The organism is Paraglaciecola sp. IT1134 (assembly GCF_058068185.1).
Map to the genome: position 1 here is coordinate 922,253 of NZ_CM176486.1, position 115,343 is coordinate 1,037,595.

General features: G+C 43.4%; 72 protein-coding genes, 3 tRNA genes and 1 pseudogene (2 of these 76 running past the window's edge). 49 read left to right on the forward strand and 27 right to left on the reverse strand.

What is annotated here, in order from left to right:
• From AC3RV5_RS04100 to AC3RV5_RS04140, 9 genes are all read right to left on the reverse strand, one after another.
• Positions 1-932, reverse strand: the 5' end (the start) of a protein-coding gene (locus AC3RV5_RS04100; RefSeq protein WP_489730699.1) for a hypothetical protein. Its footprint begins 1,354 nt before the window's first position; only the first 932 of its 2,286 coding nucleotides appear in the window; the start codon lies at positions 930-932; the stop codon falls past the left edge of the window.
• Positions 929-2,365, reverse strand: a complete 1,437-nt coding sequence (locus AC3RV5_RS04105) for a BatA domain-containing protein (protein ID WP_489730700.1) — start codon at positions 2,363-2,365, stop codon at positions 929-931. Before AC3RV5_RS04105 ends, AC3RV5_RS04100 begins: the two co-directional genes overlap by 4 nt.
• The gene (locus AC3RV5_RS04110; protein ID WP_489730701.1) at positions 2,320-3,225 is read right to left on the reverse strand and encodes a DUF58 domain-containing protein; all 906 of its coding nucleotides are present in this window, start codon (positions 3,223-3,225) and stop codon (positions 2,320-2,322) included. The genes AC3RV5_RS04105 and AC3RV5_RS04110 overlap by 46 nt, the downstream gene beginning before the upstream one ends.
• Positions 3,226-3,227: 2 nt before the next feature.
• A complete protein-coding gene (locus tag AC3RV5_RS04115; protein ID WP_489730702.1) occupies positions 3,228-4,265 on the reverse strand; it encodes an AAA family ATPase in 1,038 nt (345 codons plus the stop codon).
• Between the two features lie 67 nt (positions 4,266-4,332).
• Positions 4,333-5,037 (reverse strand): DUF4159 domain-containing protein, encoded by a 705-nt coding sequence (locus tag AC3RV5_RS04120; protein WP_489730703.1) that lies wholly within the window; start codon positions 5,035-5,037, stop codon positions 4,333-4,335.
• A 249-nt stretch (positions 5,038-5,286) separates the two neighbouring features.
• On the reverse strand, positions 5,287-6,621 hold the full coding sequence (locus tag AC3RV5_RS04125; RefSeq protein WP_489730704.1) for a TldD/PmbA family protein: 1,335 nt from the start codon (positions 6,619-6,621) through the stop codon (positions 5,287-5,289).
• Between the two features lie 30 nt (positions 6,622-6,651).
• Entirely contained in the window at positions 6,652-8,280 is a 1,629-nt protein-coding gene (locus AC3RV5_RS04130) for a TldD/PmbA family protein (protein ID WP_489730705.1), read from the reverse strand.
• A 141-nt stretch (positions 8,281-8,421) separates the two neighbouring features.
• Positions 8,422-10,140: a DUF885 domain-containing protein gene (locus AC3RV5_RS04135; RefSeq protein WP_489730706.1), complete on the reverse strand. Its 1,719-nt coding sequence runs from the start codon at positions 10,138-10,140 to the stop codon at positions 8,422-8,424.
• Positions 10,137-11,459 carry a M24 family metallopeptidase gene (locus AC3RV5_RS04140; protein WP_489730707.1) on the reverse strand — a complete coding sequence of 441 codons (1,323 nt, stop codon included), beginning with the start codon at positions 11,457-11,459 and terminating at the stop codon, positions 10,137-10,139. The genes AC3RV5_RS04135 and AC3RV5_RS04140 overlap by 4 nt, the downstream gene beginning before the upstream one ends.
• Positions 11,460-11,943: 484 nt before the next feature.
• Between AC3RV5_RS04140 and AC3RV5_RS04145 the strand changes: the two genes are divergently transcribed.
• Together AC3RV5_RS04145 and AC3RV5_RS04150 are read left to right on the forward strand one after the other, a co-directional pair.
• Positions 11,944-13,584 carry a S8 family serine peptidase gene (locus AC3RV5_RS04145; RefSeq protein ID WP_489730708.1) on the forward strand — a complete coding sequence of 547 codons (1,641 nt, stop codon included), beginning with the start codon at positions 11,944-11,946 and terminating at the stop codon, positions 13,582-13,584.
• Positions 13,585-13,920: 336 nt separating this feature from the next.
• Complete coding sequence (locus tag AC3RV5_RS04150) at positions 13,921-14,325, forward strand: MerC domain-containing protein (RefSeq protein ID WP_489730709.1); 405 nt, start codon at positions 13,921-13,923, stop codon at positions 14,323-14,325.
• On the opposite strand, the gene AC3RV5_RS04155 is transcribed toward AC3RV5_RS04150, so the two are convergent.
• The 4 genes from AC3RV5_RS04155 to rsgA form a co-directional block, all read right to left on the reverse strand.
• Positions 14,322-15,020, reverse strand: a complete 699-nt coding sequence (locus AC3RV5_RS04155; protein ID WP_489730710.1) for a glycerophosphodiester phosphodiesterase — start codon at positions 15,018-15,020, stop codon at positions 14,322-14,324. The two genes, AC3RV5_RS04150 and AC3RV5_RS04155, sit on opposite strands and share 4 nt — an antisense overlap.
• A 9-nt stretch (positions 15,021-15,029) precedes the next feature.
• Complete coding sequence (locus AC3RV5_RS04160; protein ID WP_489730711.1) at positions 15,030-15,896, reverse strand: DMT family transporter; 867 nt, start codon at positions 15,894-15,896, stop codon at positions 15,030-15,032.
• 3 nt (positions 15,897-15,899) lie between these two features.
• On the reverse strand, positions 15,900-16,760 hold the full coding sequence (gene asd, locus AC3RV5_RS04165; protein ID WP_489730712.1) for an archaetidylserine decarboxylase: 861 nt from the start codon (positions 16,758-16,760) through the stop codon (positions 15,900-15,902).
• Positions 16,761-16,929: 169 nt separating this feature from the next.
• Positions 16,930-17,958, reverse strand: coding sequence for a small ribosomal subunit biogenesis GTPase RsgA (gene rsgA / locus AC3RV5_RS04170; RefSeq protein ID WP_489730713.1), 1,029 nt, complete (start codon positions 17,956-17,958; stop codon positions 16,930-16,932).
• Between the two features lie 111 nt (positions 17,959-18,069).
• Here rsgA and orn point away from each other — a divergent pair, with 111 nt between their 5' ends.
• The 3 genes from orn to AC3RV5_RS04185 all read left to right on the forward strand — a co-directional run bounded on the left by orn (position 18,070) and on the right by AC3RV5_RS04185 (position 19,124).
• Complete coding sequence (gene orn / locus AC3RV5_RS04175; RefSeq protein WP_489730714.1) at positions 18,070-18,615, forward strand: oligoribonuclease; 546 nt, start codon at positions 18,070-18,072, stop codon at positions 18,613-18,615.
• Positions 18,616-18,930: 315 nt separating this feature from the next.
• Positions 18,931-19,005, forward strand: a tRNA-Gly gene (locus AC3RV5_RS04180).
• 44 nt (positions 19,006-19,049) lie between these two features.
• A tRNA-Gly gene (locus tag AC3RV5_RS04185) sits at positions 19,050-19,124 on the forward strand.
• A gap of 290 nt (positions 19,125-19,414) precedes the next feature.
• On the opposite strand, the gene AC3RV5_RS04190 is transcribed toward AC3RV5_RS04185, so the two are convergent.
• The 4 genes from AC3RV5_RS04190 to AC3RV5_RS04205 form a co-directional block, all read right to left on the reverse strand.
• A complete protein-coding gene (locus tag AC3RV5_RS04190; protein WP_489730715.1) occupies positions 19,415-21,265 on the reverse strand; it encodes a CRTAC1 family protein in 1,851 nt (616 codons plus the stop codon).
• 71 nt (positions 21,266-21,336) lie between these two features.
• Complete coding sequence (locus AC3RV5_RS04195; RefSeq protein ID WP_489730716.1) at positions 21,337-23,088, reverse strand: Ig-like domain-containing protein; 1,752 nt, start codon at positions 23,086-23,088, stop codon at positions 21,337-21,339.
• A gap of 97 nt (positions 23,089-23,185) precedes the next feature.
• On the reverse strand, positions 23,186-26,932 hold the full coding sequence (locus AC3RV5_RS04200; protein ID WP_489730717.1) for a TonB-dependent receptor: 3,747 nt from the start codon (positions 26,930-26,932) through the stop codon (positions 23,186-23,188).
• A gap of 844 nt (positions 26,933-27,776) precedes the next feature.
• Complete coding sequence (locus AC3RV5_RS04205; RefSeq protein WP_489730718.1) at positions 27,777-30,629, reverse strand: TonB-dependent receptor; 2,853 nt, start codon at positions 30,627-30,629, stop codon at positions 27,777-27,779.
• A 493-nt stretch (positions 30,630-31,122) separates the two neighbouring features.
• On the opposite strand from AC3RV5_RS04205, the gene AC3RV5_RS04210 reads away from it, so the two are divergent.
• From AC3RV5_RS04210 to AC3RV5_RS04285, 16 genes are all read left to right on the forward strand, one after another.
• Positions 31,123-32,217 (forward strand): family 16 glycosylhydrolase, encoded by a 1,095-nt coding sequence (locus AC3RV5_RS04210; protein WP_489730719.1) that lies wholly within the window; start codon positions 31,123-31,125, stop codon positions 32,215-32,217.
• Between the two features lie 425 nt (positions 32,218-32,642).
• Complete coding sequence (locus AC3RV5_RS04215) at positions 32,643-33,392, forward strand: FadR/GntR family transcriptional regulator (protein WP_489730720.1); 750 nt, start codon at positions 32,643-32,645, stop codon at positions 33,390-33,392.
• Positions 33,393-33,448: 56 nt separating this feature from the next.
• On the forward strand, positions 33,449-34,867 hold the full coding sequence (locus tag AC3RV5_RS04220) for a sulfatase (RefSeq protein ID WP_489730721.1): 1,419 nt from the start codon (positions 33,449-33,451) through the stop codon (positions 34,865-34,867).
• A gap of 320 nt (positions 34,868-35,187) precedes the next feature.
• Positions 35,188-36,636, forward strand: a complete 1,449-nt coding sequence (locus AC3RV5_RS04225; RefSeq protein WP_489730722.1) for an NAD-dependent succinate-semialdehyde dehydrogenase — start codon at positions 35,188-35,190, stop codon at positions 36,634-36,636.
• Positions 36,633-37,796: a mandelate racemase/muconate lactonizing enzyme family protein gene (locus tag AC3RV5_RS04230; RefSeq protein ID WP_489730723.1), complete on the forward strand. Its 1,164-nt coding sequence runs from the start codon at positions 36,633-36,635 to the stop codon at positions 37,794-37,796. Before AC3RV5_RS04225 ends, AC3RV5_RS04230 begins: the two co-directional genes overlap by 4 nt.
• Before the next feature lie 39 nt (positions 37,797-37,835).
• Entirely contained in the window at positions 37,836-38,825 is a 990-nt protein-coding gene (locus tag AC3RV5_RS04235) for a 2-dehydro-3-deoxygalactonokinase (RefSeq protein ID WP_489730724.1), read from the forward strand.
• Positions 38,822-39,460 carry a 2-dehydro-3-deoxy-6-phosphogalactonate aldolase gene (locus AC3RV5_RS04240; protein ID WP_489730725.1) on the forward strand — a complete coding sequence of 213 codons (639 nt, stop codon included), beginning with the start codon at positions 38,822-38,824 and terminating at the stop codon, positions 39,458-39,460. Before AC3RV5_RS04235 ends, AC3RV5_RS04240 begins: the two co-directional genes overlap by 4 nt.
• Before the next feature lie 55 nt (positions 39,461-39,515).
• Positions 39,516-41,090 (forward strand): MFS transporter, encoded by a 1,575-nt coding sequence (locus AC3RV5_RS04245; RefSeq protein WP_489730726.1) that lies wholly within the window; start codon positions 39,516-39,518, stop codon positions 41,088-41,090.
• A gap of 131 nt (positions 41,091-41,221) precedes the next feature.
• Positions 41,222-41,956, forward strand: coding sequence for a FadR/GntR family transcriptional regulator (locus AC3RV5_RS04250; RefSeq protein ID WP_489730727.1), 735 nt, complete (start codon positions 41,222-41,224; stop codon positions 41,954-41,956).
• Between the two features lie 122 nt (positions 41,957-42,078).
• Entirely contained in the window at positions 42,079-44,259 is a 2,181-nt protein-coding gene (locus tag AC3RV5_RS04255) for a multiheme c-type cytochrome (protein WP_489730728.1), read from the forward strand.
• 388 nt (positions 44,260-44,647) lie between these two features.
• The gene (locus AC3RV5_RS04260) at positions 44,648-46,117 is read left to right on the forward strand and encodes a family 16 glycosylhydrolase (RefSeq protein WP_489730729.1); all 1,470 of its coding nucleotides are present in this window, start codon (positions 44,648-44,650) and stop codon (positions 46,115-46,117) included.
• Between the two features lie 33 nt (positions 46,118-46,150).
• Positions 46,151-47,710 carry a sulfatase-like hydrolase/transferase gene (locus tag AC3RV5_RS04265; protein WP_489730730.1) on the forward strand — a complete coding sequence of 520 codons (1,560 nt, stop codon included), beginning with the start codon at positions 46,151-46,153 and terminating at the stop codon, positions 47,708-47,710.
• 87 nt (positions 47,711-47,797) lie between these two features.
• Positions 47,798-49,258 (forward strand): sulfatase-like hydrolase/transferase, encoded by a 1,461-nt coding sequence (locus AC3RV5_RS04270; protein WP_489730731.1) that lies wholly within the window; start codon positions 47,798-47,800, stop codon positions 49,256-49,258.
• 36 nt (positions 49,259-49,294) lie between these two features.
• The gene (locus AC3RV5_RS04275) at positions 49,295-51,208 is read left to right on the forward strand and encodes a CRTAC1 family protein (protein ID WP_489730732.1); all 1,914 of its coding nucleotides are present in this window, start codon (positions 49,295-49,297) and stop codon (positions 51,206-51,208) included.
• Positions 51,209-51,267: 59 nt separating this feature from the next.
• Positions 51,268-53,250: a glycoside hydrolase family 127 protein gene (locus AC3RV5_RS04280; RefSeq protein ID WP_489730733.1), complete on the forward strand. Its 1,983-nt coding sequence runs from the start codon at positions 51,268-51,270 to the stop codon at positions 53,248-53,250.
• Between the two features lie 169 nt (positions 53,251-53,419).
• The gene (locus tag AC3RV5_RS04285) at positions 53,420-54,451 is read left to right on the forward strand and encodes a family 16 glycosylhydrolase (RefSeq protein ID WP_489730734.1); all 1,032 of its coding nucleotides are present in this window, start codon (positions 53,420-53,422) and stop codon (positions 54,449-54,451) included.
• Positions 54,452-54,540: 89 nt separating this feature from the next.
• Here AC3RV5_RS04285 and cdd read toward each other — a convergent pair whose 3' ends face one another.
• The gene (cdd, locus tag AC3RV5_RS04290) at positions 54,541-54,948 is read right to left on the reverse strand and encodes a cytidine deaminase (protein ID WP_489730735.1); all 408 of its coding nucleotides are present in this window, start codon (positions 54,946-54,948) and stop codon (positions 54,541-54,543) included.
• A gap of 203 nt (positions 54,949-55,151) precedes the next feature.
• Between cdd and nlpI the strand changes: the two genes are divergently transcribed.
• The 6 genes from nlpI to AC3RV5_RS04320 all read left to right on the forward strand — a co-directional run bounded on the left by nlpI (position 55,152) and on the right by AC3RV5_RS04320 (position 61,420).
• Entirely contained in the window at positions 55,152-56,045 is an 894-nt protein-coding gene (gene nlpI / locus AC3RV5_RS04295; RefSeq protein WP_489730736.1) for a lipoprotein NlpI, read from the forward strand.
• A gap of 23 nt (positions 56,046-56,068) precedes the next feature.
• A complete protein-coding gene (locus AC3RV5_RS04300) occupies positions 56,069-57,418 on the forward strand; it encodes a tetratricopeptide repeat protein (RefSeq protein ID WP_489730737.1) in 1,350 nt (449 codons plus the stop codon).
• A 98-nt stretch (positions 57,419-57,516) separates the two neighbouring features.
• Positions 57,517-58,575 carry a quinolinate synthase NadA gene (nadA, locus tag AC3RV5_RS04305; protein ID WP_489730738.1) on the forward strand — a complete coding sequence of 353 codons (1,059 nt, stop codon included), beginning with the start codon at positions 57,517-57,519 and terminating at the stop codon, positions 58,573-58,575.
• 119 nt (positions 58,576-58,694) lie between these two features.
• Positions 58,695-59,282 (forward strand): beta-phosphoglucomutase family hydrolase, encoded by a 588-nt coding sequence (locus tag AC3RV5_RS04310; protein WP_489730739.1) that lies wholly within the window; start codon positions 58,695-58,697, stop codon positions 59,280-59,282.
• A gap of 219 nt (positions 59,283-59,501) precedes the next feature.
• Positions 59,502-59,591, forward strand: a tRNA-Ser gene (locus tag AC3RV5_RS04315).
• 800 nt (positions 59,592-60,391) lie between these two features.
• Positions 60,392-61,420: an IS110 family RNA-guided transposase gene (locus tag AC3RV5_RS04320; RefSeq protein ID WP_489728928.1), complete on the forward strand. Its 1,029-nt coding sequence runs from the start codon at positions 60,392-60,394 to the stop codon at positions 61,418-61,420.
• A 394-nt stretch (positions 61,421-61,814) separates the two neighbouring features.
• Here the strand turns inward: AC3RV5_RS04320 and AC3RV5_RS04325 are convergent, their stop codons facing one another.
• Together AC3RV5_RS04325 and AC3RV5_RS04330 are read right to left on the reverse strand one after the other, a co-directional pair.
• Positions 61,815-62,201, reverse strand: a complete 387-nt coding sequence (locus AC3RV5_RS04325; protein ID WP_489730740.1) for a TSUP family transporter — start codon at positions 62,199-62,201, stop codon at positions 61,815-61,817.
• Positions 62,202-62,216: 15 nt separating this feature from the next.
• A complete protein-coding gene (locus AC3RV5_RS04330; RefSeq protein ID WP_489730741.1) occupies positions 62,217-63,140 on the reverse strand; it encodes a LysR family transcriptional regulator in 924 nt (307 codons plus the stop codon).
• A 191-nt stretch (positions 63,141-63,331) separates the two neighbouring features.
• Here AC3RV5_RS04330 and AC3RV5_RS04335 point away from each other — a divergent pair, with 191 nt between their 5' ends.
• From AC3RV5_RS04335 to AC3RV5_RS04395, 13 genes are all read left to right on the forward strand, one after another.
• Entirely contained in the window at positions 63,332-65,515 is a 2,184-nt protein-coding gene (locus tag AC3RV5_RS04335; protein ID WP_489730742.1) for a TonB-dependent receptor, read from the forward strand.
• A gap of 97 nt (positions 65,516-65,612) precedes the next feature.
• On the forward strand, positions 65,613-67,343 hold the full coding sequence (locus tag AC3RV5_RS04340) for an arylsulfatase (RefSeq protein WP_489730743.1): 1,731 nt from the start codon (positions 65,613-65,615) through the stop codon (positions 67,341-67,343).
• Between the two features lie 48 nt (positions 67,344-67,391).
• Positions 67,392-69,107, forward strand: coding sequence for an arylsulfatase (locus AC3RV5_RS04345; protein ID WP_489730744.1), 1,716 nt, complete (start codon positions 67,392-67,394; stop codon positions 69,105-69,107).
• Positions 69,108-69,193: 86 nt separating this feature from the next.
• A complete protein-coding gene (locus AC3RV5_RS04350) occupies positions 69,194-69,511 on the forward strand; it encodes a DUF485 domain-containing protein (protein ID WP_489730745.1) in 318 nt (105 codons plus the stop codon).
• Complete coding sequence (locus AC3RV5_RS04355) at positions 69,501-71,177, forward strand: sodium:solute symporter family transporter (RefSeq protein WP_489730746.1); 1,677 nt, start codon at positions 69,501-69,503, stop codon at positions 71,175-71,177. Before AC3RV5_RS04350 ends, AC3RV5_RS04355 begins: the two co-directional genes overlap by 11 nt.
• 89 nt (positions 71,178-71,266) lie before the next feature.
• Positions 71,267-72,568 carry a homogentisate 1,2-dioxygenase gene (gene hmgA / locus AC3RV5_RS04360; protein ID WP_489730747.1) on the forward strand — a complete coding sequence of 434 codons (1,302 nt, stop codon included), beginning with the start codon at positions 71,267-71,269 and terminating at the stop codon, positions 72,566-72,568.
• A gap of 11 nt (positions 72,569-72,579) precedes the next feature.
• Positions 72,580-73,893, forward strand: a complete 1,314-nt coding sequence (gene fahA / locus AC3RV5_RS04365) for a fumarylacetoacetase (protein ID WP_489730748.1) — start codon at positions 72,580-72,582, stop codon at positions 73,891-73,893.
• Positions 73,894-73,918: 25 nt separating this feature from the next.
• Entirely contained in the window at positions 73,919-74,545 is a 627-nt protein-coding gene (gene maiA / locus AC3RV5_RS04370) for a maleylacetoacetate isomerase (protein ID WP_489730749.1), read from the forward strand.
• A 2,730-nt stretch (positions 74,546-77,275) separates the two neighbouring features.
• Positions 77,276-78,679 (forward strand): sulfatase, encoded by a 1,404-nt coding sequence (locus tag AC3RV5_RS04375; protein WP_489730750.1) that lies wholly within the window; start codon positions 77,276-77,278, stop codon positions 78,677-78,679.
• 513 nt (positions 78,680-79,192) lie between these two features.
• Positions 79,193-81,001, forward strand: coding sequence for a right-handed parallel beta-helix repeat-containing protein (locus AC3RV5_RS04380; RefSeq protein ID WP_489730751.1), 1,809 nt, complete (start codon positions 79,193-79,195; stop codon positions 80,999-81,001).
• 188 nt (positions 81,002-81,189) lie between these two features.
• Positions 81,190-83,145, forward strand: coding sequence for a sulfatase-like hydrolase/transferase (locus AC3RV5_RS04385; RefSeq protein ID WP_489730752.1), 1,956 nt, complete (start codon positions 81,190-81,192; stop codon positions 83,143-83,145).
• A gap of 460 nt (positions 83,146-83,605) precedes the next feature.
• Complete coding sequence (locus AC3RV5_RS04390; protein ID WP_489730753.1) at positions 83,606-84,952, forward strand: MFS transporter; 1,347 nt, start codon at positions 83,606-83,608, stop codon at positions 84,950-84,952.
• 170 nt (positions 84,953-85,122) lie between these two features.
• Complete coding sequence (locus AC3RV5_RS04395) at positions 85,123-86,133, forward strand: LacI family DNA-binding transcriptional regulator (protein ID WP_489730754.1); 1,011 nt, start codon at positions 85,123-85,125, stop codon at positions 86,131-86,133.
• 100 nt (positions 86,134-86,233) lie between these two features.
• Here the strand turns inward: AC3RV5_RS04395 and AC3RV5_RS04400 are convergent, their stop codons facing one another.
• Entirely contained in the window at positions 86,234-89,077 is a 2,844-nt protein-coding gene (locus tag AC3RV5_RS04400; RefSeq protein WP_489730755.1) for an outer membrane protein assembly factor BamB family protein, read from the reverse strand.
• Between the two features lie 553 nt (positions 89,078-89,630).
• On the opposite strand from AC3RV5_RS04400, the gene AC3RV5_RS04405 reads away from it, so the two are divergent.
• From AC3RV5_RS04405 to AC3RV5_RS04430, 6 genes are all read left to right on the forward strand, one after another.
• Entirely contained in the window at positions 89,631-91,478 is a 1,848-nt protein-coding gene (locus tag AC3RV5_RS04405; protein ID WP_489730756.1) for an alpha-1,3-galactosidase-related protein, read from the forward strand.
• Positions 91,479-91,498: 20 nt separating this feature from the next.
• Complete coding sequence (locus tag AC3RV5_RS04410; RefSeq protein WP_489730757.1) at positions 91,499-92,659, forward strand: aldose epimerase family protein; 1,161 nt, start codon at positions 91,499-91,501, stop codon at positions 92,657-92,659.
• Between the two features lie 183 nt (positions 92,660-92,842).
• Entirely contained in the window at positions 92,843-94,342 is a 1,500-nt protein-coding gene (locus AC3RV5_RS04415) for a sulfatase family protein (protein ID WP_489730758.1), read from the forward strand.
• A gap of 657 nt (positions 94,343-94,999) precedes the next feature.
• Positions 95,000-97,873: a TonB-dependent receptor gene (locus AC3RV5_RS04420; RefSeq protein ID WP_489730759.1), complete on the forward strand. Its 2,874-nt coding sequence runs from the start codon at positions 95,000-95,002 to the stop codon at positions 97,871-97,873.
• Positions 97,874-97,956: 83 nt separating this feature from the next.
• Positions 97,957-99,453: a tryptophan halogenase family protein gene (locus AC3RV5_RS04425; protein WP_489730760.1), complete on the forward strand. Its 1,497-nt coding sequence runs from the start codon at positions 97,957-97,959 to the stop codon at positions 99,451-99,453.
• Between the two features lie 23 nt (positions 99,454-99,476).
• Positions 99,477-99,737 carry a hypothetical protein gene (locus AC3RV5_RS04430; RefSeq protein ID WP_489730761.1) on the forward strand — a complete coding sequence of 87 codons (261 nt, stop codon included), beginning with the start codon at positions 99,477-99,479 and terminating at the stop codon, positions 99,735-99,737.
• On the opposite strand, the pseudogene AC3RV5_RS04435 reads toward AC3RV5_RS04430, so the two are convergent.
• The 4 genes and pseudogenes from AC3RV5_RS04435 to AC3RV5_RS04450 all read right to left on the reverse strand — a co-directional run bounded on the left by AC3RV5_RS04435 (position 99,734) and on the right by AC3RV5_RS04450 (position 107,024).
• Positions 99,734-100,602 (reverse strand): annotated as a pseudogene (locus AC3RV5_RS04435) (ISAs1 family transposase). The gene AC3RV5_RS04430 and the pseudogene AC3RV5_RS04435 overlap by 4 nt on opposite strands.
• A 59-nt stretch (positions 100,603-100,661) precedes the next feature.
• Positions 100,662-101,456 (reverse strand): sulfatase-like hydrolase/transferase, encoded by a 795-nt coding sequence (locus AC3RV5_RS04440; RefSeq protein WP_489730762.1) that lies wholly within the window; start codon positions 101,454-101,456, stop codon positions 100,662-100,664.
• Positions 101,457-101,592: 136 nt separating this feature from the next.
• Complete coding sequence (locus AC3RV5_RS04445; RefSeq protein WP_489730763.1) at positions 101,593-103,326, reverse strand: hypothetical protein; 1,734 nt, start codon at positions 103,324-103,326, stop codon at positions 101,593-101,595.
• A gap of 77 nt (positions 103,327-103,403) precedes the next feature.
• Positions 103,404-107,024 (reverse strand): TonB-dependent receptor, encoded by a 3,621-nt coding sequence (locus AC3RV5_RS04450; RefSeq protein ID WP_489730764.1) that lies wholly within the window; start codon positions 107,022-107,024, stop codon positions 103,404-103,406.
• A 410-nt stretch (positions 107,025-107,434) separates the two neighbouring features.
• On the opposite strand from AC3RV5_RS04450, the gene AC3RV5_RS04455 reads away from it, so the two are divergent.
• The 3 genes from AC3RV5_RS04455 to AC3RV5_RS04465 all read left to right on the forward strand — a co-directional run bounded on the left by AC3RV5_RS04455 (position 107,435) and on the right by AC3RV5_RS04465 (position 113,291).
• Positions 107,435-109,948, forward strand: coding sequence for a glycoside hydrolase family 2 TIM barrel-domain containing protein (locus AC3RV5_RS04455; RefSeq protein ID WP_489730765.1), 2,514 nt, complete (start codon positions 107,435-107,437; stop codon positions 109,946-109,948).
• 136 nt (positions 109,949-110,084) lie between these two features.
• A complete protein-coding gene (locus AC3RV5_RS04460) occupies positions 110,085-111,656 on the forward strand; it encodes a sodium/sugar symporter (RefSeq protein WP_489730766.1) in 1,572 nt (523 codons plus the stop codon).
• A 3-nt stretch (positions 111,657-111,659) separates the two neighbouring features.
• Positions 111,660-113,291 carry a sulfatase family protein gene (locus tag AC3RV5_RS04465; RefSeq protein WP_489730767.1) on the forward strand — a complete coding sequence of 544 codons (1,632 nt, stop codon included), beginning with the start codon at positions 111,660-111,662 and terminating at the stop codon, positions 113,289-113,291.
• Between the two features lie 399 nt (positions 113,292-113,690).
• Here AC3RV5_RS04465 and AC3RV5_RS04470 read toward each other — a convergent pair whose 3' ends face one another.
• Together AC3RV5_RS04470 and AC3RV5_RS04475 are read right to left on the reverse strand one after the other, a co-directional pair.
• The gene (locus tag AC3RV5_RS04470; protein WP_489730768.1) at positions 113,691-114,614 is read right to left on the reverse strand and encodes a sialate O-acetylesterase; all 924 of its coding nucleotides are present in this window, start codon (positions 114,612-114,614) and stop codon (positions 113,691-113,693) included.
• A 208-nt stretch (positions 114,615-114,822) separates the two neighbouring features.
• Positions 114,823-115,343 carry the 3' portion of a sulfatase family protein gene (locus AC3RV5_RS04475; RefSeq protein WP_489730769.1) on the reverse strand. The gene runs 1,036 nt beyond the window's last position, so the window shows 521 of its 1,557 coding nt (coding positions 1,037-1,557); its start codon lies off the right edge, out of view — the gene reads right to left on this strand; it ends in the stop codon at positions 114,823-114,825.

The following is a 115,343-nucleotide window of genomic DNA, read 5'->3' on the forward strand; positions in this document are numbered from 1 at the left end:
TCAAGCACGGGGTTGGCGTGTGTGGCCAACTCGGTGATGGTAGTCAGAGGAGAAATAAACCGTATATGCGGTTTGTCGTCAGGTAAAACCTCGATACTGTATACCCCCAATACCTGTCCAGCTTCACTGGTGATCTGATAAACGCTGGACTGGCTGATATGAGCCGTAAACTGGAAGTCATTCGTCGGTTGCTTGAGCATTGCCTGTTCCCCGGAGTTGGCAAAACTCATAAAGTAGTTTTGCTCCGGGTCGGCAAACGTTAGCTGCCAGGTTACTCGGGAACCGGTAAAGACACGTAAATCCAGTTGGTCTTGCTGAAGTACTGGGTATTTATGCAAGGCATAATCCGGGGGCACACTGTCTACCAGGGCCGTTAACAAGCTGCTAGTTGGCAAAGCCGGCGGGGAACTGACGACTGGCGAAGCAGGCTCCAGGATAACGCTGGGCTTTAATAGATTCCCTTGCCAGATAAGACCGGCGCATATTGTTAACAATACCGTGACCCATAGACCTTTAGTAAATGAATAAACCGGGACCAGGGCTGTGGCTTGCCGGTCGAGCAAGGTGGTTAGCGTTGTGGTTATTCTCGATTGTTGCAGGCGCTGGGTTATATTGAGTGTGGCGGTGTCTGTCAGCAACAGTTGGCAGCTTTCCTGTAACTGGGAATATTGGCGATTGGCATGTGCCGCCAAATTAGCCAAGGTAATGACTTGATAAGCCTGACTGCGCATGGCTAGCCATATCGAAACAGCCAAACCACCCAGGCAGATGCCAAGGATATAAAGTTCATTAACTGACCACCAAAATAAACCAAAAGCGATAACGACTAACCAGGGAAAGGTTAAGCTGGCCTGCTGCAGCAGCTTGCGGAATTTGGCCTGGTGTAGACTGCGTGTCAGGGCCGTTAATATTTGCTGCCGGGTATCCTTCATTTAGCGGCCAGCCGGTTTTTCTTGGTCGTCATCACTACGGAACGTTCAGCCAGGAGGCGTTCAGTGCAAAACACGATCACCAGCAGCGCCAGCAATAAGTGAGTCCAATCTGCATCCTTGTGTGTGGCTTGGCCACGGGCTAAACGTGCTGGCGATACGTGACTGTCTTGGCCCAGGCTGTGACGGATCTGCTCGGGGCTAAGGCGCCCGTTGGCAAGCTCCACCTGCTCGGCCCTAGTGCGATTCAGCAAATCATTTAAGATAACCGGGAAGTCTAACTGGGTGACCAGATTGTTCCACTTGGGATCAAAACGACTGTGCCAGGCCAAGATCTGGCCTTGACCCACGTCATATTGGTTCACCAAGTCTTGGTTGTCTTGGGTTTGCCAGAGTTTGTCTTTGGCAAGTGCAGCAAAAAAACTGCGGGGCAAAGCAGGGCTGCCCAGTTGGGTGACGGTAATACTGGCGTCTATATCTGTTTTGTGGGCTCGCCAGTGACCAGAGTTTTCTGCCTCAGCGGCGGATAGTAATACTTTTCCCCCGTGGTGCACATAGTCCAGAAGAACAGCATTCAGTGGCGTGGCGCTTAAATACAACACCCAATCGAGGTTGGTCAGCACTGATTTGTCTAATGGCAGCGTACCTTGCTGGCGATAGACAATTTCGATTGTCCAGCCTGGTTGGTGATCCAGTGCATTAAACGCGCCGCGCAAATAAGCCACTGAGGTTTGCTGCTGGGGTTCATAAAGCACCAGTACCTTTAGTGTCATGTCAGGTAAAGGCTCGCTGGCAACGTGCAAAAAATGCCAGTTTAGCGATTGGATCATAGGTAAACGTTGCCCGCTAAATTGCGGTAAACGATCTGTGCTATAAACCGTTATCTCGCTATCTTTGTTCAATTCCTGGGCATAATGAGATAACCCCAGCCACAGGTTACTCCTTGTGCTCTTCTGAGCCGTCGTTTCCTGGCCGGTAAGCAAGCGCTCGGCAGTAAACGTCTGGCTGTGAAAAGGATCTCCTGGATCCAGATAGCTGAGTTTATCCTCGTGCAAATGGTCCGCCACAGCTTGCTTTTGCGCATTAGAAGCGTGGGCCAGCCAGTCTTGGGTGATGATAACTGGGGGCTTTGGGGTATCTGAGTCACTGGGCCAGGTGAACTGAGCCAGCAAAAGCGCTGCGAGCAATAATAATCCCAGGCGAAAAATCAGCAATAGTCGTTCAGTTAATCTAAGCTGGGTGATCTGCTGCACTTTGGTGGGTATAATCAAACCAACCAGGGAAAATTTGACCAGCCGGGTGCGGCTTTGACTGAACAGGTGGATAAGAATGGGGATCATCAGGGCCAGTAAACCCAGCCACAGCAACTGCGGATACATGACCCCCGGCACTAGTTGCCAACCTTTTGCCGGGCTGCCAGATAATGGTAAAGGCACTCATCCAGTGGCTGGTCGATATTGGCATGCAAACCCTGGATATGATTTAGTTGGAACTGTTGCGTCAACGTTTGCTGAAACTGGTTATAGGCTTGTAAATATTGGTTCTTCACCTGCTTGGCGGAAACCAATACCTGACGGCCACTTTCTAAATCTTCAAAGCGAACCTGCCCACCAAAAGGGAAATTCAATTCGTCATTACAACTCAGCTGCACTGCCACCACTTCGGTGTGAGAGGTGCGAAGACTAGTGACAAACTCCAGAATTTCAGTATTTTGCTGATGGAAATCGCTGACCACAAATACTAAACCGCTCGTTTGGCCTTTAAGTAAACGGCTTGGTATCTGTTCGGGGCGGGGGAAGGTCTTGCCTGGTTGAAGACGACTGAGCTGTAACATCACTTTATGCCAATGCTGATGACCGCTTTGGGCCGGTAAATAGTCAATTTTGTCGCTGGACAGGCCAAGTAAGCCGATCCCGTCACCTTGTTGCTGGGCGATATAACCAATAGTGGCCAATAAATAACGGCCGTAGTCCAACTTGTGCCAGCCACCTTGCATAGCAGCTTGTTCTGATATCTGTAACATGGATTGGCTGGAATCGAGCACTAGCCATACATTGATATTGCTTTCGCGCTCGGCTTCACGCACGAAGTAGCGATCTGAACGGGCAAATAGTTTCCAATCAATACGTGCTAAGGGATCGCCGGGTTCATAAGCTCGGTATTGGCTGAATTCGACCCCTGTGCCGCGCTGGGTACCGGTGTGCAAACCGTGTAATACCCCTTCGGCGACAGTTTTGGCTACCAGAGGCAGATCTTTTACTCTGGCTAAGGTCAAGGGGTCGATAAACGGTTGCATAGTCAGCTTTTAGTGCCAGTTAAAGGGCTGGTGGGAGGGGCGACCTCAGCTAATAAGCTGTCAATCATGCTATCTGTGGTCACGGACTGGGCCTCGGCTTGGAAGTTGAGCAAAATGCGATGCCGCAAAACGCTATGTGCCACCTGGTGTATATCTTCCATGGTGACGGCAAAGCGCCCCTGCAACAGCGCATTTGCCTTGGCACACAATACCAGAGCCTGGCCTGCTCGAGGCCCGGCGCCCCAGCGCACAAAGTCTTTAACCCTGCTTGCCTCACTGCTGTCTGGACGAGTACTGCGTACCAGACGACTGATGTATGCCACTAGTGGGTCGGCTATTTCAATTGAACGTACTAACTGCTGCAAGGCAATAATATCTTCGCCCTGGAGTACGGTTTTTAACTGCACCTTGGCCGTACCGGTGGTGCGTTTGAGTATGTCGATTTCTTGTTCGGCGCTGGGGTAACCGACTCGGATAAACGTTAAAAATCGGTCAAGCTGAGCTTCTGGCAACGGATAGGTACCTGCCTGTTCTACAGGGTTTTGTGTGGCTAATACAAAAAAAGGTTTAGGCAACGCATAACTCTGCCCGGCATAACTTATGGTGCGTTCTTGCATGGCTTCCAGCAGTGCCGCCTGGGTCTTGGGAGGGGTGCGGTTTATTTCATCAGCGAGCAAGATATGGGTAAAAACCGGTCCTTTTTGAAATTTGAAAAACCGGTCGCCGCTTTGATGATCGGTTTCCAGGATCTCTGTGCCTATGATATCGCTAGGCATCAGGTCTGGGGTAAATTGCACCCGGTTAAAATCAAGCTCCAGGGCCTGGGCCAACGAACTGACCATCAAGGTTTTAGCCAACCCAGGTACACCTTCGAGTAAACAATGCCCGCCCGCCAAGATACTCACCAGTAATTGCTGGATCACCTCTTGTTGGCCGACTATCACCTTTTCCATTTCCTCGTTGACTTGAATTAGCTTGGCCAAGATCATCTCAATGTGGGTTTCGGACAAGGCCGGGGAGATTGCTTGTTGTTCAGTCATAGTGTGTTTTACCTGTTATCGCGAGGTTCGGGGATTTTGGGTTGTTTTTTGTGCTTAACAACTCTGGCTAGGCTGTCATGGCGTACACCACTATGTTGACCGCAAATTTGGTGTTGTCTTCTTTGAGCCAACGTTTGTTGCGAAAATCGTAATCCCACTCACAGCCTAAATCTTTATTGCTATACAACACGGCAATTTTGCCGTTAATTTCGATGGCTCTGAGGTAGTTATGCACCAGGTCGTCACCCCAGCCATTGAGCTCCACTGAGGTTCTTGGGGGTCCGTCAAAGGCGAAAAACGCGTTGTAAATAGGATGTGTATTGGCAATTTTATGCAATGCCTGAGGGCCGAATATATCCGCCATTTGCGCCTCAAAAGTTTTGGCGAACATACCGTCTATATCGTGGTTACAATCATCCACAAATACAAAACCACCATTTTCGACATACTGCTGAAAATTTTGCCGTTCCTGTGGACTAAATTGTACTAAGCGGTGACCGGCCAGATAACAAAATGGTGCTCTGAGCATAGCCGGATCAGACAAGGGTACAATGCGCTCCTTGATGTCCACCCGCAAGCTGGTGTATTCAATTAAAGAGTTGAGCAGGTTGGCCGGCATACGTTCATCCACTTCCCAGTCGCCCGACTCATAACTGAGGCGGGTAAAATAGAAGTCATAGTCGGCGATTTGTGACCAAACACCTTGTGACACAGTCGAAGCGGCTAACGCTGCGCAACTTGCTTGAATAAAAAACCTGCGATCAATGCTCATAACAATACTGCATCCTATACCCTTGGTCCTTGAAACTGCCTGTTTGTTGACTACCCTCAGTCGCCCCAATCACTAACCGAGTTGCGGCAACCGAGTTGCGGCAACCGAATTGCAATTAGTGCACTAAGTTCAACGCGGTTGTCGCATGGGGTCTCATTCATTTGCCGCCGCCATGCAATTCCAATGATTTTGGCTGTGATCAGATAAAAAGGGGGCTAAAAACTAACTTTATTCTTTAGCCCCCTGTGCTTACACCGCGTCAGACAAACTGCTGAAGGTGAAATCACGGATTTTCATCGGTGGGATCATATTACCGTTAATGCGTTCAGGTTGGCCCAGGGCCTCAATGTTATTTAACATCACTATGGGGCTTTCGTTAAACCTGAAGTTTTTAATGGGATATTTGATCTTGCCGTTTTCAATGTAAAAGGTGCCATCCCGGGTCAGCCCGGTATATAGCAAGGTCTGTGGATCCAGACTGCGGATATACCATAAACGCGTGACTAACACCCCACGGCGCGTGTTTTTTATCATCTCCTGTAACGACTCATTGCCGCCTGACATGAGGATATTGGCCGCCCCAGGGATATAGTTTCGGTCGGTGTGTTTGGCCCAATATGGCGAGTTGGGCATATTGGTCACTTTGCCGCCTTTGATCCAGTCGATACGCCCAAGTGGATAGCCATTACCGGCAAAGGGTGCAGTTGGGGCGATGGGGTGTTGAGGGTCTGAGTAAATATGTACGCGTTCGTCAAACAACTTCTCTCCGAGTTTGTTTTTCGGCCCTTCTTGGCCCTCGGCCACTTTCTTGCTCAAAAAACTACGGCCCTCATCAGCCGAGCGTTGATCGAACGCACCCATCATGTTTTCGAGTAAATCGACGCTAGCGGCGGGCTCCAAAATTACCGTGTATTTACCCGGCTCCATTTCCTTGGCATCGATCGAGCTCATGGATTTTTTGATCGCAACTTGTGAGGCTTTCTCGGTATCCAGTAACTGATAATCACTGTAATTCGCCGAGGCCCAACCCGAGCCTTTGCCATTTTCGGTGCGGATGGTCACCGAAAAATCCACATTAGTTGAGGTGTTGTAAGCAAACAGACCTTTGTTGTTAATGATGGCACTGATAGTAACCTCATCTTCGAGGAATCCCGCTGCAACCAGTTTATTTTTCTTTGAGGGTTTAATGCTATTTTCTGCCGCCTGGGCGCGATCTTCCGGGCTAACCTTGGCCGTGCTGGCAAAGTAGGTGTTGGCTTTTAGATATTCCTGCTTGGGGAACAGCGGCATGTATTCCTGGTTTTCAGGTGCCAGCTTAGCTAGTTCTTCTGAGCGGCGAACGACCTTTTCCAGGGACGCATCGTCAAATTCATTAATGGTGGCCACCCCTGTGCGTTTACCAAAGGTGGATTGCACCGCCAGAACTATGTCGCTTTCCTGGCCAGAGGTAGACACTGTGTTACGTGCATAGCGGATATTCCCCCCGGTCTTGCTGTCCAGGTTACACTCACATTCATCGGCTTTTGAAAAACCAAGTACTTTGGTTAATAACTCTTTGGCGTGTTGTTCAGTAATAATTGTCATGCTGATCTCTTCCTTCTAATTCGTTTTTAATCACACGTTGCGCGCAGTATTGATCACGTTGATATTGTTGAATCTCGTGGTAGGACAGCCATGAGAAACTGCGCTAGATTGTGCTGGCTGACCCTTGCCATCAAAAAACGAACCACCCACCCGGTAATCGGATTGGCCTGCTAGCTGGCTGCAGCTATTCCAGAATTCCTGGGTATTGGACTGGTAGGCCACGTCTTCAATTTGATCTCCAATTTTACCGTCTTTGATTTCGTAAAATAATTGCCCACCAAACTGAAAGTTATAACGTTGTTGATCGATAGAAAATGAACCCCGGCCGGCAATATAAATACCTTTTTCCACATCTTTGATCACATCTTCCGCGGAAATATCTTGTTTATTCGGTTTTAAGGACACGTTTGGCATGCGCTGAAATTGAACGTCACGCCAACTTTGTGCATAACTGCAACCATGAGAAGCTTTCTGGTCGATCATATGTACCTGATCTCGGGTCGCCTGATAATTAACTAATATTCCATCTTTGATCAGATCCCATTCTTTGGTTTTGACCCCTTCATCGTCATAAGCTACGTTGCCCAGGGTATAGGGCTGGGTTTTGTCTGCCACTAGATTGACAATATTCGAGCCATACTGGAAGTTACCACTTTTCAATTTATCCAGGGTGGCGAAGCTGGTTCCCGCATAATTTGCTTCGTAACCTAACACCCTATCCAGTTCCAGGGGGTGGCCCACTGACTCGTGTATGGTCAACATTAAATGCGCGGGATCGAGTACCAAATCATATTTGCCAGGCTCCACGGATTTGGCTTTTAACTTGGCTTTTAGCTGTTTGCCGGCCGCGATGGCGTCTTCGACCATATCGTAGGAGTTGTTGTAACCCACATTGGCACCCTGGATGCGGATCTTGTCTTTTTCCAGGCCATCCAGATATTCATAACCCATGCCCACGGGGTTGCCCAAACCATTGCGTTGTTTAAAGCCGTTTTCACCTATGCCTGTGGCAAAAAAGGGTGCCCATATACGATGTACGTCTTGATCGATATAGGAGCCATCGGTAGAGGCAAAGTATTTTTGCTCGTTAACCACAAACAAAATAGAGGTAATGAAATTGGCACCGTTAGCCATGGCTGCATCATTAACCGAAAGTAATAAATCTACCTTGTCTTTGATTGGAACTTCCATGGCATTTTTGCTGATCGGCGTTTGCCAGCTCACCTCACCGACACCTTTAACTGGTGCTAGTTGTACGGGGGAGGTCTGGAATTTAGAGTTGGCCATGGCTACCGCCACGGCTTGCTCTGCGGTTTTTGCCACGCTGTCGGGCGTCATATTCGAGGTTGAGGCAAATCCCCAGGTTCCGTTAGCGATCACGCGTACACCTATGCCCGCCGACTCGGTATTAACTATGTTATCGACCCGGGTTTCTCGGGTGGTCACAAACTGGTTCAGGTATCGACCAATACGCACATCGGCGTAGCTTGCCCCTTTGGCTTTAGCGGCGTTTAAAGCAATATCCGCTAACTTCTTTTTGTAGGCCACGTCCATGGGTTTATCTAACATCTGCTGTGCAGAAATTGCTATGCCAGATATAGGCAACATGAAAGCGCCCATTCCGGCGCCACCCAACTTGATAAAATCTCGTCTTTCCATTTGTCAGTCCCCTGTCTTAGGTTTTATAATTTTTATTAGCGGTTATTCAACTTCCCCAGTGTATGGCATAGAGCAAAAAGCACTCAAGATGATAGGGGAGATTATTCGCCTTAAATACGTAACATATTGTTAGCAGTTGTTTTACTTTTGACTAGTGATCCAATTATCTACCACGTCCTCTAGCACAGCCATGGGCAAAGAGCCTTGACCGATTATCGTGTCGTGAAAGGTGCGTAAATCGAATTTCTCTCCCAACTGCTGCTCGGCCTTTGCCCGCAGTTCACGGATTTTAAGTTCACCTATTTTGTAGGATAGTGCCTGGCCCGGCCAGGATATATAACGGTCAATCTGATTAGCTGTGGCCTGGGGCGTTAATGCTGTGCGACTGGCCAGATAATCAATCGCCTGTTGTCGACTCCAACCAAAGGCATGGATGCCGGTATCGACCACCAAACGCACCGCGCGCCACATCTCGTAGCCTAAACGTCCGAAATCACTATAGGGATCCTGATAAAATCCTGCTTCTTTGCCTAATCGTTCTGAATACAAACCCCAACCCTCGGAAAAAGCAGAATGGTTTAGAGTGCGGCGAAATTCAGGTACGTCAAGCTCCATGGCGATGGCATTTTGCAGGTGATGACCGGGCACGGCTTCATGTAAACTTAAAGCCTCCAGGTTATACAAAGGTTGTTGAGCGGGAATAGAGCTTAAAAAGTACGTGCCTGGGGTGCGGTTATCCGGCGGCGGCATGTAAAACGCACCGCGGCTGGCAGAGCCTTTAATGGCAAACGTATTGCGTGGCAAGGTAGCGAACAAGCTGGGCAATTTGCCATACATTTTTTGGGTAATAAACGCCGTTTTTTCCAAAACATCCTGGGGATCCACGGCATAAAACTGCGGATCGGTGGCCAGAAACTGTAAAAATTCTTGGTAGCTACCACTAAAGCCAACTTGTTTGATAATGCCCTGCATCTGCTGATATATACGCTCCACCTCATCCAGCCCCAACTGGTGAATTTGTTTAGGGGTGAGATCAGTGGTGGTGTAATAATTGGCGGCATAGGCATAATACTCCGCGCCGCCTTTTACACTGGAAATGCCAGGCTGAGTTCGACAGTGGGGCATATATTGTTCAACAAAAAATTGCTGGAAATGGGCATAGGCCGGGATCACGGCTTGGGTAATCAAGACCTGTCCTTTTTGCCGGTAAGCCTGCTTTTGCTCGGCGCTAAATTGTGCAGGGAAACGGGTAAAGGGTTCATACCAGGCGCTGTCTTGAGCAGAGTCGACTATATGCGCGGCGATCGTTTGTTGATAGTCCTTGAATGTTTCGCAGTGCTGGACAAAGCCATGTTCTACTCCCTGCTTTAACAAATCGATATTTTGCTGATTAAATCGCGGGTAGTCCGCCAGACTCACCAGATATTGATCATAATCAGCTGCGCTTAAAAACGCCATATTAGCCGGTGCTTCGGCAAAATAAGTATGCCAGCCGCTTAAAAAATTAATCGGGAAGTAGCGGTCCTGAAATTGATAACTGTTGGCTTGTGTTTGACGTTCATATTGAAACAAGCGGTAACTGATTTGCCTGGCTTTATCCAGTTCATCTATGGGGATAGTCGCCAGTGCCGTGAGCACTTTTTGATTAAATTGTTCCCGCCGAGCAAACCCTTGAGGGCTTAAATCCGCCAATTTCCCCTGGGGTTTCCACGCATCTGGATCGGTACGAAAAAATATTTTTTCGTGTTTGGCTTGTTGCCAATGTTCGGCCAGCAAACCATCAAAGTCTTGTGTTGGGTTCGCCCACAACGAGCAGCTGTTGGCGCAAAGAGCCAGGGTCGCTATAACGGATTTAATCATGCTTGTTTACTTTCCAGTGGAGCTAACGGGGCCAAGGTGCCAATAGGGGAGTCCAACGATTCAGGTGGTGTGGTGAACCAGTGTGGGCCGTTGTTTGTCATGTAGATACAATCTTCCAGGCGCACGCCAAATTCGCCTGGAATATAAATGCCCGGTTCGTTTGAAAAACACATGCCCGTTTGCAACGGCGTTAATTCGTTATGTACAAAGTTGACGGGCTCATGGCCTTCCATCCCTATGCCGTGGCCGGTGCGATGAGACAGACCCGGTAGCTGATAATCCGGCCCCAATCCCAAGGTTTGATAATAAGCCCGCACGGCATCATCTATCTCACCCGCAGGTGTACCCAATTGGGCTTTTGCAAACGCAACCTGCTGGCCCTGGCGTACGTTATTCCAGATTTTTCGCTGTTTTTTACTCGGCTCACCCAATACAAATGTGCGGCTAATATCCGATTGATAACCTCGCACCGCACAGCCGCAGTCCATCAGTACTATTGAACCTTCGGTTAAATTCAACTGCTGTTTGGTACCATGAGGGTAGGCGCTCGCTTGGGCAAATAGCGCCATATTCCAGATGTCGCTGCCGCCGAGCTGAGTTTGGGCATCATGCATTAATTGTTTAACCTCCCCCTGGCTCATGCCGACTTCAAGCTTCGAATAAACATGGGCATAAGCGCTCAAGGTGACTGCACTGGCTGTGTGCATCAGTTGTATTTCATGTGCACTTTTGAGCATCCGGCAGCCCCGGGTGATAGGGGCGGCGCTGATATCTTGCATGTCTGGTAATTGTTGCATTACCCCCTGGAGTACAAAATAACGAACTGAGTGTTCAAAGGCTATCTTGCCTTTTGTCACGCCCCGGTCCTTAAGTACACGCTGAATGTTAACAAACGGATTTTCATGCTCCTGCCACACATTTACATCGTCTCCTACTGCCAGGGATTCACGAATGCTGGGTTCTTCAAAAAAAGGACAGACGACGGCAATTTCCCCTTCCCGGGGAATGATAACAGCGGTCAAACGTTCGCTGCGCCACCACTGAATACCGGTGAAATAATCCATGGCCGCACCAGGCTCCAGCACCATGGCGGCAACATTATATTGGGCCATCAGTGACTGGGCTTTACTGATACGGGCCATGCGTTCTGCTTTGGAAATGGGTTTGGCATTGGCAGTGATATTTTTTAATGCACTGGCAGGAGGAGTTGTTGACGGGTTTTCCAAGGCGCTTGGCGAGGCCAGTACTTGACTACCAAAAGGAAGTGCAACAATGGCTGCGCCACTGCCTTTAAGAAAGGCTCTTTTATTTATATTCATTGTAATTTCCTTTGGCCTGAATATTTTTTATTATTAATAGTTAATGTCTTTCAGGGGCGTGATTGGGTACAACACCTAACAAGCTAGCGACAGAATTCGAATGAACGCACTATTAGCTCTGTCTGCAAGTAAGGGGCACCCGTGAAGTAGGTTCAATATCAGATGAATTATTGTATAGACCTTTTCCTTATAATGAAGAACCAATGACCTACATTCATCGGATTTTATGGTGCATTGACCGAATGTCACTTACCACTAATCGATCTGCGAAGTAGTGATAAAGCATCCCCGAGCCTGTTAATACCTGTTCTTCATTGGGTAACACTAATTTTAAATTGTAAAGGAAAGTTACCGGTAAATTAGCCTTGGCTGGTAAGTTAATTTGCCTCTTGGCGTTGCTATCTATAGGTAATTATTTTAGTTGTATCCTAGGGAACCTATCCCTGATGAAACATAACATTAAAATAAAAACTAGGAAGCAACAATGATAATAACTAAAAAGAACCGCGCTCTAGCAATATTTGGCGCATCTGCGCTTACCTTATTAACCACCAGTGTCGCCGCCGCAGTGGGTAATCAGGCAAGCATCGAAAATATTTATACCTCAGGCAGCGATCTGAGTATTGAGTCGAAAAAAACAATACGGGATTTGATCCAAGAAGCAGACCCGACAGAGCGTTATATCGTTACGTTTAAAAGGGGCAGTACCGAGCGCTCAGTTGATCGAGTTTCTACTAAAAGTTCGGTCATGGTCGAGGGCAAGTTGCAAGCCGCCAATGCTCAGCTCCTGCTACAAAGCTTGGGTGCCAAGCCGCTTAAAACCTTAAGCAAACATCGTATGATAGCGGCGAAGATGAATAAAAAAGTATTAAACAAATTATTGCAAAACGACCAAATAGAAAGTATTTCCATTGATCCCAGACGTTATCTGCAGGCGCAAAGTACGCCCTATGGCATCACTATGGTACAGGGGCCCCAACTGGTGCAAAGTGATCTTGGGGCACGTAAGGTGTGCATCATAGACACAGGCTACAACCTGAATCATCCGGACTTGCCAGATCAAAATGGCGGTGTTTCTGGGCAAGCTAATAATACTTCAGTGGGCAACTGGTACAACGATGGTAATGGGCACGGTACCCATGTTGCTGGCACTATTTCAGCCTTAGCTAACAACGAAGGAGTGGTGGGGGTTTATCCAGGTGTGGATTTGCATATCGTTAAGATATTTGATGACACCGGAAGCTGGACCTTCGCTTCTGATCTCATTGGTGCCATAGATCAGTGTCAAAATGCCGGGGCCAATATTGTCAACATGAGTCTGGGAGGCGGTACATCTTCTACCGCCGAGCGTGATACCATGCAGGGGTTTGTGGACAGTGGCATCATGTTAGTGGCGGCGGCGGGCAATGACGGCAATAGCAGCTTGTCTTACCCTGCTTCATACAGCTCGGTTATCTCGGTCGCGGCAGTGGATTCGGCCAAAAGCCGGGCGTCTTACTCCCAATATAATAGTCAGGTCGAGATTGCTGGTCCGGGCTCCTCAGTATTATCAACTTGGCCAATCAATGGCTATAACACCATCAGCGGAACTTCTATGGCAACACCCCACGTAGTGGGCGCCGCGGCTTTGGTGTGGAGCTTCTTCCCAGAATGTACCAACCAGCAGATCCGTGGTGCGCTCAATGCCTCGGCAGAAGACAGGGGAACCTCGGGACGGGATAACTATTATGGTTACGGCATAATTAAATCAAAAGATGCCTATGACTACCTTAATACCTATGGTTGCGCCGGCGATACGGGTGTTGGTGGCGGTGGCCCTGTGACACCGGTGTCCGGCCAAATCACAGATTTGTCGGCGACAAGAAACAACTGGATACGCTATACCTTGGCCGTCCCTGCAGGGGCAAGCACCATGACAATATCCACCTCGGGGGGTAGTGGCGACGCAGATTTATATCTGCGATTAGGCGCCCAGCCTTCTACCAGCATCTATGATTGTCGTCCCTATCTAAACGGAAACAATGAGACCTGTACCTTTACGAATCCGGGCTCTGGCACCTGGCACATAGGTATTCGGGCCTATAGCGCCTTTAATGGTGTGACCATGAGCTACAGTTACCAATAACAGCAGTAGTAAAATGACCCGCTGCACCCAGGCTGCGGGTCATCCCAAAACTAGTAGTGTGGTCATTTTCATTTTGCAGATGTTGGCGAGTTATTAAACCTAAAACTGCACAAGAGGGTTTTCTCCGCTTCAGACACCTTCTAAACCAGGAACTATAATCAAGTACTTTCAATAATTTGCGCCCCTATATTTTTGCTTTGACCTTGTTTGTCACCACCTGCTTTGAGTAGCAAGTTATAGGAAGTGGCACAATAAAGGAGAAATTCCCGCAAAATTTACGTTGCATTCGTTAGTTAATGTTATATTATAACGTACAACTTAACGAAGGGCCGGGTTATGCAATTAACAAATGATAAAACGCTATTAGACAGACTGGGCATATGGGCCTCAAGTTTGTGTGCGTTGCATTGTTTATTGTTACCTATACTGATCCCGTTGTTACCTTTTGTTGGGGCTAGTTTTTTTGCCCAGGGCTGGTTTGAACGCAGCATCTTGTCATTATCTATGTTGGTGGGGTTTTGGGCCTTGTTCTCGGGTTTCTATCGCTATCACCGTCAACTTTATCCTTTATATAGCCTGGTTCTAGGCGGCATTATTTATTGGAACAAAGATATGTTTGGCCCCAGCTACGAACCTTTCACTATTGCTATAGGTGCGCTGTTGATAGTGGGTGCTCATGTGGTGAACTTGAAACTTTGCCAAAGCTGCAATAACTGTGAATCCAGCTGCTCAACAGACTAGATCTGATTAGCCAGTATCTGTCTGGCTTTGCCTGGTGCGTTACTAAATACCCCGTCTACCTGCCAGGCTTGTAATCTTAACAAATCTGCTGGTTCATCCACGGTATACACAAATATTTTAAGCCCCCGTCGTTTAGCATCTTGCACAAATTCACGATCAACAAATCCCACATCTGCGTTAACTGAATAAGCATCCAGGGCGTCGGCAAAGGCCGTGTAATCGATAGGTTTGCAGGCGGTGAGTGCCCCAATTTGTAAGTCAGGTTTAGCTTGCTTAATCGCCTTCAACAGATGGTGGTCAAATGACGAGACAATAAATTGCCCGGGTGTAAAACCCAGCTCCGATAAAGCTTTGTCGATAAGGCTGATAATCAGCCCAACATCTTGCACCCCTTTTATCTCGATATTTAGACTGCAGCGGCCCGCTATGCGCTGCATGATCTGCCAAAGGGTGGGGATGCTTTGCCCCCCACCTGCGTCAAGCTGCTGTAGCTCGGCCAGGGTATAGTCTTGTAATTGTCCTTGACCGTTAGTGGTACGATGCAACCAATGATCGTGGATAACCAGCAGTTCATTAAGGTGTTGATGTACGTCAACCTCTATGCCGTCAGCGTGCTGGTCCAAGGCTTTGTCTATGGCCAGTAAGGTGTTTTCCGGCGCGTCGGCACTGGCCCCGCGGTGGGCAAAAATAAGCATGGGAAGTCCTTATTTTTTGTGTAATTTTTGGGTGTTAATCGTTTCGTATAGTGCCGCACAAACCACCAATAAGCCACCTACATAGGTTTGCCAATTAGGCTGCTCATCGAGTATCAATATAGCCAGTATCACACCATATAGCGGTTGCATACAGGCTACCAAAGAGAAGGTTTTGGCCCGTAAATGTTTTAAGCTGGTGGCTATCAGTGCATGGGGTACGGCGGTGAATAAGGTGCCTAAAGCAATCAACCATAAATAGGTTTGGTCTGAGGCTTGGCTGATATCAGGCGATACAAAAAAACTTAAACACAGGAATATTACCAGAGTCTGGTACGCCATGGCGTGGGCTCCGGAATAATGGGAAAAGTGTTTACGATGGATCAAGTTCCTAAGGGCATACAATACCGCTGAACACATACCGACAATGATCCCCAGCGTGATGTCGTTATCTAAGGACACTTCAGGGACAATCAAATAGATGCCAAATAACACTACTATCGCACTGACGATATCCTGCCAAACCAGACGAATACCTTCAAAAAAGGGCTCAACCAGCACAGTGATCACCGGAAAGGTAAACAGGGCTATCATGCCCACCGATACACTAGAGTATTGCATGGCAGCAAAGTAGCTGACCCAGTGTGCAGCCATTAACAAACCCAGACCCAAGGCAATCAGGTAGTCGCGATAATTACGTAACGCCAGCTTGCCACCGGTTAGTTTAACGATACTAAACAACATAATGCAGGCGATAATCGACCTGCCGAAGGTAATATCCGTGGCCGACAGAGGAATGATCTTAGAAAAAAGTGCCGTCGCACCCAACAAAATTACTGTGAAGTGTAAAGACCACAGACTTTTTTTAACCGGATCCACAGCTTAGTCAGTCAAAGTTGCAAAAACATCACCCAGTCGGGTTTCATCTCCGGCATTGAAGGCTGCAAATTCCAACATATCACGCTCGAAACAGGCCACTATAGTGGAGCCAAGTTTAAAGCGCCCCAGTTCCTGGCCTTTTTTGAGGTGCACAGAATGTTCGCCGGTTGCAGGATATTGCCAGTGCTGAACATTTTTACCCGTTGGCGGTGACACTGTACCTGCCCAAACGGTTTCGATACTGGCAACTATGGTTGCCCCAACTAGTACCATGGCCATCTTGCCCTTGGGCGTATCGAAAAGCGCCACTACACGTTCGTTACGGGCGAACAGTCCCGGTACTCGCGCTGCGGTTAAAGGGCTGACCGAGAATAATTCACCTGGTACATATAACATATCGGTTAATACACCATCCATAGGCATATGAATGCGGTGATAATCTTTAGGTGCCAAGTAGATAGTGGCAAATTTGCCGCCTAAAAAGGGGGTTGCCAGTTCGGGCTTGCCACCCAACAGGGTAGTAAGGCTATAGTTGTGCCCTTTAGCCTGAAAAATACTGTCATAGACAATATCGCCTAGCTGACTGAAGGCACCATCGACCGGCAACGCTAGTTGTTTCTCCTCGGCACAGATAATGCGAGCTTGGGGTTTGAGTTCCCGGGTAAAAAACTCATTGAAGGAGGCATAGTCTTCTGGGTTTTCCCGCAGAGCTTCGCTCATATCTACCTGATATTGTTTAATAAAAAGCTTGATGCCTGCGGTGGTTAAGGCTCCACCCTGTGCTGCGGCTAGCTTGCCTACCAGCCTGGATAACAGGTGTTTGGGCGTAATGTATTGTAATGCAATTTTTAACGAATCGAACAAGTGAGAATCCTAAAACATGTAGTTTTTACCACCGGCGATTGTACAGTAATAATAAATTATGTGTGAATACCACTAAGCACAATGGGCTATATGCTAGTTGATTGTGGCGTTCATTTTTATGCACGACAGTCGGGGTTGCTTGGGTGGTCGTGCATGGCGCGGTTGGAGCTTATACCTTGCTGTGCGCCGGACGTAGCTCGTCTAAGTTGGACAAAATTTTGTGGTAGCTTTGATAACGTTGAGCGCTTATTTCACCTTTTTCCACGGCTGCGCGGATAATACAACCCGGATCATTGGCATGGGTACAATCACGAAATTTACACCCGCCAATATAATCTCTAAATTCTCTAAAGCCCCAGGTCAAACGCTCCATAGGCATATGCCATAAGGCAAATTCACGTACTCCGGGGGAGTCTATTAGGTCGCCACCTTGGGGGAAATGCAACAACTTGGCGGTCGTAGTGGTGTGTTGCCCCAGACCGGAGTTGTCTGACACATCGCCGATATTTTCATCGGCTTCTGGTAGTAACTCATTAATCAGACTGGATTTCCCCACCCCGGATTGGCCAACAAATACGCTTATTTTGTCTTGCAGACATTCAGCCAATTCACTGAGCCCGGTATGAGTTTTACAACTGGTGTAGACCAACCGATAGCCTATGTCCCGGTAGATTTGCAGCTGTTGCTCGACAACTACCCGCTCTTGCTCACTAAGCAGCTCTACTTTATTGAGCAAAATGACCGGTTCAATTTCCACATCTTCCGAGGCCACCAGATAGCGATCGATAATATTTAATGATAGAGCCGGAATGACCGAGCTGACAATAATGATTTGGTCAATGTTGGCGGCAACAGGTTTCACGCCGTCATAAAAATCTGGGCGGGTGAGGACAGATTTTCTATCTTGCACTATCTCAATCACACCACTGATGTTTTGGGTTGTGTCTTTGCCGGGGCGAAACAACACGTCGTCACCACAGACCACACTGACGATGTTGCGCCTTATATGACAGCGATGAACTTTACCGTCAGCATCTTCAACATCGGCATGTTTACCAAAACGGCCAATGACTTTGCCTATTTGCTGCTCCTCCAGTTGATCGTCCTGGGGGGCTTTCGACGGTTTAGCCAGCCGTTTACTGCGGTTGCTGGAAACTTGACGGCTTTGTTTTTCAGTAAGTTTGGGTTTTTTCGCCACGGGGGTTTCTATACTTGATTTAAATTTCTTGTATCATGTTAACTTTAGCAAGTCAGGAATTATAGCAATTCCTTTGAACAACTTGCATATCACAAGGTATTAGGAGTAAGCATGACGGTTGAGACACAAAACCTCGTTTGGATAGATATGGAAATGACGGGGCTGCACCCCGAAGTCGATGTCGTGTTGGAAATCGCGACTATAGTCACCGATGCTAATCTCAAGGTACTGGCTGAAGGGCCGGTATTGGCTATTCACCAAAGTGATGAGGTGCTTAATGGTATGAGCCAATGGTGTATTGATACCCATGGCAAAACAGGTTTAACCGACAGATGCAGGAAAAGCAGCATAAACGAACAAACTGCGGTAGAGCAAACCATCGTATTTCTGGAAAAATATGTGCCTAAGGGCGTGTCACCTTTGTGTGGCAATACCATAAGCCAAGACAGGCGCTTTATGGTCAAATACATGCCTGAGCTGGAAGAGTATTTTCATTACCGCAATATCGATGTGAGTACGATTAAAGAACTGGTTAAACGCTGGAAACCGGAACTGCTTGAGGGCTTCCATAAAAAAGGGGTGCACTTGGCTCTGGATGATATACGTGAGTCCATTGCTGAAATGGCGTATTACCGCCAGCATGTTTTTACTATATAGCGGCGTATGCGCTAAATAGGTGCCTGATTGCTCAATAACAAGACTTATATATCGTGTAAAAGCAAACAATTAGGCCCAAATGCAATTTAGAGCTTGCGTCATCAGTTAATTTTTGTAAAATGCGCACCCGTTGTCAATTACAGCGGCAAGACGTTTTTAAAAAGTGCGGGACTAAATTGTCTGGAACAATTTAGAACAACCGAAGGTTGGCCTGTAAGGCAAAGCGGACGCCGCGCGATACAGGATGTATCTTGCAGTAGCTCAGGTACTGAGCAATGACCACAACACGTTGCACTTGGTGCACAACATTATTATGCGGGAATAGCTCAGTGGTAGAGCACAACCTTGCCAAGGTTGGGGTCGCGAGTTCGAATCTCGTTTCCCGCTCCAAAACTTCGAATTTACAAGTTGCACGCAGTGCACATCATCATTATGCGGGAATAGCTCAGTGGTAGAGCACAACCTTGCCAAGGTTGGGGTCGCGAGTTCGAATCTCGTTTCCCGCTCCAAATTTTACATTTTCATTAAGTTTAACGTGGCTTGTTAATTAACAAGCGATCAAACGCCGGTCGCGACAACGCGCTTGCCGGTTACGAATCTCGTTTCCCGCTCCAAATTTAAGTCGAGTGAGTAATCATAGATAGTTTATTACTTGGCGCCGCTCCCCCAAGGGGTAGCGATCGAGCGGTGACCGAGCGTCGACTATCACGCGGTGGGCGCCAAGCGGTGGCCGCCACGCGGTGGCCGAGTACCATTCTTTTTGCTGTTGCTACATATTACATTTTTATTGAATTTAACCTCAATTGTGCAAATCGAGCTGAGTTTTCTCACCATTAGACCAACGCAAAGTGGAACTCTCAATGTTGGCACAGTTACCTAAACCTATATGAAGTTGGTTGTTGGCACCTTGTGAAAAAGGCGATGATGTCGCACCAACCACTCTTACATAGGTGCTACCACAGGCTATGACAGTGAGTTTTGCTCCAATAGCGGTAGCCTTGCCACTGGGCGAGTTACCGACTTCTATTTTGATAGATTTGTTATCCGTAATTTGTTGGTTATTGGTAAATAAATGCCAGCGCCCCCGTTCGTTTGAATAAATCAGATCCAAATCACCGTCTTTATCATAATCAAATGATTCTGCTGCTCCACCGGTAGCACCCAATTCCCTGGATACAACGCCATGATTGTCAGCGACGTGGAACCCTTGTCCGGATTGATTCATTAGCAATATTTGGGGTGTTTGCTGTGCCATATTACCGTAGCGCACCACAAAAATGTCTGACCAACCATCGTTATCAAAATCCCCCACGGTAGCACTGGTGGTTTGCTCGCTAATATCAATGGCGAGCTTTTGGGTCGCATCGATAAATTTACCGTTTTGATTTTCCAGCAACACGGCTGGCAAAAATTCAGGCTCTGAGGTAGCAGGTTGAGAAATAACATGGTGGATAACGCCCGCAGTGGGTGAATGGGTTTCACCCGCCACGCGCCACTGGTTCTTGCCTAAATAGCCAATATATAATCCGTTAGTTGGACGAACGGTTGGCCACCCCATAGCTTGTTCGGAACTTAATTCGAAGTTTTTGCCACCGTGTTTATCCACATCAAATGTTAATTTTCTTTTGTCTTCACCAACAAATACATCAAAGTCAGGGTAGGCCATTTGCAGATTTTCGAGTTTAAAATTGCCATCTATAGTTAAGTCATCAAACTGAAATTTTTGCGCTCTGGCAAAAAATGCAAAACGTTGATGCTGTTTGTCATAATAAGTCTGCTGTGTAAATTGATGTTTGGCGCGGGTGAGGAAAAGATCAAAATCGCCATCATTATCGAAGTCGATTTCAGCCATACTGCTGACATCACTGATATTGGCAAGTTCAGCCAACACTGAGCTACTTTCATCAATGTAATTCAGGTCTTCACCGCCTGTCACTGACACTATATTGTCGCCACCGTAGAACATTAAGTCGGCAATATTATCGTTATTAAAGTCGGTGACTAATACTCGATAACCCAGCCATTTAGCCTGAGGCAGTAAACCTTTAAAGAGTAATCCTTGTTCGCCTAGGTTTTGATAAAGGTGATTTGCACCTTGAGTTTGGTTCTTTAAAGGAAAGGCCGACAGAATCAAGTCCAGTAGGCCATTATTGTTACTGTCGACCAGTTTGGCTGCGCGTCCTCGGGTTCTTTCGTAAAGTTGAAACTCTTCACCGCCGACGACGCTTCGGTCTTTATTTACGTGATAAATGATGGGGTAACGTGGGTTTTTGCCTCCACCCCCGCCCTGCGAAATGATCAAATCCATACGACCGTCTTGATCATAATCACCCGCGGCGATCCCATGTGTATCACCACCAACCACATCTTGTGGAGCTGAGAATACGCCTAGATCATTCCAGTATAAACGTATCTTTTGAGAATGTTCGGTAATGAGTAAATCTTGATAACCATCCTGGTCTAAATCTGCTATTACGGCAGCATCCCACTTACGTCGTGAACGCTGTTCAAAAGGAACTATTTTTCTGTATTCACTAAATAAGGGCGTTAATCGGGTATTATTTAATTTGTTTATTGTCAATGTTTCAGAGGTTTGGCAAGCACTCAGACAAATAATACTAAGAGCAAAATATTTCACAGATCGTGGCATTGTTAGGTAACCTCGTAAAAAAAAGCCACACCAGAATTAATTCGAGTGTGGCTGAATGTGAGTGATTAAGTTTATTGCACAGGAATAACGGCGTATTCGTCTAACAACAGTTTTTCTCCTTCAGGAAGGCCATATATTTCCCAGAATTGGAAAGCATCGGTCACTACGTTCCATTCTGGCGGCACCGACCATTCTCTGCCACCCGTAGCTTCATTTGTAAATTCAACGAGTTGCCATTCAGTGGTTTTTTGCAGTGTTGCAGATAAAATGCCCGCAGTCGGTCTTCTAAAATCAAAGCCGGGACCACTGGGACCACCATCATAAGTCCATGCTAAAAGCACATGTTTAAGGGTGATATCTCCTACAGGTAAGACAGGTAATTTCGCCCAAACAGAATACTTGAAGGTAAGTCCAATTGAGGTTGCACCTAGGCCATAAGTTGCACTATGCCAATTCCTTTGTTTATTGAATACCTGTTGCAGTATTTTAGTTGACTCATCAGCACCGGCAGTAACTTCAAGAGAATTGCCAGATAGCGCATCTGTAGATGCCGCTACCGTTCCGCCTCCGACCCATGGAGCCCCTACGTTGTCCAGATTAAAATCCGTATTAAAACCTGCTGGATGGACAGATTCCCCAGTTTCACACATCAGGTTTTTAACGACAGTAGCAGTGAGGCTCTGACTTGCCACATCGGCAAATTCAGTTGAGCCGGTATCACCGGATCCTAGGGCAACTGTTGCATCAAAGCTAAATCCGACAGTTGAAGGGCCGCCTACAGTAAACATACCAACGCCATTTTCACCATAACCGATGGAGGTAGCCGGGAAGTCTATTTCGTTACTAGATGTCCAGTCATACACATAACTACCAGTTAACGTGTCGCCAAAGGCGGGGGTGGGGGCGACGTTAAATCCGGCTGTGACACAAGCGGGCACCTCTTTAGCACCGGTTTTTAAACCATTGCTATCCAGGTCACCGTTAGTGATGGCAAGCGTAAATTCAGAATACACCTCTAAATTGACGGTAGTGGTTTTTTCCGGTGAGTCGGTACTGGCTACTGTTACCGTGGTTTGGCCAGCCTGAATTGTGGTTATGTTGCCCTCACTATCAATACTTGCAATTGATGGATCGGTAATAGTGTAGCTAAGGCCCTGGGCGCAGGCTTTTTCGGGTAATACTGAGGCAAAAAGTTGCGCCTCTTGCCCCATCAGTACTCGAATGGGTTCTGCGGTTACGCTTTCAACCGCGTCAAAAACTGCATTGAGAGTCAACGTAAGTGTCCGCCTTGGAAGCGCTTGGCCCGCTGGTAAATCAAAACCATTATCAACTGCAAAATCTATTGTGTAAGTCACTTGAGACGGGTTGTCTAAAAATCCGTCAGGCGTTGGATTATCGTCAACATCTCGTGGTCCTCCCCTAACGTCAGATGCGTCACACGTGCTTAGGCGATCAGAAAACTTATCTGTATCAATGATCAACTTACCGTCTTTTTCAGAAAAGGGAGAAACGGTCTGGTTAGCTAGGCCATTACCCCTTACCTGAGGCGTGATGTAGTTTTGATCCGCTGTGAAATTGAAATCTGAAATGTTGACGTTACCCGTTAACGGCTGACCATTTGCCATCGCGCCAGCAAGTAAATCCACTTCTTGGTTACCTGTTTCCTCATCAAAAGATGCGGTCAGATCTTGCGCATCAAATGTCACAATAGCCTTTGCACCAAAACCAGGATCAAATCCTTCGTCAGTGCCCCCACCACAGCCTACTAAGAAACTTGCAAGCATAGCTGCAGTTACTTTCTTTACTAGTAAGTGTTTTTTCATCTTACCTCTCCAAAATTCTGTTGTTTGAGGTTGAGCACTCTGTGCTCAACCTGCTTTAAAAAAGTGCTATTAGAAAAACTCCGTTTGAAAAACCGCGTTAGAAAGTACCGCGCAAACCGATGCGGAATTGACGCCCTGTTTTGAAAAGAGCAGTGGTTCTATTTGTCGTTATGCTGCTGTCATCAAAGACATTACCTTCATCCAATACCACTTCTTGTGAATTCAAATTTGTTGCATCAACCGTCCCAGACGCAGTGTAAAAATTGCGTCTTGTATCATCGGTCAAGTTCAACGCATTGAATGTCACAGTAAAGTTTTTGTTGATTGCGTAGCTACCACTAAAATCAAGTCGACTATTAGCTTCTTGCCATATAGCGCCGCCGTTATTTCTTGAAACCGCCTGCACATCTGTATAGCGATTTGCTAAGCGCAACTGTATTCCATCTTTTTCCCAAAAAATCGTCATGTTGGCTGAATGCTGTGGTGTAAAGGGCTGGGGGAGTGGTCTTAAAAAGCGACCTGTGGTGCCAATTTCCTGTGCATCTGATTCTGAATCTTGATAGGTATAGTTAACACTGACGCCAAGTGCCGAGAGTAATCCAGGTAACATGGTATAGTTTTGGGTGTACCCGAGTTCAACACCTTTGATTGTTGCACCATCTCCGTTTGTGACGGTTGCAATGTTTACGACATCACACTCAATGGTCCATTGGTCAAAGAAGCCTGCTGCATAGCGTAGTGGGTGGCAATTATCAGCATCTCCGGGGGTTCGATTTGGATCGAAATCAAGCAACAAATCGGCATTTTCGAGTTCTAACTGGTCGCGAACATCTCGATAGTGAAATGGCGTGACAATGGTCTCTTCAAAGTTCTTCATGTCTTTGAGAAAGATAGCAGCAGACAACAATCCAGATTCATCAAAATACCATTCGTAAGAAAAATCGAAGTTAGTCGATGTCAAGTTCTTCAGTTGTGTATTGCCTGCACGGCCGTTTCCAGGACCAAATTGTTGCTCACGAATACTGTTTCCTGGATTAAGTGAATCGAAACTCGGGCGTGTCATGGTTCTGGTTGCAGCAAACCTTAGGATAGTGTCTTCGTTTAAGGCATAGTTCAGTGTCAAACTAGGTAACCAGGCGTCATTGGTTCCCGTGTCTGAAACAGCTGCTTCTCGCTGCTGAACTTCCTGACCTGTGCCATTGGGGCCAGTAAAGGCCGTGCTTCTATCCAGGAATGGCCAGATAAATCCATTTGAATTAAATCGTGCCCACGTTGACGGGCTTGTGGAAACCAAATTACCATTCTGATCAAAAATTTGAGCGGGCAATTCATTACTGGTAATTATATTTCCAGAGGGATCCACAAACAGTAGTCTGTTTACGTCTGGACCTGTCTGCCCATCGGCCCCTGGAATAAGAAACTGTCCCGTAGCGGGATCAAATGGAATAGTAGATGGGTTGGTAAAGTTGTATGCATGCGTAACAGCAAATGCCCAACAATCTCTCAACTCAGCATCATTTTCAGGGGCAAACCGTGTATCACCGCCGCTAGCAATTGCTTCGGGACATGCTGGACTATCCATATTGGCAAGACCTCTTTTGACAATCAAATCATAAGGGTCAAGCATCTGTGGAAATCTAATGTAATTAATGTCACCTAGGCCTGACGCTTCAGATTCATCACGAACATAGCGTAGACCGACGTTACCGGTAAGTTTGCCATCAAAAAAATCTAGATTTGCCTTAAAATATGCAGCCATTGTCTCGGTCGTTATCTCTCGGCTACCTGCACGTGAACGTTTAACGCCGAGTTCTCCAGCATTTTTTCCGCCAACTAATTCAAGTGCTTTCTCAGCGTCCAATAACGGCCAACCTCCAAATAGAGGGTTGCTGCGATTAGCTTGAAGATCTTCAGCAAAGTTGTCGAAAGGAAATGCTTCACCATTTACAATATCGGCGACGCGAATAGTGGCAAGACCCCTAACCGCAAATGGTGCGGATGGATCATCAACATCAATCAGGTCTTCACCGTTAGTAATACGGGTGTTTTCAATATTTACATCTCGAGAACGGTCAGCCCATTTGGCACCAAACTCAATTGACGTTAGATGCTCATTTTCTAGAGCCCAATCAAAGTTTAAAAATATTGATTTGTTTGTGTCAGTGAGCTTATTCTTGCGAAATACCAGTTGACCTAAATGGTTATGTTCTAAATCAAATGGGTTAAATCGGCTCGTTACCGAGGTTACTGAGCCGTCAAACGCGTCAAATTGAGCTGCTGTTGAACCGGTAAAATAATCACAATCTGCCGTTGAGCCTGTTGAGCAGTCGAAACCTACCAGTTCCAGGATATCTTCCGGTTGGGCCTCTACAGCATTTCTGCCCGCCGTACCCCATTGTGCTGTTCCTACCGTTAAGAATCTATTTTTAGCATTATCATCAGGTGTTTCATCTACTGTTTGAGAATAGCCCGCTATCATGTTGAACGTCAGGCTATCGGTTAAGTGATGCGTTATATCAAAGGTACTTACTTTGGTTTCTATTTCACGTAGCCCTGTTGTGCGATTAGTTCCACCAGTGATGGAACGACTTGTAGAGCGCTCTAATGTATTGGTTCTAAGATCAACCACATTTAGTGCGGTATTATCATCACCAGGATGAATCAAAACTAATGGAGAGATATTCATATTCAGGCTTTGATTATCCTCCAATACTTCTTGTTTGGTATAGGTTACATCCCATTGAATATCAGTATTATCAGTAGGTCGATATTGCAAACCAGTAGAAAGGGAAAAGCGGTCTCGCTTATCTGTGTTAAGCCCGAAGTTGATAGAATCTCTTGCTAGAACAAAAAGATCTCCCTCTACAAGTCGTTGTGAGGCAGGGTCATAATCTACAAGACTGTCAATTGGATTAACAAGTGCTTGACCGCTATCATCCAAAAGGACATTCCCTTCGGCATCACGCTGGTATCCGAGCACGCGTATGGGTTGTCCCGTTACCAAATCTGTGGCGGTGCGTCCTCCGCCACTTAGATCACTAATGGGAATAGCACCCGTCTCGAAGTCTGTTGAAATCCGGTCCTGTCGAGTATTTTGAGTATCTTTGGATGCTGTGATGATAAAACCAAGTTTTTCGTCGAAGAACTTGTTTGCGTAACTGCCATTGATTCTAAAATCGTTATCGTCTGCAAATTCGTTGTAGCGACCTTCGACTGTAAAAGAGCGACGCGGCTTATTTAGATCCAGAGGTCTTACGGTTCTAAGCACGATATTTGCGCCGAGGGATCCCTCATCTTGATCAGCAGCAGCTGTCTTAATTACATCAATTGAAGACAGAATGTCTGAGGAAAATGAACTTAAATCCACACTATTATTATTCGTTGCGTTGGCATTGGAACCATCACTACTGATGCCGCCGGTCAAGGCCACTCCGTTGATAGAAATTTGGTTCAATGATGGCCCTGCGCCGCGCACAGAAATGCGCGTTCCTTCGCCGGCTTCCTCTTGAACGGTTACGCCAGTAACACGTGACAGCGCATCGGCTATGTTTTGGTCAGTAGATTTACCTACATCTTCTGCGTGAATTGAGTCGCTGACGTTGTCAGAGAATCGTTTTGAATTCATAGATTTGATTAAGCTGCCTCGAAAGCCACTGACCTCAATGACCTCAACATCCTCGCCTAGTGCTTTGTTTTCTCCTACTTTGTCTTTTTCAATTTGCTGTTCAACAACATTCTTATTTTTTGCATCTTCTGCCTGGGTGTCTTGTGCGATAGTCGGGCAGGCAATAAATGCGCTAACAACAGCGATGGATATAGCATTCAATTTAAAGCTGGTTTTCATGTAGTGTCTCCACAAGCCCTTATTATCAAGCCAATAATAAGGTTGTTATTAAGTAACCTAAATAACCTTCTGATTTTTTAACGTTAGTGTGTCTCGTCAAATAAACATAACTTGAGCTAAGGGCGATTACTTATGTTTATAAGCGTGTTGCAATCGCCTTTATTAGGTATTAGTAAGTCGGCTAACGTTGAACCCGGCAAGCTAGCTGAGAAATTTATGCTTTAAAATTAACCAGTAATACACCTTAACCAAGATCTTATAGACATCCAATCACATTATATAATATAGATGTTATGACTTATTTAAACATATGATGTTTGTGATCGCAACATGATGTTAACAAAATATTAAAGTTAATTAACTTTGAGGAAGGATTGCAGGCTGGCGTGTTTGTGAAAGTTCAATATTTTGAATTATTATCTTAATCGCGTATGTCCTGCCGCTAGAACATCCTTGATACAAGATTAAACGATGGACAGTTCACCAGTCGATGAGAGTCAGGTCTGCCCATTGCCGTTTTGTTTAGGGGAAGGTCATTAAACCCCAATACTTGAGCCCGCCTTAGTTTGTGGACAATATGGCCGTGTTTGCAACACAACACATTATGCCGAGTTGGCTTGCATACCCCCTGGAACACATGCACAGTGCTGTGATCCACGTTAAGCAATAAATAGGCGTGATGGCACTACTACTGAACACGTGACCTTGACACGATGTTTGAGGTCACTTGGGTATACAACTTTGGTGCATATCTTAAATTATAGATGCCACGAGTATTTTAATAAAAGGAGCTAGCTGCAATAAACAGCTGCTCCCTGAGGACTGTATTGTCATCAACTAACGATCAAAAACTAGCACGCACGCCCATTGTATAACGCGCTCCTGGCGATTCAACCGAACCAAATCGAGTATCAAATCGTCCTCCGGAACTCGTGTATGAATTAGTAAGATTGGTTCCTTCTAAAAAGACTTGAATGTTCTCTTCAACATTCCAGGCAATACGCGCATCGAGCTGATCGTATTGATCAACAAATATTGGCTCAATTCCGGCTAATCTCTGAAAGTATTGTTTACGGTTGTTATAAGCGATCCGTGCTTCGAAAGTATTATCATCGTAAAAAATAACTAAGTTTTGCGAGTCGGACAATCCAGGTAAAACCACGCTGTTATCAGCGTTTGACGTATCAAACTCGTCGGTAGAGTTAACGTACGTTAAATTAGCATTTACCCCCACGTATTGAAGTAGGCCTGGCAAATAGTCGAAAGTATGTTGGAAAGATATTTCCGCGCCATATACATTGGTCGTTTCAAGATTCCGAGGACGAGTAATAGTAAAGAAGATCTGATTGCCTGATATGTTGGTACGATCTTCAGTAATGTTTGCCAAGCTATTAGGTTCAGGTAAGGTGATCGCTTCACGGGCTTCGCCTCGTACAATATATCCTTCTATTTTTTTATGGAACAAACCCAAAGAAAACAAAGTCGAGTCGTTAATATAAAACTCAGAACTAAAATCCAAATTTGTTGATGTGTAAGGTTCTAACGCGGGATTACCACCGGAACCTGTTAAGTCCGACAGGCGCACCTCTTGTGGGGTTTGCACACCTGGGTTTAAATCACCTAGATTCGCACGGGTGAGCGTTTCCGAATATGATGCACGCAAAATCAACGAGTCGTTAACCAGCAGCTTAGCGTTAACATTGGGAAGCCAGTTGTCATATTTTGCATCTTGTGATATTTGCACTGCATCCGAGCGAGTGACAACCAGAACATCATTACGCGAAGTATTGGGTGAGAAATCAACAAATTTTGTCGCGAAACCAGTCGATGTTGTATCGGTTTGTGAATAACGTAGGCCGGTATTAACTGTCAGCTCCATATCGTCTATATCCGCACCAAATTCTGCATTTATATAAAAAGAAGTGATATCTTCCTCAACGCTATAGCCTCTGCCTTTATCGATAATTGCGGCAAACCCTTCAGGCCCCAATTCAGCTGCGGTAGTACCCGCTGGTAAGTCATAAAGATTGTCCCGTATGGCTAATGTAGCTGGGTCTTCAAGGTATGCTAGGATTTCCTCAACATCATATGTAATGGCTGTCGATGGGTACGATCCCGTTACTGGATCTAGATAACCACTTCGGTTTTCAACCGTCAAAAGTGATTCAGGTAGAGGAATTATACGGTTTAAATACACCACATTGGCCGATCCTGAATGAGCGTCTGTATGGATTTTTTCTTGCTGAGCATAGTAACCGCCGAAGTTAACTTTTCTTAGGTATTCACTGTCGCTATGCCAGACAAAATCAGCTTTTAATTCGTTGATTTCGTCTTCGTCACCATCGCCTTCCCGTTGCGAAAACCAAGAAGACTGTCGCGAAGGATCAGGTGCGGTAATTTCATTTCCTAAGGTGTAATCAAATTGATTTACAATCCCATCGCCATTGAGATCGGTTGAGCTAGGGGTGAAGTTATAGTCAGTAATAACAGGCGCAGGTAAACCAGCAGTGTTGTCATAGCGCTGGATAGCAGGCTCACTTGCAACAACCACAAAATAATTTTTTCCCGCGTTATCATCTTGAGCACTTGAAGTGGACCAGTCAAAACTAGCCGTTAACGAATCAGTGATATCCCATTCGAACTCAACCCCAACTTGAAACAAATCTGAATCGCGATTTGATGCCAAAAAAGTGTTAAAGGGGCGACCAATTTGATCGTATCGGGTAATGATATTATTTTCATCTACCAATGCATTATGAAATGTAGGAATTTCATTGAATTGTACTGACGCAATGGACTCAGCTTGTACCTCAAATGCACTGTATAGAGCGTCAACTGTAAGCTTCATGTTGTCAGCAGGTAAAAATTGAAACGCCCCAGTCAGACCAAATCTCTCGCGATCCTCTTCGGCTCGAATATATTGCGTTTGTTGTTGGTGAGTGTAGCTATCAACGCCTTCATTACCGATCCCATTTGCGAATAATATTGCCCGCTTGTCTGCATCATATGTCCGTGTGAGATAATTAGCGCCTTCCACTTGATCATTAGCGGTTTTACGGCTTTGGTAAGAGGCAGAAAGCAGCACGCCTATTGTATCATCTGCAAAAGTGTTAGTGATTAAACCAAATGCTTGAGGGGCAACTTCTCCTGATTGCTCATCATATACACCACGAGCGCTAGCCACGGCAGAAAACTTACCAATATCTAGAGGACGTTGCATACGTAAATTAATAGTTGAACCAATGCCGCCTTCTTGTAACTCTGCTGAGGAAGACTTATATACATCCGCGCCGCCAATCAAATCGGCCGGTAACAACGCAAAATTAAACCCACGACCAGCCGTATCAGAAGCAATACGCCGTCCATTGACTAATACCGTATTAAATTGTGGACCAAAACCACGCACGGTTACCTCCTGCCCTTCACCACCACTACGGCTAATAGATACGCCTGAAATCCGTTGTAAGGATTCGGCCACGTTAGAATCAGGGAACTTACCAATATCTTCAGCGACAATACTGTCGATTATATCGTTACTCTCTTTTTTTCTATCTATGGCCTTGGCCAAACTACCTCGGATCCCCTTCACAACAATCAGTTCAGTATTGTCCTGTTCAGCTTGAGCGAAGGCGGGTTGAACGACAGTAGTGGTAACAACAGCCAGAATGGCTGTCGCTAATTTAGCTTTTTTAAACATGGATTACTCTCCTCGTTTCACAGCAATTAAGTTGGCGGTGGGCAACTCAGTTCCGATTTGCCCATAGCGGTTTGTATAATCAAAATTCTTCTAAGAATGCTGTTTTGGTAGACTCTATTTACATCATATATATTCAAACATATGATGTTTGCGCGGTCAATGTAAATGTTGTTAAATTGTTACTAAGGTGTTCTGGGGTAATTTGTGAACTCAGTATGTTAGTTTGGCACATGAGCTAGAGCGACTCGCGAGGTTAGGTGGTTGCAACCTGTTTTGTTTATCCATTTTTTAACCCTTCCAAATATCTCTTTTAGATTATTCAGTGGAATTAAGTTGAAACAATATAATTATAAACATATGATGTATCGCAACATGGCATGTTAAAGTTGTAGTTACGTGCAAGGTAATGTGCATAAATGAAGTCGTTTAACATTGTGTTCAATGGCTTATTAAACTTTTTGGTTCCGCTAACTATTAAGACGGCAATAAACACATGAAAAAAATACTAATGAATACACCGCGAAAAACTATGTACAAGATAACGTGCTTGATTACCCTTTTGACAGCATCCCAATTATCAGGGTGTATAGAAGCCAAACAAGCGGTGGTTGCAGAGCAATCGAGTGTTAAACAATCAGTATTTCCGCTCAGTGACTTAACCAACAAAGATGGTTGGGTGTTAAATGAACAGGTTAGCGATGAATTTGACGATACTACATTAGACGAAGATAAATGGTTTATCGTCGGTAAATTCGAAAACGGTAAACCTGTTTACAAGGACCCTGATCATCCTGAGCGTGAAGTATGGATTGGTCGCGCGCCTGCACAATTTTCTGGTCGTAATTATCGTCTCGAAGACGGTATATTAAAGTTAGAAACGCGCTGGGAACCGGATTTTCCATTTTCAACAGAAGAAGGTTTAGATAATGTTGAATATCAGTACGAAAACATTACCACGGCCGCAATTATCAACCGTAAGTTATTTCGTTATGGGTATATGGAAATCCGCGCTAAAGCCGCTGATGCCGAGGTTTCTAGTGCTTTGTGGATGACAAGACACGAGTCTAAAAATGGTCAGCGCAACGACACAGAGCTAGAGCTAGATATGTTTGAGCACTTTGGTAGTCACCGGTTAGCGGGTGAAAGTAAACGTGATAGGGATCTATGGTGGACGATCCATGACTGGGATCCAAAATTTGGCCATGAAAATGGCAATAACGTAACATACACTGAAACAAAAGATTTGGGCTTCCGTGTTGCCGGTGATTTTCACACCTACGGATTTGAGTGGACGGAGGCCGGAATTCGTTATTTCATCGACGGTAAATTATTTACTAAAGTTTCTGTTGAAGAAATCGAAAAATTTGCTAAAGAAAAAGGCCGAGATAAAGGTTATGTCATTGATAAAGCTATGCACCTTTGGCTAGATTCTGAGTCGTTTCCCTGGCGTGGATACCCTGACTCTAAAGAAGATTTAGAAGCTAATAGCCCTGAAGGTGAAAAAGACGACGGGGTAGTTGATTTTGAAATTGAATATTTAAGAGTTTGGCAAAAACCGCAACACATGACATACAAAGTCGATCATTAGTTATTTTTTTTAAAGTCTGTTAAAGAACCGATTAATTCATAATTAATCGGTTTTTTGCATAAAAATTAGCGAATCAGCATACACAGCAATAAATTTAGCGGGATTGTGCAGAGTCTTATGGCTTGAAGTAAAGAGGTAGACGTATTTTGAACTCGATGTGTCAAATAATGAACCGTTCGCCTGCCACCGCTGTTTTTACCGGCAGCCCCTTCTTCAATATGCCAATCCTCCTTTGGATTAGCCCAATATTCACTGCCTAACCAAGTTCTATTGAATATTTTTTCCAATTATCTTGCATAGCTGGAAGTAGGGCTTTGGTTTGATGTGACTCATACGTTGGCGACCCATGGTCGACAGAAGTAGCAGCCAATCCGGGGAGAACAAAAAGCTTGCGAATATAAACATCATATGTTTATATATTTAGCATGAGCGAGATGACGTATTACGATTTAAAAAGCGCTGGCACTATTTCGCCAAGCATGTCTGTCCAGGTTGCAAGAGAGCTTGGCAGAAGAATTGTGGCTGGTAATTTTGAACCAGGTGTTCTTATCGAAGATGAAAAAGCGTTGGCTGGGCGCTATCGGGTGAGTCGTGTTGTGATCCGCGACGCCGTAAAAATTCTGGTAGGCAAAGGCTTGTTGGAAGTTCGCCGGGGTATTGGCACTAGAGTCAGGGGGAGAAACAATTGGTTGATGCTGGACGACGATGTACTCGCGTGGCATTTGTCTGCACCACCTGAACCAGCGTTTTTAGCACAGCTAATGGAAATTAGGTTGGCCTTCGAGCCCAAGGCGGCACGGTGGGCTGCTGAACGGGCTTCTGACCAAGATATGGAAAATATTCGCACTGCTTACCTTGAGATGGTTGAGTATGAATATCATGAAGCGAATGAATATTCTGTAACGCGTTTTATTAAAGCCGATGCCAAATTTCACCGGGCGATACTACTCGCTGCCAACAATGAATTTTTGAAAGCGATGGAAGGTGTTATTTATTCTGCTTTATTAGTCAGTATCAGGATCACTAACAAAGATCCTCTAGAAAATGGCACCTCTATCCCTTTTCACTATGACGTCTATCAAGCCATATCACAACGCGATGGTGTTTTAGCTGAACAACTGACTGAAAAACTACTACGAGACACCAGTGCCCGATTAAAAACCAAGGTTGCGTAAACACTTTATTTTTTAACCTTTTTTTTTAAGTAATACTTACTACCAATGGAGACCTTATGAAAGTGCATATTATTGGCTTATTGCTTTTGAACCTACCCTTGTGTTTTTCCGCCACCGCTGCGAGTGAATCGACTAAACCCAATATTGTATTTTTGTTTTCTGATGATGCAGGTTATGCCGACTTTGGTTTTCAGGGTAGTAAAACCATGCAAACACCTAACCTAGATCAGCTCGCCAAAGAAGGTGTTCGCTTTACCCAAGGTTATGTGTCTGACTCTACCTGCGGTCCTTCGCGCGCAGGGCTCATGACAGGCCGTTATCAACAAAAATTTGGTTATGAAGAAATTAACGTACCCGGTTACATGAGTGAACACTCAGCCATCGATGGTGCCGAAATGGGTATTCCGTTAAGTGAAGTGACTATGGGGAATTACATGAAATCCTTGGGTTACCGCACCGCTTTTTACGGTAAATGGCACTTAGGCGGTACCGATGAGTTACACCCTATGAATCGTGGTTTCGATGAATTTTATGGTTTTCGTGGTGGCGATCGTAGCTATTGGGCTTATGAAGTAAACGACACAGAGCGTAAATCAGGTGCTTTTTTTGATAAAAAGCTTGAATATGGTATTGATCAATTTCAAGAACATGAAGGTTACTTAACCGACGTACTCGCTGAAAAAGCCAATCAATTTATTGAAAAAGCGCCAGAAAAGCCTTTTTTCATCTTTTTATCGTTCAATGCGGTTCATACCCCAATGGAAGCCACGCCAGAAGATTTAGCTAAGTTTCCTCAGTTAAGTGGTAAGCGTAAAGAAGTGGCTGCCATGACCCTGGCGCTCGATAGAGCAAGCGGTGCGGTACTGAATAAACTCAAAGAACTCGGCCTTGAAGACAACACACTTGTGGTATTTAGTAATGATAACGGTGGCCCTACAGATAAAAACGCCTCGTCTAATTACCCGCTGGCGGGTACGAAGTCTAATTTTTTAGAAGGCGGTATTCGTGTGCCATTCTTAGTTAAATGGCCGGGCAAATTAACTCCTGGTAAAACCTATGATAAGCCGGTTAGTACACTCGATTTATTACCGACATTCTTTCATGCCGGTGGCGGTAAAAAAGCCTTGTCCCCCTTAGATGGTGTGGACTTAATGCCCTATATAACAGGTGAAAACAGCGCTACGCCTCATGCGAGCATGTACTGGAAGAAAGAAACCCGCGGTGCAATTCGTCAAGGAGACTGGAAGTTATTGCGCTTCCCTGACCGCCCAGCGGAGTTGTATAACCTAACGAGCGACATTGGCGAACAGCATGATCTTGCGGCCGAGCAGCCAGAGCGAGTTAAAAAGATGTTCAAAGATTTTTTTGCTTGGGAAATGACGCTTGAGCGCCCATTGTGGTTACTTAAACGTAAGTTTGAGCAGTATGACTTGGATCGCATGGACAAATATCGTGTGCCAAGCAAGCTTGAATAAAGTGTAATCTTGTACACTGGGTTTAGGTTCATATTTTGCTGATGCCAATATTTGCCTAAACCTAGTCATTTATGTAAAGGCTAATCTTTCATACAATAAACCGGTTAACATTCGTTCTAAAAAAATAAATACATTTACACTCATTATGCCGTGATCAACAGGCAGTTCTAGTAGTATTTACCTGATACCACCGCCTTCCCCCTCTTTACTTAATTAACAAATATTTTACCTGCTAAACATATTGTAATATCAAACATCATATGTTTAAATGTTTTTACAAACAAAAATACATTAACAACTATCTACTGATTAAAAGGCCGATGATGAATCTTTCAAAAAACCTGTATTTTGGTGGTCAACTGCATGACGGTGTTGCCCAACATGAAGTGATCAACCCAGCAACCGGAGAGGTTGCTGGAACCATTTCTGTGGCTGATGCAGAATTGGCTGACAAGGCGTTAGAACAAGCACAGGTGGCACTGCAAACTTGGGCTAAAACCACAGTAGCTGAACGTGTTAAGTGGATGAATAAACTCAAGCAGGCCATTATTGAACATGAACTTCCTTTGCGTGAATGTATCCATCTAGAAATGGGCAAAGCCTGGGCCAGTACCCAAGGCGACTATCAAATGCTGGTGGATAGTTTGACATTTTATGCGGATGAAATTAGCCAGCGCCATAGCCATCAGATTGAAGACACAGAAGGAACTCATAGCCATGAGATCGTGCATGAGCCTGTTGGTGTGGTCGCTGCTTTTTTAGCCTGGAATTTTCCCCTGTTGAATCTTGCTTATAAGCTGGCACCCGCCATGGCGGCAGGATGTCCTATTGTAGTTAAACCTTCATTAAAAACCCCTCTGTCGGCCTTGTTAGTGGGTGAGATATGCGCACAAATTGGTTTGCCAGCAGGTGCGGTTAGTATTATTTGTGGCCCCGACCAGATTATCGGTGACGCCATTTCTACTTCTACTATTCCTGCCTTAATTACCTTAATTGGCTCAACCGAAACCGGTAAACATGTGATGAGGGTAGGGGCGACTTCGATAAAACGTTATTCCATGGAACTAGGTGGCAATGCGCCTGTTTTAGTTTTTGCCGACGCAGACTTAGAGTTGGCGGCCAGTGTGGTATGTGGGCTCAAATTTGAAAATGCCGGACAAATTTGTGTAGCGCCTAATCGTGTATTTGTCGAGCAGTCCGTCGAAGCAGAATTTGTTGAATTAGTAACGAAAAAGGCGCAAGCCGTCAAAGTGGGTTTTGGTAAAGAAAAGGGCATCGACATGGGGCCTGTTATTGACCAAGGAGCTTGGCAGCGTATTGATAAGATGGTGCAAGACGCTGTGGCCGATGGCGCAAACCTTGTGTTAGGCGGAGCACGCCCCACCTATCTTCCACAGGGCTCATTTTACGCACCTACTTTGCTAACCGATGTTAAACATACGTCCAGTATTTGCAGGGACGAAGTTTTTGGACCCGTGATCAGTTTATTGAGTTTTACCGATGAAGCTACCGTGTTAGCACAGGCCAATAACACTGACGCAGGTCTTTCGTCATTCATTTTCACCCAAGATATACAAAAAGCACAAAGAATTGCGACGCAGTTGCATTTTGGTGAAGTGCATATTAATGGCGTGAAATATGCGATTAATTTGCCTCACTGTGGCGTGAAACAATCCGGTGTTGGGGTGGATTGTTCGTCTTATGCACTCGATGAATATTTGACCATAAAACGCGTTTCTCGCGCCTTGTTAACGGAGCGTGTCCAATGAAAATTACTGAAATAATCAGTCACGTATTGCAATACGACCTGGAAGAAGAATTAGGTTATTCGCAACAATATTATGCAAAAAGAACCGCTCACATAGTCGAAGTCAGAACGGATGTGGGTGTGACCGGCTGGGGGGAATGTTTTGGTGGTGGCAACATTGCCTTGGCCAATAAAGTGATAGTTGAAAAGGTTATTCAACCTATGATTTTGGGCATGAATCCACTGGATCGTGAAGTCATTTGGCACAAAGTCTATAACTTATTGCGTGATCATGGCCAAAAAGGAATGCCCATTCAATCCTTGTCGGGTGTTGATATCGCGTTGTGGGACATAGCCGGAAAAATCCATAATGTACCGGTTTATCAATTATTGGGGGGGGCATTCAGAGAGCGGATCCCCGTTTATGGCTACGGCATGATGTTACAACGTGTGCCGGATCTTGAAGAACGTTTTGAACGGGAAAGTGCCACTATCCTTGAAAAAGGCTTCAAAGCTATGAAGATGAAAATCGGCTTAGGCGTTGAAGAAGATATTAAACTTGTTGAGGCGGTACGCCGAGGCATTGGCCCTAATGTGCCATTAATGGTGGACGCCAATCACGCTTATACCACGCGGGAGGCGATCCCTCTTGGTCGTGAATTAGAACGTTTAGGGGTAGCGTGGTTTGAAGAGCCGGTGGCCCCGGAAGATAAACAAGGCTATCGTGAATTGTGTGAAGCGCTTGATCTGTGCATCGCTGGTGGAGAAGCCGAGTTTACGATTTGGGGATTCCGGGATTTAATTGAAAATCGATGTGTTGATTTACTGCAACCAGAGGTGTGTGCGCTAGGCGGTATTACCCAATATCAGAAAATACTGGCGATGGCCCAAGCGCATTTTATTCCTGTGGTCAATCATGTCTGGGGATCGGCGGTAGCGGTGGGTACCAACATGCATTTGTTAGCTGCGTTGCCTGACTTTCCGGGCGCAGCACATCCTGTTCAGCCCATGCTTGAGTACGACACCACGCCCAATTTATTTCGTGAAGAATTGTTGGTTGATTCGTTAAACATTAATGCACAGGTCAAACAGAATAACGGCACCGTTGCTTTGCCAAAAGGACCGGGATTAGGTATCGAACCCAGCCGGGCGTTTCTGAAAAAGTTTGCGGTGGATTGCTAATGTTTGGGTTTGACAAAAATAGCGAAAATGGGGTGATGCATGGAAAATGATATCGCCCCAAAATTAATTTGTATCGATTGGGGCAGCACAAATTTTCGTGCATTTTTGCTCGATCAACAGGGAAATTCTCTCCGTTACATTCATGCTGCCCAGGGTATGTTAAATGTCAAACAAAGCGATTGTGAAAACTTATTACTGAATCATCTGAGACCTTGGTTAGATCAGCATCAATTGCCGATATTGATGGCGGGTATGGTCGGTAGTGCACAAGGTTGGCAAGATGCAGGCTATTGTCAATGCCCTGCTGACGTAACCGGTTTAAGTGGCAAGCTTACATTGGTTGATAACCGGCACAATCTAACGATCGCAATCGTGCCTGGTGTAAAAGGCATGTCGAAGTTTGAGCAAATTGATGTCATGCGTGGTGAAGAGGTACAAATATTTGGTGCGTGTGCCATTTTGCGACAACAAGAGCATAGCTTGTGCTGGCACACTTCAGATTCATTGTTGATATGTTTGCCCGGTACCCATTCAAAGTGGGCCAAGGTTGCTTCAAGGCAAGAGCCGGAAATTGTTAATTTCACCAGCTATATGACTGGTGAGTTATTTAATATATTAGAAGAACATAGTTTGCTTGGCGTGGTTTATAAGGATGATAAACAGCCAGTTGAAAGCGACTTAAGTGCCTTTGACTTAGGCGTGAAAAGTGTCATGTCAGGCGGGGCGCTGTCGCACAAAATATTCAGTGCCCGTACCAATATGCTCAGTGGTTTAATCAGTAAATCAGCCGTTCGCAGTTATTTATCTGGCTTGTTAATCGCCACCGAGTTTGCCGATATGCAGGCTGATGCCCTGAATGTGGGGCCCATCTGTCTGGTTGGAAGCAAACCACTTTGTGATTTGTACCAACGGGCGAGTCAATTTTTTGGTTTGAGTATTATTTACATAAATAGTGATTCAGCCTCGTGTGTCGGCATGGTGGACATCGCCAGACGGGCAGGATTTTTAGATGAAAAGGATAATAAATGAGTAAGTTAAGTTTAGCCCAGGCCCTGAACAAACTGCCTTTAATAGCGATTTTACGCGGTGTGACACCCACTGAAGTGATTGCCGTGGCAAAGGTAATTAAACAAGCGGGGTTTGGTGTGATCGAAGTGCCACTTAATTCACCTCAACCCTATGAAAGCATTAAATTACTTAGCGCTGAATTTGGTGATGAGTTAGTGATTGGTGCAGGTACAGTGCTCAGTTGTGAGCAAGTTGACAAGGTAAAAGACGCCGGCGGACGGATTATCATTTCTCCGAACTGTAATACTCAAGTTATTAGTTACGCAAAAAAACTGGGGTTGTACAGTGTACCCGGATTTTATACACCCACTGAGGCCTTTGCTGCCCTGGATGCCGGAGCCGATGCCATTAAGTTGTTTCCAGCAGACACCCTTGGGCCGCAAGGTCTAAAAGCCATGATGGCGGTGCTACCCACTGGCTGTTCAGTATTGCCCGTAGGCGGTGTTTCAAGCTCGACTATGGGGGCGTTTTTGCAAGCAGGAGCCAAAGGATTTGGACTGGGTTCAGGGTTATTTAAAGCGGGTATGACCTTGACTGAAGTGGCAGAAAATGCGCAAACATACGCTGCAACCTATGCTAGTGCAGTTAAAAAATAGCAGCCACCTATACCGATAAACAGGGTTAACGCAACGACGTACTTGGGAACATATAATGGCCATTAATTCTACGCATAAACACGTCTCTTTTTATTCACTTGTTGCTGCATTTGGCGGTTTTGTATTTGGATTGGATGCAGCCAATATTTCTGGCGCGATACGTTACATCAGTTCGCAATTTGAACTCAGTAATACTCAAACCGGGACCGTGGCGGGCATTGCTTTAATCGGGGTCATTTGTGCGTTATTTATTACCGGGACCTTATGTGAAAAATTCGGCCGTAAAAAAGTGCTTATCGGTATCGCCTTGGCTTATTCGTTATCCTCAATTATATCAGCGTTAGCAGTTAGCTACGAAATGCTGGTTTTCGGTCGCTTTATTGGTGGAGTTGCTTTTGCCTCAATCACCGTATCAGCCATGTATATCGGCGAAATAGCCCCGGCGGATAAGCGCGGAAAATTTGTATCGGTTAACCAATTGATGATAGCTATAGGTTTATTGCTTGCGTTTGTTATTAATTATTTTCTGATTAAAAACATGGGAAGCATTAGCTGGATTGGCAGTCACAATGTCTGGCGTTTTATGCTGGGCGCGGAGTTAATTGCCAATGTGGTTTGGGTGATATTGTTGTTATTTATTCCTGAATCACCCCGTTGGTTAATGATGAAAGGCAAGGACAATGAAGCAACCAAGATCTTTGAAAAACTAATCAATACTGCCAATATCGCCGCTACCGTTGCTGAGGTTAAAAAAAGTATCAATCAGGAAGATAAGGTCAGTACGTTGTCACAATTAAAGATGCTCTTCAGTAGAAAACTGAGTTTTGTCCTGTGGTTAGCCGTGGTTTACGCTATTGTGCAAGGTGCAACAGGTATGAATGCAGTGTTATTTTTTGCGCCCATGGTTTTTGAACAAGTCGGCATGTCAACACAAGATACCTTTATGCAAACCATTATTATGGGAGCTGTGGGTGTTGTCTCTACCTTGGTGGCGATAACGTGTGTGGAAAAACTTGGAAGACGATTTTTGACCTTGGGTGGTTTGTTGCTTGTAGTGGTGGCCCATGGTTCAACGTGGTATGGCTTTAATCAAGCGAACTATGTGTTTGATCAAAGTGCCATAAGCAAAATTGAACATAAACTCATCTCCCTTGATATTGATACACAATCGCTACAGAAACTTAATGGCAGAACGTTCGATGATGACGTTGCACTCAAAGCTGAATTAAATGTTCTTTTTAATAAAAAAGAACTGCCTTTGGTCAGCGGTTTTATTATTACTGAAAGCATTAAAAATATTAATGCGGCGTTGGTTTTATTTGGTGTCTTTGCTTTTTTAGCCGCGTTTAACGTATCCATTGGCCCCATCATGTGGGTGATATTTTCGGAAGTATTCCCTAACAATGTGCGCAGTGTCGCCTTGCCTTTTGCCGCATTAGTGCAAACTATTGCGTCTTACAGTATTAGTGAATTTTTCCCCTGGCAACTGGATAATTTAGGCGTCGCCAATATTTTTCTGATGTACGGTGCATTAGCGTTGGCGGGACTGGTGATCATGTCAATTATCTTGCCGGAGACAAAAGGTAAATCAATTGAACTCATTGAGCTTGACCTGGCCAGGGCAAATTAAATAAAGGCGATATGCGTCAAAATAAGATATTGCCTCAATCTGGTCCGGTTAATAATAGCTTGATCTTGTACAACTACTTTTTAGTAATATGTTAAACTTATTTATTAACATCCTATGATTAGATATTTAAAATGAGTGAATTGGTCTATTACGATTTAAAACGCACGGCGACTATGACGCCCAGCATGCCTGTGCAAGTGGCGCGGGAATTAGGCAGGCGTATTGTTGCTGGTACTTACGAGCCAGGCACGTTAATTGATGAAGAAAATACCTTGGCCCAACGTTACCAGGTCAGTCGGGTTGTGATCAGAGACGCGGTCAAAATATTGGTCGGTAAAGGGCTACTAGATGTACGCCGTGGCATAGGCACAAGAATTCGTCCAAGAGATCAATGGTCCATGCTGGATGATGACGTATTGGCATGGCATTTATCAGCACCGCCTAATCCAGATTTCTTAAAACAGTTAATGGATATTCGTTTGGCATTTGAGCCCAAAGCCGCCCGCTGGGCCGCTGAGCGAGCGACCAAAGAAGATATTGAAGAATTGGAACGCGCTTGTTCAGCGATGGAAACTGAAGAAGGCACGGTGGAAAATTTTGTCATTGCAGATGCGGTTTTTCATCGAGCTGTTTTGCGTGCTGCGCACAACGAATTTTTAAAAGCGATGGAAGGCGTGATTTATTCCGCCTTGATGGTCAGTATACGTTTGACTAACAAAGATCCCCGGGACAATGAAAAATCCGTGCCGTTTCATCGTGAGGTATGTAATGCCATCGCCGCTAAAGATGCAGATCTTGCTGAACGTTTAACGGCCAACTTGTTAAACGATGCCAGTCAGCGTCTTGGTGATAATTTAAGTTTTTAAGCTTGTCATTTGGTGGTCGTCTACCCAATTAGGCGGGTTGTCTATAAAATTTGATGTTAAACATGTGTCAGCATGACGTTGGAATTGCCTATTTTGTCTTGTTTTAATTGTGACTCTTGCTTATGAAACTGGCTTGTTTACTCAAAATAATGGCATTGGTGGTGGTGTTTACTGCTGCTGATGTCATGGCTGAAGAGCCACAGTTTGTTGGCTCTGAAACCTGCCATTCGTGCCATAAAAGTGAATTTTCTGCTTGGCAACAATCTGATCATTTTAAATCAATGCAGCTCCCGAGCGAAGAAACCGTACTCGGTGATTTTAATAATGTAGAACTTGAATTTCATGGCATCACCAGCCGTTTTTTCAGACAAGACAATCAATACAAAGTCAGCACCACCAATATCCAAGGTGAAAAACAAACCTTTGCTGTGAGCTATACCTTTGGTTATTCGCCCCTGCAACAATATTTACTTGATATTGGTGAGGGCAAATTACAAGCCTTTAATATCGCCTGGGACAGCAGAACAACAGAGCAGGGCGGCCAGCGCTGGTTTCATTTACAGCCCACAGAAAATATCAGTCCTAAACATCCTTTTTTCTGGCAACGTCATTTTCAAAACTGGAATGGCCGCTGCGCTGATTGTCATTCAACTAATCTACAAAAAAATTATGCTGTGGCAAACAATAGTTTCGACACCACCTTTAGCGAAATCAATGTGGCCTGTGAAAGCTGCCATGGTGCTGGTAGTCAGCATGTTGAATTAGCCAAAAGCGCAACTTTAAAAGCTGGCATATCTGGATTTAGTCAGCCATTAACTCTCTTAAATCACTGGACTTTCAAAGCCGGTAAAACCATTGCAGAGTCGACCGGCCAGCCTTTTAATGCAGAAATTGATATGTGTGGTAAGTGCCATGCGTTGCGAACGCCAATCGCAAAAGAAGAAGAGCATGCTGGCTTCTTTGCTAAAAACCGCATTGAGTGGGTCAGGCCGCCGTTTTATAACGACAATGGATTGATTAAAGAAGAAGTCTTTGTATTAGGTTCTTTTTTACAAAGTAAAATGTATCAGGCTGGAGTGACTTGCTCGAACTGCCATAATGCCCACACCGGCAAGGTTAAAACACAAGGCAATGGTTTGTGTCTGCAATGCCATCAAAGTTCTACTTATAATGTGCCAGAGCATCATCAGCATGTTCAAGATTCAGCTGGGGCGATGTGTATCAATTGTCATATGCCCGACGAAATATATATGGGAGTTGATGCCAGGCGAGACCACAGTTTTTCGATCCCCAATTTTGACTTTGATAACCAGGCGACGGAACCAAAGGCCTGTTTATCATGCCATGACAAAGACGATAAGACATGGCGTACATCAGTGAATGAAAGTTGGGATACGCCAGCTCACAATGTCTTAACGGAACTTCATCATAAAATTACGCTAGGGGCACCTGATGCCGTCATGGCCGTTGAGCATTATATTCAGGATAAGCAGCAGACTAGTATCCGTAAAGGCACTTTATTAGCCGAGTTAGGGAATACACCCAGTCAGCAAAGTGTGGAGCTGAGTATCCAGCAGTTATCTAATCCTGATCCACTTATAAGACGTGCAGCGGTGGAAACTTTAGAGGTATTGCGGCCGGCTGATCGCTGGCAGGTATTGAAAACCAGTTTGGCTGAAAATAATCCAGTGGTCAGATTTGCTATGGCGCAAGTACTGGTGGAAGCACTACCTACACTGTCTGATGCTGACGCTAAGCTCATAACAGACTTAATTAAAGAATACCGTTACATGTTAAACCTCAGTGCTGAATCGCCGGTGATTCAACTAGGAATAGCAAACCTCGAGTTTAATTTGGGTAATCTGACCCAGGCTGAAAAGGCCTATTTGCAGGCGGTAAAAATAGAGCCAAGTTATATACCCGTACTGATCCAAACTGCCGAATTTTATCGAACAACGCAACAGGATAAAGAAGGCCAGACGTATCTGCAGCAAGCCTTAGCGATAGAACCGGATAACGCGCAAGCTAACCATGCCTATGGCTTATTTTTAATCAGGCAAAAACGTTACCACGACGCCCTGGAATATTTGCGAAAAGCTACTGACAGCAACGAAGCACAACCTAACTATGCCTACGTCTATGCCGTGGCATTAGATAATCAGAAGCAAACTTTCAAGGCTATCGACGTATTAGTCAAAGCCGAGAAAGAATGGCCGACAAATACCGACTTGGTATCGGTGCTAGTTGCATACTTAAACAAGGTCGGTAAAAGCGCAGAAGCACAAAAGTATCTGCATCAATAATACTATAATACTCACAAGACACCCTGTACGCCTAAGCCCTGACCCATTATATTAAGTTAAGCAATCGCTTTTTTTGCATCAATTTTTCAAAATTAAGCGCTAATAAAAATTAGCGTTAATCATCAAACCTGCATTCTTTGGCGCGCAAAAAATCTTCAAAGGATTAACTGATAGGTATTGCATGTGCAAACATCATATGTTTATATATCGCTATTGATTTAACAATAATGCACATATTTATAACAACGCGCTTATTGCATAGGTGCATAGGCACTTGTAGTCAAATGGCATAACAGATGACTCATTACTGACCCACAAAGATAGCGTCAATTTTGCATCATCAACCATCTAAAGATAATTGCACGGTGTTGATAAAGGATATCTGTTCATGAAACTACGTTTTGTTAAAAGTGCTTTTTGTTTGTTGATTGCGCAAACGCTGGTCGCCTGTAATAGCGACGGTGCCAATGAACCTCAATCAGCGGCCGCAAATACAATTAAATCCCCATCTGTGATCCTGCCGGTTTCTGAACTGAACAATGACGCCGGCTGGATACTAAACGAAGTAGTCAGTGATGAGTTTAACGGTGATAAAATTGATCAAACCAAATGGTTTGTGCAAGGTGAAAACGCTGAATATTATATTTGGAAAGGTCGTGCACCTTCTCAATTTGCCCCACACAACGTGATTGTCGAAGACGGCCTTTTGAAATTGCGCTCGCAGTGGGAGCCTGACTTCAATTTTGCACCAGAAAACTATGCTGATGGTTCTGTTGATGCAGGTTATGGCGTTCACGAGGGCAAACCTTTCCCGGTGACTACTGCTGCAATCGTGAGTAATAAACGCTTTTTAAACGGCTATATGGAAGTGCGATCCAAGGCGATAAATGCGGCGATGACAAGTGCATTTTGGGCGATTGGATACCAATCTGAAATCGATGTTTACGAACAAATGGGCAAACCTAAAATTAAAGGTAATATCCGCCAAGACTACGTTAAATCAACTATTCATGACTGGCGCCCGCCAGCTAAACGCCCTACCTGGGCATTTACCCATAGTGAAACCTATCCATTTCCTGTGGCGGATGAATTTCATGTGTATGCAGCGGAGTGGGGCGAAGACTACTTCAAATTGTTTACTGACGGAAAAGAAATTTATTCAGTCACTCAAACGGATTTAGGTGATAAATGGGTGCTCACCAATCCAATGGAAATCTGGCTGGATTCCGAGATATTCCATTGGTTAGGTTTACCTGATAAAGAAGAATTACCCGGTGACTTTGTGGTGGATTATGTCCGAGTTTGGCAGAAACCACAGGCGAATCTCTTGCAGCGTCAGTTCTTCGGATTTGAGGGGCCCATCCTCTTTGAAGAAAACCCCAAGCCTTCTATGTTGGTACCTGAAAGCTCTGAGAACAATGACTATCAGAAGTTCTGGCAAATTGATGAGGGATCAGCAAAACATGCCAGCATAGTGTATGAGCAGTTTAATAAAGGTAAAAGAAGTTTAAAAATCAACGCTCAAAGTGGCAATCCAAGCCAGATTATCAGTGTTACCGCTCCTGACGGCGCCATTCAAATCCCTTCAGGTGATTTTGATGTGTCTTTTTCTGTTTGGTTAGTCCCCGAGTCTACTCTGACAAAAGTGAGTTTATTACTTTCTGATAATAATGAAAAACTGGCGTTTGATTTAACGAAAGTGACCAAAGGTAAGTGGGTAACATTAAGTCAACAAATATCCAGAAATCGGCCATCAACACCTAGCGATAATTTAGTTGTTTTACTTAACACTAAAGATATCACCTCAGGACAAAGTAGCCTCTATATTGATGATATTGAGATTAAGAAAACCAAGTAACCATTTCGAACAGCGAAACAGGCAGGCAATCAGATGAAACAAACACTATTAGCGGCTGGCGTAATCTCAATGTTGTTCGGGGGAGGGGCTTATGCAGGTTCCACGACAAAGACACCAACTAACAAGTTGGAAACAAAAATGACCCAGCCCAATGTATTGATTTTAATGTTTGACGATATGCGTTTTGATACGTTTTCGTATCGTGATGGTCCTGTTCCAACACCTAATATCGATGCGCTAGCCGCCCAGGGCACGCGTTTTGACAATGCCATGACCTCTACCGGATTGTGCTCACCATCACGGGCGGCATTATTTACCGGTCGCTGGGGGCATAAAACCGGGTTAGACGACAATGTAGGTTTGTATCATTCACGTGTCTCTGAATTATCCTTGTCTGAAGGCGGAGTTATTAAGCGCGCTGATGAAGCTGGTTACGAAGTCGGTTATGTGGGCAAGTGGCATTTAGGCTCTCAGGGTCCTGCCTTACGTGGCGCGGACTTTATGTGGGGACATGAACATGCTAATCCGCGCCACGCGAGACAGTGGGCACCATACGAAATGAAAAAAACCATGGAGAACTACAATCAAGGTGGACGCGATGCCAATGGCGAAAAACATGAATATTACGAAACGCTACCGGGCACCTATGAAACATCTCATACCGCTGACAATGCGCGTATGGGCAAAAAAATGCTTACGGAATTTGCCGCTAAGCAGCAGCCATTTTTCAGTGTCATCAGTTTTGAGCAACCTCATCCGCCTTATCGCGTGCCAGAACCTTACGCCAGTATGTTTGATCCTAAAACCTTGGCCTTACCCAAAAATCACCTGACGAAACGTCAGTTCAAACCTATGTCACAGGATGATATCTGGTGGCCATGGCACGATGTTGAGCATATGACCGACGAAGATTGGTTGAAGTCGCGCGCGTTTTATTACGGTGCCATTGCAATGATTGACCATGCCATTGGCGAGATAATCCAAACCACCAAAGAACTCGGTGTGTACGATGACTTGCGCATTATTGTAGTAGGTGACCAAGGCAGTATGTTAGGTGAGCACAGTCTTTATGACAAAGGGCCTTATGCTTATGACGAGTTAATGCGTATGCCACTTATTATCCGCAATCCAGAGGTAGAGCCGCGTATTGTTACTAAACAAGTATCCATGCTCGACATCGCGCCGACATTGAGTGATTGGATGGGGCTTAAACCAGACGGTGATGTAGATGGTAGAAACCTGAATAATTTAATGGAAAAAGGCGATATAGCTGACCAAGGCCGTATTGATACAGCCTTATATGCCTATGAATGGTACAACGGCGGCTGGTTTGGCATACGAGCCATTCGTACGCCTGAAATGAAGTTTGTCTGGAATCCAGGTGATAGCCGCGACGAATTGTATGATTTAAAAACTGATCCAGTGGAAATCTATAATCTTATTAAAGATCCTAAGTACCAGGCAGATTTGCAAAAAATGATCGCCTTGTTGGATGGTGAATTAGAGCGGACATCTGACCCATCAATAGTGAAATTCAGGCAGCAAATGACACCCTATAGTTCAGGAAAAGATGGCACCTATAAAGTGCACTAGCGATGACGTTCACACGACCTATTAAGAACATTGAGAATTAGCGAATTGCGTTCACACAACCTATTCAGAACATTGAGAATTTACGATATGACTTACAAAAAATATTCCTTAGCTGCCATGATGGCGGGCTTGATTGGCCTTAGTTTTGGCAGTTTAGCCGAACCCACTAAACAGCCCAACATATTGTTCGTACTGGCCGATGATCTTGGTTACAACGACGTGGGATTTAATGGTTCAAAAGACATAATCACGCCCAATTTGGATGCACTTGCGGCAAATGGCATGACGTTTTCTGAGGCGTATGTCGCACATCCCTTTTGCGGCCCCAGCAGAGCGGCGATAATGACAGGCCGCTACCCACATAAAACGGGTAGCCAATTTAATTTACCGACCCGGGGCTCCAATGTTGGGGTGCCTACCAGCGAAACGTTTATTGCTCAAACCATGCAGGACGCCGGTTATTTTACCGGTGCGATTGGCAAGTGGCACTTGGGTGATGCACCACAGTACCATCCCAATAAACGTGGTTTTGAGGAGTATTACGGCTTTTTAGGTGGTGGTCACAACTATTTTCCTGAAGAGTTTGAAAAAGCCTATAACGACAGAGTTAAGCAGGGGGTGACCAATATATTTGAATATTTAACCCCATTGGAACACAACGGCAAACCTGTGCGTGAAACCGAATATATTACGGACGCTTTATCCAGAGAAGCCTCGACATTTGTGACCAAAGCGGCTGAAAAAAAGCAACCGTTCTTCCTTTATTTAGCCTACAACGCACCGCATGTGCCTTTGCAAGCCAAAGCTGAAGATATGGCCCACTTTGCTGATATTAAAGATAAAAAACGCAGAACCTACGCAGGCATGGTTTACGCCGTTGACCGGGGGATTGGCAACATTGTTGAAACGCTCAAAAAGAACAACCAACTGGAGAATACGCTTATCGTGTTTATGAGCGATAACGGTGGAAAACTAGGCAGTGGCGCTAACAATTACCCATTAAAAGAAGGCAAAGGCAGTGTTTACGAAGGTGGTTTTCGTTCACCCATGTTAATGCATTGGCCACAACACATACCCCAAGGTAAGCAGTTTGAGCATCCAGTATTAGCCATTGATTTATACCCTACGTTTGCGTCTTTAGGTGGTGCAGCTGTTCCTGCGGAGCGTAAATTAGACGGTAAGGATATTTGGTCTGATGTGATTAAGGGCAAAAACCCACATCAAGATGAATTGATCTACGTATTGCGCCATCGTGATGGTCTGAGTGATGCGGCAGTGCGCCGCAATGAATGGAAGGCCGTTAAATCTGGCACAAAGCCATGGCAGCTATTTAATATCGAAAAAGACATTTCTGAGCAGCATGACTTAAGTGCTTCTAATACCTTACGCTTAAATGACATGGTGCTGGAAATGGAAAAGTGGAGTTGGGACAACGTGCAACCTTTGTGGTTTCACAGCTCAGAAGAAGGGGCCAAATGGCGCTTAAAAGGCATGCCGAGATTTGATGAAACGTTTAAGGCGGCTGATTCGGCAAGTGAAGGTGAGTAAGTACTGCTTTCATTATTAAAACTCAGAGGACAGACCATGTTTTACAGTCATCACTTATTGAAAGAGGGAGCCGTTATTTTATTAACGTTGGCAGTCTGTGGTTGCCAAAACGCTACGTCTTCATCCAATGCTAATTTTCAAAAGGAACAGGCGCCATCCACCTGGTTTAGTGAAAATCATAGTGATATTTCACTTGAAAATATGGATCGCAGAAAATGGGATAATCCGGTTATTGCCGATTTGGATCAAGATGGTTATGACGATCTTTTGCTAACTGATCATGGTTATAGCGTCAAACTGTACTGGAATAACGCCGGCATATTTTCTAAAGGATACGATTTAATCGTGGGTGATAACCATGGTATAGGCGTTGCTGATTTTAATGATGATGGGGATATGGACATTCTTATTTCCCGTGGCGGGGGCTCCGGCTCCAATGCCCGTAATGCAAAAATGTTTCATATTAGTAAAAGCCGCCAAATCACCCAAGGCAGTGAATTTAATCCACCTTTAATGAATGTCCGTGGCCGAACCAGCAAATTTTTTGACGGTGATAATGACGGCGACCTTGATTTGATACTGATGGGCTTCCCACTAAAAGATGGCGACCCTAAAGGCGAGAATTACCTTTACGAAAATGATGGTAAGGGTAATTTAACCTTGTCTGGGCGTTTACCTAAGACCAATCGTGACGGTCAAAAGGTACTCGTTACTGATTTTAATAATGATTTTATCAAGGATCTGCTTATCTACGGCGATGGCAGAGTCATGGCTCTAGCTGGGCAGGGAAAGTTGCAATTTAATGATGTCACCGATGCTATTTTTGCCAAGAACATTGTTGATGTTACTGCGATCGCTGAAATTGACTACGATAATGATGGTGACTTTGATTTGTATTTTGCCCGGAGTAAGGAATTGAAGGCAGGTGACAGCTATTTTGATCCTGCTACATCGACCTTTGCTTTTTATACCAAACGCGGTGATTTTAAATTTGATGATCTGCTTATCGGCGATGTATTTAAAATGGAAAATTATCAGGCAAGTTATCCACACCAGGATATTTTTATTGGTGAAGGGGCCTATTTGTATGAATACCCCGGAGAGCATCACGGCGGTCAGGATATAAAGTTGGTTAGTAGCCTTGCACTGGGTTGGCCAGATAAGTTGGAAAATAAAGGTTTGTATATTGGCTATATTGGCAATGATACTTGGCGTATTGCTGGCAATACCAATCCCCCCACAACGGGTGTGATCCACAATGTTAAAGCCTATAAAACAGCTGACTTAAGCAGGGGCCCCCAAGATCTGTTGCTTGAAAATCAACAGGGGCACTTTGTTGATGTGACCGCAAAAGCCAAACTTGAATTCAAACTACATGATGCCGGCGTAGCAGTAGGTGACTATGACAATAACGGTTTTCAAGATTTATTTGTAATAAGACGGGGAGACATGTCTAAAACCAATACTCAGTTGTTATTTTTGAATAACGGGCTGGGTGAATTTGAACAAGTTGAAGACCATGGGATCACCTCTGCAGAACTTGGCGCACAGGGCGGGGCAGCGGATGCCTTCGATTATGATTTGGATGGAAATCTCGACCTTATTTATGCAAACGAGCGGGGTAAATGGCACCTGTTTAAAAACCAGGGTAAGGCGAGTATTGAAACTTCAGCTCGGTCGAATCACTTCGTCAAATTTAAAATTGGCCGTTCGCCCAACTTAAAAGCCAGTGCACTTGGCGCCATTGTTAGCGTAACTGCGTGTAAGCAAACTCAAGTCCAACGAGTAGGGACAACGGCAGCGCCTTATACTCAATCATTTAGCAAAATGCTGCATTTTGGCCTGGGTAATTGTGACGCGGCAACACAAGTTACCGTGCGTTGGCCAAATGCGGAAACACTTTCAAAAACCACAATTTTAACTGACGCGATTAATACTATCGGTAGCTAAGCACAGCACGATTAAGCCGGCAGTTGAGGTGACATCAGACGATTATGAGGAAACATTAAATGAAGATTAACCATACCCACAACAAAGCCATCAACGCTAACTCAGCAAGCCCATTTGTTAAGTTTAGAAGCATAAATATCGGTGATTGCCGCTGGACAGAAGGTTTTTGGGCTGACAAATTCAAACAAGCAGAGCAAATTATGGTGCCGCATATGGGAGCGCTGCTTAAAGGGGATATTGGTCATGCTTACAATAACTTCAAAGTGGCTGCGGGTCTTATGCAAGGCACAGCTAAAGGCATGTTGTGGCACGATGGTGATTTTTATAAATGGATGGAAGCCTCTATCTATGTTTATGCCATTAACAAGGACGCTAAAATCCTGACGGAAATGGATGAAATCATCAACGTTATCAGCAAAACCATGCTCGATGATGGTTATATCCATACTCATAATCAAATACTCAAAAAACCACGTTATACAAAAGTAGCTGATCACGAACTGTATAACAGTGGTCACCTCATTACCGGGGGGGTGATCCATCATCGCGTGACTGGCCAAAAAAATTGGTTAGATTTGGCCATTAAACATGCTGATTATCTTTATAGCGTGTTTGAACCACGTGCAGAGAAACACGCTCGTTTTGGTTTTAACCCTTCACAGATCATGGCATTAGTTGAGTTATACCGTGAAACCCAAAATAAAAAATATCTGGAGCTGGCAGATATTTTTGTGACTATGCGTGGTTCGGTACCGATGGGCCTGCATGACAGCGTGGATTACTGGTTTACCGGCGATCAATGCCAAATGAAAACCCCTTTACGTGAAGAGACCGAAGCGGTAGGTCATGCCGTAACTGGCATGTATTTATATTCAGGTGCAGCAGATGTGTATGCTGAAACCGGCGAAAAAGCCATAATCGACGCGTTGCAACGGATCTGGTCTAGTGCAACCGAACGAAAAATGTATGTCACTGGAGCGTTTGGGCAGTGCCACCATGGGGCTTACGATGATCAGAATATGATCCATGAAGGTTTTATCGACGATTATTTAATGCCTAATTCAACGGCTTATAATGAAACTTGCGCCAACATTTCCAATGCCATGTTTAACTGGCGTTTACTGGGTATTACTGGTGATGCAAAACATGCTGATGTGATTGAACTGGTATTGCATAACAGTGCCATGGTCGGTATCAGTACTGATGGCGATAAATATTTCTATGCTAATCCATTGCGCATGAATTATGGTCAACGGGATTATTCAGATCACTGTGATTGTACTGAATCTCCTGATCGTGAAGCCTATATCGAATGTTTTTGTTGCCCACCCAATCTAGTACGCACCATTGCGCAAGTTTCTGCCTGGGCTTATAGCCTGTCAGATAAGGGAGTGGCGGTGAATTTGTTTGGCTCTAATGTGTTAGAAACCAACTTGTTAGATGGTAGCGCAATAAAGTTAAGCCAAAGTACTGAATACCCTTGGAAGGGGTTGGTAAGATTGACGGTTGATGAATGCAAAGCTAGCGCCTTTGACATTCAAGTTCGGATCCCTGGTTGGGCTAATGGTGCAACCATGTCGGTCAATGGTCAGGCGAGTGATGTGGTTCTTGTACCAGGAACCTATGCTGTCATCGAGCGTAATTGGCAAGTTGGAGATGTTATCACCATAGAGTTGCCAATGGATGTGAAATTGGTAGAAGGCCACCCGCGTATTGAAGAAGTGCGCAACCAGGTCGCGATTAAACGTGGCCCAATCGTATACTGTGTTGAGTCTCCTGACCTGCCCGAAAATACCGGTATTTTAGATGTCTATATTGAAGGTGATAGTGAATGGGTCCCTGAACATCACACTGATTTTTTAGGTGGCATGACGGTGCTCAGTGGCAATGTATTGCTGCGAGCCGACAAAGAAAACGGCATGTATCGCACCATTAAAAAACCACAATGGAAAAACCATAAAACTAACGTTGTACCTTATTATGCCTGGAGTAACCGCGGCACCGCAGAAATGACCGTATTTATGCCGGTTGTTTGGAAATAAAATCCGTAGTTTTTTTGTTAGCGCGTCACAGACAGTGATGCGCTTAACTATATCCGCTGACAAACAATCGTATACTGTCTAAAACACCTCCTGAGTCAGGATAATTGTCACTCCATTTGATGGCACGGGCAAAGAAAACGGCTAAGTAAATTATAAGGGTAATAAAAATATGTACAAATCACGTTCTATTTTTAATCTGTTCAAAACAACTTCAGTCGTCATTAACGTAAGCTGCGTACTGATAGCAGTTAGTGTTAGTGCCGCTGAAATCCCAGTACCAAAACAAACAGCATTTGCACCCTTTTCAGATCCTGACAATAAAGGGCAATGGCTATATAACGACGCAGTAAGCGATGAGTTTGATGGGGCGCAAATAGACGAAAACAAATGGTATATTGTTGGTAAGTTTGAAGACGGTAAGCCCGTTTATAAACACCCGGATAAACCAGATAAAAAAGTGTGGAAGGGGCGAGCACCCTCGCAATTTTCTGGTCGAAATTATAGATTAGAGGAAGGTAAATTGGTGTTAGAAACGCGTTGGGAGCCTGACTTTCCTTTTACTGATGAGATAAGGGTACCTGTGTTTGGCGAGGCCTTACCCCATGAAAATATCACCACAGCTTGTTTTATTGGGCGTAAAGAATTCACCTATGGTTATATCGAAATAAAGAGCAAGGCCGCAGATGCCGAAGTTACCAGCGCTTTTTGGTCAATGGGCCAGGGATTCGAGTTCGACTTTTTTGAGCAATTTGGCGATCACCGAGATCTTAAAAAATTGGATTTAGACTCCGAGCTTTGGTGGTCTATTCGCGATTGGAACCCGAAAATTAAAGGGGCAGGCAAGCCCGTTTATACAGAACATAAAGATCTGGGTTTTCGTGTGGCTGATGATTTTCACATCTATGGTGTTGAATGGGATGCAACGGGGGTGAAATATTACGTAGATGGCAAATTGCTTTCGAGTGTGACCGCCGAGCAAGTTACTCAGTGGGCAAAAGCAAACCGTGATGTTCCAGCTGACTATAACGGCTATGTTGCCAATAAACCGTTGAGCCTATGGTTAGATCAAGAAACCTTCCCTTGGCATGGTGTACCCGACAGCCTTGAAGACTTGGAATTAAACAGCCCGGATGGTCACAAAGAAGATGGCGTGGTTGATTTTGCCATAGAATACGTGCGGGTTTGGCAAAAACCTGAGTGATCTCTCAAAATTTTATTGATCCATAGACCGAACCACGAATGTGGATCGGTCTGATTGATAAAACCTATGAATATTCGGCCGCGCCGCAATTATCTCTGTTCTAATTCAAACGCCAAGGGCAGGATGTCCGCCATGGTAACGGTTTTAATTTTGCCATCATTGGTGGCCATGTGGATCAGGGTTTGCTGGTCGGCAAATTCAAAAATACGCTGACGACAGCCACCACATGGCGTACAAAAATGACCATTAGGGCTGGCGATTAATATTTCGCGCACTTTCGATGCACCCGCTGCCACCATAGCGGCAATGGCATTACCCTCTGCACATTGCCCTAACGGATAGGCAACATTTTCGACGTTACAGCCGCTGTAGGTATTGCCGTCATCGGCTAGCAGGGCCGATCCGACTTTATAATTGGAGTAGGGAGCATAGGCGTTTGCCCCAATGGCGACAGCCGCCTCGAGTAGCGTAAGTGGATTTGATTGTTGCTTGCTCAAAATGATACCGAATATTTTTTAATTAGCCTGTTAGTGTGCATCATTTTTACCTGTTGATACAGTAGATTGCGATTTTCGCCGTGGTGGCTACTTTACTTTTAAACCCAAATACGCCACTCTGAGGCCTTATTTTTGGTATCTATTCGGCTGACGTTCTTGTATTTTTCTTTAGCCCCAACTTAGGTCAGGCACCGTACATTCTTATGCAAAGTAATATCGTTTTTATCCTGTTATTCGGTCTGTTATTAGGCGGCTGTGCAGCGAACAATGAAGGGCAGCAAGAACAGGCCCAAATGAGCAATTTGTTACTCGCCGAACCCGCACCTATGAGTGTTAGATCGCAAATGGCGATTGCCCGTTATAATCAAATTCTTGAACAGGCCCCCCTCAAAGATCAAGAGCGAGCGGAGCTGTTGCATCAACGTGGCATGTTATACGACAGTGTTGGGCTCACGGGTTTAGCGCAGTATGATTTTGATCAGGCAATACGGCTCAAACCTGATATGGCAGAAGCCTACAATTCCCTTGGTGTACATTACACCCAGCAAATGAATTTCATTCAGGCTTATGAAGCTTTTGATGCCACCTTGGACATCAATCCAGACTATGAATTTGCCTTCCTTAATCGGGGGATCGCCCTGTATTACGGCGGACGTCCGGATTTAGCGGTACAGGATTTTGACGCCTTTTATAGTAAAGATGAAGCCGATCCTTATCGTGCTTTGTGGACCTTTATCGCCCAGAGCGAGGTCGACGCCAAAAAAGCAACGGAAGAATTAACCCGCGCCAGAAACGTGTTGGATGAAGACAACTGGGCCACCAACTTGGTGGATCTCTATCTAGGCAAGATTAACGAACAAGGCTTGCTCAATGCCCTGATCCAGGGCGTAACCAGCCAGCAGGAGTTGACGGACAGATTATGTGAAGCCTATTTTTATCTGGGTAAATATAATTCTGCTAAAGGAAACCGTGGTGTGGCATCTAATTATTTCAAACTGGCGTTAAGCACCAATGTGTTTGAATATGTTGAACACAGATACGCCCGGTTGGAATTAACCTTGTTGCGAGATAGCGCGATAGATGAAAGACAAGAATAACTCCCGCGGTTTTTTACCATTCTGTGAGTAAGCTTGGGCTGGTGTGGTTGGCCATACTGTTTTTGTCTGCCTTGCCTGCCAGCGACAGCACCCGTTATTTACCTTTTCTTTATGCTCAAGCTCAACTTAGCCCTCAGTCCTTTACTTATCTGCGCCTTGCCGCTGAGTTAGGCCAGACCCGGGCATTAACTCAATTAAGCCAACTCGCACAGGAAAAACAGGATCTCTATTGGCTGGAATACGCCGCCAAACAAGGTGACGCCCAGGCGCAATACGCCTTTTCCCAAGCCACACCCCATACAACGTTATTTATCCACTATTTGACCCAAGCGGCCTATCAAGGGCACAGTCTGGCCCAACTTGCCTTGTATCAACATTGGTCAGAGCAAAATGAACCCGCCAAAGCCATGATCTGGTTACGTACCGCTGCCGAACGGGACGGGCCTAGTGCCGTGCTTTTAGCACGGGAATTATCCGTGCAAGGCAAAAATGATCAGGTGCGACAAGCCTTGTTTCAGGGGGCTAAGCTGGGCGATGAGCAGGCCAGCAGGTATGTGCAGTTGCAACTGGCGCCTGACCTCGCAGGCGTGCCAGCAGCGGATAGCCCAAGGACAGGTGTTGAGCGACGCGCCTGCTCCCAGCGTTTACAGTTTCTGGCGACCTCGTTACATTCCCTTATTCAGGCCGAGCAGTTTGTGACGCGCTTTGCCACAGATAGCCGGTTGCAAACCCTGCCAATTTGCCTTAATCCGGTTATCTGGCTACAACCACACCAGCTAAGTTGTCAGGCGGATTGGCAGGGCAGTGGGCGACTGGGTTGCAATATAGCCGATGTGAGTGAGTACTTAAAAAATACTGATTTTAGTCATGTGGTGGTATTTGCCGATGAAGGCAAAGCCAATGTACATAACGGTTTTATGTTTCTTGATAGCCAAGATGATTATCAAGTGTTTGTGCACGAACTAGCCCATTTTGCAGGTTTTATCGATGAGTACCCATTAAGCCCTCAGCTGGCCAATTTGACCTGTGAAAGCCTGCAAGCACCTAATTTACGTGTTGCCCGGACAAACACACAACCAAATGCAGCCTACTGGCAAAAACTGAAAGCCGATGTGCGATTAAGCAAAGCCAGAACCTGCGACAATCATCTATACCAGGCCTATAAACCCACTTCTGATGTCACCTTTATGGAATTTTATGATTTTAATAATATTCCGGATATTTATTTGGCCGCCTGGCGCCAAAGTTTGGCGGCACCTGGGCAACTCACACCCGCTTTTATCAACTTTGCCCAGGTACTTGAAGGCCGCCACGAGTGGCAGCAGGCCAAGTATTGGCGCAACAGGTATCAGCGATATTTAGACAGTAACTAAGTTAAGGTCTTTGGATCTAACAGGATGTGTGATCTTTGCGATCACGTCCGGTATAATGGCTAGACGTTTTAGATGTTTGTGGTAACCAGTTAAGCAATATGAGCCAGGCACTTTCTATCGGTACGGTTGACTATCCGTTCCCGGCAAAGCCACTACCCTTAAGCGCTGCCCAGCAGCAAGATTATGTGGACAAAATCAAACAGCTTTTGATTGAAAAAAATGCAACTTTAGTGTCGCATTATTATACCGATCCTGAGATCCAGGCGCTAACGGAACAGACCGGCGGCTGCATCTCCGATTCCCTTGAAATGGCCCGTTTTGGCCGGGACTGCGATGCGCAGACATTGATCGTGGCAGGCGTGCGTTTCATGGGTGAAACCGCCAAGATCTTAAGCCCGGATAAAACGGTGTTGATGCCCACGCTCGAAGCCACCTGTTCGTTGGACATTGGTTGTCCGGAAAAAGCCTTCTCGGATTTCTGTGATGCCCACCCGGACCATACCGTAGTGGTATATGCCAATACATCGGCAGCGGTGAAAGCCCGGGCCGATTGGGTGGTAACCTCCAGTATTGCCCTGGAAATTGTGGAGCACTTAGATTCACTGGGCGAAAAAATTATCTGGGCACCGGATCGCCACTTAGGCGCCTACATAGCCAAACAAACCGGCGCCGAGATGTTGATGTGGCAAGGCGAGTGCATAGTACACGACGAGTTTTCCGCCAAAGCCCTCAAAGATATGAAACATTTGTACCCAGATGCTGCCGTACTGGTGCACCCTGAATCCCCAGCCAGTGTTGTGGCCTTAGCGGATGCGGTGGGCTCAACCACGCAACTGATCAATGCTTCTCGTTCGCTGCCTAATCAGACGTTTATAGTGGCCACAGATCGCGGTATTTTTTATAAGATGCAACAACTTGAGCCAAACAAGACCTTTTTAGAGGCACCCACAGCCGGTAACGGCGCAACCTGTAAAAGTTGTGCTCATTGCCCTTGGATGGCCATGAATGGATTGCAGGCAGTGTACCAGGCCCTGGTCGACAGCAAGGGCCATGAAATTTTTGTAGAAGATGAACTACGCAAAAAAGCGTTAGTGCCTTTGGACAGAATGCTGAATTTTTCTAAAGAATTGAAAATGAAAGTGACCGGTAACGCCTAGTTAGTCTTTTTTTGTGTTTATTGAACCAAGTAAAAAGCCAGCCATGCTGGTTTTTTCATTTTTAGCCCTCATTAACACTCTAGCGTTTTTCAGATACCCCCCCCATTTAGGAGCAAATAATGCCAGATTTAAGCCGCTACAAAGGGATCGTTTTCGACATGGACGGCACCTTAATTGATTCAATGGGCTCACATGCCGCTGCTTGGCAACAAACCTGCGAATTTTTCGACATTCCCTATAACGCAGAATATATACATGCCTTGGGTGGCGTACCCACCAGAGAAATCGCCAAGTTACTGAACGAAAAACATGGTTTTAATCACGATCTAGATGCAGTCGCCGAGAAAAAACGCCAGGCCTGGCTAGCCCTCGACGATAATCTGACAGTCATCGAAGATACCTTTCGGGTGATGCAGCGTTATGAAGGTGTGCTTAAGATGGGCATCGGTACAGGCTCAGAGCGGGATAACGCCATACGTATGTTAACTGAAACCGGGTTGCTGGCAAGAGTCGAAACTGTGGTCACCGCATCAGATGTGACCCACGGCAAGCCCCACGGCGAAACGTTTTTAACCGTAGCGAAAAACATGGGCTTAACGGCTGACGAATGTGTGGTATTTGAAGACACCGAAGTCGGCAAACAGGCAGCCCAAGCCGCAGGTATGGATTGCATCATGGTGATTAACGGGTCTATTCAGTTACCCTAAGCGGCGACTTTTGCCTTGCTGGTGTTTGAAAAACCAGCTAACAGCAAAAGCGATTAGGCGAGGTTGAGTGATAAGTAGCCAATATGGGGTTTATTGGTTTTTCCGCTTGCTTACAGGCGCATATTTCCCTAACATACGCGCCTGCTAAAATGCTTGCCTATAAACAAGCATTAAGTGAGAGAATATCGAAATGTGAATATTTTCACACTTCTCAAAATTGGAGAGATGGCTGAGTGGCTTAAGGCGCACGCCTGGAAAGTGTGTTTAGGGTTAAACCTAACGAGAGTTCGAATCTCTCTCTCTCCGCCAAATAAAAAAAGCCCCGCTGTTTTTCAGCGGGGCTTTTTTGTTTGCCTAGCGAAGCTGGCAAACCCAACAGGCTGAAAGAAGCCTTGATTTTCATCCCTGAATCACGCGGAACCGAGTCATTCTGTTTTAATCTGCGGTGCGATGGGAGCAATGAGTCGAGCGAAAGCAAAACCACGGCTGCGCTGTTTCAAAAAAATGCCAGAGATACACTCCGCAAAAAATTTCATCTAGCCGACTTTATATTCCTAGTTATTTTCCACAGATACTTATATTACGTGCTCTGTGGAGGCATTATTGTTATGTTGGCTGTCTTTATAATTCCTAATTCCTTTATAATTCCTTGATAAACTGATTTTCATCGATACTAAAGCCACACCTTGACTAAAATGGTAATCGCGATAAATCCAATTATCGCTTTTTGAAAGGTTCGATAAAAATTGTCGCTTATTATGACAGCATATTTCCTGCCTATTAAGGATGCTGGGATCGCTCCGCAAACCGAACTTATTATAATCCCGAGGTAAGGAGTAAAGTCAAAACCATGAATGATATAAAAGTTTATTTTCAATACTTCTAACACAAGAAAGCTGGTTGCAAGGGTTGCTGTTAGCTGCATATTCGTTAATTTTGTTCTTAAGACCGCTGATTGGAATAGTCCCCCAAACCCAAAAATAGTAGATAAAAATGAATGCGTTACACCTATCCACACGTATGGGTGATGAGATGGACACTCCCTAATACGGCGTCAATGCGCCAAAATAGTAGTGTTAAGCAGACTATTTACATAAGGAGTGTCCACCATGAAGTTTAAAACAATTAGTATCGATTTAGCAAAAAATGTCTTTCAGGCATGTGGCGTGAATGAGCACATAAAGCCGCAGTTTAATAAGAAGTTGAAACGCCATGAGTTACTTGATTTTATGCGCCAGCAATCGCCGACTGTGGTGGTAATGGAAGCCTGTTATTCATCACATTATTGGGGCAGAGAGTTAAGCAAACTCGGTCATGATGTGAAGCTTATCCCAGCGCAGCATGTCACGCCTTTTGTACGTGGAAATAAGAATGACCACAATGATGCCTTTGCCATAGCGGAAGCCAGTCAACGGGCACATATTCGGTTTGTGCCGGTTAAATCAGAGTATCAACAAGAAGTGATGTGTTTACATCGCATTCGAGAGCGCCTGATTAAAAACAAAACGGCGTTGAGCAATCAAATTCGTGGGCTGTTGAGTGAATTTGGTGTGGTATTTCCTTGTGGTCATGCGGCACTACTCGTTGGGTTGGAAAGCGTCATCGATAACCCGCAATACAGTGTCAGGTTGCAACAGATCATGGCAGATATGCTCAATGAGTACAGCGCCATACTCAAACGCGTAAAAAACATTGAACAGCAACTACGTGGTTTTGTGGATAACAGCAAAAGCGGCCAAATCTTACTCAGCATACCGGGTATAGGGATCATCAATGCTTCGGCTTTTCTAGCCGCCATCGACAAAGGCCAGGCGTTCAACAGCCCCAAAGAATTCGCTGTATGGTTAGGGCTCACGCCCAAACAACATGCATCAGGTAATGTGAGCAAGATGGGCGGTATCACCAAACGTGGCGACCGCTACTTACGTAAACAGCTGGTGCATGGTGCCAGAGCACTGGTTAGCCGAGCCGCTAAAAGTAACGACCCCTTATCGGTATGGGCGATGAAACTTCGGGTCAGTAAACCGTTTAACCAAGTGGCGGTGGCCGTTGCACACCGTCTTGCTCGGCTTATGTGGATACTGCTTACTCGTCAAGAACACTATCAAGCCATGCCGAATACACAAGTTAGCGCATGATATGACACAGTTGACGTTATCCCTGTCGAACTCAAATCCGTCCGAGACAAAGGTACAAAGCCTGTATGGGTGTTGTGGAAGGTTAGACACGGGATAACACTTTTTTACCCAACCAGCTTAGTCGACACATGATGAAGAAAACGGTCTACCCTACCTCATCAAAGCCAGACTAAGGCACGGATATAACAATCCGCATGAGTGAATAAAAAGGCGATAAGGTACGGAGTTCATCAGAGGCCTGGAATAATAAACCTATTCCTATTAAGAGCCTGAATATATGTCAGAACTAAGCCACTTTTAGACTTAACTTCACACGATTAGGCGAGCTGGAACAAGAAAACAAACAAGACTTCATGCTGCTGCGCAGCATGAACAGAGCACGGCTGTGTTGACATCACGGGAGTGTCCATATATGTCTCAAACGGCTGAATTTGGTCCCTATGGGTGTGAATAACGTTATAGTGACTAAAGCGACCAAGCCAGTACCAATTACTTTTTCCGGCAAAGACACAAAGAAAAATGTTCCACAAGCAACGCCAAAAATGCAGCCCAATCCGAATGGATAAAAAATTGGTTTATGCAGACTCGCTCGAAAAATAAATGCTCTAACGACATCAATGCTCGCTAAAATAGCAGCGAGAACTGGAATCAATATATTGATTGGCAGGAATATTGATAGAACGCCTATAATAATAAAGCCTCCGCCCACTCCGACCAGGGAGCCCATCAAGGTGGCTAGAAAGCTGCCTAATAGCAACAATAGGTAATGCTCGATCAGCACGTTATGCTTACCATTCTAGATTTCGCTTTTAGCGTTTTTCAAAGCCAAATTTTTAATCTGATCTACAAATGCGCTCATTGATGTGGAGAAGTTTGAATTCTCTCTCCAGATTAAATAAATCGGCCAACGTATTTTTTGAATTTTTACATTTAACTGTTCAAATTGACTCAAGTCGCGCTCAAAACACTTTGAGTTATAGGGGATTGCGGCGATGTACATCCCTTCTTCAAGCAGTTTAAAGGTAATCTGCCGGTTCGACAGTATTAACACATTAGTAGGCATATCTGTTTTTGAGCTTTTAAAGGCGGCTCTTAGTTTTTGGTAGGGTAAGCCACCCGCGCCAGGAAATAACCAATTGAATTCTCTTAACTCTGTCAGCGTAGGGTTTTTCAAATTGAGTGCTGGGTGATCCTTGCTGGCAATAAACATAACCTCCACTTCTAAGAGTTTTTCGTAACTTATTCCTAAGTTCGGCTCATTTTCGTCAATAACGGTGATAAGTAAATCGTAATCGCCATTTAACAGTGACTGTATTTTATATTCAGGTTTACCTTCTAGCATGCCCGCTAACTCAATATTGACGTTAGGAAACTCTTTTCTGAACAAATTGATCGCCTGAGGTATTAATTTGGGTACTAAAAGAGGCGATGCGTTGAATTTCACCACACTTTTCAAATGGTTTCTTAGTAGTTGGATTTCTTCGTTAGCGCGGCTTAATTCCGTTTTCGCGACTTTCGCTCTGAGCAGCAATATCTCGCCGTACTGATTCAACTGTAATCGATTACTTGTTCGCTCAAATAAGCGAACGCCGAGCTCATCTTCAAGATTGTTAATACTTTTTGTTATTGCTGGTTGGCTGACACAAAGCAAATCTGCAGCGCCTGCAACGCCAAGACCCTCCGCGATAGCAATGAATGCGTCTAGTTGATGTGTTTTCATCCCTGAGTTACCTACTGACTATGCGTATTTAATTGCGCACAGACATCATTAAATAATTTGTTATCATCAGATTAACATAACCAAAAGTTAATTTAACATCAATTTATATCAATCTTAATTATTTTTTCTTCAGGTACCATGTAAATCAAACAGCATTAACTTGTTAATAAATTTTACTTGAGGACACGCAAATGAAGGTCATAAATAAATCAAACTTAATGGCATACAGCCTACTTTCCCTATCAATCGCTTCTCCCTCTACTTACGTCTCTGCCCAAGAAAGTGAAAAGGCAAAAGGCGTCAGAGAAGAAATAGAAGTGATTGTCACAGTTAATAAGCGAAAGGAAAGTCTGCTTAAGGTATCTGGTTCGGTCCAAGTCATGGGTGAAAAACTGTTACAGGACTTCAAACTTGACGACATGGACGCCGTTGTTGATTTTATTCCGAATGCAACTTTTAGCGCCGCTCCGAGTGGCACACCTGTGCTCGCTATCAGAGGCATAGGTACACGTGCTGGTGGAGCCATGTTGGAACAAGATGTAGGCCTTTTTATTGATGGTGTTTGGGCTGGTCGAAATAACCAAATGCAAGCTGGCTTAATGGATATTGAGGCCATTGAGGTTTTAAAAGGTACCCAAGCAACGCTATATGGCCGCAATGCATTGGTTGGCGTGGTCTCAGTCACGACCAAAAAGCCAGAAGGCGAATTGGAAGGCAATGTTAAAGCGGGGTATGAATTTGAAAACTCATCCACTTCGATAGAAGGGGGACTTAGTTTGCCCGTTACCGACGACTTTTCTGTGCGTATTGCCGGTATACACGAAGAAATTGGCGGTTGGGTTAAAAACAAAGGTGTGGGACGTGATGAGGCGGAAAACACCAACAGCTCAATGCGGTTAACTGGGGTGTATCACACAGATGCGCAGTGGGTTGTTACAGGAAAAGTGCAGGTAACCGAGCAAGAGCAAATCGGCAATAGTGCCGTGCGCTTACTGGAAGGTACTTTCACTGAATATGATGGCACTGATTTTTTCATACCAGCGGATGAGCCTGCAGCAGCTTTGCTTGGTTACTCTGAAAACGCGTTTGGTGTAGATATTAGCGCGCCGGTTATTCTTAACTCGGATATTGGCTCTCAGCGCGATTTTGTTGATACCTCCTTACAGCTAGATATTCCCCTGGGTGAGCATACGTTAACCGCTATCAGCGGCTTCAATCAAATGGATTATCAATCAGCGTTTGACCCGTCTATTTTAGGAGGCCCAAGAGTGGTTTCTTGGTATGACGAAGACTATGAACAGTTTTCTCAGGAGCTGCGTATAACCTCTCCTGGTGGGGAAAATTTCGATTATATTTTCGGTTTGTTTTACGTTCAGCAAACCATTGATCGCTTAACGTTCCAGTACCTAAATGATGACAAGCGCTTTTGGTACGGCGAGCAAGATATGGATGCCATTTCAGCGTTCGCCAGCGGTACGTGGCGCTTAAATGACGATACGCGAGTAATCGCAGGTTTGCGTTACACCCAAGAAAGTAAAGATGCTGACATTATTGTGCTTGGCAGCAATGAAGATCCAGACGAGTTTGCACAAGCGAGTGATAAAGTCAGTGAAGATACCTTAGACGGCTCGCTAACCCTTGAGTGGTCAGCGAGTGATGCATTGCTTTTATATGCAGGTGCTGCCACCGGCTCTAAAAGACCTGGACTTGCAAGCGGCAACCCAGTAAACAACTCGGATTTTGTTGATTCAACATCTTTGTTTATCCCAACCGAAGAAATAGTCACCATCGAAGCAGGCTTCAAATACCAGTTAGATAATGGCTACATCAACTCGACAATTTTTGATATGGACATATCTGATTTTCAAAATGCGGGTTTTTCTAACGGCAATATCGTCATTAGTTCTTTTGACGTTAGAAGCCGAGGGATTGAAATCGACACGTTCTATTACTTAACTGACAGCCTTACCATGGTAACGGGTCTCGGTTATATGGATGTTGAAGATACCACCAATGATGCAGAAGTATCTGGCGCTCCTAAGTTTTCAGCAAACATGACCTTTACCTATGAGTCAGAAGAGTTGGCCGATGATTTATATATGCGAGCCAGTTTAAATATCAACCATAAGTCATCTCACTGGTTAAATGAAACATCTGGCGAGAGCAACCAATTCAACGAAATTGATGCGGTTACTCTGGTAAACGCCAACATTTCACTGGCCAACTCAGCCTATAAATTAGCGCTTTACGCTAAAAATTTGACTGATGAAGAATATGCTGACTTTTCATTTAATGCACCGGGTGCTAACAACGATTATTTCTTCTCCGTAGCTCAAGGCAGAACGGTTGGTGTCGAAGCGAGTTATCACTTTTAAGCCCCTTCATTTTTCACCAATACCCTAATTGGGGAGGGGCTGCCCTCCTTACTCTTTGGTTAACGAATTCATCATTATTTAGAATAAGGGCGCGTTCATGCTTAACAATGCATTGACTTTTTGCAAGTTCTATCACGTCATACTGAGCGCATTTATCCTCACATTTGTGAGTGTTAATTCACATGCTATCGAGAGCAAAGCAAAAAAACATACTGATGAGCGACCGAATATCCTGCTCATCGTTGCTGACGATATGGGCTATACCGACTTATCTGCTTTTGGCGGTGGTGATATAGCAACGCCAACGTTAGATCATTTAGCGCACGAAGGTATAGCGTTCTCGCGGTTTTATGCCGCAGCGCAGTGCTCCGCTACCCGATCAATGTTGCTAACAGGATTGGATCATCATACAGCCGGTATGGGCACAACCGTCGGTGCTTACTCTCAACCTGCGCCTAATCAAAAAGGCAAACCTGGTTACGAAGGTGAGATTCGTGACGATGCTCTTACCGTATCTACGCTATTGCAAGACGCTGGCTACGATACCTTTATGGTCGGAAAATGGCACTTAGGCGCCAGTCAGAAAAATCGACCTATTAATCGCGGATTTAATAAAACCTACGCTATTCAGCAAAACTCTGATCATTTCAATGGCAGGTTGGGTTCATTTGGTTTCGGCAAAAGAGATTACTGGCGCAACGGCGAGGTTGATAACGAGCTACCTGAGGATTTTTATCAGACTCGCGCTTTTACCGATGAATTTATCACGAGTTTGCAACAGCGTGATGAAGATAGCCCTTTTTTCGGGTATTTAGCTTACACAGCGCCTCATTATCCACTCCAAGCGCCTGATGACATCATTGATAAATACAAAGGAAAATATGACGCTGGCTACGATGTATTACGCAAAAAACGCGCTGAGGGGTTAATGGCCACCGGTTTGTTAAGCAAAAATGCGTTGGTTAGCAATCAGCGGGATGACGTCATCCCTTGGGAATCTTTAACAGATTATGAAAAGCAAACCTCTGCTCGTGCGATGGAAATATACGCCGCTATGGTCGATGAAATGGATAGTAATATCGCAAGAGTGATTAGCTACCTTAAAAAGAACGACTTATATGACAACACGCTGATTATTTTCTTAAGTGACAACGGTGCTGAGGCGGCGTCTCAACTGCGCGGCCACGCGCCTGCGCTTATTCCTAAAGCTAAAAAAGTGGACAACAGCTTAGCAAACATGGGCAGGAAAGGTTCAGTCGTGCTCTATTCCCATACATGGGCAGCAGCTGGTGAAGGTGTATTTCGAGAGTATAAATTTTCTGGTGCAGAAGGCGGTATTAGAGTGCCAGCGATTATGTCGTGGCCAGCAGGCCAGCTAAAATCAGGCATTAACTATGGCGTGACTAGCGTACTGGATTTTATGCCTACAGCACTTGAACTAGCCGGTGTGACACATCCATCAGCCAAATCATCAATTAGCCCCTCAAACACGCAGTTTCTAAAACCTATTGGAAAGTCATTGGTGCCTGTTCTGCAGGGCAAAGTCGACACCGTGCGCACAGATAAAGATTATCTTGGGTTCGAGTTTTGGGGGGGGCGTGGCGTCGTCGCCAAGAACTGGAAATTAACCGGTTTATATAATCAACAGCAGAGCAAGCTGGAGCGTTGGGAGTTATTTGATTTGAGCGACGATCCAGGTGAGCAAATCGACCTATCTCGTGACAGACCTGAGAAAATGCAGCAAATGCAGGGATATTGGCGTGATTATGTCAAAAGTAATGGAGTGGTTATCGCTGAGCCCGATGTGCCTGCCCTGCGACTTCCTTAGGCCTAGGGCTTTTTAACCATTTATCATCCATTATTCGAGTAGATATTTATGAATAAAACTACAGTATTGCTTTTACTCACATTGTTTTCCTGCAATGTATTGAGTGAAGACCAAGCAAATACGGATAAACCCAACTTTATACTGATCGTTGCTGACGACCTTGGTTATTCTGATCTAGGCAGTTTTGGCGGTGAAATTCAGACCCCGAACCTAGATGCATTAGCGAATAACGGGGTTAAATTTACTAATTTCTATAGTGCACCCACATGTTCACCTGCCAGAGCCATGATGCTCTCAGGGATGGATAATCATTTGGTCGGTTTAGGCACGCAAAAATACTACTGGGCCGAGGAGCAAAAAGGGCGCCCTGGCTACGAAGGTTATTTGAACAACCGGTTCGTTACTGTAGCAACACGCCTCAAGGATGCTGGCTACCATACCTATATGGCAGGCAAGTGGCACTTAGGGTACGACAAAGCGAGTTACCCTTCATCAAAAGGGTTTGAAGAAAGTTTTGCCTTAGTCGAGGGCGGAGCAAGTCACTTAGACCAACGCGGTGTTATTCCAAAAGCAGCCAAGGCTAACTATGTAAAAAATGGCAAGCCAGTTGATTTGCCAAAAGACTTCTTCTCGTCAGAATTTTACACAGACACCCTGATAAACAACATTGAAAATAATCGTAAAGACGGCAAGCCATTTTTTGCTTATGCGGCGTATACCGCTCCTCACTGGCCGCTTCAAGCACCAGAAGAGTTTCTCCAAAAATACCAAGGGGTTTATAGCCAAGGTTATGGCGAAATAGCGAAGGCACGTTTAGCGCGTATGAAGAAAATGGCTATCGTCGATGAAAATGCTGTGGTTCATTCTGCGCCTGACTTTTACCCGCAGTGGAATAAATTAAACCCAGGCCAAAAAGCCCGAGAAGCACGGCTGATGGAAGTATATGCGGCTATGGTTGATGCCTTAGATTACAACATCGGGCGGTTAATTGAGTACCTTAAAAAGACCAAGCAGTTAGAGAACACCGTCATTGTTTTTCTTTCAGATAATGGCGCTGAAGGTGCTGATCCCATGGACATTACCACGCCAGCTCAACCGAACGCAGAGTGGATCCCTGAAAACTTTGACAATCGTTTTAAAAATATTGGAAAAGCGAATTCCTTTGTTTCAGTAGGGCCAGGCTGGGCTGCGGTCAGTAGTTCCCCATCACGCTTATTTAAAGGGTTCACCGCCGAAGGTGGGATAAAAGTTCCTGCTTTTATTTTTAGTCCCAAGTTAAATAGAAAATCTCATTTATCCCATGAATTTGTCACAGTGAAAGATATTGCCCCGACTTTTATGGAGCTTGCTGGTATTCCACTGGATATCACCACGCACAACGAGCGCTCGGTATTACCCGTTACTGGCGAAAGTATGTTGAGTTATTTAATGGAAAAAAAGCCAACATTACACGGAGCTGATTTTAATGAAGCGTGGGAGTTATTCGGCCGCCGAGCAGTGCGATCAGGCAACTGGAAAATGATCTGGCTTAATGATCCATGGGGCACTGATCGCTGGCAGTTGTACAACCTCGCTAAAGATCCAGGAGAAAGCCAAGACGTGTTTTATTTGTTTCCTGAGGTGGTGCGCAAACTAAATAAAATATGGGAACAGTACGTAGCGAAAAACAAAATGGTAGTGGTTGATAAAGTCGATATTCAGTACACCAACGGTACCTCCCATTATAAACATGAGATGAGCAATGATGGTGGTTTACCTAACTGATTTCAAAGCGCAACGAGAATGTGAAGTCAACGTAAAAAGCTTCTTAAAATAACAGATTAACGCCACATGAAAGGCAGGAATAGGATATGTCTCAAATGAGTTTATTGGATGTAAGTAAGCATCCTAGATTTATCGAATTAGTTAACAAGCGTCGTCAACTAAGAGTGACCATGATTAGTTTAATGCTCTCGGTTTTCTTAAGTTACTTGGTTGCTTGGGCTTATTTCCCTGAGCTTATTAACGCTCGCATCCCAAGCGACAGTTCAGTCACTGTGGGCATATGGTTCAGTGTTTTTGTCGTTTTAGTAGCTATTTTTTTATCCGCATATTATGCCGTAGTGGCTGGCAAAACACTGGATAAGTTAAACGGCCAATTGATTAAGGAAATCGAGCATGACGCGTAAATATAATAAGTTGATTTCTTGGGCCCTGCTCTCGCTAGGATGGGGTCTTCCTGCATTAGCGTTAGCAGCTGACGCGATAGGGGGCCCAGTTGAGAAACAATCATTAAACATGGTGGCCATTGCTATTTTTATTGGATTTGTATTACTTACCTTATGCATCACTAAGTGGGCATCTAGCCGCACACATACTACAGAGCAATTCTATACGGCAGGGGGGGGGATTCCCGCTTGGCAAAATGGCGTCGCGATTTCCGGTGACTTTTTGTCTGCAGCTACGCTTTTGGGGATCACCAGTAGTATTTACTCCATGGGGGTAGACGGATTAACGATAATTGTTGCTACGCTTGGATCTTGGCCAATCGTGTTGTTCTTGATCGCTGAGCGGTTACGTAATTTGGGTAAATTCACTTTGATTGACGTGATTTCATTTCGCTTGAATGCGGCTAAAATCCGCCCGATTGCCGCAGTGGCTTCATTAGTTGTATTGGTATTTTATTTGATTGCACAGTTAGTCGGAGCGGGAAAATTAATTCAATTACTATTCGGACTCGATTATCTTGTGGCGGTCATTTCAGTTAGTGCACTGATGGTTGTTTATGTGGCTTTTGGGGGGATGCTAGCTGCCACATGGGTTCAGTTTATAAAGTCAGTGATGTTGGTAGTCGGTGGGTCTGTTCTTGCGTTATTACTACTCATTCATTTTGAATTCGATGTGGGGGAAATTTTCGCGAGTGCCGAGCGTGTTCATGTTAATGGGGAGAATATATTACAAACAGGCGGTTGGTTAACCGATCCTTTATCCGTGTTTTCAGTAGGGCTGACCATGTTGTTCGGGTTTATTGGGCTACCTCACATTTTGATGCGTCTTTTCACTGTAAAAGATGCTGAGGCGTCTAGAAAGTCTGCTTTCTATGCCATATCAATTATTGGATATTTTCAATTGCTGATCATACTAATTGGTTTTGGGGCGATCTCGTTGATCATGTTTAATGGCGATTATCACGATGCAGCCGGTAAATTAATCGGCGGAAATAATATGGTGATCCTTCACGTTACTCATTTCCTTGGTGGTGACTTTCTACTTGGCTTTATCGCTGCGGTGACTTTTGCCACGATCCTAGCTGTTGTGTCGGGTTTGACTATATCCGCCGCGGCAACTATCGCTCACGATTTGTACGCTGAGACTTTCGCTAAAAGTGAAGTCACCGAACAAAAAGAAATGCTGGTTTCAAAGTTATCGGTTATTGGAATGGGCGTTCTAGCGGTGATCTTTGGCTTGGTATTCGAACACCAAAATGTGGTGTTCATTTCTAACTTGGCTATGTCTATTGCGGCCAGTGCCAATGCTCCTGTGCTCATTTTAGCCATGTATTGGCGTGGTCTAACAACGAAAGGCGGTATTGCAGGGCTGGTGGTTGGCTTAGTCAGTTCGTTAGTCTTTATTCTTCTGGGTCCACAGGTCATGGTGGATATCATGGGAATGGAAAATGCTTTATTCCCTTACGCTTACCCAACGATAGTGTCAGTTCCATTGGCATTTTTGTCTATTTGGTATTTCTCCGTGAGCGACAAGAGCGAATCTGCCGCTAAAGAGCGCGAAAGTTTTCAAGAACAGTTTGTAACGTCTGAAACCGGTATCGGTATTCAAGTAGCAAGTAAGCACTAAGTGACTGAACCACTTAACCAATTATAAAACTATACGCCTTTGCCACTGTACATAAGTGGCTAAGTGTAAATGGCTGTGAAGGAGAGAATATGATCCGCCCAGATGAATTACAGTATCTCAATGGATTTGGTAACGAGTTCGAAACAGAAGCAGAAGTAGGTGCATTACCTCTTGGGCAATTTAACCCACAAAAAGTCGCTTTTGGATTATACACAGAGCAGTTTAGTACTACTGCATTCACTATGACTCGAGATAAAAATCGTCGGACTTGGTTTTATCGAATTCGCCCGTCAGCGGCTCAAAGCGACTACCGGCCATTTCCCCAAGGATTAATGCGCAGTGGGCCGATTACTGAGGTGCCAACACCACCCAATTTGCTTCGCTGGGACCCCGTTCCTATGCCACAGGAACCTACTGATTTTGTGGGCTCTTTAGTCACACTAGCGGCCAATGGCAGTGTAGGCGTGCAGGGTATGGGTGTGCATGTATACGCTGCTAATCAATCCATGCAGAACCGTTTTTTTTACAATGCTGATGGTGAGTTTCTTATTGTACCTCAGCAGGGCTCTCTGATTTTGCATACAGAAAGTGGCATCTTGCATATTGCCCCAGGTGAGATCAGCGTTATACCACGAGGGATAAAATTTCGCGTTGAATTGCCTGATGGCAAAGCTCGGGGGTATATCGCTGAAAACTATGGCGCACCAATGGTACTGCCTGAGCGCGGTCCAGTGGGGTCAAATGGATTCGCTAACGAGCGAGATTTTCAAGCCCCCGTTGCGGCCTACGAAGATATAGACGGTGACTTTGAGCTGGTGTGTAAATTCAATGGTGGCATGTTTGTTTGTGACTTAGATCACTCTCCCTTAGATGTCGTGGCATGGGTGGGGACTTCCTATCCGTATAAGTATGACTTATCTCGTTTTAACACCATGAATACGGTGAGCTTCGACCACCCTGATCCTTCTATATTTACCGTACTGACATCACAAACGGATACTGAAGGCACAGCCAATTTAGACTTCGTTATATTTCCTCCTCGCTGGATGGTGGCAGAAAACACCTTTAGACCACCTTGGTATCATCGAAACTTAATGAGTGAATTTATGGGGTTAATCGAGGGCGAGTATGACGCCAAAGAGCATGGCTTTGTGCCCGGAGGGGCAAGCCTACACAATTGTATGTCACCCCATGGCCCAGAGGCCTCTGTTTTTGAACAAGCGTCAAACATGGAGCTAAAGCCTCAGCGCTACGAAGATACGATGGCCTTTATGTTTGAGTCACGTTTTATCTTCCAGCCAACGGACTTTGCGCTGAAAAGCACCACGCGTCAGCGTGAATACCATAAGTGCTATGGTAATTTGAAAAACTATTTTAGAGATCAAAAGTAAAGGTGAAAATTATGTATCCGATAAATGAAACTCACGATATCCACCTTTCTAGCTGGGTTAAATCTGCCAACCAAGTAGATAGCGATTTTGGTATTCAGAATTTACCATTTGCCATCTTTCGGCGAAAGCACACTGATGAAGTGTTTAGAGGGGGCGTAGCGATCGGCGATAAGATTGTCGATTTGAAAAAACTCAGTGAAGCTGAAGTCTTTACTGGCTTAGCACAAAAGGGCGTTTTGGCTGGTGCCAATTCGACCCTCAACGAATTTATGGCCATGGGTAAAGATACCTGGGGAGCACTGCGCTTAGCGCTATCCAAAGCGTTAACTGCAGGCTCGCCATTAGAACCTACTTTAGCAACTTGCTTGGTTGATCAAGCGGATACACAGTACAATTTACCTTGTACTATTGGTGACTACACAGACTTTTATACATCGATTCATCACGCAACCAGCGTAGGTAAATTGTTCCGCCCAGACAATCCATTGTTGCCTAACTATAAATGGATCCCGATTGGTTATCATGGGCGAGCTTCGTCAATTGGTGTATCGGGGCAGAGCTTTCATCGACCGGTGTCACAAACAAAAGCACCTGATGCATCTGAGCCCAGCGTTGGTCCCTGCAAGCGATTAGATCATGAACTTGAGCTCGGTATATTTATGGGGGCAGGTAATGAATTGGGGCATTCCATACCGATCGCGGATGCTGAGGCGCACATATTCGGGATCTGCTTATTCAATGATTGGTCAGCTCGCGATATACAAGCATGGGAATACCAACCTTTAGGACCTTTCCTGTCTAAGAGTTTTGCATCAACGGTGTCGCCGTGGATTGTGACGATGGAAGCGCTCGCGCCATATCGTGCAGCTTTTAGTCATCCAGCAGATGACCCTCAACCTCTAGGCTATTTGTCTTCTGATGAAAATAGCAAGCAAGGGGCGATTGATATTGACCTGGAAGTACTTATTCAAACGCAAAAAATGCGTGATTCTGGACTTGCTCCAGAAAGTATTGCTAAGTCTAACTTTTTACATTCCTATTGGACTGTTGCACAGTTAGTTGCCCATCATACAGTGAATGGATGTAACTTACGTCCTGGTGATTTACTGGGCAGTGGCACCCAATCTGGGCCTGAGCCAAACGAAGGAGGCTCGATGCTTGAATTGTCAGTTGGGGGGAAAAAAGCTTTGGCCTTGAGTAACGGAGAAACCCGTACCTTCATTGACGATGGCGATTCAATATTTATTCGAGGCTGGTGTGAAAGTGAGTGTGCTGCACGGATCGGTTTTGGTGAGGTTGTAAGCACGGTATTGCCAGCCCGGTAGAAGGCGCTTTCCTTAAGGAGTTTGTATGAAATTATTTGGTTATTATCGCTCATCAGCTGCCTATCGCGTTCGCATCGCGCTTAATTTTAAAGCGATTAAGTATGAGCATGTTGGGGTGAATTTAGTTAAAGGTGAGCAGCGAGGAGATGCCAATCTGGCGCGAAACTCACAAGGGCTCGTACCTACCCTGCAAACTCCGCAAGGGAAGTACATTAACCAATCCACCGCAATTCTTGAATGGCTCGAAGACGTCTACCCAGCCAATGCACTATACCCTAAAGATGCCCTGCAAAGAGCTGAAGTACGCGCTTTGGCAAATACTATAGCTTGTGATATCCATCCGCTTAACAACTTACGGGTGCTTAACTATTTAACTGACAAATTAAATGTGGATAACGATGCCAAAATGACTTGGTATCGCCACTGGATTGATCTAGGATTTACCAGTTTAGAGAAACGCATCGGCCAAGGCGGCTATAGCTATGGCGGTGAGCTAAGCATGGCCGATATTTATCTAATACCTCAGGTTTACAATGCATTGCGATTTCAGCAACCAATGGATAATTTCACGAAAATCATGACTATTTATCATAAATGTAACCAACTTCAGGCGTTTAAAGATGCCGCCCCTGAGGTTCAACCTGATGCGTAAATCAGGTTTGAAATAAGTTTTTTGCTAAGCAATGGCTACTCAAAAACGAGTGAGAGTAAGCAACTATAAGTAATCGGTTACAGTAATGGTCAACCTCAGCTAAATAGCAATACCTTAAATTGTGGCTTAATAAAATGATCGCTAATTATCAATAAATAAGAGTAAGTCTGAAGTAGGGCATTTTCAATATGAAGTTAATTAAGGGGTGAAATTTTAGGCTTTTACATTTCTAAATGAGTTAGCAAATTGCGATAAAACGATTTTTTCGATTCATTGTTATATCTCAAAAATAAGAGAAGAACTCTTCATTTTCTTAATATCTGCTAGTTATGACTGCCACTGAACTGATCAAATTTTTACATTAGTAGTAGCTTTCTGTTTAATAAATGCACAGAGTGGTTGTCGATTTTTTATTATTTTAGACATGCTTTCGAACGTAAATTAACATAACAGTTAATGAATAAGACATGGATGAAAATGCACTATTTTAAAGAGAGTCGAGCACAAAAAGGTGATCTGGATTTATGTAATAAAGCAACTTTCAGACTAATTTTAAATAAATGAAGTTGACCACTATTTTGCTAGAATATCGTGTCACTTTTTTCACTTTTTCTATCCTTTTTTTCATGCTTTTTTGTATGTATTCGCGATGAAAATGTTACATTCTTCATGTACTAAACCTAATGATTTATCGATAGGCTAAATATCGTTTTTTACAAATTCTCGTTCATTTCATTCTGCTAAATGAAGTTTTTAGTTTAAATTTTGAAGAGTGAAAAATACGTGCTAACTCATCTTTAAAAAGCACAAAATAGTCTACTTTTACGCGTTCAAATTGTCAGTTTTTGCGAAAGTCGAAAAACGGACTTGCAGGACAGGGAAAATGCGTTACCCCGAGAAAGAAAGATCTCCGATTTTGATCCTTCTCCCCCCGTTACTCCGAGTTTGAAATTCTCGGGGTAACGCGCTTTGCTTTCTCGGAGTAACACCTAAAATATTGTTAAGGTGGAGTGATTTTTCGTGTATTTAATTTATCGCGATTTTCGGGTGAAGTCTTCGATCTGATTTTTATTTTTGGTAGTAAAGAAAGCAATAGAGTTTTCAATATTTTGTTTGTGTTTAAGTCCTGAGTCATTAGTTATCTTTTCGAACTTTTTAATCAAATTATAAGCGCTCTTGCGCTATAAATATTTCAGCATTAACTAAGACAATAGTTGTGTCAGTTGAAGTAGAAACTATGCTCGATTCGAAAACTAGGTTCAACGTACAGTTTTGGGTGGATTTCGGATCGGAGAATTAATGCTATCAGATAGGTACAGTACGTTCTTTCAACATCACTTTTATGAAGTTGGAAGTCGATGTTTACTACTTTGCTAAGTTATTAAAATAGGCTCATGTGAAAACGTAACTCGCTCCTGTCATACTTAATCATCTTGAATTGTTTAGGGGCAAGATGAAAAAGGCGCGGGTATTTAACCAAGGCACTGAACGTTGAGCCTAACAACGCCCAAGCTAACCATCCGCTAGGTTTATTCAAAATTCACCAGAAACAATATGGGCAACCGCTGGCTAACTTAAAAATATCATTACACAGCGATGAAGCATTGCCGTCTTTTGCTTATATTTATGCAGTTGCCCTTGACCACCAAAGCCACACTAATGTGGCTATCAGTGAATTGGAAAAGGCACATCAACGCTGGCCAACTGATACAGACGTGCTAAGTGCACTCATCAGCTATTTAAACAAAACGGGCAAAACCGAAAAAAGCGCAGCAATATCAATCTAAGCTGCAAGCGTTGCAACAATGGAGTCAAAGTTGAGCAGAGACGATGAGATTGCTTTATTGTCTTTTAGCAATGCTTCTGACCCCTTTTCGCTTTGCGAGGACAACGGAAAATCCCCTCCTAAGATACCGAATTAGTCATAGTGTTAAAAAATATTACTCGACCTAATGCTAAAGCAAACTCGTGTTCTTCTCACTAACACTAAGAAAGCGCACCGTAAGATTATCGACTTTACTCTGTCACAAAACTCTGTCACATTTACGTTATATGAACTCAACTACACGAGTTCTGTGGCCTAAAGATTTTGGTCAGCGAATCTCTCTCTCTCTCTCCGCCAAATAATCGCATAGGCCCCGTATATCGGGGCGTTAAGCAGTTTGAAGAGTTATAAACTCTGTCACAGAACTCTGCCACAAATAGGCAGAGACATGAAAAATAACCTTCCCACATATTTGTATCAATTCAAAAATTCATCAAATTATTTTTTTCGTACTTGTGTTCTTACCGTTTAAATGAGAATAGCTATTCTGTAATGGCATAGTGATGTCTTGAGCAAATAATGCTGGCTGCATTGTGAGTGAGTAATAATTAATGCGAATTGGTATAATTTGAGTAACAAAATCTTTTATTTACAAAGTTTTGGGACATCGTTATCCTAAATGTGAGTTGTTAACAGCTCTCTGAGTAAAACTTAATTAAAATTACAGCTCTATATCTGGTTAAGACAACTTTCAACTCTGCAAGTTAGCTAAGACGCCTGATTTCAGCTTACCAACTCAGGGAACTACTTATTGAGTTCGGCCGTTATCTGTTTCAACGGAAGCGGACGCTCTATCACACCTTCTCTGATCACCGAATTAGTAATGGTTGGTTTAAAGCTAATGAAGAACGCTTTGCGACCAGTCGGTAGTTGACGATAAAGAGAATGTAAATTAAGGATAAAGTATGATTTCAAACAATAGAAAGCCTCTATGCATTGCCGCTTTGTATATCGCCAGTTCGTTTTTCTCATTTTGCTATGCAAATCAATTGGCTGAAGCACAAGGTGTAAAAAAACCAAACATTGTTATGTTGTTTGTTGATGATATGGGGTGGATGGCAACCGAAAGTAAAACGCCAAAATACGAAACGCCTAACATCACGCAACTAGCGGCTCAAGGTATGGAGTTCGATAGCATGCATATCGCAACGCCGACTTGCAGCCCTAGTCGTGCGACGCTTGTCACTGGATTGCATCCAGCTAGGCTAAAGATGGTTAGGCATATTCCGCAAAAGCCTCAATACGGATTTGATAAATATGGACGAACCAAGCAAAAAACACATTTATGGGAAAAAGATCCGGCTCAAATGCCAAGTACCAATTGGCTAGACACAAAATATATAACCTATGCGGAGGCATTAAAGCAGGTTGGTTACTATAGCGCATTTGTCGGTAAGTGGCATTTAGGCCATGAAGGATATCACCCTATTGATCAAGGTTTTGATCAGCAAATTGGTACCTCTAACTTTGGTCATCCATCAAGTTATTACCCTCCTTATTTTAAATTTTCTGATACGTTAGCAGATGGCAAAGATGAGTATTTGACTGATAGGCTTACTCGCGAAGCTGTCGAATTCATTGACGATTATGATAAAGAACAACCGTTCATGTTATCGCTTTGGTACTACGGAATACATTCTCCTGTTGTTGGTCGTAAAGATTTAGTCGCGCATTTTAAGGCAAAAGGCATGTCTGAAGAGGATGCTCAATATGCTTCAATGATCAGTGCTATCGATGAATCTGTTGGCAAGGTACGTCAAGCACTCAGTGCTAAGGGACTAGAAAAAGATACCATTATTATGTTCCTTTCAGACCAAGGTGGTTTATTCGATAACTCGCCACTTCGTGGGAGCAAACGCATTGACACGCTTTATGAAGGAGGCGCTAGAGTACCGTTTATCGTTAGTTGGCCTGGCGTCATTAAAGAAGGTGTTGTGAATCACAGTATTGTTCAATCGACGGATCTTTTCCCCACCATCGTTGAATTCGCAGGCTTAAAGCCTGACAATTTTAAAGATCTAGATGGTGTATCACTGGTGAGTACCATTAAAAATAATACTGAATTGGCCCGAGGTGATGCCATTTATGGTTATCGTGCTTATCAGGATTTATATGCGTCGGTGCGTGAAGATAACTGGAAATTGCTTGCTTATCGCAGCGGGCTGCTCAAACTTTATAACATTCCCAATGATATTAGCGAGACCACGGATTTAGCTGACAAGCACCCCGAAATCGTTGCCCGTTTAAAACAGAAACTTCAATTGTGGGAAAAAGATATGGGAGTCGAGCAGTATTCTGGCGTCAATTAATCTGTGTTATCTGCTTTATTCCAACTGACAATATGATCCGCGTCAGATATTTATAACTATTTGGCAGCAAAGCATAAATTTGTTTTGCTGCTTTTGTACTGAAGAGCAACCAGTGTTGTAAGCTACAGAACCAGCACCAGCACCAGCACCATCATCATCACACCTTCCATTCTCAATTCAAGCTATGAAATATAACAAACCTAGCTCACCGGAGAATACACTCTTTATTTCTAACTTCCTTCGGGCGGTTGGGCGAGCATCCACTAGGCTCTGTTCTCTACAATGTTATTTAAGACGGCGCAGCTCTCTCGTTCTTGTTAATCGGTAAAGAAATGTAAAGTAGGTGTGAAAATAAAGCTTTTCTTTTGTTGTTTTAGTGCTTATTTAGAAAATTTTAGTTAGTATTAGGGATAACGTAGTCCCTGTTTTGAAATTAATGGTTCCATGTGCGCTATCAATTTACTAAACAACTAATGTAAATTTAATCACTTTTACGGTAGGTAGGTAGGTAATATGAAGAAGACGATGGCATTGATTGTAGGTTGTCTGGTAATTGCGTTCACGGCGAATGCTCACGCAACCACTGAGATACGATTATCCCCCTCTGCGAGCGATATGACCCCCGTTCTATTAAAAGCGCTTAACGCCACAGACGATAAAAATATTAAGATTGTGTTCGAGAAAGGCGAATATCGATTTATGCCAGATTTTGCCACTGAACGGTACAGTACGATTACCAATCATGGTAATGGCTTGAAAAAAGTCATATTTCCCTTGGATGACTTCCAATCTGTAGAAATTGACGGCAATGGTTCCAACTTCATATTTCATGGACGTGTAGCGCCTTTTCAGATTTACCATAGCCAGAATATCACGATTAAAAACGTGTCTATTGACTGGGATATTCCTTTTACATTTTTAGCCGAAATTGTGGCTGTAAATGAAAAAGAAGGCTGGCGTGATGTGAAGCCAACCAGCGGCAGTCACCAATGGGCGATTAAAAATGGACAAATAACCTTTCCTAATGTAGATGGTTTCTCGTTTTCTGAACTGGGTAGTTCATTGGCTTGGGAGCCAGATACTAAGCGAGTTTATCCTGGTATCAAGGACGCAAAGAGTCGACCCACTAAGGTAGAAAAATTAGATAATGGCTTGCTACGTATACATGAGAAGTTGAAGGCCTTCCCGCCCGTTGGCAGCCTAGTAAGTTCTAAAGGGGACCGCGACCTGCACAGGTATGCGCCCGCGTTTCATGTGAAAAACTCAAAAAATGTTGAAATAAACAATGTAGTGGTTCATCACGCATTAGGAATGGGATTTTTATTTGAGCGCACTGAAAATATAACCTTACATAAAGCGGGTGTGTATTTGAGCGACGGCAGTGACCGGGTGATATCGACTATTGCCGATGCTACGCATTTTGCTAATTGTAGAGGTCATGTGTTAATCGAAGATAGCCGTTTTGAAAATATGCTTGATGATGGCACTAATCTTCGTGGTACTTATGTCATTGTTGACAAAGTCATCAGCGATAAAGTGGTTAGATTTAAGTTTGGACATAGGGAGCAACTAGGCTACGAATTTGCGGGCACGGGTGATGAGGTATGGTTTATTCAACAACCAAATACCGACCGTCAGCAGGTCAATACTGTCACTAACGTAAATGTTATTAACCAAACCTATTCTGAGCTCACTTTCTCGAATGCGTTACCCAAGGATTTGAAGCCGGGGGATATGATTGAGAATAAAACATGGTATCCAACTTTTACCATGCGAGGCACCAGTATTAAAAATCATCGGGCGAGAAATGTCGTCATAAAAACGCCGTTGAAAACGGTGATAGAAGATAGCTACTTTTCCTCAATGATGGCCTCGATCCTATTCCGTGGTGAAACCTTCGTTTGGTTTGAGGCTGGTGCTGTCGGTGATGTGTTAATTCGTAATAATCATTTTGAGTACAATTCTTACTTTGGTGGTGAACAAGCGGTGCTATATGTCACCCCTAAGTTGGGTAAAGCCTTTAATCAAGATCAACTCTACGATCGAAATATACGTTTTATCGATAACAAAATAGATACCCATGGGGGGCGGATAGTGTGGGCTGACAGAGTTGATGGAATGGTGATCGAAAATAACACTATTGATAGAAACATTGATAAAGAACAGTTGTACCCAAATGCCCCTGTTTTTGAATTTGAAAATAGTCGCAATGTAACCCTTAAAAACAACCTTTATACAGGGCACTACAATACAGCCGTAATGGTAGATGAAAAGTCAGCAAAAACGCTTAGTGATGACGGCTCAATTAAATCACGCAAGTAATTCTAACGTGTCACCCCACTGGCGAGTCCAAGCGCACAATAACCGTGAGTTGCGTACTTTGGTGGAGGATTTAGGTAACTGCGATTTTGAATTAACCAATGTCAGCAAATAAGGCTTTCCTGACTCTATCGAGCAAAGGGGCTACACGCTCTACAACGATGAAATCAACCTAAGGTGTCATTAATACTATGAAAAAACGTACTGTATATAGCAGCGTGACGCTTCGCTCATTAATTCTACTCACTGGGCTTTTACCGTTGAGTTTTTCTTGGGGGCAAAGTAATAGTGAGACTGCAGTGGTAAAGCGCCCGAATTTTGTGTGGATCGTCTCTGAGGATAACTCTGCTGAATTCCTGAAAATCTATAACCCAGATAATCCTGAGGGCTTTGGCGTCAATATGCCAAATGTTGAAAAACTAGCGGCCAAGGGTCTTATCTTCAATAGCGCTTTTTCAAATGCCCCCGTGTGCTCAACGGCCAGAACGACTCTGACGACCGGGGCTTATGGGCCACGTATAGGCACGGAATTTCATCGACCATATAAACTTGCTACGCTGCCCGATGACGTAAAATCTATTGGCCAGCTGATGCAAGAGGCGGGTTATTACACCTCTAATAATGCTAAAAACGATTTTAATTTTACTGAAAAAACTAAAACAACCGTTTGGAACGATACAAGTAAAACGGCTTCTTGGAGCGGTCGTAAAGCCGACCAGCCGTTTTTTCATATGCAAACCTGGAAAGATACCCATGAGCATACGCTGCATTTTCCTATTGAGGACTTAAAAACCCACAAAAATGATCACAGCATCAAAAATATGGATAGATTCCCGATTTATCCTGACACGGCATTATTCAGGTATACCTTAGAGCGATATTTAGATAACCACGTTACCATCGATAACAAACTCGGCCAGCTCGTTAAAAATTTAGAGGACGAGGGCTTATTAGAAGATACGTTTATCTTTTATTTTGGGGATCATGGAGGTGTAATGCCTGGGAGTAAAGGCTATCTATTTGAAAGGGGCTTACATGTGCCTTTAGTGGTTCGTGTTCCTGAACATTTTAAATATTTACTCGCTGACGACATGCAAAATGCACAGAACGCAAGACTTGACGGTTTTGTAAACTTTATCGACTTTGCGCCGACATTATTAAAATTAGCCGGTATTAAGCCTTCGCCGCAACATGACGGCCGCGCTTTTCTAGGAATGGACGTCAGTACAAAATCATTGGCAACCCGAGATTATAGCTTTTCTTATGCTGATCGTTTTGATGAAAAATACGATCTGCTTCGCGCGATTCGAAAAGGAAACTTCAAATACATTCGTAGTTATCAGCCTTATTATCCGGACGGCATGTTCGCCGAGTATCGATATAAACAAGCCGCCTACCGTGAATGGAAAGAGTTGTATCGCCAAGGTAAGTTACCGAATACCCAATCGGCATTTTTCCGCGCTAAATCGCCAGAACGCCTTTATGATATCGCATCAGACCCAGATGAATTACACGATCTAGCCGATGATCCTCAGTATCACGACGAGCTGGTTAAGCTGCGGGCCATGCTAAATAGGCAAGTCAAATCCATGCCCGATTTGAGCTTTTATCCTGAATCATTTTTGCTTGAAAACGCCGTAAACAATCCTGTGGCCTTTGGTCAGCAACATATGGATGAGATAGCAGAATTGATTGATATTGCCAATCTACAGTTGCAACCGTTTGACGCGGTCGAAAAGGAGCTTGCAGTATTGTTAAAATCAACAAACCCGTGGCAACGCTATTGGGCTTTAATCGTGCTGAGTTCGTTTGGTCACGAAGCGGATGTATTTATTCAATCTGCTAGCACGTTATTAGAAAATGACGACAATGTCTTGGTCAAAGGCAGAGCTGCAGAGTTTCTAGGAATTGTGGGTAAAATTGATCCAGTTGTAACGCTTGGTAAAATGTTTGCAGAGGCGCCAAGTGATATTGCGTTATTAGAGTTGCTAAATATAGCTACTTATTTTCATGAGTCAGGAGGATGGATTTTCCCTGAAACACTCATGCCAGAACGACGTCAAACATTATCTGTTAGAGCGCTTGGCTACCGCATGATGGACACTTGGCTATCCGCTCGGTGGAAGTACATTAGTGCCGAAAATTAGCTTTTTTAACAATACGATGCGGTTACATTATTGATTGATGTTAACCGCTTCTTGCCTATAAAAACGTCGCACCAAGTCACTTCTAAAATGAGTTCGTAAAAATAATCAAAGTCGTTTCGCCTTGATATGGCAAAGTGATGGTTAAGTTAACCTGCCATTAATACTCTCGACCTTGTTCGTTTGATTGGGTTATGACGGACGGCAATTGTCAATTTAGGCTTTAAACATGGTATGTCGTATCAACACATATTTTCAATTTATCTCTCTGTTTATATTCGCTTTTCCTTGCCTATTTGTACTGACTGTTCGCATGTCCATCCCTGATGAACGTGCCGTATCCAATGATTGAAATAGCCATAGATAAAGCGCTAATAATTGCATTACACTGGTTGTTCATCTTGCAGACAGTTAATTAATTCCGTGAGCAATCAATCTTTTACTAACTCTAGAGCAAAAAAAAATGCCGACAGCCGAATCTGCTGGACCTGATATTGTAGAAAACAAAACTCTGTTCGCTTTGGGGTTTGGACATGTGTCTATGTTTTACAGTAATCAAGGTTTTTTGCTTTTTGCTATCCCTTTTTATCAAATGACATTGGGCCTTGATCCGTTTTTATTGAGTTTATGTTCGGTGATCCCGATGGTTATTGCGACGACATTAAAACCATGGATAGGACATTTATCGGATGGGTTTCATTCAAGATTTGGTCGCCGAAAGCCATTTTTATTTTGTGCCGCAGTAACGAGCGGCTGCTTATACGGTGTGCTGTGGAGTGTGCCGCTGGAGTGGAGTGATAGCCATAAATTTTTATATCTCGGTGTTTTTTCTTTGCTTTTTCACATCGCTGGGGCTTTTTATAGCATTCCGTTGAAATGCATGACGTTTGAAGCAAGCGATAATAGCTATCAACGGACGCGCATTTTTGCGGTTACCAATATATTTAGCCGCGTCTGTGGAATGACTTATCAGTGGGCGTTTCCATTAACACAACTGGCAATCTTTGGTTCGATTTTTGCGGGCGTTAAAATAGTTGGCTGGGCGATTGGGTTGGTGTTGATTGTGACGATGGGGATTATTCCGGTTTTTTTACTCAAAGAAAAACCGAGCACCCAAGTGCTAACAGAGGTAAGTCTTGGCACCAAGATTAAAACCGTCTCTCGTAATCCTGACTTCCTCTATTTGATGCTACTCGTTACGCTTATTGTATTGGGCATAGGCTGCTCAGTGTCAATGGACTACTACTTATTGGTGTATTTCGTTAGCGAAGGAGACATAGCACAAGGTGCAGTTTTAAAGGGCGCGTTATCGAGCGCGTATGCGTTTCTCGGTATCTTATACATACCTTTAGTATTATATATGACGCGTAAAATGGGAAAGCTAAATGCACTGAAACTTATTTTTTTGATAGCCGCCATGAGTGGCTTAGTGAAGTGGTTTTTATTTGTTCCATCGATTGGCTGGTGGATTGTTTTAGATGCAGTATTTTCAAACTTCGTTTGGACTGGCAATGCGCTGATAATCCCTTCATTGATTGCAGATCTTTGCGCAAAACATGAAAAACAGTGTCACTACGATATCAAAGGGATTTTTATCTCAATGCACTCTTGGGTGAATTACATCAGCAAAGCGATGGCGTTACTTGCTTTGGGTATCATTTTGAATGCTATCGATTTTGACGCCAACCTAGGCTCTATGCAAAGCGACAATACGCTTTACATGATGAGGATAATATTAAGTTTTGGTACCGCGTTTATTGCGTTATTGATTCTTTTCTTATTATTTAAGAGCAGGCTACGCAAGCTTTAGTACTTGGGGAATTTGTGACAAATATGAGCGCAAAATAAACGGTAACATGCAGTATTTTAACCGTTTATTTTCGTTCAGATGATATACTGCACTCATCGCTTAATTAGGCGCAAAATGCTGGCGAAGTCGTCGTGAAAATATGAAATATGAACTTTGGGTACAGAGATAAAATGGTGACGATTAAAGATGTAGCTAGGGTCGCTGGAGTATCACCTTCAACGGTTTCTAGGGTTGTACGTGGCGCGGGCAAAGTAGGCAAAAAGTGCCGAGCTCATGTGCAGAGTGTCATTGTGGAAATGGGCTATTATCCTAACATTAACGCCCGGGCTCTTGTTAGCCAAAAGGCAGAAATGGTCGGCATTGTGACGCCTAATTTCGCTAGTCCATTTTTTGGTAGCATTGCATCAGGTGTAGCTGCAGCAGCAAAAGCCGCTAACTATAAAGTGATGATGAGTAACTCATCAGGTGAAGTTGATACAGAAATTGAGGCGATTAATTCGCTTAGAGAACATGGCTGCTCGAATATTATTTTGCACAGTAAATTGTCTTCTGAAGAAACCTTAGAAAAGTTAGCTTCAAATATAGATGGTTTAGTGATTATCAATCGCCAGGTTGACTCGCTCGCAGAGCGATGTGTGTGGTTGGACAATGTTGCGGGCGGTCGAATGTCAGCAGAGTACTTACTGAAAAAAGGTCACACAAAGTTTGCTGTTATCGCGTGTGATAGAGATAACCAGGATGCCGAGGACAGATTGTTTGGCATTCAAAAAGCAATTTCTCGAGCAGGTTTAAGTATACCCACTGAAAACATTGTTATTGTGCGTCCTAGTTTAGCTAACGGATATAAGGCTGCTGAAGCGTTAGTAAAATCCGGTGTTGAGTTTACAGCGCTTATTGCTTACAACGACGTAATGGCAATCGGAGCAAGTAATGCGTTTCAAGATTTGGGCTACCGAATACCTCACGATGTATCCATTATCGGATTCGATGACTCACTCCTAGCACAAATATGTCGGCCTAATTTAACTACCATGCTCTATCCTGTTCATGATATGGCATTTTATGCCACCGAATTGTCGATTCAACTAACCACTCAAAAGGAAGCGGTAGGCAATAGAACGCATCTTTTCATGCCGACACTGGTAGAGCGCGATTCAGTTATGAATATCTCTAAAAAGTAACGATGATTATCCAGGCTGCCCGGCCATATTGACTCATTAGTTAGTTTAAGGCTAAACGCAATGGTTTAGCCTAGAACGGAGTTACACCTGCACGAAAGTGCTATTTATTCATATTTTTGCCACTGTTCAGCTTCAGATTAATATCAATGAATCTAAATAAGCCAGCAGGAACGACGAGCGTTGCTTTTTCGTGCTCTACCTTTATTTTCTCGCCAGTGAGTACGTCCACCACCGATTTTATATTCAACTTATCATTGAATTGCAGCGTTACCGGTCTGTCTGACGGATTAATATAGCCGCTATCGATAAGGGTTAATCTCAGTTTTTCTGGGTTTATTTGTGCGGTTACGCTAGCCACCGCTCCTGTTACTTTTATCGGTAATGCGTTTGCGGCCTGCTTAATTGCTTGTTCTATGACGGTGTAATACTGGTCGGCGGCAAAAACGTGTTTGCCATCTTTTGAGTAGTAATTTCGTCCATCGGTATAAAACTCTTGAAGAATATCTGCATACAAAGGGTTAAGACTATCTTTCAATGGGGGGCGATTTGCGTTTTTGTCAGCGTAGGGCCCTTCTTGTGGTGGTGTAATCAAGACTAGACCATCATTGTATGGAGGTAAAAAATTTAACCTTCTATCTTTAACGCCTGCAGCATAACGAGAAAAATCGTAATCTGTGACAGGCGCGCCAGGCCACGTACCATTGAGTCGACTAAACACCGATTTGTTATCTTCCTCAACCTTGGCATCAAACATATTGAGCCACTTAACGTTGTTTCCTTCATCAGTGTAATGGCCATCAGGAGGTAAAATACTGAGGTGCACCGGTGAAAAACTGACAATGTCGCGGATATTGGGTACGTAAATTATGCCCTTAGCAATCATTTCCCACAGTACTTCCATGTACTGTGAGTCGTAGGCAAAATTATTGATGTAGGTAGAGCCACTTGCAATATGGTAAACAAATTGACGAAGGGCGTGATTAGGAACCATTTGGTGAGAACGTTGACGTAACCTGTCAAAACTGGTGTTATCTCGTGAAAAGCGCGTCCCCCAGGCATCCACAGAGCCAGCCACCCATAGGCCCATGCGTGCTGATAAACTAAGCTCCATCGATTTATCTGTTGTTTCTTCCATGCCTGGAACAAATACGTCGGCAAATTCACCCGATAATAAACGTGACCAGCCAGAGCGATAGACTTGCGATTGCCAAAACGTGTGTTTGTTTCTAAGGAATATAATGCCATTCTTTTGCTGACTATATTCTGCTAATGGGTAGAAAAAATCGTCAAGCATTTCAACGAAATCGCGATTGTAATGTGCTATCTCGGGGAAGATCATCACCGTTTTAGATCCTTTAGCCAGATCCAGTGTTTTCTTGTGTGTATCTAAACTTCGAAAGTGAGGATCATTGCCATGTCCCCCCCAAAAAGATGCTCCATGATCACCCTTATATAATTTTTCGGCTTTTGCGAGAACATCTTTTTGCGACAAATTGTATTTTTGCCTTCTGTCCTTTTTATTTCTATAAGCTTTATTTTTAATGACGCTGCGATCGTAATTTTCGGAGCCTAAGTTTCCGTAATTTAGAAACACAGGGCTTTGATAGTTTTCACGAAGATGTTCAATCACATCTGAGTCGGCATTGCGGTTGTCAGACATAAAGTAAACTGGCTTATTTTGATATTGAGGCAGGTATGCGTTTACCTGCTTTTTTAGCGTTTGTACGTTTTGGTTAACCCTTTGCATTTTACCAGTTGGCTCAAGTGCTTCAAATTCGTCACTCCAGTGCTCATTGTCTAAATCGATTATGTGGATATTGCTCCCGCCAGATTGGACGCTAGCCAGAATGATTTTATTGGTATTTTCTATTCGCCACATATCATTAAACGAGTAGTGACTGGTATAAATTGTGACGTCATGGATTGTGCTATCAACCGGAAATATCGCAAGTCTATTGCCATACAAAAGAAAGAAGCTTTTTATGCCTTGATAGTTAACAACTTCAGGCTGTGCCACACGATAACCAAACTCTTTGAGCTTTTTACTGATTTTTTCAAGGGTAAAAATGTACTGTTTCTTGTTGCTAGGTTGAAAAATGGTTAAACCATTTTGTTTTATTTTTGTACTGCCCATCAATACATCGTCATTCCCGTCATTATCGATGTCGACTACTTTTAGATCACCGATCGGTGTGTTCGTGGCACTAATGTCTTGCCCGTAGTTTGGCTTTTGGGCGAGGTAATCGAATAAATATAGACTGCCAGACGTTTGCATCGAATTGATGGCGGTTTGAACAATAAGCGATTGTGATCCATCATTCTTGTTTATAGGCCTTAGGAAGTTGATTGCGTGTCTTTTACGCTTCGGCTCCCTAGCTCCTTCTTCATCAAATGAGCTAGTGTGTTTATATTTTGGTTCGCTGATTGAATAATCTGCCGATTTAACTTCAGAAATCAAATGTCCTTTCACATCGATATAATAAAAGCTGTTGTCGTAGCCTCCAGCAACCACCACGGGTGTCTCTCCATTGGTTATAACGGTAACCGCATTCACAGGCGCTTCAGTAGGGGCGAAACGCCACATTATATTCCCTTGATGATCTAGCGCATAAACACTTCCGTCGGCATTAGCGGCGAAATATTCGCTTGCGCCATCGTTATCAATATCTTGGGCCCAAATATCATGATTCATAAAGCCTGAAAGTGTATTTTTCCATTTTATCTCACCACTTTCAGTTACGACGAGCAGGGTACCTTCATAGGTAGAAGCAAATACCAGCGGTTCTTTATCACTTGCAACCGAGCGTACGTTAGTGATTGTGTAACCTGTATCAATACTTAATATAGCCTTATCACTTGCTAAACTTGATGCTGAAAATACGCTAAGCAACGAAATTGAGCAGCGTACTAAAATTGATTTGTATGTACTGGTATTTATATACATTAAAAATCCTTATGAAAATAGTAGGTGCAACGTTATCCCTTTGCTTGCCTGTTTTCAAGCGCTATTCCGGTAAAATACAGGAACTTTGCACTTCTTTACAATTGTCGTTGTTGGTGCCAGTCTGCAGTTTTGTGTAAAGTATATTACAAGTAGTGTAGTACACCTGTGGTGTTTTTGTAGCTGACTGATTTTAATCGATATATTACATTTGTTGTAAGGGCTGGTTTGCATCTTTTATTACCTTGCAATGATGACTTAAAGACTTAAGTAATGTGTACAGCCTGCTGTTAAGTTAGGGTATGTAAAGTATGATAAAAACAAGGACTTCGTTATCATTTTTTTTGCATAAATTTGCCGCCAATGGTAAATAATAACAAAAGACTAACAATTATTGATTTAAGCTAAAAGTAACTATTGGTACCTGAGCAAAAGGATGTTTGTTGTATTGTCGTGAATGACTCTGGTCACACACAGCCGCAAAAAAACGTTTCGCACATGGAAAGTATGCTTTCTTAATTGCAGCTTTAGGTAATAGATAAATAAAGTGAGAACCATGAAAATAGACTTGAAGTGCATCATCCAGAACGTCAACATTGCATTATTCTGCTTTGTTTTGTTGGCAGCCAGTACCACTAATTCAATCGCCAACGATAGCGATACATCGATCAATCTAGAGCTAGATGCGGCTGATTTTGGCGTGAAACCAGGGATGCAAGACAGCACACACAAAGTGGCTGAATTGCTAAAATATGCCAAAGAACACGCAATTACAAAATTAACCTTTCCTAAAGGTGAATATCATTTTTATCCTGACCTGGCGACTGAAGATTATACGTTTATAAGTAACAATGATCAGGGCCTTAAACGCATTGTATTCTATCTGAAAAATGTGAGTAATCTGAAAATTGACGGTCAAGGATCTGCATTTATTATGCATGGAGGTATTAATCCATTCATTCTCCAAGACGCCTCAAACATATCAATTAAAAATCTTAGTATTGATTTCAATCGAGCTTTTCACAGTGAAGGGATCATATTAGCGCAGGGGGCTGGTTTTATGGATCTGCACATCCCTGATGCCTTCCCATACATTATTAGTGAAGCTGGTATTTTAGAATTTCAGGCGCTAAGGGAATATCCGCCAGGTTACCCAATAAACGAAAAGTTAGAGCACAGAAAAGACGCATTACACGCCCAAGATTATGCATTTAAACGACTCTTGGAATACGATGTTAATACCCGTGCCACGGCTTACATGGCGTCGGATATACAAACAGGGGCATGGCTAAAAGCTGAAAAATTAATCGGTAAGAATAACATCCGTATTTTTCATCCTAAATTGAAAGGTACGGTTGGTAACATAATGACCTTTTCGTCAAAATATCGTAAATATCCAGCGATTGTTATTTCTGATAGCGCGGATGTTTTATTGGATAACGTGACCATATTTCATGCCGGTGGAATGGGCGTTTTAGGCCAAAGATGCCGTAATGTTACGATCCAAAATAGTCAGGTAACACCATCAAAAGGTCGAATAATTAGCGCGACAGCCGATGCAACCCATTTTAACAATTGTGACGGTGACATTAAGCTAGTTAATAATTTATTCGAAAATCAACAAGATGATGCTACCAACATTCATGGAATTTACGCCATGTTTTTGCAACTTAAATCGCCAAACACTGCACTGATAAAAATACAGCATCCGCAGCAATGGGGATTCGATTTTATCGACGCCGGCGATACCATGGAGTTGGTGCAAGGCAAGAGTTTGATCACCTATGGAACCAATACCGTCACTAAGGTCAAAAAACTCAATACAGAAATTTATGAAGTGACCTTTGCTTCTGCAATTGATCCTAAAATAGTAGTGGGCGACTCAATAGCAGAAGTAAGAGACTACGCCAATGTTTTAATCAAAGGCAATACCATAAGACGCAACCGGGCGAGGGGAATGCTGTTAAATAGCCGGGGCAAAACAGTGGTTGAGGACAACTACTTTCATGTACCTGGTGCGGCAATACTATTTGAAGGAGACGCCAGAAATTGGTACGAACAAGGAGGTGTGCGCAACGTCACCATACGCAATAATATTTTTGATAATAGCCACTTTAGTATTTGGGGAAATGCCATTATTGCAGTCGCTGCGGGTATTGATAAGGAATTTCAAGATGTCTCTCGCTACAACAAAAATATCTTAATTGAGAATAATACCTTCAATGTGTATGACAAGGGTTTGCTGTTAGATTTGTTTTCCGTGAGTGATGTCACGTTCAAAAATAACCAGGTAAATAAGACCGATTTTTTCCCAGCTAGAACGCTTAAAACGCCTGAGTTTTTCAGGACCCGATTTAGCGATGGCGTCGTCATTAAAGATAATGAATTTTTGGGATTTGATTGAATCAGGCTTATGGGTCGAAAATGAAATTAGTCAAAAATATTCCTAAACTTTTGATTTTCCCACTGTGTGGTTTTCTGTGTTCCCCATTTGCCTTTGCAAAACAAACTGATGCAAACATCGAGTTATATGGCAAGTTGCTAAACGGTCAAGAAGTTTACCAATACACTTTGCGAAAAGGCAATATGACGGTAAAAGCGATTAATTATGGCGGTATTATTACCGATATTTTAGTACCTGATAGAGATGGTAAAATCGAAAATGTCGTTTTGGGTTACGATGAATTGCTAGATTATGAAACTAAAAATCGATTCTTCGGGGCCATTGTAGGTCGATATGCGAATCGAATCCGCAATGCTCAAGCAACCATCAATGGTCGCAAAGTATCTCTAGCTGCAAATAAAGGAGAATACCAAATTCATGGAGGAAACAAAGGTTTTGATAAAGTGCTTTGGCAAGGAAAATTATCCACCACAGATAACTACAGCAGGTTAACTCTCACTTATTTTAGTCCTGACGGGGAGCAAGGGTACCCTGGCAACTTACAAACCACGGTAACTTATACCTTAGATGCAGAGCAAAATCTTAGAATAGATTATATGGCAACCACTGATCAGCCAACAGTGGTGAATTTAACTCAACACAGTTATTTTAATTTACAGCCAGAAACACAAAATGATGTGCTTTCACATCAACTGAAAATAAACTCAGATAAATATTTGCCAATCGATCAGCAAGGATTTCCGGAAAGTCAGGCTGTCACCGTAGATTATTCACCTTTTGATTTTAGCAAATTTAGAACCATAAAAAGTGCGATTTCTCAATCACACACGCAACTAAAGTTTGCTAAGGGAATCGATCACTACTGGCTTCGCAGATCAAATTTACCTTTCCCAAAATTAGTAGAATTGGCTCAGCTAAAGGACAAAACCTCAGGTAGGAAACTCACCGTTTCATCAACATCAAGAGGTTTACAAATTTATACCGCGAATTATTTAAATGACAGCGTTATAGGCCGGGGCAAACAGAAATATAAAACTCATCAAGGTATTTGTTTAGAGACGGGAGAATTCCCCAACTCACCTGCAGATCCAAGTTTTCCAAATTCTGAAATCAGTGCAGATAGGCCATTTAAATCAACCACCATATTTCAATTTTCAACAGAAAAGTATGCCGAGGAGTAAAAAATTTAGTGGGATTTTGAATTTGAGCTTAACAACAATCACTGCAATTGATGGCTTTAGCTGCGCTCGTGGCGCTTTCTAGTTGCAACAAAGCAGTTTACGGTTAAATCACCTTGGCTGGTTTATTCCAAAACATATTATTTATGTTCTATCTACATAGAGGCAATTATTATCAAAACAAATATGCATGCAAAATATTTAAAACTAATTTCATTTATTATTGTGTCGTCACTTTTAGGTTGTAACTCGCAAAATTCAAAACACAGTAATCAAACGAGTGAGAATGAGACTGCGACTAAACCAAATTTAATCATCATTCACACAGATGAGCATAATTTTAGGACAATAAGTGCTTATCAAAAATTATTGTCTGAAGATCAAGCTTTTGTTTGGGGAAAAGGCAATAATACGACGACACCAAATATTGATAAAATTGCAGATCAAGGGGCAATAGCGACCAGTTATTACGCGTCATCTCCGGTTTGTACGCCCTCTAGAGCTTCATTGATTACGGGCTTATATCCGCAAGCAACAGGCGCACCTAAAAATGGACTTCATATCAGTGAAGATATTCCAACATTTTCCACCATTTTACGTGCACAAGGCTACGCAACTTCTTACGTTGGTAAATGGCATTTGGCAGGACACGACAAATACACTTTTGGGATAAAATATAAAGCTGGTTTTGACGACAATCGTTATATGATGCGCGGCGGTCATGCTCCATACTTTCATATAACAGAAGCTAATTTTAAAGGTATTAATGAAAGAAGCGCAGCCAAGTTACCTAAAAATGAAGTCATTCATGTTACTGATTTTTTTACAGATAAAACCTTAGAGATATTAGAGCGAGATAAAGATCAACCGTTTGCGATAATGTTGTCTATTCCAGACCCACATACGCCAGATTATGCAAAACCACCTTATAATTCTATGTATAAAGACATGAATTTTGCAGCACCCAAAACCATGTTACCAGAGTATGTTGCGATAAAACCTTCTTGGGCAACTGACACAACACAGAATGAAACCATAGGTGAAAAATCTTTTGAAAACGACAAAGAAGCCTTAAAGCAATATTTCGGAATGGTCAGTCATATCGATGATAGTGTAGGGCGTATTCTTAAATTTCTTGAGGATAACCACCTTACTGAAAACACCATCATTGTATTCACATCAGATCATGGAGATATGTTTTTTGAACATAATCGAAGAAACAAAGGCGTACCTTATGAAGCGTCTGCCAGAGTGCCATTTATAATTCGTTATCCAAATAAAATTCCATCAGGAAAAGTGATTAATACCGCATATACCAATGTCGATTTTACCCCAACCATTTTAAGTTTAATGGGCATCAAAACAGACGTGAAATTTCATGGCTTAGATACAGCAAAAGATTTCACAAATTCAGAAACAGAAGTCAATAGCGATAGAATTACATATTATGCCAAGTCTGGTGGTTGGTGGGTAGCTGCGGTTAATGATCGTTATAAGTTGGTGATTGATAAAAATGAAAAACCGTATTTATTTGATTTAGAAAAAGACCCGAATGAGTTAATCAATTTTTATTACGATAAAAATTATTCAGACATCGCAAATATGCTGCAAACAGAATTGTTTAAACAGCTAAAAAAATATGATGAACCAGGGCTGAAAATCAAACAAGATTATGTGACTGAATAAAAGTAATGACCCATTTCTTATGTGTGTTTGGTGATTACTAAACACAGCATTTTCTTAGCAGTATCATCGCTTAGAAATATCTTCAGTTTCTTAATTGGCATCTTAATGTTGATGCCTCAAGGTTTTTATTTTGCGAAATAAGAAAAACTCCCTTCAAAACAGTATGTTTGGTAATACGTAATCCTACATTTTTGTGTTTACTAAAAGTTGAAATGATTACTCCTCTTACCAAAACGAAATTGCAGCTGGATATACCACTTAGCCTTGCAAGTGCTGCTTAAGTATGCGTTTTTAGTGTCAGAATAATTCATCCGCGCCGTCATTGTTTTTTTTGTGGTTTATCGTAACTATTCGCATGTTTCGGCTTGCAAAGTGGCAACGTTTGCCCTTTAATTGAGTTGTTAACAAAGGAATAACATTTCTAAGTAATGTTGGTTAGCTTAATTCGTAAGGAAAACAAAAATCCAATATTGAAATGTAGGCTGATGAAGCAAATACAATCATTTAATGAATTAAACTGACATCATTTAGAAATAATTACGGTAAACGGTTATAGGTAATATCTACCTAAATTCTTCATTACATGTAAATTCTTCATTAAATAATTATGCTTGATCCTACAAATTAATATTTCAATTTACATTCTAAGGATTACACATGAATAACACACTCAAAACAAAAGTCCTGCCTATTGCTTTAGCAATATCCGGTGCGCTATGCACCAATATTGCTGAAGCTCAAGAAAGTGACGACACAGAAGTCATTCAAGTTTCTGGTATTCGAAGCAGTTTAACTGAATCAATGGACTTAAAGAAAAACGCCTCATCTATACAAGACAGCATCGTTGCTGAAGATATAGGTAAGTTTCCAGATCAAAACGTTGCAGAATCATTACAACGTATTTCTGGGGTAATGATTGATAGAACGAATGGTGAAGGTGCAAAAGTTACAGTCCGTGGTTTCGGCCCTAAATTTAACTCTGTCCACCTTAATGATCGTGTTGTTGCTACAACTGATCGAGGACGTGAGTTTGACTTCCAATCTTTACCTTCTGAACTTATTTCTGGTGCTGATGTAGTGAAAGCATCAAGAGCTAATATTGCTGAAGGTAGTTTAGGTGCTTATGTAAATATCAGAACAGCACGACCTTTAGATAAAGTAGGCTTTCAAGCCGCAGGGTCTATTAATGCAAAATACAATGACTTAGCTGAAGAAGTTGATCCTAAAATTTCAGCTATTGTTAGTAATACTTTTGTGGATGACACTGTTGGTGTGTTATTTGGTATTTCTCAATTAGATGTTACCAACCGAATTGACAGCGCAGGCTCTAATCGCTGGGCTTTTTTTGATGCAGCTGACACCGTTTTTGCACCAGGCCCTATTACTGATGAAGCTGGCAATGCCGTCACTAGTGGAAGTATCTGGTTCCCAGGTCGCGCATGGTATTCATTGGATACCGAGTCTAGAAAACGAACAAGTGCTAACTCCACAATACAATGGGCTCAAAACGACAATCTCATTCATACATTTGACGTATTGTATTCAAAATTAGATCGTGAAGCGTTTGGTAATGGGCTTCAAGTTCCTACTCAACGTGATGGATTTACTGATGTTATCGTATCTCAGTACGGTACTGCCTTAGCAGCAACAAAAGCCGCTAGCCCTATTGATGGCCGCTTTCAAGTTGAAGGTCAAGAATCTGAACAAATAGCAACAGGTTTCAATAGTATACTTTTCCATGACGAGTGGACATTTGAGTTCGATTTATCTTACTCGAAAGCTAAAGCAACAGAAAATCGTGGTGCTTATATTCCGCATATCGTTAACGCAAGCGTAGATCAAAGTGTGCTACCGGGCGATCCTGGTTATAGACCGAATCAAGAATTTGGTCTTATTTTAGATGAAGATTATATTCGTTATGACAGTCGCGGTAGTGATGTAATTGCAGTTGAGTCAACACTTGATTGGTCAGATCCCGCATCAATTCGTGCCCACTGGAATGACGTTTCACGTTTTGAAAGAGAAGATGAAATCAAGTCAATTAAATTTGATGTGAATTATCAGATAGACAAGGGCGTTTTTACTTCCATTGATGCTGGTATAGCAATCAGCGAACGTGAAAAATCACAAACAGCATTCCGCATTCCTGAAGGCTGTTATGATGTAGACCAATTTGCAGACGGCGCTGCTGCTCAAGCTGCTAATGCTTTTACCTGTAATTCAGGTATAGATTTAGACGATAATATTTTTTCGATAAATAGTAACAATGGTTTTTTGAGCGATATAGCGGGTGACTTTCCTCGAGACTTTGTATTAATTAACGATTTAAGTGCTTTTACAGATGCTATTGGCCAAATTCGTAAGGAGCCTAATTGGACTGAACCATCAATTCGTCCAAATGAAACAGTTTCAAACACAGAAGACACAGCAGCGCTATATGTTCAACTTAATATGGAAGGTGAGCATTCTTCATTTGACTGGAATGGTAATGTTGGCTTCCGTCAGGTAAAAACTGATGTATCTTCGGTTGGTAATGCTATTGAACTGTTGAGTGTAGTATCAATTTTAGGAGGTTCTGAAGGTGGTTTAATTGAAGGAACCTATACTGACCCAGCATTCTTAACCAAAGAAAATGATTATTCAAACTTCTTGCCTAGCGCTAATGTTAGCCTTGACTTTAAAAATGGTTTCTTCGTAAAAGCAGGTGCTGCTAAGGTTATGACACGTCCATCGATAGAAGATGTAGGTGTAAACCGTTCCTTTAACTACGTACGTTCAACTGATGCTTTCCAAACGGGTGGTAACCCCTTACTTCTACCGTATGAAGCAACTCAGTTTGATCTATCGCTAGAATACTACGCAGAAAATGGTGACGCATATAGTGTCGCATTTTTCCGTAAAGATATTGCAACATACATATCTACGAGTACAGTACAAAGAAATGATCAATTTATCATTGATAAGCTAGATGCTGACGGTAATGTTATACAAGTTCCGCTAGTTGAAACAATTACTGAGAAAAATAATCGCGATGGCGGTACGGTAAACGGAATTGAAATTGCAGGTTTGCATTACTTTGATTACTTACCAGGCTTCCTTAGCGGCTTCGGTATTCAAGCAAACTATACTTACACCGACAGTACCGATGATAATGTTGATACCTTTACCCAAGACGGTGTTACGGCACCGGGCAATGGCCTAGAAGGATTATCTGAAAATGCTTATAATATTATCGCGTTTTACGATAAAGATGCATTTCAAGCACGTATTGCTTATAACTGGCGTGAAAGCTTCTTAGAATTCCGTCAAGGTCCTATTTTAGGAAGTAATGGCATTCCTCAACATGTTGAAGACTATGGTCAATATGACTTTAGTACTTCATATGACATCAATGAAAATTTCATTATTAATGCTGAAGTTATTAACTTAACCGATGAAAGTAACTTACGTTATGCAGACGTAAGAGAACGCGTTGTTAATTTAGCTTATGCTGGTCGTCGTTACCAAGTTGGTATATCAGCTAAATTTTAGATTGAAATAATAATGTTGGGTAGTCAAACAAGCTCTATGTGTTTTCTAGAGCTTGTTTTTATTATAAATAAAAGAGGATGCTAATGTCTAACGAACAGCAAATGAAAACCTTTGTAATTGTAGGGGGAGGAACGGCTGGTTGGATTGCTGCTGCTATTTTATCAAGAGCTTTGTCTCATCTACCATGTAAAATTCAATTAATAGAATCTCCTCATGTTCCAACCATTGGTGTTGGAGAAGCAACCATTCCATCGATTGTAGATATGTTGGAATACTTAAAAATTCCTCTGGCTGAATTTATCTTGAAAACTAATGCAACCTTTAAACTCGGGATCAAGTTTTGTGATTGGCATAAGTTGGGCAGTCATTACTGGCATCCATTTGGCCATGTTGGCAATAAAATAGATGGAAAACCCTTTTATCAACATTGGTTAAAAAACAAATTAAATGGAGGGACATCTGAATTTACTGATTTTTCCCCAGCTATTGCATTAGCTAAACAAAACCGTTTTTTTATTCCCGATCCCAAGAACCCCACTAATTTATCAGCATCCACCTATGCATTACATTTTGATGCAACCTTAGTTGCCGCTTTTTTATCTGAATACTGTCAAAGCAAAAGCGTTCAGCATATTAAAGGGCATATCCAAAATGTTACATTAGATAAGCAAGGTAATATCAGCTGTTTAACGCTTGAAAATGGCGAGCAAGTTGGCGGTGATTTTTTTATAGACTGCAGTGGTCAACAATCACTGTTGTTAGGCAAAGCGTTAAGGATAGGCTATGAGAATTGGCAGCATTATTTACCTGTTAATAAAGCCGTTGCTGCACAATCTAAAGTGTTGAGCCCTTTACCCTCTTTCACAACATCATTTGCACATGAACATGGATGGAGATGGCAAATACCATTACAAAATCGCACAGGCAATGGCTATGTATATTGCGATCAGTATTGCAGTGATCAACAAGCTCAAGAGCTGCTAACAAAAAATGTAGGTGATTTTATAACAGAGCCCAGAATCATTTCATTTACAACGGGTAAGCGACTCAAAATATGGCATAAAAACTGTCTTGCTGTTGGCTTGTCATCAGGGTTTTTAGAGCCATTAGAGTCCACTAGCATTTACTTGATAATGAAAGCCATGCTGAACTTTGTACAAACAATACCAAGTAAAAAATTGCATCAAGCACCTATTGATGAATTTAACCGTAAAATGGATCATGAATATGAATGTATACGTGACTTTATTGTATTGCATTACAGTGAAACCAAACGTACTGATTCGCCTTTTTGGCAATTGTGGCAACATTTAGCAATACCTGATTCCCTCGAAACAAAACTCGACTTATTTCGTTCGCAAGGTCAATTATTTCATGACATTGATGATTTATTTGCCTCAGATAGTTGGTACTCAGTGTATGAAGGAATGGGGGTACGCCCAAACGAATATGACCCGCTTATCGATGCGTCTGATTTTGCTAAAATTCAGCAAGCCCTAATAAGCTCAAAAATAGCACTTGATCAAAATGCTGCTAAAGCCCTTGAACACATGACTTATATTAAAAGAATAAAGTGCTAACCGATAACAATGTAGGCCATTACATGTTTAAAAACATAAAAATCAACTATTTATTATTATTCACTTTATCTTATTCATGGCATGCCACGGCTGATTCAATCAACTATACGCCGAACGATGTTATAAACACATTTGATATACTTGATACGAATAAAAACAAACAGCTAGAGGTGTTTGAATTCAAAGCCAATAATAGGGATATATTCGAACATGTCGATGTAAACCTTGATAACCAACTTTCAAGTAAAGAGTTTAAAGCCCAGGGCAACCGCATGAGTGTTTAATTTTTACACATTTCGCTAAATCCCGCTTTTAAAACAGCCTCTAAGAAGGTTGGTTTCATCCATGCTCGTTTGCGTTTTGCACTGATGCTGCCTTTTGAAGGCTCTGCCCTGAGCATATTTAAAGATAGTTGCCTTAACATTGCCCAATTCTCGGCACCGTTCTGGTGATGAATTTGACAATGATCTTCTCCCAGGGTGACACCTAATACCCAGTGCAAACTATTTTCGATAGACCAATGGGCACGTACGGCTTCAGCTAACGTTTTTTCACTAAGCTCGGCACAGCTAACAGGTAATCAGCTTCTTTTTCTACTATTTGCTGTGCTATCTTTGTTTGGCAGCCCATCGCATCAATGGATACCAGCGCACCTTTTACCTCCAGTAGCTTAATGAGTGCTGGGATGGCGGTAATTTCATTCGATTTTTGTTCGGTTTTAAGCTGTCCCATCACCACTTTGTTGGCACACGCAAACGCATTTACCATGTGAATAGTGGACTGCCTATCACCGCGTTGGTACGAGCTACGTAATGTTTTTCCATCGATGGCGACCACTTCGCCTTCAGTCACCTGATGCACCGCCTGCATCCAATTCATAAAGCATTGCCGGAACTGCTCAGGTTCAATTTTAGAGATAATACGGGCAATGATGTCATCGACCGGCACGCCATCGATAAGAAAACCCTGTTGCTTGAACCAGTCGTGGTGACCTTCAGCGTAATCATAAATCTCAGACCAACCTTCTGCGCCTGCTATCACGCCACAAAGGGTGACGAACAACACATCACACAACGGATAGGTAACTTTAGCGGATTGACGTTGGTCGATAATGGCACTGAAATGAGTCGTAAATGCTTCGAGATACATAAAGGCCTCCACAAAAGGGAGTATAAGATCACAGCTACCCATAAAATCAAAGAATTATCTTAACGAAAAATTCTAATTGTCCAAAAAATGTTCACGATCTCGCCCTGGTATAAGAAAAATGGCTTATCTTTATTACTTTCTATAAAACCTAGGGCGGCTTCATTTAAATGTTGTTGGGCGAAATTATCACGTTTAAAACGTTGGTAACTTGACGCATCATCATAATCAAAATTTTCTAATTTCAAATGGTGCATTTTAAATGGCTTGTTATCTAACTTATGCCATTGAGTATTTCGCCATAAATGGGTGGGTGTATGATTGTGTGCTTGTTTTTGGTCTAGGTAACCAAAGAAATAGTCAAAGCCTTGCCTATTGGGTATGCCAACTGAGTTTGGTCCGCCTAAGCCCCACTTACCAATAACCGCTGTTGTGTAACCTGCATCTTTCATTACTGTAGCTAAAGTCGCGGTGCCGGGTCTTAAAGGGATTTGACCGTATTCTTTTGCGTCATCGAAGCTTCCTCCTAAATCGTAATTGCCGCGAATTTGGGAATTTCCAGTATGCTTTCCAGTCATTAACGATGCGCGAGACGGCGCACATACAGCACTGCCGGCATAAAATTGAGTAAACTTCATACCTTCTTTTGCCATATTATCTAAATTTGGTGTGTTAATAATTTTCTGACCATAGCTACCAAGCTCCCCATGTCTCATATCGTCCACGAGGATAAAAATGACATTGGGTTTTTCAAAACTGTCGCGCTGACTTATGTGGGTTTGATGGCTCACAGTATGACAAGAAGATACAGCGATTGAGGTGGGCATGACTAAGAGCAAGTGCTTAAATTTAAACATTGTTCATCCTTTATTTGACTGGAAGTGGCGTTGCTAATTGTTCCTCAATGGGTTGCTATTAGTAAATTCGAACAAGATTGTCGGGTGGGGTGGTGGCGGGTAAATGCTAAAACGTAACACTTACCCGCAATGCTTATTACGAACCGCTTGTTATGGCAAAATCATCAAACAACACATCGATTGCACCTACTTGACTTGGGCTAACGATTATTTCCCATTTCGGTACGTTTTGGTCGCTTGTTACTGCAGGAAAGTCGATGTTAAATTCAACACGTTTCCAATCGGTACTCGCTGGAATGGTGACTGTGCCAGAAACCGGAGTATCGTTGAAATTTCCAGCCACTGGCGTACCCGCACCTCGTCCGTCACCTGCTACCACCTCATTGATCACGTCAATGCTCGCATTGGTATTATTTTTTACCCAAAACGATATTTTAAATAAACCGCCGTCTATAAAGGCTACACCCAATGCGCGAGCGGTATTCCTATGGTAGGAGTAAAATGCAGCGGGTAATGAACCATCACCCATTACTCTTAAAGCAGCACCACCTTGTTTACCGTTGGTTGCGTCTATTAGAACCGTTGCTGTTGGATCAAGGTTACCATCGTCGCCCACACCGTTTCTAATAAAGGCACTTTTTCTAAATGCATCGATACTGCCGGACCCGTTATTGTAATAAATAGTAAATTCTTCATTTAACAAATTAGGCCCACTAGGAGACAAATCAGCAAAATTACAAGCAAGGTTATCTGCTGTTGTTATGCTTGCGGTTATAATGTCATCGTCGCTGCCAAAGCCCGATAATGAAGCGCTTAAGCTATCGCTTGCATCAAGGGTTAATACACTTAAATACCCAGTTTGAACGGGGCCCGTATTTGGTGTGAAACCGTCTATATCAATCACATCAGTCTGTGAAGCTAAGTTATAAACAAAATCACCAGAAAGAGGCAGTGAATCGTCCACTTTATTTACTTGGGTGACTAAATCGAAAGTGGTGCATTCTGGGATTTCAATCTCTGCGCCAATCGCATCGCCAGCAGGGGTGGTTAATGAGAAGCTTGCTACATTTTTCGGTGGATTAGTTACCGTCACAACAGCGGTTTTTGTTAAGGCGCTATTTTCGAGTGACGTAACCGTTAGCTCTGAGGTACCCAAGGCCAAACCGGTAATCAATCCTTCAGTCGTCACACTAATGTTATCTTGACCACTAGTCACTTCGTAAATAAAACCATGGTCAGCGGCAAAGGTAGGTGTGAAAATAATTTCAGTCGCTATAGTTTCATCTAATCCAACTGATATGTCGGCCAGTTCTATGGCTAATAAAGGATCATCTAACGCGCTAATTGCGATATTAAGTGTCCGTTTATTCGGGTTATTTGCACGTTCTTCGTCGGTGCAGTTAGCCGGATGTTTTGTCATATCTGCGCAGGGGAATAAATAACCGTTATTGATCCAATACGACACCGAATAATTTGCTGTCTCGCCGGTGGTGAGTTGATCTTCAAATGCGGCAGTATCCACAATCAAATCATAGCCGTTTATAACAACTGGATTTGAAATATTGTCAAAACTAAGATCTTTGTTTACCGGTGTAACCGATACTTCAAACGAACTATCCTGTATTAATACATTGCCAGGCGAAGCGCCTAAGTCAACGCCCTGCGATGTAACGCCGTCTAACAGGCCAATAATGACGTAACGTTCGCTGTTAGCCACTAATGTTTCGGCTAAGGCGATATTGACTGTCGCTTCCATTGTAACAGGATCAGTTGCGTCCAATTGATAACCGAAGCCTTCGTCAGATCCACACCCTGAAATGGTGCTTGCTAAAGCGATTAATAGTGCGCTATTGAGCAAGGTTCTATTCATTTTTTTTCTCCGAATTTACATGCTGTTAATCGTAGGCAAACTATATGTTGCCTGTACATGTCTTAATGATTGGTGATTTAGAATGTACCGCGAATACCAAATCTGAATTGTCGACCTGTCTTGTACTCAGATAAAAGTCGACTTGTGGTCACGGTATCAACCATGGCGTTGCCTTCGTCTACGCGTTCACCGTTGATTTCAAAAGCTGTACTGGTTAAGAAACTACGATTAGTAACATCAGTAAGGTTTAGGGCTTGGAAGGTAAATTGGATATTTTTGTTGAATGAATAGCTAGAACTAAAATCTAATCGGGTTGTTGCTTCTAACCAAGATGCTCCAAAACCTGATGCGGTATTTCGATTGATTAGTTGTACCGAGGTATAACGCGCTGCGAGACGCATCATGATGTCATCTTTTTCCCAAAATATTGTGGCATTCGCAGAATGTCTTGGGGTGAAAGGTTGGGGGAGTGGACTAACTACAATACCTGTAGTAGAGGATATTTCTTCATCTGATTTTGAGTCCGCAAAAGTATAATTGAGGCTCGTACCTAAACCAGACCACATATCTGGCAAAAAGTCATAACTTTGCGTGTAGTTAAACTCAAGGCCTTGTGTCACTGCGCCCTTACCATTACGTTTTACATCTAATATTAGTGTGTGACAATTAAATGTCAGCGGGCTACCTAGACCTACATGCACAACCCTATCAGGCATACATTGTGTACCGTCCTCTGGTGTGTTTTCCACGGTTTGGGTCCAAATTGGTAAGCCTGTAAATTCATCTTTTGCTTGCTCGCCGGTAGATTGGTCGATGACGGGTTCAGGGACGATAAGCACATCGTTTAGGCTTTCAACCCCGTCTAAGTCATAATTAGTTCTTAAGTCGGCCCATAGATAGGTCTCAGCAATGCTTTCTGTGAAGTTGGTCATATCCTTACGGAACAGGGCGACAGACAGTAAGCCTGCAGGGTTAAAGTACCATTCCAGAGAAACATCTAAGTTCTTTGACTCAAGTGGTTTCAACCCAACATTATTGATACTTCCTGAACCAAAAGCATTGAACTGACTTTCTACTATGCGGCCACTGGGGCGGGTGTCGTCGAAATTAGGACGGGCCATCGTTTTAGATATAGCAAATCTACCAATAAGGTCATCGTCAAACTTGAAATTTAAATTTAAGCTCGGCAACCATAAACTGTTACTCGCTGAATCGTGATTCAAGACGCTTCGTTGCGCTGCGACAGAGCCCAATTCTTCTCCGTTAACTATGCTGTTGATTACTGTTGAGCGATCAGCCCAGGCTTTTATTGCGCTACCAGTGAACGGGAAGCGACCGTTACGACCGTTCGGGTTGGGCTCATTGGCCAAAATTGCCACAACTTGACCTTGTTCATCGTATTGAACTTGTAAAATTTGATTTTCTGGCGTTTGCAGTTCAGGCGGCACTTGACCGTCAACTAAATCAGATCTGTGATAGTTATAAATCAACAAAGGATCATGACAAGTCCCAGAAGCAGGCAAGTTGGTGGGGGTTTGATTCTGATCACCGTTGGGGTAATCCGGTCTATTATCAGACGTATTAAAGCCACACTCCGGCAAGTCGGTATTGGCCAATTGTCTGTTATACACTAAATCGAAAACATCATAAAAGTTGCTGTTTCCAAGGTATCTAAATTCGCTATAAGCTTGGGCATCTGTCTTGGTTTTAACGTAGCGAATGCCTAGGTTACCTGTGACAAAACCGTCAAAATATTCAAAATTCACCTTTGTGTAAAACGCATTCACTTCTTGTTCAATTTTTCTAGAGCCTGATGGGTCTTGGCGAGAACGAATATCTCGTCCGTCACTACCGTTGCTGGGATTGACAATTTCTAGCGCTTTGAACGGGTCGATATCCCCCCATCCTGATAAGAATGGGGCTCTGTCACTGATAATGCTTTCCATAAAGTCATCAACAGGAAATCCTCTCGGTGTTAAAACGTCTGCTAATGTAATGCTTGACAATCCATTAACGCTAAACGAATCACCATTCTCATCGAGTATTTCTTGACCATCAGTAATAATGTTACGAAGTGAGGATACATCTTTTATGCGATTGGTATATTTTCCACCAAACTCTACGCGAGTGATGCCCAAGTAGTCTACTTCCCAGTCGAAATCTAAGAACGCAGATTTGTTGGTATCCGAATTGGATTCTATGTCTTGGTTAATATTTTGAACCGTGAATAGATTTGTGTCTAATGGATTGGAAAGACTCGGTGCTAATATATCATTCGGATCAGTTGCTCCAGGAGGACCTATTGCTAACCCAGTTCCGACGACCAATTGGCAAGAACCTGAAGAGCAGTCAAGACCTGCTGGTTCTAAACTTGGTACGTTCGGAGAGTTTGATACCAGTGGGACACTGTTAGTGTTGGCCGCTGGTGTCAGTAATATTGTCGCATTGGGTTTAGCGTCGCTGGTTGTTCTTGAGTAACCTAATGTCAAATCAGCACTAAAATTGTCGGTAATGACCTGTTTAATATTCAATGAAGCGATGTTGTTTTCAACTTCTTGACCATCAATTTGTCTGAAAAGACGTGCTCGTGAACGCCGCATTAGGCGTTTTTCTAGAGTATTTGTTTGCTGGTTAACGATCCACCAGTCTTCTTGCGGATCAGTATCTAAATTAGGATCGGTCAGGCCTAACTGCAAATTATAGCGCTGGTTATCGATGTCGATATCTTGTTTTGAGTAATTCAAATCCAGCTGCATTTCTGTGCCATCGAAAGGAATATATTGGATACCCGCTGTTGCGGTCAACCTGTCTCTTTGGTTGGTGGACAGGCTATATTCCCCGCTGCCTGGGGTGATAAATTGCACGTCTTCTGTTATTATCTCACCAGTGACTGAGTCTCGCGCACGCCCTGCTGGGGCAGTATAAACTTGATCATCCCAATCGATAGAAAGCTGATCGACTCGTGTATTTTGGGTTTCATCAGAGATTGTGAAAATAACACCTAAGGTGTCATCAACATATTTGTCAGCAAAGCTCGCAGACAGCTTTCTATTGAAGTCGCCGGAATAGTCGTTGTAACGACCTTGTACCTCAATTGATTTTCTAGGCTTTTTTAGGTTTAGTGGTCGAACGGTTCGCAGTACGATGTTTGCCCCTAATGAGCCTTCATCTTGGTCTGCCGCGGATGTTTTTTGCACGTCAATGGACGACAAAATATCTGAAGAAAAAGAGCTGAGATCAACACTTTGATCGGATGTGGCATTCGCGCCATCACCGCTTAAACCACTCGTCACCGCAACACCATTTATGGAAATTTGGTTCAGTGCAGAACCTGCGCCTCGAACCGAGATTTTAGTGCCTTCACCATCGGTTTCTTGCACGGTTACCCCGGTAACTCGAGATAGCGCGTCGGCAATATTTTGATCGGTAGACTTACCAACATCTTCAGCATGAATTGAGTCAACCACCCCATTTGAGAAGCGTTTTGAATTAATTGATTTAGTTAAGCTCGAACGAAATCCGCCAACTTCAATTACTTCAATATCTTCTTCGCTACTAACATCACTTTCTTCATTTGAGGGCGTACTGTTCTGTTGTTGATTATCTTGGGCTATAGCTGCTCCTGAATATGCGACCGCTAATGATAGCGAGGCGATAACGGCTGCAGATATGACATTTAATTTCAGGTTGTGTGTCATTTGGCTTCTCCGGCTCTAATGCATAACTATGTGTTTAGCGCACATAGAGAATATCTTTTATGCATGTTAACTAAAATCTCATTTAACTTGGGGTTGCGTTGTCCTAAATAATATTAGTTTGTTTCATTAAATAAAGCCAACACTTTTTATTTACAATCGATTTACATAGGCCGACAAAAGGTTTATGGAACTTGATTTATTTGTAAGTTAATGTATTTGAGGGTTTTTATAATTATCATTTCAATTTAACTTAATTTTCATTAATTAGTTCCTCATTTTTTTTTCATTTTTCAATAGTGGCATCGTTTGCCTAATTTTAATTCTGGGTGTAATCTTACCGACAAGATTTCCCTGTTAGTAACCGAAAATACGGCTTGTGTTTACAGCTATTCTTCCTTAGGTGATATGTAATGAATCCAGTTTTAAACGTAACAAGTAGTAAAATGAAGGCAAGCTTGGTTGTTGGCTTGTGCTTAATTTTTTACTCACTAAATGGGCTTGCTGAGAGTGGCATTGGGACAAAAAAATCATTCAATGAAAACTGGTATTTCGAGAAAGGTGACTCTGTAGGTGCCGAGCATGCGACCTACAACGACGAGGAGTGGAAGCCCGTTACATTGCCTCATGATTGGGCAATAAGCGGTCCGTTTGACAAAAAATACAATGCGCGAAATGGTGGGTTACCGATTTTTGGAACGGCCTGGTACCGAAAGCATTTTGTACTGAAGGATGATGCAAAGAATAAGCGTGTTTCAGTCACTTTTGATGGTGCAATGGATAATTCTACTGTGTACATAAATGGGTATGAAGTGGGTAGCAGACCTTTTGGGTATATCGCGTTTAACTATGACATTACAGAGTTTCTCAATCCGCTGGGTGAGGAAAATACCATAGCTGTTCGATTGTCCCCTGAGAATTTTTCCGCAAGATGGTATTCGGGGGCAGGCCTGTATCGAAATACGTGGATAGAAATCAATGATCCTGTGCATATCAAGCCGTGGGGCACCTTTGTCACCACACCTGTTGTTACTCAAGAGTTGGCTAAAGTTGAACTAAAAACAACCTTAGTTAACGTAAGCGATAATGCTAATACTGCCAAAGTGATCCATTACATTAAGGATGCCAAGGGAAATCTTGTTGCTCAATCCTCTGGCGAATATCGTATGGAGGCACAATCAACTATTACGCCGGGCAGTCAGTTTGACATCATTAATCCCATTTTATGGGACATCAACAATCCTCATTTATATTCCATTAAAAGCGAGGTCTGGAAAAGTGACCGGCTAGTCGACGAATATTCTACGCCGCTGGGGGTTCGCTCTATTGAGTTTAAAGTGGATGATGGTTTCTGGCTAAACGGCAGGCGCGTACAGATTAAAGGGGTATGTTTACACCATGATAATGGTCCGTTAGGCGCAGTCGCTAATCGCAGAGCAATTCAACGTAAATTAGAGATTATGCAAGAGATGGGCGCCAATGCAGTGCGTACATCACATAATCCGCCATCGCCCGAATTAGTCGAACTCGCAAACGAAATGGGGATTTTACTGCAAGTTGAAGCATTTGATATGTGGAAGATAGAAAAGCCCACGATTATCAATGGTTACAACAAGAACTTCGACCAGTGGCATGAGCGAGACTTACGCGACATGGTGATTCAGAACCGAAATAACCCATCCATCATAATGTGGAGTACCGGTAACGAAATCATGGAGCAAAAAGAGAAAGGCGGCTGGAAAGTGACTAAACAGCTTACCGATATCGTAAAAAATGAAGACAAAACGCGCCCGGTAACCGCTGGACTAAGCATGTACCCCGATGCACTGGATAATGGTCTAGCCGATGAGCTTGATATAGTGGGTTTGAACTACAAAGCCTATAAATATGGTGACGTCACCAAAAGAAATAGCGATTGGCTAATCTTGGGGGCTGAAACATCTTCAGTGGTCAGCACCCGAGGTATTTACCACTTTCCGTTAGAAAAATACCGCAAACATGAATCAAATTATGTGACTAGCTACGATCTAGTGACGCCACCTTGGGCTTATATACCCGATCTTGAGTTTGAGAATCTAAAAAATAACCCAAATGTGATGGGGGAGTTTGTTTGGACTGGATTTGATTATTTGGGCGAACCGACACCTTATGGGGGACGGGATCATGGAAACAAAGCATATTGGAATCAAGATTGGCCAGCGAGAAGTTCGTCGTTTGGTGCTGTGGACTTAGTTGGCTTTCCCAAGGATAGATTTTATTTGTATCAAAGTGAATGGACCGAAAAGCCCATGGTGCATGTATTGCCCCATTGGAATTGGGAAAATAAGGTCGGTGACGTTATTCCTATTTTTGTTTATACCAATGCGCAAGAGGTTGAATTGTTCATTAATGGTGAATCTAAAGGCCGTAAAGTGAAAGGTATCGATACCGTTACCTTACCGGTAGATCTTCGGGAAGATAAAGACACTAAATCGTTCGAATCTAAATACCGCTTGCGCTGGGATGAAGCATATCAACCCGGTGAGCTCAAAGTGGTGGCTTACAATGCGGGGAACGTTGTGGCGACTAAAACCATTAAAACAGCATCCTCACCTTACAGTATCGAGTTGACACCTGATCGCACTGATATTAAAGCAGACGGTGTCGACTTGTCTTATATCACTGTCATCGTAAAAGATAAAAACGGTAACCCTGTGCCAAATGCCGATAACAAAATACAGTTTTTTGTTGATGGGCCGGCAACCATTGCGGGTGTCGGTAACGGTGACTCTGCGACAGTCGAGCCGTTCAAGGCTGACTACAGACGGCTTTTCAGCGGTAAAGCGATGTTGATTATTCAGAGCAAAACCGGTGAACCTGGAAACATCAAAATTAGAGCTTACTCAGATCAATTGCGTGATGGAACCACAACAGTGACTAGTCAATAGTGCTTGTGTTAGCCATCGCACAGTTCTGGCAAATGCAAGGTATGGTAAATTTTCTACTTTGCGTTGATTCCCATTTTAAGGGCGCAGCTCTCTAGCTGCTCAATAGATTAAATCTAAGAAAAACGGAAAAATCATAATGAATCTCTCGACTATTGATATCAGTATTTTTGTTATCTATGCCGTTGCGTTACTTGCGCTTGCTCTTTACATTTCGCGTAACGAAAATAAACATGAACGTAATACAGAAGATTATTTTCTCGCGGGTAAATCATTGCCTTGGTGGGCAATTGGCGCGTCATTAATTGCCTCAAACATTTCGGCTGAACAAATCATTGGCATGTCTGGGTCGGGTTACGTTTTGGGTTTAGCTATTGCGTCCTACGAGTGGATGGCAGCTATTACTCTTATTATTGTCGGCAAATATTTTCTGCCGATTTTTTTGAAAAATAATATCTACACCATGCCCCAATACTTAGAGCAACGATTTGATAGTCGCGTTAAAACAATTATGGCGGTCTTCTGGTTAGCGGTTTATGTATTTGTAAATTTGACCGCCGTGTTGTGGTTAGGCGGATTGGCCATCAATACCATTTCAGGTGTGGACCTCGCAACTGGCATGATCTTTCTGGGTTTATTCTCACTTGCTTATTCATCATATGGTGGATTAAAGGCCGTGGCTTATACGGATATTATTCAGGTTGTATTACTGATATTCGGTGGCCTAATGTTGACTTACATTAGCCTAGATTTGGTTTCTGAAGGCAATGGCATGTTCGCCGGTTTTGGCATACTCACTGAAAATTTGCCTGGCAGGTTTGACATGATTTTCAGCTCTGATAACCCACATTATGCTGACTTACCCGGTATCTCTGTGCTTGTTGGGGGAATGTGGGTTATGAATATAAGCTACTGGGGATTCAATCAATATATTATTCAGCGAGCCCTCGCCGCTAAGGACTTAAAAGAAGCCCAAAAAGGTATTGCATTTGCTGCTTATCTTAAGATTTTAGTGCCGTTTTTTGTCGTGCTGCCAGGCATTGCCGCCGTTATTCTTTTCCCTGACTTAAACCGTGCCGATGAGGCTTACCCTAGCTTAATGACATTGATGCCTGTAGGGCTTAAAGGATTGGTATTCGCCGCACTCATAGCAGCCATCGTTTCGTCTTTGGCTTCTATGTGTAATAGCGTATCGACGATTTTCACGATGGATATCTATTCACATATTAAGAAGAATAGAAGCCAAACTCATTATGTCAAAGTGGGCCGGATCGTAAGTGTATTAGCGCTTATTATCGCCATGATCAGTGCCAAACCTTTACTTGGAAATTTCGACCAAGCATTTCAATATATTCAAGAATTCACCGGCTTTTTTACACCGGGAATAGTGGTTATTTTTCTACTGGGTATGTTCTGGAAAAAAATGAATTCTGTCGGGGCAATTTCTGCTGCCCTAAGTTCTGCCGCGCTTTCTTTTTTATTTCGTGCGGCTTTCCCCGAGTTGCCATTCATGGACAGAGTGGGGGTAGTGTTTTTATGCTGCGTGGCAATCGCAGTAGTGTGTTCGCTGGTGACAAAAACACAAAACAGTGAACATGAATCTCAGACCGTCTCGCTAGGTGATGTCAATTTTGAAACGACTGTTTCATACAATATTTTAGCAGCGGGAATCATCGCAATTTTAACTGCATTTTATAGTGCTTGGGGGTAAACAATGAAGGAAATTAAATCGTTCATTAATAAACGCGTCATCTCTAAACTGAGTCTAGTCATCATGGTTTCAGGTAGTTTATTAAGTGGCCACTGCAGTAGTGAACAGGTGGCGATTGATACCAGCCAGAATGATGTTAAAAATCTACCGAATATTCTGTGGATCTATATGGAAGATCAGAACCCTTGGAATAACGCTTGGGGAGATGACACTGTCGATACCCCGAATATTCAAAAGTTGGCAGATTCGGGTGTGATGTTCACCCAAGTCTATCAGCCCGCGCCAGTATGCTCAGCAAGTCGTTCTGCCTTAGTAACAGGCCAGTACCAGACGACGTTAAACCTGCACGATCATCGCTCGTTTCGGTCTGGTTATAATAAGCAGTTTTTACCTGAAGGTTACAAAACGGTACCTGAACTGTTTGTAGAAGCCGGTTATCAGACCTTTAATATTGGCAAGGATGATTATAACTTTAGTTATGATCGCTCGCGTTTATATAATGCACATGATGGTATTGCAGGCTTTCAAGGTGCACAAGATGGCAGTGACTTTGATTGGGCGAATAAGTTAAAAGACAAACCTTTTTTTGGTCAGCTTCAATTGAAAGGTGGCAAGCACACACATTTCGAAGGAAAAAATATCCCGGAAGTTGATCCCAGTGAAATGACCTTGCCACCTTATTATGTGGACAAGCCAGCTACGCGAAAAGAGTGGGCTAAACATTATAAAACGCAGGTTGTGTCGGATATCGAATTAGCTGAAATTATCGACACGCTCAAAGCAAACGGCTTGTTAGAAAACACCGCTATTTTCTGGTTCTCTGACCATGGAATGGGCATGTTGAGACATAAGCAAGACTTGTATGACGGGGGTTTAAACGTACCGCTTATCGTCAATTGGCCAGCAGGTGAGCAGCGTCTAAACAAACAGGGTAAGGTCAGAACTGATCTCGTCAGTGGATTAGACATTCCGGCAACAAGCCTCGCATTAGCGGGTATTGACGTGCCAAATAGCTATGAAGGTCATAATTTGTTTGCAGACAAGCTTACACCACGCCAATATGTGATTTCAGCAAAAGATCGCATGGATTTTAGTTTTGATAGAGGCCGCACAGTGCGCTCAGACAACTTTCGTTATATACGTAATTTCCACCCTGAAATTCCTCGTTCGCAACCTCAATTTAGAGATAAGAAACCTTTCAGCATTGAGTTCAAACAAGCATTTGAAGCGGGCACATTGACGCCGGTGCAAGCTGTGTATTTTGCAGTTACTAAGCCGGCTGAAGAATTGTATGATATTGCTAACGATCCGCACCAAATTAACAATTTGGTCGACAATCCCGATTACTCTGAAGTGCTCAAGGAGCATCGACAGGTATTGCTAGATTGGATTGCAAGGACAGACGACAAGGGGGCGTATCCCGAGTCCGACCGAGCGATTAAAGAGACAATCGATCTCTGGGGGAAAAAGTGTGTTAGCTGGCAGTGCGAAAGCTTCAGAAAGCGCCACCCTGACGCAGAGGGTGTGAAAGGGGATGATTATTACGGCAAAATGCCATGGCCTGATTATATGCCAAAGCCTAACAAACCCTATTACGACAAAATCGAACAGCTTTATCGTAAAAGTTATCAATAGTATGCGCTGAATTTAACCTTGCAAACCTTACACGGTTAAAATGCATCGATTTACGATCCTGTAATGACTTAAAGGATCGTAAATTTTTTCTTATACTCACTCCGTTTTCCCCTTCGTCAAGGCATAATTTCGCTACTTCGCAAGATTATTTTACATTATGGGAGTAAGGACACGTTCATTAATGTAAGTATGCACTCACCTAGCACGCAGCCACTGCTACACATCATCATTAAGTCGTTATTTTGCTCTGGGTGTTAGTCGCAGAATAAAACGGTGGTCTTGAGTATTGCGCTGTCTATGCTGCAAACGTTTGAGTTCAATGCGCTAGGCACTTTCTAAGTCTGGTAAACGATGACTTGTTAGAAGCTATTTTTTCGGGCTAAATATTGCATACCATAGCTATTTATTTGATGTATCTAATTGGGGTTTGGTAAGCGAATTTAATGTCTCGGCAAACGCTATGCCTAGGCGAGTTTGTCCTAGGGTGTTGTAGTGAACGTTATCTGAGTGCTTGGGATAGTCATGCCACGATCTATCAGTCAATGTGCTGATAAGAGCAGTGTTGGGAAGCATATTAGTCACTTCGGCCATTGCCGCCCTGACCATATCTGGGCCGCTGGGGTATCGTCCATAAGTTGAATTAATTTGTCCAATGACGAAAGGCATAGTATTCGCTTCCAGTTCACTTCGGTATCCGTTAATGAGCCTGAGTAAGTTAGCTTTGTAGCTACGTGCGGCCACTTCTTTTGCCGCATCGTTTTCACCTTGCATCCAAAGCACTCCTATTATGTTGTACAGCCTTGCGTCTTGCTCTAAACGCGCCAAATTACTTCGAACATTGGTAAGGTGAAGCGTGTACAGCTGCAGATTTTGTTTAACGCTTCCACGCTCTACGTGCTTAGCCTTTTCGGCTGTCCATTGCGGATTCCATGCACCGTACAGCGACGTTCCACCTTGTACCGTCTTGATCAACAGATACTCTCGATCCGGATATTTTTCGGCAAGGGTTAATCCTACGAATAACTCGGGGCCAAATTTTTTGGCAATGCCATATTTATCCTGATGAAACTTAGATACTTCATACGACAAAGGTTGCGGCTTTCTGCCACCCAAACTGACGTTAACGCGTGACGATACCTTTTGTATGCGTTCGATGACGGATGACGTAAGCTCTTCATAGTTTCCTGCGCCGCCCATATTAGATTGGCCAGCGAGTAACACGACTTGAACGGGAGGTTCTGGAGCTTGAGGTGCCCCCGCAGTTTCAAGTGAAAACGTCACTACTAGCAACAGCCCTAATATTTTCGTCATTCTGTGAGACATCTTTTTTCCTATTAGTTGTTCCGAGTGGCTTTGAATAAAAAGCCTATTTATCATCATAAATGGGAAGATTAATTGATTCCTAACACTTAGGTAAATACCTCAAAAAGGAAGAGATGCACGCTGGGAATGTCTCGGGACTGTTGTCCGAATATTTCGTTACACAGCATACTCTGTTGTATGCCGTGTAACGACATTATGGCGGGGTGGTTTATTTACCTAGCTCCGTTAAGAATTTATCCCACCAGATTAGATAATCGTCGGGACTAATATCAGGCGATAATCCTCTTTCTAGCATGGTTTGATTATAATGCTTGGCGAAAAAATCATCCCAATATTGGATTTCTTTAGGGTCTTCATCAACCATGCCCATGTCACTGGTTTGTGTTTGCCACAAACTAAGTTGATTTCTAAGTCGGATGAGTTGCGTTTTATATGCCGGATCAGTTGCTAAATTATTGACTTCATCTGGGTCGTTAACCGTATCGTAAAGTTCTTCCGGTGGGCGGGAATCCGCCATAAATAAGGCCTGTTGCGGGGTCAGTTTACCTTCAGAATGGAGCTTATTCATCAGAGCCATTACTGGATATTGTAAATTTTTATAAGCATTAAAGTCTGTGTAAGGCTTTTCAGGGTAGAAATTCTTTATGTATTTGAATTGATTATCGCGCACGGCTCTTACCCGATCATCTGTCTCATCGCATCTATCTTTATGAGCATATACATAGTCTC

Excerpts from the sequence above, each read along its gene's own strand:
- AC3RV5_RS04470 (WP_489730768.1), bottom strand. The coding sequence starts at position 114,614 with ATGTCTCACAGAATGACGAAAATATTAGGGCTGTTGCTAGTAGTGACG.
- AC3RV5_RS04410 (WP_489730757.1), top strand. The coding sequence starts at position 91,499 with ATGAAATTAGTCAAAAATATTCCTAAACTTTTGATTTTCCCACTGTGT.
- AC3RV5_RS04205 (WP_489730718.1), bottom strand. The coding sequence starts at position 30,629 with ATGTTTAAAAAAGCTAAATTAGCGACAGCCATTCTGGCTGTTGTTACC.
- nadA (WP_489730738.1), top strand. The coding sequence starts at position 57,517 with ATGAGCCAGGCACTTTCTATCGGTACGGTTGACTATCCGTTCCCGGCA.
- orn (WP_489730714.1), top strand. The coding sequence starts at position 18,070 with ATGACGGTTGAGACACAAAACCTCGTTTGGATAGATATGGAAATGACG.
- AC3RV5_RS04335 (WP_489730742.1), top strand. The coding sequence starts at position 63,332 with ATGAAGGTCATAAATAAATCAAACTTAATGGCATACAGCCTACTTTCC.
- AC3RV5_RS04385 (WP_489730752.1), top strand. The coding sequence starts at position 81,190 with ATGAAAAAACGTACTGTATATAGCAGCGTGACGCTTCGCTCATTAATT.
- AC3RV5_RS04390 (WP_489730753.1), top strand. The coding sequence starts at position 83,606 with ATGCCGACAGCCGAATCTGCTGGACCTGATATTGTAGAAAACAAAACT.
- AC3RV5_RS04345 (WP_489730744.1), top strand. The coding sequence starts at position 67,392 with ATGAATAAAACTACAGTATTGCTTTTACTCACATTGTTTTCCTGCAAT.
- AC3RV5_RS04255 (WP_489730728.1), top strand. The coding sequence starts at position 42,079 with ATGAAACTGGCTTGTTTACTCAAAATAATGGCATTGGTGGTGGTGTTT.
- AC3RV5_RS04240 (WP_489730725.1), top strand. The coding sequence starts at position 38,822 with ATGAGTAAGTTAAGTTTAGCCCAGGCCCTGAACAAACTGCCTTTAATA.
- AC3RV5_RS04405 (WP_489730756.1), top strand. The coding sequence starts at position 89,631 with ATGAAAATAGACTTGAAGTGCATCATCCAGAACGTCAACATTGCATTA.
- AC3RV5_RS04420 (WP_489730759.1), top strand. The coding sequence starts at position 95,000 with ATGAATAACACACTCAAAACAAAAGTCCTGCCTATTGCTTTAGCAATA.
- AC3RV5_RS04230 (WP_489730723.1), top strand. The coding sequence starts at position 36,633 with ATGAAAATTACTGAAATAATCAGTCACGTATTGCAATACGACCTGGAA.
- AC3RV5_RS04375 (WP_489730750.1), top strand. The coding sequence starts at position 77,276 with ATGATTTCAAACAATAGAAAGCCTCTATGCATTGCCGCTTTGTATATC.
- AC3RV5_RS04445 (WP_489730763.1), bottom strand. The coding sequence starts at position 103,326 with ATGAATAGAACCTTGCTCAATAGCGCACTATTAATCGCTTTAGCAAGC.
- AC3RV5_RS04285 (WP_489730734.1), top strand. The coding sequence starts at position 53,420 with ATGTACAAATCACGTTCTATTTTTAATCTGTTCAAAACAACTTCAGTC.
- AC3RV5_RS04450 (WP_489730764.1), bottom strand. The coding sequence starts at position 107,024 with ATGACACACAACCTGAAATTAAATGTCATATCTGCAGCCGTTATCGCC.
- AC3RV5_RS04355 (WP_489730746.1), top strand. The coding sequence starts at position 69,501 with ATGACGCGTAAATATAATAAGTTGATTTCTTGGGCCCTGCTCTCGCTA.
- AC3RV5_RS04455 (WP_489730765.1), top strand. The coding sequence starts at position 107,435 with ATGAATCCAGTTTTAAACGTAACAAGTAGTAAAATGAAGGCAAGCTTG.
- AC3RV5_RS04425 (WP_489730760.1), top strand. The coding sequence starts at position 97,957 with ATGTCTAACGAACAGCAAATGAAAACCTTTGTAATTGTAGGGGGAGGA.
- AC3RV5_RS04310 (WP_489730739.1), top strand. The coding sequence starts at position 58,695 with ATGCCAGATTTAAGCCGCTACAAAGGGATCGTTTTCGACATGGACGGC.
- AC3RV5_RS04395 (WP_489730754.1), top strand. The coding sequence starts at position 85,123 with ATGGTGACGATTAAAGATGTAGCTAGGGTCGCTGGAGTATCACCTTCA.
- AC3RV5_RS04465 (WP_489730767.1), top strand. The coding sequence starts at position 111,660 with ATGAAGGAAATTAAATCGTTCATTAATAAACGCGTCATCTCTAAACTG.
- AC3RV5_RS04125 (WP_489730704.1), bottom strand. The coding sequence starts at position 6,621 with ATGACAATTATTACTGAACAACACGCCAAAGAGTTATTAACCAAAGTA.
- fahA (WP_489730748.1), top strand. The coding sequence starts at position 72,580 with ATGTATCCGATAAATGAAACTCACGATATCCACCTTTCTAGCTGGGTT.
- AC3RV5_RS04440 (WP_489730762.1), bottom strand. The coding sequence starts at position 101,456 with ATGTTTAAATTTAAGCACTTGCTCTTAGTCATGCCCACCTCAATCGCT.
- AC3RV5_RS04245 (WP_489730726.1), top strand. The coding sequence starts at position 39,516 with ATGGCCATTAATTCTACGCATAAACACGTCTCTTTTTATTCACTTGTT.
- AC3RV5_RS04330 (WP_489730741.1), bottom strand. The coding sequence starts at position 63,140 with ATGAAAACACATCAACTAGACGCATTCATTGCTATCGCGGAGGGTCTT.
- AC3RV5_RS04380 (WP_489730751.1), top strand. The coding sequence starts at position 79,193 with ATGAAGAAGACGATGGCATTGATTGTAGGTTGTCTGGTAATTGCGTTC.
- AC3RV5_RS04270 (WP_489730731.1), top strand. The coding sequence starts at position 47,798 with ATGACTTACAAAAAATATTCCTTAGCTGCCATGATGGCGGGCTTGATT.
- AC3RV5_RS04200 (WP_489730717.1), bottom strand. The coding sequence starts at position 26,932 with ATGAAAACCAGCTTTAAATTGAATGCTATATCCATCGCTGTTGTTAGC.
- AC3RV5_RS04235 (WP_489730724.1), top strand. The coding sequence starts at position 37,836 with ATGGAAAATGATATCGCCCCAAAATTAATTTGTATCGATTGGGGCAGC.
- AC3RV5_RS04340 (WP_489730743.1), top strand. The coding sequence starts at position 65,613 with ATGCTTAACAATGCATTGACTTTTTGCAAGTTCTATCACGTCATACTG.
- AC3RV5_RS04350 (WP_489730745.1), top strand. The coding sequence starts at position 69,194 with ATGTCTCAAATGAGTTTATTGGATGTAAGTAAGCATCCTAGATTTATC.
- AC3RV5_RS04220 (WP_489730721.1), top strand. The coding sequence starts at position 33,449 with ATGAAAGTGCATATTATTGGCTTATTGCTTTTGAACCTACCCTTGTGT.
- AC3RV5_RS04400 (WP_489730755.1), bottom strand. The coding sequence starts at position 89,077 with ATGTATATAAATACCAGTACATACAAATCAATTTTAGTACGCTGCTCA.
- AC3RV5_RS04320 (WP_489728928.1), top strand. The coding sequence starts at position 60,392 with ATGAAGTTTAAAACAATTAGTATCGATTTAGCAAAAAATGTCTTTCAG.
- AC3RV5_RS04415 (WP_489730758.1), top strand. The coding sequence starts at position 92,843 with ATGCATGCAAAATATTTAAAACTAATTTCATTTATTATTGTGTCGTCA.
- AC3RV5_RS04150 (WP_489730709.1), top strand. The coding sequence starts at position 13,921 with ATGCAATTAACAAATGATAAAACGCTATTAGACAGACTGGGCATATGG.
- AC3RV5_RS04210 (WP_489730719.1), top strand. The coding sequence starts at position 31,123 with ATGAAAAAAATACTAATGAATACACCGCGAAAAACTATGTACAAGATA.
- AC3RV5_RS04280 (WP_489730733.1), top strand. The coding sequence starts at position 51,268 with ATGAAGATTAACCATACCCACAACAAAGCCATCAACGCTAACTCAGCA.
- maiA (WP_489730749.1), top strand. The coding sequence starts at position 73,919 with ATGAAATTATTTGGTTATTATCGCTCATCAGCTGCCTATCGCGTTCGC.
- AC3RV5_RS04260 (WP_489730729.1), top strand. The coding sequence starts at position 44,648 with ATGAAACTACGTTTTGTTAAAAGTGCTTTTTGTTTGTTGATTGCGCAA.
- AC3RV5_RS04215 (WP_489730720.1), top strand. The coding sequence starts at position 32,643 with ATGAGCGAGATGACGTATTACGATTTAAAAAGCGCTGGCACTATTTCG.
- AC3RV5_RS04130 (WP_489730705.1), bottom strand. The coding sequence starts at position 8,280 with ATGGAAAGACGAGATTTTATCAAGTTGGGTGGCGCCGGAATGGGCGCT.
- AC3RV5_RS04110 (WP_489730701.1), bottom strand. The coding sequence starts at position 3,225 with ATGCAACCGTTTATCGACCCCTTGACCTTAGCCAGAGTAAAAGATCTG.
- AC3RV5_RS04145 (WP_489730708.1), top strand. The coding sequence starts at position 11,944 with ATGATAATAACTAAAAAGAACCGCGCTCTAGCAATATTTGGCGCATCT.
- nlpI (WP_489730736.1), top strand. The coding sequence starts at position 55,152 with ATGCAAAGTAATATCGTTTTTATCCTGTTATTCGGTCTGTTATTAGGC.
- hmgA (WP_489730747.1), top strand. The coding sequence starts at position 71,267 with ATGATCCGCCCAGATGAATTACAGTATCTCAATGGATTTGGTAACGAG.
- AC3RV5_RS04275 (WP_489730732.1), top strand. The coding sequence starts at position 49,295 with ATGTTTTACAGTCATCACTTATTGAAAGAGGGAGCCGTTATTTTATTA.
- AC3RV5_RS04430 (WP_489730761.1), top strand. The coding sequence starts at position 99,477 with ATGTTTAAAAACATAAAAATCAACTATTTATTATTATTCACTTTATCT.
- AC3RV5_RS04460 (WP_489730766.1), top strand. The coding sequence starts at position 110,085 with ATGAATCTCTCGACTATTGATATCAGTATTTTTGTTATCTATGCCGTT.
- AC3RV5_RS04250 (WP_489730727.1), top strand. The coding sequence starts at position 41,222 with ATGAGTGAATTGGTCTATTACGATTTAAAACGCACGGCGACTATGACG.
- AC3RV5_RS04115 (WP_489730702.1), bottom strand. The coding sequence starts at position 4,265 with ATGACTGAACAACAAGCAATCTCCCCGGCCTTGTCCGAAACCCACATT.
- AC3RV5_RS04140 (WP_489730707.1), bottom strand. The coding sequence starts at position 11,459 with ATGAATATAAATAAAAGAGCCTTTCTTAAAGGCAGTGGCGCAGCCATT.
- AC3RV5_RS04195 (WP_489730716.1), bottom strand. The coding sequence starts at position 23,088 with ATGAAAAAACACTTACTAGTAAAGAAAGTAACTGCAGCTATGCTTGCA.
- AC3RV5_RS04225 (WP_489730722.1), top strand. The coding sequence starts at position 35,188 with ATGATGAATCTTTCAAAAAACCTGTATTTTGGTGGTCAACTGCATGAC.
- AC3RV5_RS04135 (WP_489730706.1), bottom strand. The coding sequence starts at position 10,140 with ATGATTAAATCCGTTATAGCGACCCTGGCTCTTTGCGCCAACAGCTGC.
- AC3RV5_RS04155 (WP_489730710.1), bottom strand. The coding sequence starts at position 15,020 with ATGCTTATTTTTGCCCACCGCGGGGCCAGTGCCGACGCGCCGGAAAAC.
- AC3RV5_RS04190 (WP_489730715.1), bottom strand. The coding sequence starts at position 21,265 with ATGCCACGATCTGTGAAATATTTTGCTCTTAGTATTATTTGTCTGAGT.
- AC3RV5_RS04265 (WP_489730730.1), top strand. The coding sequence starts at position 46,151 with ATGAAACAAACACTATTAGCGGCTGGCGTAATCTCAATGTTGTTCGGG.
- AC3RV5_RS04120 (WP_489730703.1), bottom strand. The coding sequence starts at position 5,037 with ATGAGCATTGATCGCAGGTTTTTTATTCAAGCAAGTTGCGCAGCGTTA.